Source organism: Yersinia intermedia (assembly GCF_900635455.1).
Taxonomy (GTDB): domain Bacteria; phylum Pseudomonadota; class Gammaproteobacteria; order Enterobacterales; family Enterobacteriaceae; genus Yersinia; species Yersinia intermedia.
The window spans coordinates 980,418-1,095,760 of sequence record NZ_LR134116.1; the positions used below are offsets into that span (position 1 = coordinate 980,418).

Consider the following 115,343-nt stretch of genomic DNA (forward strand, 5'->3'; position numbering starts at 1 on the left):
ACCCATCGCCGCAGCCGATTTAACGCCCCATACCTTCCCCAGAGGGGCCGCACCGGGGACTTTTCTGCATGATTTACTTGAGCCATTAGATTTTAGCCAACCTATTGAACCGGACTGGCTAGCGGAGCAATTGCAGCAACAGGGTTTTGGCGAGCAATGGTCGCCAATGTTGTATCAATGGCTAAGTGACATTATGCATGTCCCCCTTAATGATACGGGCGTAACCTTGGCGGGATTGACGCCGGATAGCAAGCAGGCGGAACTACAGTTTTATTTGCCAATCGATACCTTGCTACGCGCTAATCAATTAGATGCCTTAATCAAGCATTATGACCCGCTCTCACGCCAGTGCCCGGTGCTAGATTTTCAGCAAGTCAGAGGGATGCTTAAGGGCTTTATTGACTTGGTATTCTGCTGGCAGGGTAAATATTACTTACTAGATTACAAATCTAATTGGCTAGGGGAAGACAGCAGCGCTTATACCGCACAATTGATGGCTCAAGCGATGGCTGAGCATCGTTATGATCTGCAATATCAGCTATATACCTTGGCTTTACATCGCTATTTACGTCATCGTTTAGGCAATTATGACTATCAACGTGACTTCGGTGGTGTCATTTATCTCTTCTTGCGTGGTGTCGATAAACAACATCCAGGTAACGGCATATTTAGTTGTCGTCCTGAACTGGGGCTGATTGAAGGAATGGATTGTTTATTCAGTGGCAATGAGGTTGTTCTACTTTCAGGTCACGAAAGTGGTACTGCTCAGGCAGATGAGGATTCATCAAGATGATGGCTCTACTGGACCAAGCGGTTCGTGACCACTTACTACGCCCTCTGGATGTTCAATTTTCTCGCATGATTGCAGGGGATGATGGCCCCATGCTGCAATTGGCAGCGGCTATTCTCAGTGCCGAAGCGGGAGCCGGGCATGTGTGTCTGCCATTGAGCTATCTGCAACCAGAACAACTGTTTGGTGGGCGGCAGGCTGGATTATCTCAAACATTATGGCAGGCTGCTGGTGCTCCAGATCTGTCGCGTTGGATACAAGTATTAAATAATTCTCCGGCGGTCAGTGATGGCTCATTGCCAACGCCGTTGGTTTTGCAAAATGAACGATTGTATCTTCAACGGATGTGGCAGTACGAGGGGGATGTGGTGCGGTTTATTGCCAGTGACAATACCGCTTTATTCGTTAATGAAGCCAGGGACGTTAACGAAAACCTGTTAACAGAGACACTGGACCGCCTATTTGGTCGGTCAGGCACGGAGATTGACTGGCAGAAAGTGGCCGCCGCAGTTGCTGCTACTCGCCGTATCTCGGTGATTTCCGGTGGGCCGGGAACAGGGAAAACCACCACAGTAGCCAAGCTATTAACTGCGCTGATACAGCTTAGCCCAGGGCAACGTTTACGTATCCAGCTTGCCGCCCCAACCGGTAAAGCTGCTGCGCGGCTGACTGAGTCATTGGGGAATGCCATCCGCCAGCTCACACTTACAGACGCCGAGCGCAAGTTATTGCCCGATCAAGCATCCACTCTGCATCGTTTGTTAGGCGCTCAACCAAACAGTCAACGTTTGCGTTATCACCGAGGTAATCCATTAAATCTTGATGTGCTGGTGGTAGATGAAGCGTCGATGGTGGATTTACCCATGATGGCGCGGCTAATTGCCGCTTTGCCCGCTAAAGCTCAAGTCATTTTCCTCGGGGACCGAGATCAATTGGCTTCGGTTGAGGCCGGGGCGGTATTGGGGGATATATGCCGCTTTGCTGAGTTGGGTTATAGCAAGGCCCGTGCAGAACAGTTAGCGCGGCTGACAGGATGCACATTGGCCGGAAATATACCGATTGGAGCAGTACCGACGGATACGGTCAATGTACGTGATAGCCTGTGTTTATTGCGTAAGAGCTATCGGTTTGATGAGAAATCGGGCATCGGTCAGCTCGCTTTAGCGGTTAATGCAGGTAAGTATCGGGATGCATTATCAGTATTTAAGGGTGCATATTCAGATGTTGAACATTTTTCTCTAACTGATTCGGATGACTACCAACGGTTGCTGGAGGATTGCGTTGCGGGCTATCAGCATTATCTCCAATTGGCAGCCACAGGTGCCCATGCTGCGGATGTGCTGGCAGCATTTGGTCGTTATCAATTGTTATGTGCATTGCGAAGTGGGCCATTTGGTGTCAGTGGATTGAATGAGCGGATTGAACAATTGTTGCATCACAAGAGGTTAATTGAGCGAGCCCCAGGCCCAACTGGGCGTTGGTATGCCGGTCGGCCAGTGATGATCGGGCTTAATGACAGTGCGTTAGGCCTCTTCAATGGTGATATTGGCATTGCTTTATATGACGGCGAGGGAGAACTACGGGTGCATTTCCAGTTACCGGATGGCAACATAAAATCGGTACAACCCAGCCGTCTTCCCAGTCATGAAACGGCTTATGCCATGACTGTTCATAAGTCTCAAGGATCAGAGTTTGAACATACCGCACTGGTATTACCAAATACCTTTATGCCGGTATTAACGCGTGAATTGGTTTATACCGCGATAACCCGCGCCCGCCAGCGTTTAACACTGTATTGCAGCGATACGGTGTTAAGCAATGCGATACGCACACCGACACTTCGTCTGAGTGGGTTAGTGGATCGTTTGAATGCGTTGACATGAGTTTACGCTTGCTGCGTGGCGCCACAAAGAGTGAGTTATGCAGACCATTAATTGGTCTGGCAAGGGGGCCGCGGCTTGCGACCTCCCTGTAATGCTCATTATGTGGGGAATAAATTAAATAAGTTCTGATAGATAATTAGGCTCAATATCTACAATCAATACATACAGCGACAGTCGGTACAGCTACAAATCAGCCAGCAGGATCTTTGAGCGCCGTTGATAGTTATACAGTTCCTGCTTCTGAATCGGTAAAACCTCTACTTCGGCAGGTGTAAAACCGCGCTCTTGGAACCAGTGAATACTGCGTGTAGTCAGTACAAACAGCTTTTTAAGCCCCATCTGCCGAGCTTGGTCAGCAACGCGCTTTAGTAGCATTTCCCCCCGTGAAGAACTGCGATAATCAGGATGTACCGCCACGCAGGCCATCTCACCTATTTGTTCTTCAGGAAACGGATAGAGCGCTGCACAGGCAATCGTCAAATTATCCCGTTCAATAATCGTGAACTTGTCGATTTCCATTTCAAGCTGTTCCCGTGAACGACGCACCAGAATGCCTTGCTGTTCCAGTGGGCGAATCAATTCAAGTATGCCACCAATATCATTGATGGTAGCGCGGCGCACTTGCTCAGCACTTTCCATAACGATCTGGGTACCGATACCATCACGGGAGAATAGCTCTTGTACCAGTGCGCCATCCTCCTGATAGCTCAGTAAATGGCTCCGGCGTACACCGCTGCGGCAAGCTTTCACCGCGCCACGCAGAAAACGCACTGTACCGGAGTTGTAATCACCCTCTTGTTCCAGATCTTCAATTCGTTTTTGAGCATCATTCGGGAACAGCTCAGAGATAATATTACCTTCACTGTCAGTCACCCCTTGGGATGAGCAGAAACCGATCATCTTTTCTGCTTTTAATTTGATAGCTAACTGTGTGGCAACTTCTTCAGACGTGAGGTTAAAACTCTCACCGGTCACCGATACTGCAACCGGGCCTAATAACACGATTGCGCCATTATCTAATTGACGGTGAATTGCCTCTTCATCGATACGACGAATACGCCCGCTATGACAATAATCCACACCATCATCCACACCCAGCGGCTGAGCAATAATGAAGTTGCCACTGACTACATTAATATGCGCACCTTGTAACGGGGTATTATTGAGACTCATTGATAATCTTGCAGTGATATCCAACTGCAATAGGCCAGCCGCTTGCTTCACCATTTCCAGCGTTCGAGCATCCGTTACCCTGGTATGTTTGTGATAAATAGGTTCGTAATGATGCTGTGCCAAATTGCTGTCGATCTGTGGGCGCGCACCGTATACCACGACCAACCTGATCCCGAGGCTATGCAACAAACCTATATCGTTAACGATATTAGCGAAGTTCTCATGCTCAATCGCCTCGCCACCCAACATGACAACGAATGTCTTGCCACGGTGCGCGTTGATATAGGGAACTGAGTGGCGAAATCCCTGGACCAGTTCAGTACTACGTTCCTTCACGGCAGACCCTCTTTGAATTTTTATTCGATATTTTTGTATTTTTATTCTTTTTTGACCAAGATGGCAAGCACCAAATCACTATCAAATGCATATCTATGGTGTATCTGTATTAATAAATTGAATAACATAAAAAATGTTTTTCTAATGACAGCGTGGGATTGATTCGTTAAAGTTTTTGCACATAATTTTTTTTGTGCGTTTTTTATTCATATTTTGGTAGTTACTTTGGAGTTACATGGCAGATTCAAATCATAATCCTGGGCGTCGCCGTCTCTTGCAAGGTGCTGCTAGTGCCTGGATGCTGAGTGTCAGCCGAGTTGGATTTGCTGCTTCCTCACAAATTATTGCAGTCCGGGTTTGGCCCTCGTCAACCTATACCCGGGTCACGTTGGAGTCCAATACTCCGCTGAAGTATCGCCAATTCGCCCTTACCAATCCTGATCGTATTGTGGTTGATATTGAAGGTGTCCATTTAAATAGCGTCCTGAAACAGATAACTAATCAGGTTCAGTCTGGTGATCCTTATCTGAAGCAGGTCCGAGTAGGGCAGTTTGATAAAAATACTGTCCGGTTGGTTTTGGAGCTGAAGCAGAGCATCAGCCCCCAGTTATTTACTCTAAAGCCCTTTGCTGAATTTCGAAATCGTTTAGTGGTGGATTTATATCCCACTCAAGGCAGCACCTCCGCTGAGGACGACCCATTATTGGCATTATTGGAAGATTATAATAAAGGCGACGTGGAGCGTAATTTACCCGCAGAGACACCAAAAGCAGGTAAAGCAGGGCGTGATAGGCCGATAGTTATCATGCTGGACCCGGGTCATGGCGGGGAAGATCCCGGTGCTATTGGTCGAAATAAAACCCGTGAAAAAGACATCGTGCTACAAATTGCCCGTCGGTTACGGGCGTTGATTCAGAAAGAATCCAATATGCGGGTATTTATGACCCGTAATGAAGATGTCTTTATCCCATTGAAAGTACGGGTGGCGAAGGCCCGTAAATTGCGAGCAGATTTATTTATTTCAATTCATGCGGATGCATTTACCAGTCAGGCAGCCAGAGGTTCCTCAGTTTTTGCGCTATCAACCAAGGGTGCAACCAGTACCGCCGCGCGTTTCCTGGCCCAGACACAGAATGAGGCCGACCAGATTGGTGGTGTCAGCAAGAGTGGTGATCGCTATCTGGACCATACCATGATTGATTTGCTACAAACGGCGACAATCAATGACAGCCTGAAGTTTGGCAAAGAAGTGCTGAATCGTATGGGGAAAGTTAATAAGCTGCATAAGAACCGTGTCGATCAGGCGGGGTTCGCCGTATTGAAAGCACCGGATATTCCTTCAATTCTGGTTGAAACCGCGTTTATCAGTAATCTGGAAGAGGAGCGCAAGTTACGTACCAGCCATTTTCAGCAGCAAGTTGCAGAATCTATTTTTGCTGGCATCAAAGCATATTTTGCTAATGGTGGAGCGATGGCACGGTTGTAATTGGGCGTGGTATAGATAGGGGCGGGGGCAGTATAGCCCTTGCTCAAGGCCATTTTTTATTGAACGGTAGAAACAAAAAAACACCCTTAAGGGTGTCTGATGTTGATATGAAAATGATTAAGAATTGGTTGCGGGGGCCGGATTTGAACCGACGACCTTCGGGTTATGAGCCCGACGAGCTACCAGGCTGCTCCACCCCGCGTCCGTCTTAATTCTATTTTCTATCTTACTATTGCTTTTTATTACTTAACAGTGTAATTGGTTGCGGGGGCCGGATTTGAACCGACGACCTTCGGGTTATGAGCCCGACGAGCTACCAGGCTGCTCCACCCCGCGTCCGTCACTACACTCTTTATTTACTTCCAACTGCTATTCTTACTTAATTCGTCTTAACTTTCAAGACTATCGAACGACATTTGATACTGCTGGTAGACAGTATCGGTTGGTTGCGGGGGCCGGATTTGAACCGACGACCTTCGGGTTATGAGCCCGACGAGCTACCAGGCTGCTCCACCCCGCGTCCGATTGAGCGCACTATACTCTGGATGAGATCTGTTGCAAGTAGTTTTGCCACTTAATTAGGGTAAATAGGTTTTTTCGATTAATTTATCAACTATCTGTTTTCTTTTTCCCCATAACGGGGCAGGGGATTTTTTTCCACCTGCTGATTCCTTTATCTATAGGCGTTTGTTATCGTTCGCGGGTAGATAAAATGAGTAAGAGAAGGCGTGAAATGACAAGTCGTTGGGGCAAATACCTACTAAGTGGAATAATGATCGCTGTTCTGGCGGGGTGCCAATCGCGGCCAACCGATCGTGGGCAGCAATATAAGGATGGGCGTCTGGAGCAATCACTGGAACTGGTGAATGAACCAAACGCGACAGGTAAGCCAGTTAACGCAAAAGATTTCTCTGATCAGGTGAAAGTGATTAATCAATCCTCACCGGGTCTCTATAACCGCAATAGTAATACATTCAATGCGGTAGAAAACTGGATGTTGGCAGGGGCCGATACCAGTAAGTTAAGTTTGTTTGGTTTGAATGCCTATCAGATGGAAGGCGTAGATAATTTCGGTAACGTACAATTTACGGGCTACTACACTCCAGTGCTCCAGGCCCGCTATACGCCACAAGGTGAATTCCGCCACCCACTTTATCGGATGCCTGCTAAAGGAAAGCGCCGTTTACCTGATCGCGCTGCTATATATGCAGGAGCATTGGATAACCGTAATTTAGTTATCGCCTATACCAACTCGCTGGTAGATAACTTTATGATGGAAGTGCAGGGCAGCGGCTATGTTGATTATGGCGATGGGCGACCACTGACCTTCTTCGGCTATGCAGGTAAGAATGGTCATGCTTACCGCAGTATTGGCAAAGTGCTGATTGATCGTGGTGAAGTAGCGAAAGCAGACATGTCGATGCAAGCCATCCGCCACTGGGCTGAAACTCATAGTGAAGCTGAGGTCAGAGAGCTTTTTGAGCAGAATCCGTCCTTTGTGTTCTTTAAACCAGAAATGTACGCGCCAGTGAAAGGGGCCAGTGCGGTTCCCTTGATTGCCAAAGCGTCAGTTGCGTCTGATCGTTCCTTGATTCCACCAGGCACCACATTATTAGCTGAAGTGCCTTTGCTGGATAATCAGGGGAAATTCACCGGTCAATATCAGATGCGCTTGATGGTGGCATTGGATGTTGGTGGTGCAATTAAAGGTCAGCATTTTGATATCTATCAGGGCATTGGCCATGAAGCTGGGCAGGCTGCTGGGTTCTACAATCATTATGGTCGGGTTTGGGTACTGAAAAATGCCCAAAGTAGCGGGCCGCTGGTTACCGCTTATCAAGGTAATAAAACAGTAGCGTCAGCCGGTAATGGTTCATCATTATTGGTGAGTAATAAGGGTCAGTAATCTTCCTTATTACCTGCAATTGCCGGTATACGCTAGGTTTCACTCTTTATCAGGCGGCCAATTGGCCGCTTTTGTCTTCATATAATCGATATTATTAACGTCATTTCGAAGCAATTAAGGTAATACATTGATGAACACAGCCTTTTCCGAAGCTTACCAACAGCGGTTTGGTGGCATAGCACGTCTATATGGCCAACAGGCGTTGGAACTGTTTTCGCAGGCTCATGTCTGTGTCATTGGTATCGGCGGTGTCGGCTCATGGGCGGCGGAAGCGCTGGCACGCACTGGTATCGGTGCGATTACGTTGATTGATATGGATGATGTTTGTGTTACCAATACCAATCGCCAGATCCATGCCTTACGGCACAAGGTCGGGCAAGCTAAAACGGAAGTGATGGCGGAACGTATTTTGGCTATCAATCCTGAATGTCGCGTGACGTGTATTGATGATTTTATTACTGCGGATAATGTTGCGGAGCTTTTAAATAACAATTTCAGCTATGTCATTGATGCAATTGATAGTGTGCGCCCTAAGGCTGCACTACTGTCCTATTGTCGCCGCTATAAAATCCCCGTCGTCACCACCGGTGGTGCAGGTGGGCAGATCGATCCAACACGTATTGAGGTCGTTGATCTGGCAAAAACCATTCAGGATCCGCTGGCGGCCAAGTTACGTGAAAGGTTGAAAAGTGATTTTAATGTGGTGAAAAACAGTAAAGGTAAGCTGGGGATTGACTGTGTTTTTTCCAGCGAACCATTGGTTTATCCGCAGGTTGATGGATCGGTCTGTGCCTCGCGCAGTACGGCAGAAGGGCCAAAAAAAATGGATTGTACTTCAGGCTTTGGCTCGGCAACCATGGTTACCGCTACATTTGGTTTTGTCGCGGTGTCCCATGCATTGAAGAAAATGATGGCGAAAGCTGCCCGTCAGGCGAAATAACGCTTACGCTACATATTGGGCTGCGATAGCTTTCACGCCTTGCGCCAGCGCCTGTAAACCACTGGCGCGTGAGGTGCTTAGCTGCTGGCGTAGCCCTAACTGCTCAAACAGCGCCAATGGGTCTTCTGCTAATACCTGTTGTGGGGTTTTACCTTCCACCGCAGTCAGAATAACGGCCAGTAACCCACGAACAATGCGGCCTTCACTGTCACCATAAAAGTGTAAACTGCCATCTGGCAGGCGCTGATGCCCCAGCCAAACTCGATTTTCACATCCTGTTAGCTCCAGTTCATTCTGTTTTAGTGGTTCCGGTAATGACGGGAGCTGTTTTGCCAGCAAAATCAACTGACGATAACGATCTTCCCACTGTTTATGAACGCTGAATGTCTCCAGCAGGTTAGTGGCGGTAATATCGTGACCAAAAGGGTGTGGGGCAATCATCATCTTCTCAATTAGACCGGCAGTAATTGGGCGAAATTATCATTTGTTAGTCCCTAATCTTGCAATAGTTCCAGAGCCTTAGCTATCGCGCTACACAATATATCAACATCGTTCTCGGTATTGTAAGGTGCAAATGATGCGCGCAGGCTGCCCTTCACCCCTAATGCGGCCATGAGTGGTTGTGCGCAATGTTGCCCGGCACGTAGTGCGATGCCTTGTTCGGCCAATAACGTCACTAAATCGCTATGGTGCACACCATCGAACGTAAATGCCAATAAACTGGATTGCTGGCAACGGAAGCTGCGAAAACCCGGTAATTTAGCCAGCTTATTCTCTGCCAATGTCGCTAAATTTTGGCTATAGGCTTCTGCTTCTGCCAGATCAATATGTTCGAGCCAACTAAGAACGGCAGAGAAACCAATGACACCAGCAATATTCGGCGTACCGGCTTCAAAGCGGTATGGCACCTCATGAGACGTAAATCCATCAAAGGATGCATGAGTGAGCATTTTACCACCGCCCTGCCAGGCGGGCATCTTATCGAGTAATTCAGACTTCCCGTACAGCACGCCTATGCCGGTCGGTCCATAGAGCTTGTGGGCTGAGAAAGCATAAAAATCAATATCTAGCGCTTGAACGTCTGCCGGGTTATGCACGACACCCTGTGCACCATCCACCATCACTACGCAGTTATATTGATGGGCAAGTTCGATTGCCTCAGCTAAGTCAGGACTACCACCCGTGATGTTAGACATCTGCCCCAGCGCCAATATGCGCGTTTTATCATTAAGCAAATACGGTAATTGCTGTAGGTCGGGTAGATGATCAGCCCCAATGGGCAATTTAACCACTCTGGCCCCTGTCTGCTCTGCAACCATAAGCCAGGGGATTAAGTTGGCATGATGTTCAGCTTCACTGACAATAATTTCATCCCCTGTTTGCAGGCGAGGGCGGGCATAACTTTGTGCGACCAAATTAATGGCTTCGGTAGTGCCTCTGGTCCAAATAATATTGTCTGCCGTTGGCGCATTGATAAAGTCGGCTACTTGTTGGCGGGTTTCTTCAAAACGAACTGTCAATGACAATGCTGATTGATGTTGGCTGCGGTGCACTGTTGCGGAGTCTTGCTGATAAAACTGTTGTGTCGCCTCAATCATCGCGTGGGGCTTCAGAGCCGTTGCCGCACTGTCCAGATAGGTTATTTCATCACTAATAGCCGGGAATTCCTGACGAAAATCCGTGGGATTAAAAGCCTTCATACCGTTATTCTCATTTTTTGGGTTACTTCGGAACTGTCTCATTTTGGCTCGTTTTGTTCATAATTCGTCCGCTAATGACCTGGTTCGGTGGAAATATGTCATAAGAGGGTTATGCTGAATAGTAACGGACATAACCATTTGTCTGGTAATGGAAATGAGTTTTTCAGCATTTTAATCTGCAAGGAGTCACCCATGAAAAAGACAGTTGCCGTAATTTCTGCACTGATGCTCACTTTTACCTTAGCTGCCTGTTCAAGCAACTATGTTATGCATACTAATGATGGTCGCACTATCGTTGCTGATGGTAAACCTAAAGTAGATGATGACACTGGGATGATAAGTTACACCGATGCCAACGGCACCGAGCTACAAATTAACCGTTCAGAAGTAAAAGAGATGGCTGAGGGCAAGTAGTTTAGCGCTAAGTCGCGGTTCAAAAGATGCCTGATACAGCGGTGAAACCCTCTGCAACAACTTAAATTTAAGCTCTGACTACGTGCAATGCAAAGTCGCGTTTACATTTAAGCGCTGAAAGTAGGGTAAAAAAAAGCACCGCTAAAATAGCGGTGCTGCATAAAATCACTATGGACAGACAGGGTAAATGTACAGGAAGTGAAAAAAAACAGTAGCTTAGCTACTATGTCTGGACTACCAGACCATTTGCAAACACAACATCACAACCACAAAGCCAAAAGCAATTCAGTACCTGGATACTAAATCTACTTTTCGTTCCGGCTTGGGAAGTGCCGCCACTATAGGTATTTGCTGGCGCATCATCAACGGACAATTTATAATGTCTCGGATTATAAAAACTAATAAGTAAACAAAGGGTTTCATCTAAGGATGAGCCGTTATAAAAAAGTATCCAATTCATGTCAAAACGATTACCACCCCTGAACGCCTTGCGGGTTTTCGATGCGGCCGCACGCCACTTGAGTTTTACTAAAGCTGCTGATGAATTATTTGTCACGCAAGCGGCAGTTAGCCACCAGATAAAGTCTCTGGAGGATTTTCTCGGACTAAAATTGTTCCGCCGCCGTAACCGCTCGTTGTTACTGACTGAAGAGGGGCAGAGCTACTATCTCGATATCAAAGAGATTTTTACCTCCATCAATGAAGCAACTCGTAAATTACAGGCGCGTAGCGCGAAAGGTGCACTAACAGTAAGTCTCCCTCCTAGCTTTGCTATTCAATGGCTGGTCCCTCGTCTATCTGGATTTAATGCGGCTTATCCGGGGATCGATGTCAGGATTCAGGCGGTAGATCGGGAGGAGGACAAACTCGCTGATGACGTTGATGTGGCGATTTTTTATGGTCGCGGCAATTGGACCGGTTTGCGTACTGAACGTTTGTATGCCGAATTCTTACTTCCTGTTTGTGCTCCTACTATATTAACGGGTGAGCATGGATTAAAAGTACCGGCAGATCTGGCTAATCATACGTTGTTGCATGATACTTCCCGCCGGGATTGGATGGCCTATACCCGTCAACTGGGTGTTCCTCAGATTAATGTGCAACAAGGCCCGATATTCAGCCACAGTGCGATGGTGGTTCAGGCTGCCGTTCACGGCCAAGGTATTGCGCTGGTGAATAATGTCATGGCTCAGTCAGAGATTGAAGCAGGGCGGTTGGTGTGCCCGTTTAATGATGTTTTGGTGAGTAAAAATGCTTTTTATCTGGTTTGTCATGACAGTCAGGCAGAACTAGGTAAAATAGCCGCCTTTCGTCAGTGGATATTGGCAAGAGCCGCCAGCGAACAAGAAAAGTTACGCTTTCGCTATGAGAACTGATCAATCACCGTATCTGCGTAGTAATGACAACCCATTCACGATGGTAACCCACTACGATAAAATGGGTTATTGTCGGGCGATATAACGACATACCCACGTCATTGGAATCGCAGCTAGCATTTCTGCAACTTCGAGTACAAAGGGTATAACTCTATCTAATTTAAGGTAAATGACGATGAATGGTCGTTTAATGCTGATATTTGCCGCGCTGAGCGGTTTTTTCTATGTCGCTTTCGGTGCCTTTGGTGCCCATGTATTGAGTGCCTCACTGGGGCTGAATGAGATGGCCTGGATTCGTACTGGGCTGGAGTACCAAGGGTTCCATACGCTGGTGATTCTGGTGTTAGCTGTTGCGATGCAACGGCAAGTAAGTATTTGGTTTTACTGGAGTGGTGCCTTGTTAGCGCTCGGAACGCTACTCTTTAGCGGCAGTTTATACTGCCTGGCTCTATCGCACCTGAAACTGTGGGTATATATCACGCCAATCGGCGGCGTATGTTTTCTGGCGGGATGGATTTTGATGTTGATTGGCGCGCTGCGTCTAAGAAAAAGGGCAGAACGCCATGAATAATAAAATTGCTTTATATTGCCGCTCTGGTTTTGAAAAAGAGTGTGCGGCCGAAATTACCGCGAAAGCGGCAGAGCTCGAAATCTTTGGTTTCGCCCGAGTAAAAGATAACAGCGGCTATGTGCTGTTTGAGTGCTACCAGTTGGAAGATGCTGATCGCTTGATTCGTGAAGTGCCTTTTCGTGAGTTGATTTTTGCTCGCCAGATGATGGTGGTGGGCGAGTTATTAAAAGATTTGCCACCAGAAGACCGTGTCTCACCGATTGTTGGGATGTTGGTCGGTGTTATTGAAAAAGCCGGTGAATTGCGTGTTGAAGTTCCTGATACCAATGAAAGCAAAGAGTTGCTTAAGTTTTGCCGTAAATTAACGGTACCTTTGCGCAGTGCATTGCGTGAACAAAAAATTCTTTCTGCCCGTGAAAACGCTCATCGTCCAGTGGTACACGTGTTCTTTATCGCGTCTGGCTGCTGTTATGTTGGCTATTCCTATAGCAATAATAACTCACCATTCTATATGGGGATCCCTCGTCTCAAATTCCCTTCTGATGCGCCAAGCCGTTCAACATTAAAACTGGAAGAAGCGTTCCATGTGTTTATCCCTGCGGATGAATGGGAAGAGCGTTTGGCCAGCGGTATGCATGCAGTCGATCTTGGGGCTTGCCCCGGTGGCTGGACCTATCAATTAGTGCAACGCAGTATGATGGTTCAGGCTATTGATAACGGTGCGATGGCGCAAAGCCTGATGGATACCGGGCAGGTAACCCATCACCGCGTCGATGGATTTAAATATGAGCCAACGCGTAGCAATATTTACTGGTTAGTGTGCGATATGATTGAGAAGCCAGCTAAGGTGACGCAACTTATTATCAAGTGGCTGGTAAACGGGTGGTGCCGTGAGGCAATTTTTAACCTGAAATTGCCGATGAAAAAACGTTTTGAAATCGTTTTGGAAAATATAGAAATGATGGATGAACAGTTGAAAGAAAACGGTATCAATGCCCATATTCAAGCTAAACAGCTCTACCACGATCGTGAAGAAGTTACGGTACACGTGCGTCGTATCTGGTCTGGTGTGCCGGGGCGTCGGGATGAGCGCCAATAGCTATATCTTTGGTACTTGAAGCCTCAGTAGCTTAGTGGTGGCTCCAATTACTTGAGTATGAGTATCGCGTTATGTTCAAGGGGCCGCTCGGCCCCTTGATATTAAGGTAACCGAAGCTGCTGTAAGTTACCGTTTAATGGCAAATCGGTTCTCAGCGTGGCGATTTGCTTACAGATAAATGCCATATCTTGGTGTTGCTGCAATTTCTTCCGCCATTTCTCCGGCACTGACTCCAGGTCTTGATAAAGCGCCTCAAGGTTGCTGGCATGCTGCAATAGCAGTGCGGCAGTTTTGGCTCCTATCCCCGCGACGCCTGGAATTTTACTGCTACTGATGCCAGCAAGCCCCCAATAATCAGGCAGTTGGTGTGGTAATACACCAAATTCTTGTTTTACAAATGGCATATCCAGCCAGCGCTTTTGGAAATAATCGCGAATCTGTACATTTGGTGCTAACAGTTGGCAGTAACCTTTGTCAGTGGAAACTATCGTCACTTGATGGCCCGCTCCGCCTATTTTCGTTGCCAAAGTTGCCGCCAGATCATCGGCTTCATTGCCAGGAGAGTGCCAGCAAGCGACCCCCAGTGAAGTAAATGCTTCACGGATCTGCGGCATTTCTTGTTGCAGGTTATCCGGCATGGGTGAGCGGCCTGCTTTGTAATCAGGCAGGCGTTGATGACGCCAACTATCAGAACGGTCATCCTCATCAAACACGGCGACCGCGTGAGTAGGCTGGCTGTGCTGAATCAGTTGTTGCAGCGCATGCTGGCAGGCATTAATGCAAGGTGAACCCTGTACGGCATGGATGCGACGAATCAGATTAAGTGCATCGACAATCAGAAGATGGATTTGCATAGCCTGTCTTATATAGTCATTAAGCCAGATTAGTGTCGGGCAGCCACACGGCTAAGTGCTGGCGCTGCCCGGTGAGGTGTTATTTAAGGCTTAACTGCAAATTTCATAGCAAGGCGTATAAGCGGTGCCAGGCAGTTTCATTCGATGCTGTGCAATAAAGCCTTGCAGCAAGCTATCCATTTGTTTCATCAATTGTGGATCACCATGCAACTTATAAGGCCCATAGGCTTCAATGGCATGAATTCCCACTTCTTTTACGTTACCCGCGACGATACCTGAGAACGCGCGGCGTAGGGCTGCGGCCAGTTCTTCCGGTGGCTGGTTGTGAGACAGATTGAGATTGGCCATATTCTCATGGCTCGGCTCAAACGGGCGCTGTAAATCTGGTTTGATACGGATAGACCAGTTGAAGCTATAAGCATCCCCCGTATTACGGCGGTTCTCTTTCACCAGTGGCATCGCTTTTTTCATTTGGCGGGCGACTTCAGCCGGGTCATCGATAATGATCTGGTAGTATTTGCGCGCACCATCACCCAGGGTGTTCATGATGAACTCATCCACCACACGGAAATAATCTGCGCTCTCTTTTGGCCCAGTTAAGATCAGCGGCAGTACCTGCTCGTTGTTTTCTGGATCCATTAATATGCCTAGCAGATAGAGTAATTCCTCTGCTGTCCCCACACCGCCTGGGAAAATAATGATGCCATGCGCGATACGAACGAACGCTTCAAGCCGTTTCTCAATATCTGGCATGATAATCAATTCATTGACCAGCGGATTAGGTGGCTCTGCCGCAATGATGGAAGGCTCAGTCATACCAATAAAACGGCCATTTCTGTAACGTTGCTGGGCATGGCCAACGGCGGCACCTTTCATAGGCGCTTCCATTGCTCCTGGCCCACAGCCAGTGCAAATATTTAACTCTCGTAAACCCAGTTGGCTCCCTACTTTGCGGGCATACAAGTATTCAGTTTCATTGATTGAATGGCCGCCCCAGCACACAATCATATTGGGGTCTTCATCAAGATGGAGGGCACGGGCATTTCGTAAAATAGAAAAGACCAGATTGGTCAAATGGCTGGAGCTTTCCATATCCAGATGTTGGAAACGCCCAGCGTTAACGATTTGACCATTTACAAACAAAATATCGCGCAACACCGCAAACAGATTTGCCTGTAATGACCGAATGATTTTACCATCAACAAACGCATGTTCTGGCGGATTTACCAGTTCGAGTTTTACACCACGCTCACGACGCAATACGTTGATATCAAAAGTTTCATAGCGCGATAACAGCTCTTTACTGTTGTCGGTTAGGCTGCCTGAATTGAGAACTGCCAAGGAGCAGTTACGGAATAAACGGTACAGATCACTGCTGGCTGTACGCTTGAGCATATCCACTTCGAGCTGTGATAACAGATCCATTGAGCCGAGTGGGCTGACATGTGTAATCAAAGTTACTCCTTTACACCCCGGAGGGTGGTAGTGTCCGTGTATACCCTTCGTACTTGAAACTGCAAGGGGTTGGCTACGCTCGTTACCCGGCCCATCCTTGTGCCTCGCCTCTGAGAGGACGCGGCGTGCCGCCTACCTGCAACACCAATTACTTTGGGTATATCAGAATGCTGCTTTCTGTTTTGCCGTGGAATATCATAGAGATCTTTAAGTATCTATCTCTGATTTCTCTACTGAAAATAGCGTGAAGATACTGTAATTAACCTTAACGTTGTCCCTCGGTTTTTGCCAATACTAACGCGCGTTGAGCTTAAATGTTGCGCATATGTACGCATATATTTATTGCCGGGCCATACGTCCTGTTGATGGAACAAAATCGGTATTGGAGCGCCACGGGTTGATATCCAGCCCGCCACGGCGGGTATAACGGGCATAGACCGACAGTGTTTCTGGCTGACAAAAACGCATTATGTCGTTGAAGATGCGCTCTACACATTGTTCATGGAATTCATTATGGTGCCGGAAAGAGACCAAATAACGTAGCAGTGATTCTCGGTTAATCTGTGGGCCACTGTAGCTGATTTGTACTGATCCCCAGTCTGGTTGGTGGGTAATCAGGCAGTTGGATTTGAGCAGATGGCTAACCAGGCTCTCTTCTACTCTGTTGGCCGTGGTAGCCCCTTGCAGATAATCGGCGCTAAATTCATAGCTATCGATACGAATATCCTGTTGATCGAGACATTCCCCCAAGAAATCGGCAATGGGTTGATGTGTTATTTCATGCAGTTGGTATAGCGTGACACTGACATCACCCTGAGCGCAGGCGGCCAAATCGCGTTGTAATGTGGCGCGGACACTTTCCCAGTCAGCAAATAGGGTTTGGTTAAAGCTGTTGAGATAGAGCTTAAAGCTTTTGGATTCAATCAGATTAGTGCTATCCGCATTCAGGCTGATTTCACCTACGGCAACCTGCGGTAACCCATTACTGTTTAGCCAAGACAATTCATAGAGCGTCCAGATATCTGCACCATGAAAAGGTAGGCTATCAGGATATAAACCGAGAGGTTCACGGTTCATGCTGCGTGGCACAGCCTGTAGCAAGGTGACGTCATAGTGATCACGATAAGCGGTTGGTTTACCCAGCGTCAGTTCCGCCAGAGCCTTATGGTCTTGATATGAAGACATGCTGTTTCCATGATGAGAGAAAGGTACAATAGCTTTAGTTTATCAATTTATGCCGCGTTTAACTGCATTTCTGAGTGGGGCAGTGACCACTTTGGTGCAGCGCTAGCCGCCGCGATACTGAGAATCGAGAATGGACCAGAACGTTTCAACGGCACTGAATAGCTTTACTCAACGCTATATCGATTTATGGCAGCAGCAGGCCGGGCATCCGCCTGCCAGTGAAGAGCTTTATGGTGTGCCTTCACCTTGTATCGTGGAAACTCAAGATAGTCAGGTATTTTGGTTACCTCAGCCTGCTGTTGCCGATACCACATTGGCCAATATTGAGCGGGCGTTGGAGATTCAGCTTCATCCTGATATTCATGAGTTTTATACCTGCCAATATGCTGGTGACATGATGGCTGATCTAGGTGATAACCGCTTTACGTTGCTACAAGTGTGGAGCGAAGATGATTTTATCCGTTTACAGGAGAATCTAATTGGCCATCTGGTAACGCAGAAAAGGCTGAAACTCTCGCCGACACTGTTTTTGGCGACTACCGAGTCAGAAATGGCGATGGCTTCACTGTGCAATGTCACGGGTAATGTGGTGTTAGAGCAATTTGGTAGTAGCAAACGTACCCTGCTAGCATCAACGCTCATACATTTTCTTGATGCATTGCGCCCTGTATTACCTGAGTAAGCAAGTGGTTATTGTTTATTCTGGTCGAGCCAGTGTGCGAGATCTCTCACACCGGCTGTGAGACATCACTTCTATTATTCGACTGTGAAATTTTTGTACCAAACTTATTTCAATAAAATCATTTTGTTACAAACATTCACTTTTTATATGTAAAAGTATCGTCACCATTATTCTTACAGTACCTTGTCACCTTTTGTTGATTAAGCGATCCTTCTAATCGCTGGATAGGATCTGGCGGAGAAGGACGGTATCAGGATGCTACCACTTCAGGATGAAGAACACAGGGACTGCTTAGGATGAGTGAAGGGACGTTTCAGGATGAAACCAAGGACACCTCCAGGATGGAGATTGAGAGCCGGTTCAGGATGAATGGTGGGTTAGGATAACCTCAGGATTAGCATCGGGATGGTGTAGGAAACTGCGATGGATTGCTGGTTAGGATAACCATACGGAAAAGTTTTCATGGATTGAGCAGGGAGCATCACTTTTAGCGGGATAGCTATGAAACGAATTGAGGGGTACTGGTAAAACAGTACCCCTTTTTTTATGCTTTTTTTGCCTAACAGCCCTCTGTTGGTTAGGGTGCCAGTTTGGGCATCTTCTTCTTCAATGGTATGCTTGGCCGCCGTTGAATCAGCCCGGCGAATGGCTGTTTTTTGGTTGAGAGCATAATCATGAGTACAGAAAATCAGGTGCGTCAGAACTTACGGGATATTGAGCTTGCCATGCGAGCAATTGATCTTTGGCAAATTGTTCCACCACCAGCGACAGCCTTTGAAAGTAACGAACCTTTCAGTATCGATACCATGGATGCTGAACAGTGGCTGCAATGGGTACTGATTCCCCGAATGTATGCATTGTTGGAATCGAATAGCCCACTTCCGGCGCGTTTTGCCATTACGCCATACTTTGAAGAGGCGCTGAGTGGTGATGGTCGGCCAGATTGCACCACACTGCTGGCACAATTACAGCGCCTCGATGATCTGCTGAATAAAGAAAGTAACTAATGCTGGAAATAATTTATCAAGATGAACATATAGTTGCGGTGAATAAACCCGCCGGCTGGCTGGTTCACCGTAGTTGGTTGGACAGTAATGAAACCGTATTTGTGATGCAAACGGTGCGCGACCAGATTGGCCAGCATGTTTATACCGTCCACCGCCTGGATCGTCCAACATCAGGTGTGCTGTTGATGGCACTATCCAGTGATGTCGCTCGTGCTCTTTCGGCGCAGTTTGAACAGCATCAGATCCAGAAAACATACCATGCAGTCGTTCGTGGCTATGTGCTGGAAGGTGGCACGGTTGATTACGCGATGAGCGAAGAACTGGATAAAATTGCGGATAAACATTCCAAACAAGATAAAGCGCCACAGCCGTCAGTTACCCATTATCAGCCTTTGGCTCAAGTGGAGGTTCCTATTGCTATTGGGCGTTATGACACGGCACGCTTCAGCTTATTGGAACTGAAGCCAGAAACCGGGCGTAAGCACCAGCTACGTCGGCATATGGCACATATACGCCATCCGATCATTGGTGACAGTGCCCACGGTGATTTGCGCCAGAACAGGGGTATTGCCCAACACTTTGGCTGCCCACGGCTCATGTTGCACGCCAGCCATTTACAACTGAATCATCCAGTCACCGGTGAGGTGCTTTCATTTACGGTGCGCTGGGATGAATCCTGGCAAGGATTGATGTCACACTTTGGTTGGTTAGGTATTACCCCTCATCTTGAAAGGGTTGAGTTTCCGGTAACCGAAGGTCAGGATAGTGAATAATTTTTCTGGTTAAAAGGGAATGTTTTTTATGGCTCAGGTCGGGATTTTTGTTGGCACTGTTTACGGCAATGCGTTGTTAGTAGCGGAAGAAACTGAAAACATACTGAAAGAGCAGGGGCATGAGGTAACACTGTTTGAAGAGGGTACGTTAGAAGCCTGGCAGTATTATCGTCAACATTATGCGCTGGTTATCACCTCTACTACCGGACAAGGTGACTTCCCTGACAGCATAGCAGCACTGTTCGTCGCGGTTCGTGATCAGGTTGGGTTTCAGCCAGAGCTACGTTATGGCGTTATTGCACTAGGTGACAGCAGCTATGATAATTTCTGCGGTGCAGGGCGAGCATTCGATGAGCTGCTGCAAGAGCAAGGTGCGACACGGATCGGCGAAAGGCTGGAAATTGACGCGATGGAGCACCCAGAGCCAGAAGTCATATCAGCACCGTGGGTAGAAAAATGGGGCCGCTTGCTTAAGTAACATAGCTTCTGCTCAATGGCGTATTGTGGCGTGCAGTGTTGTGCCGCCACAATACGTGCTCAGTCAGATTTAGCGGCCGTTGGTCAGCTTTTCCAAATCTGATTCAATTTCTGAAATTTTATTGGCGACAACGCTTTCTAAATGGCGCAAGTCATCCAGGATTTTGCGTTTCAAATCCACTTCAATCTGATCGCGCTTACACAGTTGATCCAACTCATCAATGACGTAACGGAGATTAGGATTGATTTCATTGATTTCTTTGTAACCATGCCCAGCATTATCAGCCACCACGGTTTTGCGTTGGCGCGGATATTTGAATTTCACACTCTTAGCAAGAAACTCGCCTTTATCTTTGCGGAAATAAATTTTCAGAATGTCGTTATTGGCCTCCTGACGCAGGCTATAGCGATCGACATCTTCTGGTTGTGTGATTCCTAAGCTTTTCAGATTGTCATACATAGCGCCACCTTTTTGGTTTTATATTCCACAGTTTATGATTATGACGGTAAATTTCGCCAAAGTATGTGATTGCAGGCGATAACTTCACAAAGCAAAAAAATAGCGGGTGATTAGCCCGCTATGTTCATCTTAGTCGATGGTACGTAATAACTCATTAATACCGACTTTTCCACGGGTTTTCGCGTCAACTTTCTTCACGATAACCGCACAGTAAAGGCTGTAGCTACCGTCTTTCGATGGCAGGTTACCGGAAACAACAACGGACCCGGCCGGAACGCGGCCATAATGGATTTCACCGGTTTCACGATCATAAATACGGGTGCTTTGCCCAATAAATACGCCCATGGAGATAACGGAACCTTCTTCGACGATAACCCCTTCAACCACTTCTGAACGCGCGCCGACAAAGCAGTTATCTTCAATGATGGTTGGATTGGCTTGCAGTGGCTCAAGTACGCCACCAATGCCAACACCACCAGACAAGTGCACATTCTTACCAATTTGTGCGCAAGAACCGACAGTTGCCCAGGTATCGACCATGGTGCCTTCATCAACGAAAGCGCCAATATTCACATAAGAAGGCATCAGTACGGTATTACGGGCGATAAATGCGCCTTTACGTACGGTTGCTGGTGGGACGACACGGAAGCCTTCACGTTGGAAGCGCGCTTCATCGTAACCGGCGAATTTCATTGGCACTTTGTCGTAGTAACGCGTTTCTGCGCCTTCCATGACCTGGTTATCATTGATACGGAAAGACAGCAGTACCGCTTTTTTCAGCCATTGATGGGTAACCCACTGGCCGTCAATCTTTTCTGCAACCCGTAGCGCGCCGGTATCGAGCAGATCAATCACATGGTTAATCGCTTCACGGGTTACGGTATCAACGTTGGCCGGTGTGATATCTGCACGGCGTTCGAAGGCGGTTTCAATAACGTTCTGTAGTTGCTGCATCCTGTTCTTTCCCGATGTTATACCCTTGATATTTGAAGCCACAGCAGTGTTAGCGACCCCGAATCACTGACTTATGTAAGCTCATCGGCGTTCGTTCATTTGCTGCCTTGCTGTGGTTCCAATCACTTTGGGTAGCTAAAATTAATGGCTAAAAAGTTATTTGTATCACAGTTTATCGTTCGGATTGAGGGTATCTGTCAACCGTTGTGCTAATTCGTGGCGGGTTTCAATACTTAAAGCACGGCGATCTTTATCTGCTAATACAAATAAATCCTCCACCCGCTCGCCGATAGTTGTGATACGTGCGCTATGCAGTGATAGCCCTAAATCTGCAAATATCCCGCCCACCCGAGCCAGTAAGCCCGGCTGGTCCAGTGCAATTAGCTCCAGATAAGTACGGCGCTCATTATGGGTTGGCAAGAAATTGGTTTCAGTCGGTACACTAAAATGCCGCAATTTAGGCGATAGCCGCCTGACGCGCGGATGTTGATAATTCGGCTGGGTCATTGCTTGTTCTAAGGCATGACTAATGATGGGATGCCTATCTTGGGCCAGTGGGCTGCCATCTGGCTCCAATACGATAAAAGTATCCATCGCCATACCATCGCGGTTGGTGAAAATCTGTGCGTCATGGACACTCAGATTGCGGCGATCCAGCTCACCGACCACCGCAGCAAACAGTGATGGGCGGTCAGGGCTCCAGATGAATATTTCGGTTCCCCCCCGCGTTGCCTGGTGGCTAACTAACACCAGTGGCTTGGTTGAGTCATGTTCTAATAAGTGGCGGGCATGCCAGGCTAATTGATTGGGTGAATGGCGCAGGAAGTAATCAGCCCGGCAACGGCTCCAGATGCGGTGCAGTGCTTCTTCATCGATATTATCCATCCGCAGCAGCGCCAGAGCTTGTAGCCGGTGATGACGGACACGCTCGCGCAAATCCGGGCTGTTTTGCATACCACGGCGTAACTGTTTCTCTGTGGCGAAATAAAGTTCGCGTAACAGGCTTTGTTTCCAGCTATTCCACAAATTTTCATTGGTGGCACAGATATCAGCCACCGTCAGACTGACTAAATAGCGCAAGCGAGTTTCGCTTTGTACCTCGGCGGAAAATTGCTGAATAACCGCAGGGTCCTGAATATCCCGACGCTGAGCTGTCACTGACATCAATAGATGGCAACGAACTAACCACGCCACAAGTTGAGCTTCACGCGAGTTAAGACCGTGCTGCTCAGCAAATTCCAATACATCGTGAGCGCCCAGTATTGAATGATCGCCCCCTCGCCCTTTGGCAATATCGTGGAACAGCGCTGCTAGCAACAATAATTCAGGCTGAGGCAGGCGTGGGTAAAGCTCGACACAGAGAGGGTGGCGTGGCCGGGTTTTTTCATCGGCAAAACTTTCGAGTTTAAGTAACACTCGAATAGTGTGCTCATCCACGGTATAAGCGTGAAATAGGTCAAACTGCATCTGACCCACAATACTGCCCCATTGCGGCATATAGGCCCACAGCACACTGTGGCGGTGCATTGGTAATAATGCGCGGGAAACCGCACCAGGATGGCGCAAAATGGCCATAAACAGTTTGCGGGCTTCAGGAATGTTGCATAAAGGCTGTTTAAGATGCCGCCGGGCATGGCGCAAGCGGCGTACTGTGGTGGAATAGATGCCTTTGATATCTTGATTGCGTACCATCAGATAGAACATGCGCATAATAGCTTCAGGCTGCTGGACAAACAGGTTCTCATCACGCAGATCGATTAAATTCCCGCGTAACTGAAATTCATCATCCAGTGGACGTGGCTTTTCATTGGTACCCAGTGCCAGTATGGCTTCGTCAAACAGTTGTAACAGCATGTTGTTCAGTTCGCTGACCCGGCGCGTCATACGATAAAAATCTTTCATCATCCGTTCGACCGGTTCATTGCCTTCGCCCTGATATTGCAAAAGCTGAGCCACACTGAGTTGGCGGTCAAACAGCAGGCGGTTATCGTAGCGAGTCAATACCAAATGCAGTGCAAAACGGATGCGCCACAGAAAGCTCTGGCTTTCAATCAACTCATTGCGCTCAGCTTTGGTCAAAAACCCGAAATCAACCATCTCACTTAAGGATGTGGCACCAAAATGGCGGCGGGCGACCCATTGTAGGGTGTGGATGTCCCGTAACCCACCAGGGCTACTTTTGATATCAGGCTCCAGGTTATAACTGGTGCCATGGTAGCGCTTATGTCGTTCTTGTTGCTCGGTGATTTTGGCATGGAAAAATTGCGGAGAAGGCCAGAAACTGTCGCTGAAAATGTGTTTCTGCATCTGTAAAAACAGTGCCACATCACCGCAAATCAAGCGTGACTCAATCATATTCGTGGCGACGGTAAGATCGGCTAATCCTTCCAGCAAACACTCTTCCAGTGTGCGCACGCTGTGGCCGACTTCCAGTTTCAAGTCCCATAGCAAAGTGATCAACTGACCGACGCGCTGCGCAAGTTCATCACTCAGGCGCTGCTTGCTGAGGACTAATACATCAATGTCTGATAAGGGGTGCAGTTCACCACGGCCATAGCCGCCCACGGCAACCAGCGCGGTTTCTGCCACATCATCAAAGCCATAAAATGTCCACAGCCGCCGTAACAGACGGTCAATGTAATCACTGCGTGCAGCAATTAATATCTCGGCACTGATTCCGCCATTGAATGCTTCCGCCAGCCAAAGCTGGAAAGCCTCAAGGCGTTGCTTGAGAATCGGGCAATTAAGTTCACTATCGAGATAAGTGCTCGGTGGTGCGGGCTGCTCAGGAATGACCTTCGGTACCACTGGGGATACAGAGTGCTCGGTGTGATTGTCAGACATATGTTTACCTGATAAATGCGACCTGATCAAAAGACGCAGCCCATAAAAAAGCCGGCGGCTGCCGGCTTGTCATTATTACTCGTGCGTTATGATGTTGGGGATGGTGTCATCCTTTCGCAACGTCATTATTTCGCAGCCGTTATCGGTTACCACAATAGTATGCTCATACTGTGCCGACAAGCTGCGATCTTTAGTTTTTACTGTCCAGCCATCTTTCATGGTACGAATTCGGTAATCCCCTGCGTTGACCATAGGCTCAATGGTGAACGCCATACCCGTTTGCAGGATTACGCCACCGTCGTCTGCATCGTAGTGCAGCACTTGTGGCTCTTCATGGAAACCTTCGCCAATACCGTGACCACAATATTCACGCACCACAGAAAAGTTCTCTGCTTCCACAAATTTCTGGATCTCTTTACCCAGAGTGCGCAGGCGGATACCCGGCTTGACCATTTTGATTGCCAGATACAGGCTCTCTTGAGTAATACGGCACAGGCGCTCACCCAAAATGGTTGGTTTGCCGACGATAAACATTTTTGATGTATCGCCATGGAAACCGTCTTTAATAACAGTCACGTCGATATTGACGATGTCGCCGTCTTTCAACACTTTCTCGTCACTTGGAATACCGTGACAAATTACTTCATTAACGGAGATACAGACCGATTTAGGAAAGCCGTGGTAACCCAGGCAAGCAGAGATAGCCTGTTGGTGGTTGGTGATATGGTCGTGGCAGATACGATCGAGTTCACCGGTGGTTACCCCCGGTTTTACGTGAGGTTCAATGATCTCCAGCACTTCAGCAGCCAAGCGGCCAGCAACGCGCATTTTTTGAATATCTTCAGGTGTTTTTATTGAGATTGCCATGCAAAAGTGTCCGTAGGGGCTGTGAGTACCAACCAGCCGCCGTAATATGAATAAGCAGGTAATAAATATCATATACCCTAAATAATCTGCCGCTAATGGTACCAGCCCAGCAATTTGCTGCCAAACTTTCGTTTGCAGTGACGACACTAAATGCAACAAAAGTTGGTGTGTTGTGGCTGTTTATGGTATAAAGCGCGCCGGCAAACCGCACTATTATGTTGTCGTTTCAAACCCGATTTCGGGGCATGTTATGATGGCAGGTGGCTGTTTAGCTGAGTAATACCAATCGCACTCATATGTGTAAATAACACACACGTGTCGACACATACGCCGGGGTGCCCTAAAGTTTTTGATGATTATCAATTTCTTATGGGGTCGGCGTTATGGGGCACGTGGAGGCATAACCCCAACTGATACTATAGAGGTTTTAATCATGGCAACTGTTTCCATGCGCGACATGCTCCAGGCCGGTGTTCACTTCGGTCACCAGACCCGTTACTGGAACCCGAAAATGAAGCCTTTCATCTTCGGCGCACGTAACAAAGTTCACATCATCAACCTGGAAAAGACCGTACCATTGTTCAACGAAGCTCTGGCTGAATTGAAAAAGATCTCTTCCCGTAAAGGTAAGATCTTGTTCGTTGGTACTAAACGCGCAGCAAGCGAAGCGGTAAAAGACGCTGCCAACAACTGCGACCAGTTCTTCGTGAACCATCGCTGGTTGGGCGGGATGCTGACTAACTGGAAAACTGTTCGTCAGTCCATCAAACGTTTGAAAGATTTGGAAATCCAGTCTCAAGACGGCACCTTTGACAAGCTGACCAAAAAAGAAGCGCTGATGCGTACTCGTGAACTGAACAAGCTGGAAAACAGCCTGGGCGGTATCAAAGACATGGGCGGTTTACCAGACGCTCTGTTTGTTGTTGATGCTGATCACGAACACATCGCTATCAAAGAAGCTAACAACCTGGGTATCCCGGTATTCTCTATCGTTGATACTAACTCCGATCCAGATGGCGTTGACTTCATCATCCCAGGTAACGATGACGCGATCCGTGCAGTTAAACTGTACCTGAACGCCGTTGCTACTGCCGTCACTGAAGGTCGTTCTCAAGATCTGGCCGTTCAAGCGGAAGAAAGCTTCGTAGAAGCTGAATAATAAGTCAGGCTCGTTGGAGCCCTTATTAACCAGGTATTGAAATATGTTGGTTAGGGGGCCTTTTATAGGCCCCCTTTGCGTATCTAATGTGAGATCTTGTTTTCACAAGAGAACCGAGGAAATTTAAATGGTTGCTATTACCGCTGCTTTGGTAAAAGAACTGCGTGAGCGTACTGCCGCAGGCATGATGGAATGTAAAAAGGCGTTGGTTGAAGCTAACGGCGACATCGAGCTTGCCATCGACAATATGCGTAAATCTGGTCAGGCTAAAGCGGCCAAGAAAGCAGGCCGTATCGCTGCTGAAGGCATCATCCTGGCTCAACTTTCAGCCGACGGCAAATTCGGTGTGATTCTGGAACTGAACTGCGAAACTGACTTCGTTGCTAAAGATGCTGGCTTTAAAGCATTTGGCGAAGAAGTTATCAACGCAGCTCTGGCTGACAAAATCACTAATATCGACGTTCTGAAAGCTAAGTTTGAAGAACAACGCGCCAATCTGGTCGCTAAAATCGGCGAGAACATCAACATTCGTCGTATTGCTGCTCTGGAAGGCGATGTTCTGGGTACTTATCTGCACGGCGCTCGTATCGGCGTTATGGTTGCAGCAACTGGCGCTGATGAAGAGCTGGTTAAGCACATTGCTATGCACATTGCTGCAAGCAAACCAGAATATGTTAAGCCAGACGATGTTCCTGCTGAAGTTGTTGCTCGCGAGCACCAAATCCAGTTGGACATTGCTATCGAATCCGGCAAACCACGTGAAATTGCTGAGAAGATGGTTGAAGGCCGTATGCGTAAGTTCACCGGCGAAGTTTCTCTGACTGGTCAGAACTTCGTTATGGACCCAAGCAAAACAGTTGGTGATTTGTTGAAAGAGAACAAAGCTGACGTTACAAACTTCATCCGCTTCGAAGTGGGCGAAGGCATTGAGAAAGTTGAGACTGACTTTGCTGCTGAAGTTGCAGCAATGAGTAAACAGTCTTAATGCTAAAAATGGGGCCGCCAATAGGCGGTTCCATTTTATCTACTCTATACCCGTCATACTTCAAGTTACAGGTGTGTTGACTGCTTTCGTTCACCTCAGCCACTTACTATGTAAGCTCCTGAGGATTCGCTCAGTTATTATCTTCCTGCAACTCGAATTATGTAGAGTATAAGCTTAGTCCAGTCAGTTTTCAGTGCAGTATTGCTTTGAATATCTGACGGTTAAGCCCCCAATACTTATTACTGCTGCTTAGGACAGAACACCATGGCAACCAATGCAAAACCCGTATATCAGCGTATCCTGCTTAAACTTAGCGGCGAAGCCCTGCAAGGCGCAGAAGGTTTTGGTATCGACGCAAGCGTTTTGGATCGCATGGCTCAAGAAGTTAAAGAGCTGGTTGAATTGGGCATTCAGGTCGGTGTGGTCATTGGCGGTGGTAACTTATTCCGCGGTGCCGGTTTGGCACAGGCTGGGATGAACCGCGTAGTGGGCGACCACATGGGAATGCTGGCTACCGTAATGAACGGCCTGGCAATGCGAGATGCACTGCACCGTGCCTATGTGAACGCCCGTCTGATGTCTGCTATTCCACTTAACGGTGTGTGTGACAATTACAGTTGGGCTGAAGCAATCAGCTTGCTGCGTCATAACCGTGTGGTGATTTTTGCCGCAGGCACGGGTAATCCTTTCTTCACTACAGATTCTGCAGCGTGTCTGCGTGGTATTGAGATCGAAGCCGATGTCGTATTGAAGGCGACGAAAGTTGATGGCGTTTACTCCGCAGATCCGGTTAAAAACCCTGACGCAACACTGTACGAACAGCTAACCTATCAGGATGTTCTGGAGCGCGAGCTAAAAGTTATGGATCTGGCGGCCTTCACTTTGGCCCGTGATCATAATTTGCCAATTCGTGTTTTCAATATGAACAAACCTGGCGCTCTGCGTCGCGTGGTGATGGGTGAGAATGAAGGGACGTTGATCACTAAAGAAGTGACATCGATCGCTAAATAAGCGGCAGCCTGTATTATCAGGGGCATGCGGCTTTCAGATATGCCCCCAATGCCTGCAACTGTTGGTTTGTATATTCACCGGCTATACTCATGCTATGGCCTGCCAAGTAACCAGTTTCCAAGGGTTCACAACGTGATTAACGAAATTAGAAAAGATACTGAAGTGCGTATGGAAAAATGCTTTGAAGCTTTCCAAAACCATATCAGTAAGATCCGTACCGGTCGTGCTTCTCCAAGTATTCTTGATGGCATTCAGGTTGAGTATTATGGCACTGCTACGCCATTGCGCCAGTTGGCTAACATTGTGGTTGAAGACTCCCGTACTCTGGCATTGACCGTGTTTGACCGCAGCCTTAGCGCAGCAGTTGAGAAAGCGATCATGACCTCCGATTTAGGGCTGAATCCTTCTTCCGCGGGTACCGTTATTCGTGTTCCACTGCCAGCATTGACTGAAGAGCGCCGTAAAGACTTGATCAAAGTTGTTCGCGCAGAAGCAGAGCAGGGTCGTGTATCGATTCGTAACGTGCGCCGTGATGCTAACGAAAAAGTGAAAGCTTTGCTGAAAGATAAAGAGATCAGTGAAGACGAAGACCGCCGTTCTCAAGACGATGTACAAAAGCTGACCGATGCCTTCATCAAGAAAGTTGATGCTGCATTAGCGGCTAAAGAAGCCGAATTAATGGATTTCTAATCCTTGATTAGCAAAAATAGAGCGTCGCTTAGGTGGCGCTTTGTTTTTAGCAGGATCACTATTTTGCCGATTCAATATGCGCGCAGCGTAATGTGATATCGGCAGTAATACGCTATAAAATTGGGCCGAGGATAGTTATTAGACCGCCTGTTATTCAGGTCGGTTATGTTCTTGCCTATCATAAAAACAGTTATTCAGAGCACTCTCATGAAGCAACTGACTATTCTTGGTTCTACTGGCTCCATCGGTAACAGCACTTTGGGTGTTGTCCGCGCTAATCCCGAATTATTCAACGTTACTGCACTTGTGGCTGGTCGCAATGTCGAACAGATGGCAAAGCAATGTCTTGAGTTTTCTCCTCGCTATGCGGCGATGTCAGATGAAAGCTCGGCCAAAGCGTTGCGTCAGTTATTGGCTGAATATGGCTCGAAAACCGAAGTTTTTCATGGTGAAAAAGCAGCAGGTGAGTTGGCTGCTTTAGATGATGTCGATCAAGTCATGGCGGCTATTGTTGGTGTGGCCGGTTTGTCTTCTACCTTAGCGGCTATCCGTGCCGGTAAACAGGTATTACTGGCTAATAAAGAGTCACTGATTACCTGCGGCAAGCTTTTCATGGATGAAGTGAAACACAACCATGCCCAACTGTTGCCAATCGACAGCGAACATAATGCGATTTTTCAGAGTTTACCTGAGAAAATTCAGCGTAAACTAGGCTACTCTTCACTGAGTGAGAATGGCGTCTCGCGTATTATTTTAACTGGCTCTGGTGGCCCACTGCGTGAAATGCCTTTATCGCAATTTGCTGATGTCACACCGGATCAAGCTTGCGCTCACCCTAATTGGTCTATGGGGCGCAAAATTTCGGTCGACTCGGCGACGATGATGAACAAAGGGCTGGAGTATATCGAGGCGCGTTGGTTATTTAATGCCAGTGCAGAGCAGGTCGAAGTTATCCTGCATCCTCAGTCCGTCATTCACTCGATGGTGCGCTATCACGATGGTAGTGTACTGGCCCAAATGGGCACCCCAGACATGCGTACACCGATTGCACATGCCATGGCGTACCCAATGCGGGTGAATTCTGGTGTTGCACCACTCGATTTCTGCCAGATACGCGAACTGACGTTCGCTGCGCCGGATTATCAGCGCTATCCTTGCCTAAAACTGGCAATCGATGCCAGTAATGCGGGGCAGGCTGCTACGACGGCGCTGAATGCCGCGAACGAAATATCTGTTATGGCATTTTTAGATTCACGCATTCGTTTCACTGATATTGCAGTAGTCAATCGTATGGTTGTGGAGCATTTATCATTGGCTGAACCCGCAAGTGTGGATGAAGTGCTGGTGATTGATCGTAAAGCCCGTGATTCGGCAGCTCAAGCAATAGAAAAATTGAATAATTAAGCAGTATTGGCTGTTGTGGGAATTTGTTAGGGCAAGGCTGAGATGGTATAGTCTGCACCGTCAATGGATAGATAGACTGTTGATTAGTGGCCCAATAGGTATTTAAACCGTCTATTTTGGCTGTCACTTAAGAAGCCGTGACTTGGTACACGGCTTTTTTTGTGGGCTTACTGCCTAATGTTCGGGACGAACAATTGATTTATTGAGGAAATGAGTTCGCATTATGTCGTCTGTAAATGAAGATAGGGCTAACTTGTCCCTCCTGGTTCCACGCCATGTTGCTATCATTATGGATGGTAATGGTCGTTGGGCTAAAAATCGGGGTAAATTAAGGGTTTTCGGTCATAAAGCGGGAGTGAAGTCAGTTCGTCGTGCCGTAAGTTTTGCTGCCAATCATCATTTGGATGCGCTCACGCTTTATGCTTTCAGTAGTGAAAACTGGAATCGCCCTGCTCAGGAAGTTACCGCTCTGATGGAGCTTTTCGTTCGTGCGCTGGACAGTGAAGTAAAAAGTCTGCATAAACATAATGTTCGTTTATCTGTCATTGGTGATATCAGTCGATTTAGTGAACGTTTGCAACAACGGATCCGTCGCTCAGAAGCGTTAACTGCCAATAATGACGGTCTGAAACTCAACATTGCTGCCAATTATGGTGGCCGTTGGGATATTATTCAGGGTGTGCGCCAGTTAGCTGAACAAGTACAGCAAGGGGAATTGCAACCCACAGATATCTGTGAAGAATCGCTAAACTCGCATATCTGCCTGCATGAGCAATCTGAGGTGGATTTAGTGATCAGAACCGGTGGTGAACATCGCATCAGTAATTTCTTATTATGGCAAATTGCCTATGCAGAACTTTACTTTACTGATGTACTCTGGCCTGATTTTGATGAACATGTCTTTGAAGGTGCGCTGAATGCATTTGCACAACGCGAGCGTCGCTTCGGGGGAACTACACCTATTGATGCCACTGCATCCTAGGGGGAACTTTTGCTGAAGTATCGTCTCATAACTGCTTTGATTTTGATTCCGGTTGTTATTGGTGCCCTGTTCCTGCTTCCGCCGGTTGGTTTTGCTATTGTTACTCTCGTTGTCTGCATGCTTGCAGCTTGGGAGTGGGGGCAATTAGCCGGGTTTGCCAGTCGTTCTCAGCGTATTTGGTTAGCCATACTTTGTGGTTTTCTACTTGTTCTAATGCTGCTTAGCCTTCCTGCTTATCAGCATTCAGCTCATCTTCCACAAGTGAGCGTTCCTCTCTGGCTCTCTATGGGCTGGTGGGTCGCAGCATTGCTGTTGGTGCTTACCTACCCACGCTCTGCGGCGTTGTGGCGCGATTCACGTCTCTTACGTATAATTTTCGGCATTCTGACGATTGTGCCCTTCTTTTGGGGCATGGTGGCATTGCGTCAGTATGGCTATGAGCAGAACCACCATATCGGTGCCTGGTGGCTGCTGTATGTGATGCTTCTGGTGTGGGGGGCGGATTCTGGTGCTTACATGTTTGGTAAGTTGTTCGGTAAACATAAATTAGCGCCTAAAGTCTCACCAGGTAAAACGTGGGAAGGATTAATTGGCGGTTTACTGACATCAGCTCTGATATCATGGTTGTTCGGTCGTTACGCTCCGTTGGATATCATCCCGGAAATACTGTTAATCTGTTCCGTGGTTGCTGCATTGGCCTCGGTACTTGGCGATTTGACCGAAAGTATGTTTAAACGTGAAGCGGGAATCAAAGACAGTGGTCATCTGATTCCTGGTCATGGTGGGATACTGGATCGTATCGATAGCCTGACCGCAGCTGTGCCGGTATTTGCCTGCTTAATGCTGTTAGTGTTTTAATCCGTCACTGACGGGGAGTTTAGGGAATATGATGAGCATACTCTGGAGCCTGGCCGCGTTTATTATCGCACTGGGGATCTTAATTACAGTGCATGAGTTCGGCCACTTTTGGGTGGCGCGGCGCTGTGGTGTCCGTGTCGAACGCTTTTCGATTGGTTTTGGTAAAGCGCTGTGGCGCCGGACTGATCGCCAAGGTACCGAGTATGTTATCGCTCTTATCCCGCTGGGCGGCTATGTTAAGATGTTGGATGAACGCGTTGAGGCTGTTGCTCCTGAGCTTCGTCATCAATCTTTCAACAATAAAACCGTTTTACAACGCGCGGCAATCGTCAGCGCTGGCCCTATTGCTAACTTCCTTTTTGCTGTCATTGCTTACTGGCTAGTGTTTATCATTGGTGTGCCAAGTGTGCGCCCGGTAGTGGGTGATATTTCGCCACAATCCATTGCTGCACAAGCCAATATTTCACCGGGAATGGAACTTAAGTCAGTAGATGGTATCGAAACGCCTGACTGGGATTCTGTTCGTTTGGCCCTCGTCGGTAAAATTGGTGACAAGCAAACGCAGGTGGGTGTTGCGCCATTTGGTTCTGCCAATGTGGTGCAAAAGACACTGGATTTGCAACAATGGCAGTTTGAGCCTGATAAGCAAGATCCTGTGGTTGCGCTGGGTATTATTCCACGTGGCCCACAAATTGAATCCGTCTTGGCCGAAGTTCAAACCGGGTCTGCAGCACAAAAGGCAGGTTTACAAGCGGGGGATAGGATCGTTAAAGTTGGTGGTCAGCCACTGGACCGTTGGCAAACATTTGTTTTACAGGTTCGTGATAACCCCGGTAAGCCACTGGTGTTAGATATTGAAAGGGGTGGTACCCCCTTGTCTTTAACCTTGATACCAGATACAAAATCGGTTGGAGAAAACCGCAGTGAAGGTTTTGCGGGTGTAGTGCCGAAAGTTATACCGCTTCCGGATGAATATAGAACGATTCGCCAATATGGCCCGTTCACAGCACTCTACCAAGCTGGGGATAAAACCTGGCAGTTGATGCGGTTGACGGTAAACATGTTGGGTAAACTGATTACTGGTGATGTTAAACTGAATAACCTGAGTGGCCCGATATCTATTGCACAAGGCGCTGGGGTTTCGGCTGAGTACGGGTTGGTGTATTACCTGATGTTTTTGGCACTAATCAGTGTCAACTTGGGCATTATCAATTTGTTCCCGTTACCGGTATTAGATGGTGGACATCTGCTCTTCCTGGCGATAGAAAAGCTGAAGGGTGGGCCGGTTTCTGAGCGAGTACAGGACTTCAGTTATCGCATCGGCTCGATTTTGCTGGTGTTATTAATGGGGCTTGCACTTTTCAATGATTTCTCCCGTCTTTAACGGCTGGAGATAGGTTAGGAAGAACGCATAACAACGATGGCGATGAAAAAGTTGCTCATAGCGTCGCTGCTGTTTGGCAGCGCCACCGTATACGGTGCAGACGGGTTCGTAGTGAAAGATATTCATTTCGAAGGCCTGCAACGGGTCGCCGTCGGTGCGGCGTTACTTAATATGCCGGTTCGCGTAGGCGATACCGTCAGTGATGATGACATCGGTAAAACTATCCGTGCGTTGTTTGCTACAGGCAACTTCGAGGACGTTCGTGTCCTGCGCGATGGTGATACGCTGATTGTTCAAGTCAAAGAACGCCCAACGATTGCCAGCATCACTTTCTCCGGTAATAAAGCGGTGAAAGATGACATGCTTAAGCAGAATCTGGAAGCCTCTGGCGTCCGGGTTGGCGAAGCCCTGGACCGTACCACTATATCCAGCATTGAAAAAGGACTCGAAGATTTCTACTACAGTGTCGGTAAATACAGCGCTTCAGTGAAAGCTGTTGTTACACCACTGCCACGTAATCGCGTCGATCTCAAACTGGTCTTTACCGAAGGTGTCTCTGCAAAAATTCAGCAGATCAACATCGTAGGTAACCACAGTTTCACAACTGATGAACTTATCTCACGCTTCCAATTGCGTGATGAAGTGCCATGGTGGAACGTGGTTGGCGATCGTAAATATCAGAAGCAGAAGCTAGCCGGTGACCTCGAAATCTTGCGCAGCTTCTACTTAGATCGCGGTTATGCCCGATTTAACATCGATTCTACTCAGGTGAGTTTGACGCCAGATAAAAAAGGCATCTACATCACCATCAACATTACCGAAGGCGATCAATACAAGCTTAATAGCGTTGTTGTGAGCGGTAATCTTGCTGGGCATCAATCTGACGCGGATAAGCTGGTCGCGATTGAGCCGGGTGAATTGTATAACGGCAGTAAAGTCACACGCATGGAAGAAGGCATCAAAAAGATGTTGGGCCGTTATGGCTATGCCTATCCACGTGTGGTTTCTCAACCAGAAATTAACGATGCTGATAAAACAGTCAAACTGCATATCAATGTAGATGCGGGTAACCGTTTCTATGTACGCAATGTTCGTTTCGAAGGTAATGACACCAGTAAAGATTCCGTATTGCGCCGTGAAATGCGCCAGATGGAAGGTGCATGGTTGGGTAATGATCAGGTTGAAGCGGGCAAAGAACGTTTGAACCGTTTGGGCTATTTCGAAACAGTTGATGTTGAAACTCAGCGTGTTCCAGGAACTGCCGATCAGGTCGATGTCACTTACAAAGTCAAAGAACGCAATACCGGTAGTCTAAACTTTGGTATCGGTTACGGTACTGAAAGTGGTGTTAGCTTCCAGGTTGGGGTTCAGCAAGACAACTGGTTGGGTACTGGTAATACCGTAGGTATTAATGGTACGAAGAACGACTATCAGACTTATGCTGAGTTTACCTTAACTGACCCTTACTTCACTGTAGATGGTGTAAGTCTGGGTGGGCGTATCTTCTATAATGACTTTAAAGCAGATAACGCAGACCTGTCGGGCTATACCAACAGCAGTTACGGTGTTGACGGTACTTTAGGCTTCCCAATCAATGAGAATAACTCATTGCGTGTTGGTTTAGGTTACGTCCATAACGATTTGTCTGACATGGAACCACAAGTTGCGATGTGGCGATATCTTGACTCTGTTGGTCAAGATCCTAATCTGACTGATCGTGCCAGCTTCACGGCGGATGACTTCACACTGAATCTGGGTTGGACTTATAACAACCTTGACCGTGGTTTCTTCCCAACTTCAGGGGTGAAATCATCTGTTAACACCAAAGTGACGGTGCCTGGTTCTGATAACGAGTTCTATAAAATCACTTTCGATACATCTGCTTACCAGCCGTTAGATGAAGATCATTCATGGGTGCTCTTAGGCCGTGGTCGCTTGGGTTATGGTGACGGCATCGGTTCGAAAGAGATGCCATTCTATGAGAACTTCTATGCCGGTGGTTCCAGTACTGTCCGTGGTTTCCGATCAAACAATATCGGTCCTAAAGCGGCATACTATAATGCTAATGGGACCATCAGAGACTCTACAGATGCTGTCGGTGGTAACGCGATGGCGGTGGCCAGTTTAGAACTGATTACACCGACACCGTTTATCAGTGAAAAATACTCAAACTCTGTGCGGACCTCCTTCTTCATTGACTCAGGTACGGTATGGGATACTAATTGGGAAAACACAGCAGCAACACGGGCTGCGGGTATTCCTGATTACAGTACAGCGAGTAATATTCGTGTGTCTGCCGGTGTGTCATTACAATGGATGTCGCCATTGGGTCCATTAGTGTTCTCATATGCTAAACCGGTTAAAGATTACGAAGGTGATAAGTCAGAGCAATTCCAGTTTAACATTGGTAAGACTTGGTAATTGATTGGCAAAGTAGTTCTGAATTTTAAAGACAGCACTGGTAGTTGAAATAACCTAAGGTAGCGCTAATGAGTTTGGCGCTATTTTAGGCATTATTCAGTATTAAGTGCACTTCAAGGTGTCTCTGACACAAACGGGTAATGGTAAGGAGTTTATAGTGAAAAAGTGGTTGTGTGCCGCAGGTCTTGGTTTAGCATTGGCAGCTTCTGCCAGCGTTCAAGCCGCTGACAAGATTGCTATTGTTAACGTTTCCAGCATTTTCCAACAATTACCTGCGCGTGAAACCGTAGCTAAGCAATTGGAGAATGAATTCAAAGGCCGAGCAACCGAACTGCAAGGAATGGAGCGCGACCTGCAAACTAAAATGCAGAAGCTGCAACGTGACGGCTCTACCATGAAAGCCAGTGATCGTACCAAGCTGGAAAGCGACGTAATGAAACAGCGTGAAACTTTCTCTACTAAAGCCCAGGCTTTTGAGCAAGACAATCGCCGTCGTCAGATGGAAGAGCGTAACAAAATTCTGAGCCGTATTCAGGATGCTGTTAAATCTGTTGCTAGCAAAGGCGGTTATGATGTGGTGATTGATGCAAATGCTGTTGCATATGCAGACTCTTCTAAAGACATCACTGCTGACGTGCTGAAACAGGTTAAATAAAACATGCCTTCAATTCGACTGGCTGATTTAGCCCAGCAGTTGGATGCACAGGTGTACGGTGATGGCGAGCTCGTCATCACCGGCATCGCTTCTATGCATTCTGCCGAGCCTTCACAAATCACGTTTTTGTCAAACAGCCGCTATCAAGAACAACTTGCTACTTGTAATGCTGGTGCGGTGGTGTTGACTGAAGCTGATTTACCTTTCTGTAAATCTGCGGCTTTAGTGGTTAAAAATCCTTATTTAACCTATGCACGTATGGCTCAGATAATGGATACCACGCCTCAACCGGCTCAGGATATTGCGCCGAGCGCGGTTATCTCTTCGCAGGCAACGTTGGGCGAGGGGGTTTCTATTGGTGCAAATGCAGTAATAGAGTCCGGCGTTATGCTCGGCGATAACGTAGTTATCGGTGCTGGCTGCTTTATTGGTAAGAACACTCACATTGGTGCAGGTAGCCGTTTGTGGGCCAATGTTTCCGTTTATCATGAAATTGTTATTGGGCAAAATTGTCTGATTCAATCCGGTACGGTCATTGGTGCAGATGGTTTTGGTTATGCAAATGATCGCGGCAACTGGATAAAAATTCCACAGCTCGGTTCGGTGCATATTGGTGACCGTGTTGAGATTGGTGCTTGTACAACGATTGACCGTGGTGCACTAGATAATACTATTATTGGTAATGGTGTCATCATTGATAACCAATGTCAGATTGCACATAACGTTGTGATTGGCGACAATACCGCAGTTGCGGGTGGTGTTATCATGGCTGGCAGTCTGAAAGTTGGCCGCTATTGTATGATAGGCGGCGCGAGTGTGATCAATGGTCATATGGAGATTTGTGACAAAGTCACAATCACTGGAATGGGAATGGTGATGCGTCCAATCACTGAACCTGGGTTATACTCCTCCGGCATTCCGTTACAACCGAATAAAGTTTGGCGCAAGACCGCTGCTTTAGTGATGAATATTGATGGGATTAATAAACGCTTAAAAGCTATTGAGCGTAAAATCGATAAAGAATAGTCACTCAAGACCGACACTCTGAGTCAATAATTAAGCTTACTGGCAGTTGATGCCAAAGTAGATACTTAAAGAAATTGCTGTTGCAGCCTGGCAAAGCAAAGAATCTTGATGAACTTACGCAGTCGAGCGAGTCAGATAAATATGCGCAGTTAACGCCGTTGTAGCTTCAAGTTCTAAGGGTATACAGAGTTCCTAATTTGCGGCCTGCCTAATGCCTCCCTTTTGGGGCAGTGCAGGCCGTGTTGTTGATAGCATTAGTTTTTTAGACAGGAAGAGTATTTTGACTACTGACACTCATACTCTGCATATTGAAGAGATTTTGGATCTACTCCCGCACCGTTTTCCGTTCTTGCTGGTAGATCGTGTCCTTGATTTCGAGGAAGGTAAATTTCTGCGTGCAGTGAAGAACGTCTCTTTCAACGAGCCATTTTTCCAAGGCCATTTCCCAGGTAAGCCTATCTTCCCTGGTGTGTTGATTTTAGAAGCGATGGCGCAGGCTACCGGTATTCTGGCATTTAAAAGCCGTGGTAAACTTGAGCCGGGCGAACTTTATTATTTTGCTGGCATTGATGAAGCTCGCTTCAAACGTCCGGTAGTACCTGGTGATCAAATGATCATGGAAGTTCAGTTCGTTAAAGAACGCCGTGGTCTGACCCGTTTTACCGGTGTTGCGAAAGTCGATGGTGAAATTGTCTGTACTGCCACGATGATGTGTGCCCGTAGCAAACCAGCAACCCCGCCAGCAGAAGCTGTTGCTGCTAAATCTGTTGTTGCAGAACCAGCCGTTAAGGAGTCCTGATACGTGATTGACAAAACCGCCATTATCCATCCAAGTTCTATCGTCGAAGAAGGTGCCATTATTGGTGCCGGCGTTCGTATTGGCCCCTTCTGCTTTGTCGGATCTCAGGTGGAAATTGGCGCTGGCACGGAACTGAAATCCCATGTCGTCGTTAATGGTATAACCAAGATCGGCTGCGATAATCAGATTTATCAATTTGCCTCTATTGGCGAGGCGAATCAGGATCTGAAATATGCAGGCGAGCCTACTCGCGTTGAGATCGGTTCACGTAACCGTATTCGTGAAAGTGTTTCTATCCACCGTGGTACGGTTCAAGGTGGTGGATTAACTAAAGTAGGTAGCGACAATTTACTGATGATTAATGCCCATATCGCCCATGACTGTATCATTGGTGATCGTTGCATTCTTGCGAACAATGCAACTTTGGGTGGTCATGTGGAAATTGACGACTATGCCATTATTGGCGGTATGACTGCTATCCATCAATTCTGCGTGATTGGTGCGCATGTGATGGTAGGCGGTTGTTCAGGGGTTGCTCAGGATGTGCCTCCTTATGTCATTGCTCAGGGTAATCATGCAACACCATTTGGTATCAATATTGAAGGGTTAAAGCGTCGCGGTTTTGACAAAGAATCACTTCATGCGATCCGTAATGCTTACAAGTTGTTGTACCGCAGTGGTCGGACGCTGGATGAAGTGAAACCAGAAATTGCCGAATTGGCGGAGCAAGCTCCGGCGGTTAAGGCATTCAGTGATTTCTTTGCGCGCTCTACTCGCGGTATTATTCGCTAACTTATGCAAAATAGCCCATTAGCTGTTGATTGTCCGTCGTATGCCGGGCGTCCTTTAACTATCGGTTTAGTGGCCGGAGAAACTTCCGGCGACATCTTAGGCGCTGGATTAATTCGTGCGCTGAAAGCTCAGGTACCCGATGCCCGCTTTGTTGGTGTTGCTGGGCCGCTGATGCAAGCTGAGGGATGTGAAGCCTGGTACGAGATGGAAGAGTTGGCAGTGATGGGCGTTGTTGAAGTATTAGAACGCCTGCCACGGTTGCTCAAGATCCGCAAAGATCTGACCCAACGCTTTAGTGAACTCTCCCCGGATGTTTTCGTGGGTATCGATGCACCTGATTTCAATATCACCCTTGAAGGGCGTTTGAAGCAGCGCGGCATCCGAACTATTCATTATGTCAGCCCATCTGTTTGGGCCTGGCGACAAAAACGTGTTTTCAAAATTGGTAAAGCGACCGATATGGTGCTGGCTTTTCTTCCTTTTGAAAAAGCGTTTTACGATCGTTTTAATGTTCCATGCCGCTTTATTGGCCATACCATGGCCGATGCCATGCCCTTAATACCAGATAAGCAAGCGGCAAGAGCAGAATTGGGGCTTGCGCTACAGGCGCCATGTCTGGCCCTGTTGCCGGGTAGTCGCCATTCAGAAGTAGAAATGCTCAGTGCCGACTTTCTGCGTACCGCTGTTATCTTGAGGCAACAACTGCCTGAACTGGAAGTGCTGGTTCCATTGGTTAACAGCAAGCGCCGTGAGCAGTTTGAGCGAATCAAAGCTGAAGTTGCCCCTGACTTACCCGTTCATTTATTAGATGGCAATGCCCGTGTGGCGATGATTGCCAGCGATGCTACCTTGCTGGCCTCCGGTACTGCTGCGTTGGAATGTATGTTAGCGAAATGCCCAATGGTGGTCGGTTACCGTATGAAACCTTTCACTTTCTGGCTGGCAGAACGATTAGTCAAAACCCCTTATGTTTCATTACCGAATCTGTTGGCAGGCGAAGAGCTGGTGACAGAATTGTTGCAGCAAGAGTGCCAACCACAAAAATTAGCCGATGCGTTGTTACCGCTGTTGCAAGGTGGCGATGCAGTTGAGGCGTTAAAAGAACGTTTCCTGATTTTGCATCAGAGCATCCGTTGTGGCGCAGATAAACAGGCAGCACAAGCGGTATTGGAGTTAGCAGGTCGATGATGGATATTTTTATATACCCGCAGGCGAATTTGATTGCCGGTGTGGATGAAGTCGGCCGTGGCCCATTAGTGGGCGCGGTTGTTACTGCGGCGGTTATTCTCGATCCAAAACGGCCAATTGTCGGTCTGGCGGACTCGAAAAAACTGAGTGAAAAGCGCCGTTTGTCACTTTATGACGAAATTACTGATAAGGCACTGTCATGGAGCCTTGGTCGCGCTGAGCCAGAAGAGATTGATCACCTAAATATATTGCATGCAACAATGCTGGCAATGCAAAGAGCGGTAGCCGGATTGCATATCGTACCCGATTATGTGCTGATTGATGGTAACCGTTGCCCAAAACTGGCAATGCCTTCGCTGGCCGTCGTAAAAGGGGACAGCCGAGTCGCGGAGATCAGTGCCGCATCTATTCTGGCTAAAGTGACCCGTGATCGTGAAATGACTGAACTGGATCTCATTTTCCCCGAATATGGTTTTGCGCAGCACAAAGGGTATCCAACTGCTCTCCATCTAGAGAGATTGGTGGCTTTAGGGGCGACAGAACACCATCGGCGTAGCTTTGGCCCGGTTAAGCGTGTTCTCGGCTTGGCGTAAGCAGCATAGTACCCTCATGACATACATACCCAAAATACTTAGTGTTGCAGGTAGGCTGCAAACGAATAAATACCGATGAGTGCAAGACGGTAAGTGATTCGGATGACTGAGTGCGGCTAACATTGCTGCAACGTTAAGTAGCACGGGTATAGAGATATGATGCCTCGGTTATAAACTACCGGGGATATGATTCAATCCACTAATTTCTGGTGTCTGGATATGGTCGAACCTCGTTTTGTCCACCTGCGTGTTCACAGCGATTATTCCATGATCGATGGATTAGCCAAGATTGGACCCTTGGTGAAGAGAGCTGCTGCGTTAGGTATGCCCGCTCTGGCCATTACTGACTTTACTAACCTTTGTGGTTTGGTGAAATTCTACGGTAGCGCCCACGGTGCTGGGATTAAACCCATCATTGGCGCAGATTTCTACGTGCAAAGTGAAATCTTGGGTGATGAGTTGGCTCACCTCACCGTGTTGGCACGCAATAATGAAGGTTACCAAAACCTCACCTTATTGATCTCCGAAGCTTACCAGCGTGGTTATGGCGCTGCTGGCCCGATCATTGATCGCGATTGGCTTATCAAGCATAAAGAAGGGTTGATTCTGCTATCCGGTGGCCGGATGGGGGATGTCGGCAAGTTTATGCTGCGCGGTAATCAGGCTCAGGTTGACCAGTGCCTTGAATTTTATCAAGAGCACTTCCCTGGCAGTTACTATTTGGAGCTAATCCGTACCGGTCGGCCAGATGAAGAGAACTATCTTCATGCGGCAGTCACTTTAGCGACTGAGCGCGGATTACCCGTTGTTGCGACCAATGATGTGCGTTTTATCGCTGAGTCTGACTTTGACGCTCATGAGATCCGCGTTGCTATTCACGATGGATTTACATTGGTCGATCCTAAGCGGCCTAAAAATTATAGCCCGCAACAGTTTATGCGCGATGAAGAACAGATGTGTGAGCTGTTTGCGGATATTCCTGAAGCGTTGATCAATAGTGTTGAAATAGCCAAACGTTGTAACGTTACCATCCGCCTTGGAGAATATTTTTTACCGCAGTTCCCTACCGGTGAGATGAGCACGGAAGATTTTCTGGTAGAAAAATCTAAGCAAGGTTTGGAGGAACGCCTGGAGTTTCTCTTCCCCGATCCTGAAGTACGGGTGCAAAAACGGCCAGAATATGACGAGCGGCTCGATATTGAGCTGAAAGTTATCAACCAGATGGGTTTCCCTGGTTACTTCTTGATAGTAATGGAGTTTATCCAGTGGTCGAAAGATAATGGTGTTCCGGTAGGGCCAGGGCGAGGCTCAGGTGCGGGTTCTCTGGTGGCTTATGCGCTGAAAATTACCGATCTGGATCCGCTGGAATTTGACCTGCTGTTCGAACGTTTCCTTAACCCCGAACGTGTATCAATGCCTGACTTCGACGTTGACTTCTGTATGGAGAAACGCGATCTGGTGATTGAACATGTGGCCGAAATGTATGGCCGCGATGCTGTTTCTCAGATTATTACCTTCGGTACTATGGCTGCCAAAGCGGTTATCCGCGATGTGGGCCGCGTTTTGGGCCACCCTTATGGCTTTGTTGACCGAATCTCAAAATTGGTACCGCCTGATCCAGGAATGACGCTGGAAAAGGCGTTTGCCGCTGAGCCGCAACTGCCTGAAATTTATGAGGCAGATGAAGAGGTTAGGGCGCTGATTGATATGGCGCGTAAGCTGGAAGGGGTAACGCGTAACGCTGGGAAACACGCCGGTGGGGTGGTTATCGCGCCGACCAAAATTACTGATTTTGCGCCGCTCTATTGTGATGCGGAAGGCAAAAACCCGGTTACTCAGTTCGATAAAAATGATGTGGAATATGCCGGTCTGGTGAAGTTTGACTTCCTCGGTTTGCGTACGCTAACTATCATTAATTGGGCGCTGGAGATGATCAATGCCAAGCGCGCCAAAACTGGGCTAGAACCGATAGATATCGCCTCTATTCCGCTGGAAGATAAGAAAAGCTTCGATATGCTGCAACGTTCGGAAACGACGGCAGTATTCCAGCTCGAATCCAGAGGAATGAAGGATTTGATCAAGCGGCTGAAGCCTGACTGCTTCGAGGATATGATAGCATTGGTGGCATTATTCCGCCCCGGTCCGCTGCAATCAGGGATGGTAGATAACTTTATTGACCGTAAACATGGCCGTGAAGCACTGTCTTACCCTGATATCGAATGGCAACATGAGTCCCTGAAACCGGTACTGGAGCCGACTTACGGCATCATCCTGTATCAGGAACAGGTGATGCAGATTGCGCAGGTTCTGTCTGGTTACTCCCTTGGCGGCGCGGATATGTTGCGCCGCGCTATGGGTAAGAAAAACCCGGCAGAGATGGCTAAACAGCGCTCGGTATTCGAAGATGGTGCAAAAAATCAGGGCGTTGACGGTGAATTGGCAATTAAAATCTTTGACCTGGTAGAGAAGTTTGCCGGTTATGGTTTTAACAAATCTCACTCCGCCGCTTATGCTTTGGTGTCTTACCAGACATTGTGGTTAAAAGCACACTATCCGGCTGAATTTATGGCTGCGGTAATGACCGCCGATATGGATAACACCGATAAAGTCGTTGGTCTGGTTGATGAATGCTGGCGTATGGGGCTGAAAATTCTGCCGCCGGAAATTAACAGTGGCCTGTATCATTTCCATGTAAATGATGAAGGCGAAATTGTTTACGGGATTGGTGCCATCAAGGGCGTTGGTGAAGCGCCGATTGAGGCGATTCTGGAGGCGCGTAAAGAGGGCGGCCACTTCAAAGATTTGTTTGATTTATGTGCGCGCGTCGATACGAAAAAACTGAACCGGCGGATCTTAGAAAAGTTGATCATGTCGGGTGCTTTTGACCGTTTGGGGCCGCACCGTGCCGCGTTAATGAGTTCATTAGGCGAAGCGTTGAAAGCCGCAGACCAACATGCGAAGGCTGAGGCCATCGGTCAGGCAGATATGTTTGGCGTATTGGCTGATGCACCTGAGCAGGTTGAGCAATCTTATGCTAATGTGCCGCCGTGGCAGGAACAAATTGTTTTAGACGGTGAGCGGGAAACGCTGGGGTTATACCTAACCGGCCACCCGATTACCCAATATCTAAAGGAAATAGAACGTTATGCCGGCGGGCAGCGTTTGAAAGATATGCATCCGACGGATCGGGGCAAAATGACCACTGCGGTAGGGCTGGTAATCGCTGCAAGGGTTATGGTAACAAAACGCGGGAATCGCATTGGTATTTGTACTTTGGATGACCGCTCCGGGCGTCTGGAGGTGATGCTATTCACCGATGCATTGGAAAAATATCAGCATTTATTGGAAAAAGACCGTATCCTGATAGCTACTGGACAGGTCAGCTTTGATGACTTTAGTGGCGGGCTTAAAATGACCGCCCGTGAGTTAATGGACATCAGTGAAGCTCGTGAAAAATATGCCCGTGGGCTTGCTATATCGCTGACCGACAGGCAAATTGATGACCAGCTTTTGAACCGTCTCCGTCAGTCGTTGGAACCCCATCGAGCGGGGACGATCCCAGTGCATCTTTATTACCAACGGGAAGATGCTCGCGCCCGGCTGCGGTTTGGAGCCACATGGCGCGTGACGCCCACCGATCGCTTATTGATAGATTTGCGAACGCTGGTAGGTAATGAACAGGTGGAACTGGAATTTGACTAAAATAGGAATGCTATGAGTCTGAATTTTCTTGATTTTGAACAGCCGATTGCAGAGCTGGAAGCGAAAATTGACTCGCTGACTGCAGTCAGCCGTCAAGACGAAAAATTAGATATTAATCTGGATGAAGAGGTCCAGCGTCTGCGAGAGAAAAGTCTTGAGCTGACGCGTAAAATTTTCTCGGACCTTGGCGCATGGCAGATTGCCCAACTGGCACGCCACCCTCGTCGTCCTTATACCCTGGATTATATCGCTAATATCTTTACTGATTTCGAAGAACTGGCGGGTGATCGCGCATATGCCGACGACAAAGCTATTGTCGGTGGTATTGCTCGTCTGGAAGGTCGCCCGGTGATGATCATTGGTCATCAAAAAGGCCGCGAAACCAAAGAGAAAATTCGTCGTAACTTTGGTATGCCGGCACCAGAAGGTTATCGTAAGGCACTGCGTCTGATGGAGATGGCTGAGCGCTTTAAGCTGCCAATCATTACTTTCATTGATACACCTGGGGCGTATCCCGGTGTTGGTGCAGAAGAGCGTGGCCAGTCTGAAGCCATCGCACGTAACCTGCGCGAGATGTCACGTCTGAATGTACCTATTGTTTGTACCGTCATTGGTGAAGGTGGTTCAGGCGGTGCATTAGCCATTGGTGTTGGCGATAAAGTGAATATGCTGCAATACAGCACCTATTCCGTTATCTCCCCAGAGGGTTGCGCTTCTATTCTGTGGAAAAGTGCCGATAAAGCACCATTAGCCGCAGAAGCTATGGGTATCACGGCTCATCGTCTGAAAGAATTAAAGATGATTGACTCGGTTATCCCTGAACCTTTAGGCGGCGCACACCGTGATTACATCGCTATTGCTGCTTCTTTGAAGGCGCAATTGTTGGCTGATCTTAGTGATCTGGATGTTTTGAATGACGAAGAGTTATTGAATCGTCGTTATCAGCGTCTGATGAATTACGGCTATTGCTGATTAAGCATATCCGGTTTATCGGGTATCGCAGAGAAATATTGAAATCCGGCTCATATATTATGGGCCGGATTTTTTTGCTTATAGACTCTGAGTAATAATATCTAACCCCATAATAATTTTGGCAAAAATTAAAATTCATGTTGTTATAGATAATTAGCGGACAATATGAGGATTCACCGATGAATATCATCGCAATCATGGGGCCGATGGGGGTTTACTACAAAGATGAACCTATTCGTGAATTGAACGATGCCCTATTGGCCAAAGGTTTTCAGCTTATCTACCCTCAGGATCGTGGTGATCTGCTTAAACTGATCGAGCATAATGCGCGGATTATTGGTGTGATTTTCGATTGGGACCAGCACAGTGATGAGCTTTGCACTGAAATTAATGATCTGAACGAGTATCTCCCACTTTACGCGTTTATCAATACTACCTCCTCATTAGATGTCAGTTTAAATGAAATGCGGATGGCACTTTATTTCTTTGAATATGCATTGAATGCGGCAGATGATATTGCACAACATATTGAACAATATACCGCCGAGTATATGGATAGCATCACTCCGCCGTTAACCAAAGCGTTGTTTAATTACGTTAAAGAAGGGAAATATACCTTCTGCACGCCAGGGCATATGGCAGGGACAGCATTTCAAAAAAGCCCGGTAGGCAGCTTATTCTATGACTTCTTTGGTGCTAACACCCTCAAGGCGGATGTGTCGATTTCAGTGACTGAACTCGGATCATTATTAGATCACAGTGGCCCTCATCTGGAAGCTGAAGAATATATTGCCCGTACTTTCAACGCTGAGCAGAGCTATATGGTGACGAATGGGACATCAACGGCAAATAAAATCATTGGCATGTATTCGTCTCCCTCTGGCAGTACGGTATTGATTGACCGTAATTGTCATAAGTCTCTGACACATCTTCTGATGATGACCAATATCATCCCGCTATATTTGCGCCCGGCCCGTAATGCTTACGGTATTTTGGGTGGCATCCCGCAGCACGAATTTACGCGCGAATCCATTACTGAGAAAATTGCACAAACCAAAAATGCCAGTTGGCCGGTGCATGCGGTGATAACGAACTCGACCTATGATGGGCTGCTCTATAATACTGATTATATTAAGCAGACACTGGATGTCCCTTCAATTCACTTTGATTCCGCCTGGGTGCCTTATACCAATTTCCATGAGATCTATGAAGGGAAAAGTGGCATGAGCGGGGAACGGGTTGCGGGCAAAGTTTTCTATGAAACGCAATCGACACATAAATTATTGGCGGCATTCTCTCAAGCTTCGATGATTCATATTAAAGGTGATTACAATGAAGGCACTTTTAACGAAGCTTATATGATGCACACCACCACTTCACCGAATTACGGCATTGTGGCATCAATGGAAACTGCCGCAGCAATGATGCGTGGTAAACCGGGCAGGCGCATGATTATGCGTTCCATTGAGCGTGCGATGCATTTTCGCAAAGAGGTTCGCCGTTTACGTTCACAGAGTGACAACTGGTTCTTTGATGTCTGGCAGCCAGAAGATATTGATGAAATTGCCTGTTGGCCGTTGCAACCGGGGCAAAAGTGGCATGGCTTCAGCAATGCAGATGCAGATCATATGTATCTGGATCCGATCAAAGTGACCATCCTGACGCCGGGTATGAGCAGTGAAGGGGAACTTGAAGACGAAGGGATCCCTGCCGCACTGGTTGCTAAATTTCTCGATGAACGCGGCATCGTGGTAGAGAAAACCGGGCCATATAATTTGCTGTTCCTGTTCAGTATTGGTATTGATAAAACCAAGGCGATGAGCTTATTGCGCGGCCTAATGGAGTTTAAGCGCGCTTATGATCTTAACTTGCGGGTTAAAAACATGCTGCCGGATCTGTTTGCTGAAGATCCCGATTTTTACCGTCATATGCGCATTCAAGATCTGGCCGCCGGTATCCACCAATTGATCCGTAAACATGACTTACCCCGTTTAATGCGCCAGTCTTTTGATGTACTGCCAGAGATGAAACTCACGCCGTATGACATGTTCCAACAGCAGATTCGCGGTAATATAGCGGCCTGCGAAATGTGTGATTTGATAGGCAAAGTCGTGGCCAACATGATTTTACCTTACCCGCCGGGGGTACCGTTGGTTATGCCGGGTGAAATGATCAGCGAAGAGAGCCGTGCAGTCTTGGACTTCCTGCTGATGCTGTGTGCCATCGGTGCACATTACCCTGGGTTTGAAACAGATATTCACGGTGCTAAACGCGATGATGATGGTCGCTATTGGGTCAATGTACTGAAGACAAATGATTAAACTGGAGTAATACATGCTAGCAATACGTCAGATACATCATATTGCAATCATTGGTTCAGATTATCAGGTTAGCAAAAAATTCTATTGTGAGGTGCTGGGATTCACGCTAATTAGCGAGGTTTATCGTGAAGAACGCGGCTCGTGGAAAGCCGATTTAGCCTTAAACGGACAATATACGGTCGAGCTGTTTTCTTTTCCTTCCCCTTCGGCACGGCCTAGCCAGCCAGAGGCTTGTGGCTTACGCCACCTGGCTTTTCAGGTTGATAATATTGAGCAGGCAGTTAGAGAGCTGAGGGCTGCTGGTGTGATTTGCGAAGCGGTTCGCATTGATCCCTATACCCAATCACGTTTTACTTTCTTTACTGATCCAGATGGTTTACCTCTAGAGCTATACGAAATAACACTGGAATAACATGAACTCAGCTACCTTTACGCCTAATGTGCTACTCAATCCTCTATTCGCGCAATTGGGTGACCATCGCCATGTGCTGGTGGGGTTCAGTGGTGGGTTGGATTCCAGTGTATTACTGCATTTATTGGTTAGCTTGCGCCAACAACTGCTCCCTGAGTTGAAAGTCCGCGCGATTCATATTCATCACGGATTAAACCCATTGGCAGACTGTTGGGTAAAACATTGCCAGCAGCAATGCGATCAATGGGACGTTCCACTTGAAGTGGTACGAGTGAATATTGATCCGCGACACAATGGAATAGAGGCCGCCGCCAGAACCGCTCGCTATCAGGCATTTTCCTCACATTTAGCTGCCAATGAAGTGCTACTTACTGCTCAGCATCTGGATGACCAGTGTGAAACCTTCCTACTGGCACTCAAGCGGGGCAGTGGCCCAGCGGGGCTGTCCTCAATGGCAGGCAGAATGCCGTTTGCCCACAGCCAGTTGTTGCGCCCATTGTTGGCCTTTTCCCGCGAAACACTAGAGAACTATGCTCAAGTACAGCAACTACGGTGGATTGAAGATGACAGCAATCAGGACAATCGTTTCGATCGTAATTTCCTGCGATTAAGTGTGTTACCTCTACTTAATCAGCGCTGGCCGCATTTTGCGCAAGCAACAGCGCGCAGTGCAAGCCTGTGCGCTGAGCAGGAACAGTTACTGGATGAGTTGTTGGCAGATAATCTGCAACAACTGCAAAACCCCGATGGTGCACTTTCCATTGAGGGGCTATTACTGGCTTCAGAAGCCAAGCGCGGGGCAATATTACGCCGTTGGTTAGCTGGCGGGGGAGCGTTGATGCCATCGCAAAACCAACTGCAACGTTTGTGGTTAGAAGTTGCTATGGCAAGGCAAGATGCAGAACCTCAGCTTACTCTGGGGGCGCATCAGGTTCGCCGTTTCCGGCAATATTTATATCTATTGCCGCAGCTAGCTGAGATAAGTATGCGGCATCTACCTTGGGCTAACGTTGAGGCCGGGTCTAATCATGCAGTAGCGCCGCCTGATCCTTTGGTTTTACCTGCTAATTTGGGGATACTGAGTTTGACTACTGAAGGGGGGCAAGCCGTCAGGACTGCCACTATCGGTGAGATAATTAGCGTCCGTTTCGGTTTACAAGGTGAGATCAAAATTGTCGGGCGGCACCATTCGCGCCATAGCAAAAAGATATGGCAAGAGTTGGGCGTACCGCCGTGGCAACGGGAACGTATTCCGCTGCTCTACTTTGGTGAACAATTAATTGCTGCGGCCGGCGTGTTTGTGGCTCAGGCTGGCCAGGCGAAGGAAGGCGAACCCTGTTGGCACCTGAATTGGGCCAAAGCGAAATAATAAAATAACAACAAACAGAACAGTCCATTTTTGAGGAGCAATGATGAAATTAGTCGTCAGTATAATGGTGTTATTGGGATTGAGTAGTTTTTCGGCATTGGCAAAAAATGATATCGAAGCAGGGCGGGTTAAATCTGCCAGTTGTGTGGCTTGTCATGGTGCGCAGGGTAAGGTTTCAGTGCCGATGTATCCTAATCTGGCTGGGCAAAATGCCCTGTATTTAGAACAGTCATTAAAGGCGTATAAAAAAGGGGAGCGAACGGGTGGGCAAGCTGGGGTGATGCAGGCTTATGTTACGCCTTTAACTGACGAGGATTTCTCAGATCTGGCTGCTTACTATGCCAGTTTAAAACCTTGATAAATAATTTAATAGGTCGTTATTACTACACCCAAAGCAATTGGTGTTACAGCAAAAATTCCGATGAGCTAACATTGGTCAGTGATTGGGGGGGAGTTCCGCTAACACAGTAGTCGTCACGTCAAGTCAGAAGAGGACGGGCCACTTTTCAGCGGCCCATCATCAATATCACGGGATGAAGCTATGATGCACTCACCACGACAGTGCCTATCTCGGGGTGACTGAAGCTGGCGATGTAGTCCAGGCGCAACTCGCGCATAGTCCCTTCTTGCTCGACAATCAGGTATTCGACCTTTTTTCTCAGCAGCAGATCGCTGGCTTTACCTTCTACGATCTCACCGCCTCTCAACTTCAACGTCAGTATCAGGTGATGTTGGCAGGCGAGCTCTAGATTATCGTAGTCATCACAATTGATGGGTTGATACTCTTCACTCATCGACATAATCGCTCACCAATAAGTTAGCGGCGGCAAAGGCCGCCTGTTCCCTAACGGAGGACGGTAGTGCGTCGTTAGCCGCAACTTCGTCCAATGCTTTCAATACACAGCGCAATGCGTCTGGTACGTAACCCAGATCGCCACTTCCAATTTGGGCATAAAAACGGCGTACTAATTCACAGTATTGCTGCACAGTAATCCTCCTGGAAAAGTTTAACCCAGTAGATTCTCAGCGGAAGCGACACACTGTCAACCTACGAAGATAAACTCTGAACTTATAAGGACTATAGCACAGGAGTGATAGAGATATTAGAGTGCGGCACAAGGTTTCTTTTTAGCATTGATGCCACTAATCGTTCTCTTTATGCAGGGTTGGCTGGCTGCTGGCAGACCTGATCAAGTACACTGTCCGCCAGATAATTAAGAGGTCACCCATGGCACTAAAAGCAACCATCCATAAAGCTGCTGTTAACATCGCAGATATGGATCGTAATTTTTTTCAGGATATTAACCTGACTATCGCGCAACACCCCTCCGAAACTGACCAGCGGATGATGCTGCGGTTACTTGCATGGATCTGCCACGCTGATGAACGTTTGCAGTTTACTAAAGGTCTGAGTGCTGACGATGAGCCAGAGATTTGGCGTCATAATGACCATAACGGTATTGAATTGTGGGTAGAGTTGGGGTTACCAGAGGAAAAACGGCTACGTAAAGCCTGTAATCAGTCACAGCAAGTGGTGTTATATGCCTACAGTGAACGTGCCGCCAAGGTGTGGTGGCCACAAGTCCGGGATAAGTTGTCCGGGCACCGCAATCTGCGGGTACGCTTCTTGGGTGATGAGCTGATGGCAAAGTTGGCGGCACTTGCTAATCGTAATATGTCGTTACAGGCCACGTTGCAAGAGGGAACTATTTGGTTGTCGGATGCTCAGAATAATCTGGAAATTAGTTTTGATGAATGGCAAGGCGATGGGCAATAAGCGTGCTGATTATATCTAATCATGTCAGTCTACCCGACAGCGAGATTGAGCTGACGGCGATCCGGGCGCAAGGTGCGGGGGGGCAGCACGTCAATAAAACCTCAACTGCTATTCATTTGCGCTTTGACATTAAGGCTTCAAGCCTGCCAGATTACTATAAAGAAAGGTTATTATTGCTAAACAGTCATTTGATGACGGCGGAAGGCATCGTTATCATCAAAGCGCAAGAATACCGCAGTCAGGATATGAATCGTGAGGCGGCATTGGCGCGGCTGGTGGCATTAATTCGGCAGGCAATGGTGGTGGAAAAGGCTCGCCGGGCGACAAAACCGACCAAAGGCTCAAAAATAAGACGAGTCGAGGGCAAAGTCCGCAAAGGTGCGACCAAAGCGCTGCGCGGTAAAATACATCAGGAGTGATGCCGATATTTGGCCGGGGATTTAAACATTGTGGCTAATGTGGCCTCACTCCTTATATATCGTACACAGTATGGGAGAATAGCTGTGAAAAAATTAACAATAACGCTGTTTTTGGCAGTAGGTGCACTGTCATTATTAGGTTGTAACAATCGGCATCAACCGGTTGAACAGGCTCTACAACCTATGCAGCAAAGCTATCAGGGGGTATTACCCTGCGCGGATTGCAGTGGTTTGGATACCTCACTGTTCCTTGATAGCGATGGGACTTTTATCCTGAAGGAAATTTATCGTGGCAGTGCTCATGCAGGCGATAACAAAGAGGGCGATCAAACCTTTGCTGAATACGGTACGTGGGCGCGTACTGCGGATAAGCTGGTACTCACTAATGAGCAAGGGGAGAAACGCTACTTTCGGCCAGTAGGTAAAAATTTGGTGATGCTTGACCAACAAGGGTTGGCGATAAAGTCCACACTGAATTATCAGCTTACGCCGAGTGATCAACCGTTACCCAAAACGCCGATGCCATTGAGCGGTATGTATAAGTATTTTGCTGATGCCGCCGTATTTACCGATTGTGCTACCGGCCTAACCTTCCCGGTTGAGAATAATATTGCACTGGAAACCGGATATTTAAAGGCCCGTAAAAAGGTGGGTGAACCGGTATTTTTAACCCTTAATGGCCATTTTGATGTGCGACCATCGATGGAAGAAGGGCAATCAGACAAAACGCTGATTCCGGCTGATAACATTAAGTTTAATGCCAGTAAGAGCTGCGCCAGTAAATAGAATCTATCCGTTGCTGCAATAAAAAGCCGCTGGTAGTGAGTTAACTATCCAGCGGCTCAGCGGTTTACTTAGCGTCAATTAGCGCTTGATTTGGCCCAGCAGGAAATCAATGATTTCGCTGGTTTTAATCATCTGCTTCTCACCAACACGGCGGTTTTTGTATTCCACCTCTTCGCTGTCGAGATTGCGGTCACCAATCACGATATTGTGTGGTACGCCAATCAGTTCCATATCCGCAAACATCACGCCTGGGCGCTCTTTACGGTCATCGAGAATAACATCAATACCATGTGAACGCAGAGTGGCATACAGCTCTTCCGCCAACTCTTTCACGCGGAAAGATTTGTGCATGTTCATTGGCAAAATTGCAACCTGGAACGGTGCAATCGCATCAGGCCAAATAATGCCACGATCGTCATGATTCTGCTCAATGGCAGCCGCTACCACACGGGATACGCCAATACCGTAACAACCCATGGTCATCACTTGGTTACGGCCATCTTCGCCCTGAACCGTGGCTTTCATCGCTTCCGAGTATTTAGTGCCTAACTGGAAGATATGACCGACTTCAATACCACGCTTGATCTGCAACGTGCCTTTGCCATCAGGGCTGATATCGCCTTCAACCACATTCCGTAAATCGGCAATTTGTGGCAACGGTAAGTCACGCTCCCAATTAATACCAAAATAGTGTTTGCCGTCGATATTCGCACCAGCACCAAAATCACTCATCACTGCCACGCTGCGATCAGCTACAACAGGCAACTGCAAATTAACCGGGCCTAATGAACCTGGACCTGCGCCAATTACTGCACGAATCTCTTCTTCACTGGCAAAGGTCAGTGGTTTGGCGACTTGTGGCAGTTTCTCTGCTTTGATCTCATTGAGTTCATGATCACCGCGAACCAGCAACGCAACCAGCTTGTGACCACTCTCTTCGTGAGCGTGCACCATTAAGGTTTTCACGGTTTTCTCGATCGGCAGTTTGAACTGCTCAACGAGTTCAGCGATGGTTTTTGCATTCGGGGTATCAATGATACGCAGTTTTTCAGTCGCGACAGCCCGTGGCGCTGAAGGGGCTACTGCTTCAGCAAACTCGATGTTAGCGGCATAATCAGAACCGGTTGAGAACACGATATCGTCTTCGCCACTCTCGGCCAGCACCTGGAATTCATGAGATGCGCTGCCACCGATTGAACCAGTATCTGCCAGAACTGCACGGAAATTCAAATCCATACGAGAGAAAACCTTACTGTATGCCGCATACATCGCGTCGTAAGTTTCTTGCAAAGATTCTTGAGTGGTGTGGAAGGAATAAGCATCCTTCATCAGGAACTCGCGCGCACGCATCACGCCAAAACGTGGGCGAACTTCATCACGGAACTTGGTTTGAATTTGGAAGAAATTCAGCGGCAACTGTTTGTAAGAGTTGATCTCACCGCGAATCAGGTCAGTAATCACTTCTTCATGAGTTGGGCCGAGCACAAAAGGGCGCTCGCCGCGATCGACAAAACGCAACAGCTCAGGACCATACTGTTCCCAGCGGCCACTCTCTTGCCACAAATCGGCCGGTTGTACGACAGGCATTGAAACTTCAATAGCACCTGCGTTATTCATCTCTTCGCGCACGATGTTTTCGACTTTCTTCAACACCCGAACGCCGGTTGGCAACCAGGTATAAAGACCTGATGCCAGTTTACGGATCATTCCGGCACGAAGCATCAGTTGGTGGCTGATCACTTCAGCATCGGCAGGTGTCTCCTTTAGAGTGGAGAGCAGATATTGGCTAGTACGCATGATGTTTTGGTTCCATTAGCGCTGCAACAAATAGAGGCAGCCAAAAAAGTAAAAAGTGGTTTAGTTTACCAGCGAGTACGGGTTGTCAAAAGAGAGTTGGGTGAAATTTAGCGTGGGTCGAGCGACAACACTTCCGTTTGCTGGCCCATAACCCGCCAACGCACATTAAATTCCAGTAACAGAACCGCGTATTCACGGCTTTCATTATCGTCTTTACGGTATGCCGGGCGAGGGTCTTGTGCCAGAACCTGGGTGATAAAACGCCGCAAATGTGGATAACGCGCCTGTTGCTGTACTAACTGTTGCTCGGCGATGGCAGAGAAACACACCTGCATATCTGCATCTGGGGCTGTCTGCGCAAAGCCAGCGCGCGCCAGAGGCTGGCTCTCGGCAAAAGGCAGATAGGGTTTAATGTCAATCACCGGGGTACCATCAACCAGATCCAGACTACCCAACTCCAGAATCACCTCTGCGCCCTGGCAACGTATCCCTTTCAGTTCAATCAACGACATGCCGATAGGATTTGGCCGGAAAGTGGAGCGAGTGGCAAATACCCCCATCCGTGTATTACCGCCTAAACGTGGCGGGCGAACAGTCGGACGCCAACCACCCTCCATGGTTTGATGGAAAACGAACATCACCCATACATGACTGAAGTCAGATAACCCACGCACGGCTTCCGGTTGATTATAGGGTGCCAATAACTGTAACTCACCACCGCCATCTTCAATTAGACCGGGCTGCCTTGGCACCGCAAACTTTTCTTTATAGGGTGAGCGAATCACCCCGATCTGATTAAAGGAAAATACACTCATTTTGATGAAACATTCAGTGCAGAACCTTGGCATACCGCTTGTTGATAGCAGCCAGGAACGCCACTTTGTATTTCACATCCGTGTAGCAGGACTGCATTGGCTTTCATATAAGAAGCACGCGTCTGCATTCTCTTACGGGCGGTGGCGATACTGGCTGGAGAGTCCTGAACGGTCGATTGGCAAGACTCACCGGATACTTCGCCTAAGTCGCGGAAAGGCTTGCCAACAAGCTCTTCAGCACTTTTATAAAGTTTTACCGGTGCCGGACGAGGGGCTACCGTTGGGCTGGGTTTAGCCACCGGAGGGGGTTGCTTAACCGGGTTTTCTGTGGTGGATGGCTTTGATTGAAGCATGGAGCATCCAGTTAGCGAAAGTGCTAACAGACACAGAGGTAAAGCACGCATAGAAATTCCTCAGCCTTTTTTATTTAAGAGGCGCTATTGAAGCAATCTATGATGCAAATAACAAGACGGGCCATGGCCCGTCTTGCAATATATTTAGCAAACACTGATTTTAGCTAACGCCATATTCAGCAAAATAGCCAATTAACACTTACCAGCCTTTTACTGCACCACCGTTGAATGCTTTGTTTGCTGCATCGTAAACTTCATCAGACTGATATGCCTGAACGAATTTCTTCACGTTTTCCGCATCTTTATTGTCTTCGCGGGCTACGATCAGATTGACGTAAGGTGACTCTTTATCTTCCACGAACAAGCCATCTTTAGCCGGTGTTAAGCCAATCTGGCTGGCGTAGGTGGTATTGATAATCGCCAAGGCGATTTGTTGGTCATCCAAAGAACGTGGTAACTGAGGGGCTTCCAATTCAACCAGTTTCAGGTTTTTAGGATTTTCAACCACATCCAACACGGTTGGCAGCAGACCAACGCCGTCTTTCAGTTTAATCAGACCCACTTTTTGCAGCAGCAACAGAGAACGGCCCAGATTGGTCGGGTCATTTGGCAGTGCGACCTGAGAACCCGGTTGTAACTCTTCCAATGACTTGATTTTCTTAGAGTAACCTGCAATCGGATAAACGAATGAGTTACCCACAGACACTAACTTATAACCACGATCTTTAATTTGCTGATCCAGATAAGGTTTGTGCTGGAAGGCATTCAGGTCAATATCACCTTTGCTCAATGCTTCGTTTGGCAATACATAGTCGTTAAAGGTAACCAGTTCAACATCCAGACCATATTTATCTTTTGCCACTTTTTTAGCAACTTCAGCAACTTGCTGCTCAGCGCCCACAATGACACCAACCTTAATGTGGTTTGGATCTTTCTCTGCCGGGCCGCAACCCACCAGAGCCAAGGTACCAATCAATGCACTGACTGCCGCGATAGATTTGAATTTTAAAGACATATCCCTTCCTCTATAGACATTCGTTAAGATGCGCCGCTGTGTGAGGCAGTCGCTATACCCTTAGTACTTGGCGCTGCCGGGTTGTTAGCTAGGTTCACTTACCCAAACCACTTATTTAAGTAAGTGATTCGGGGTGTGTTCGCTTGCTGCCTACCTGCAACATCAATTTCTTTGGGTAATTGATGTGTTAAGAACTATTTGTGGGTAACGGCTTTTACGATCCGATCGCCACTGAGCTGAATCAGGTAAACCAAAATTACTAATAATACCAATACAGTATTCATTACTGTGGCGTTATAGCCAATGTAACCATACTGATAACCGATCTGGCCTAAGCCACCGGCACCGACTGCACCACCCATCGCGGAATAACCGACCAAGGTAATTAATGTAATAGTGGCTGCATTCACCAAGCCAGGTAGGGCTTCGGGCAACAACACCTTTTTAATAATTTGCATTGGGGTCGCCCCCATCGCACGGGCTGCCTCAACCAAACCAGATGGAATCTCTAGTAGGGCATTCTCCACCATACGGGCAATAAAGGGAGCTGCACCGACTGTTAATGGCACAATCGCCGCCTGTAAACCGATCGATGTACCGACAATCATCCGAGTGAATGGAATCATCCATACCAATAAGATAATAAAAGGTATGGAACGGAAAATATTCACAACCCCAGACAGGGTGCGGTAAATCTTATTGTTGGCGATAATTTGCCCTGGGCGGGTGACATACAGCAGCACCCCAACCGGTAGTCCCAGTACAAAACCAAAGAAACCAGACACAAAAGTCATCATCAGAGTTTCCCAAACGCCTCGGCCCATTAACCACATCATTGCCTCAGACATAACCCAGAACCTCTACTTTTACATGATGATCTTGCAAAAACTTGATAGCAGCGAGGCCATCTTGATCGTCGCCATGCAGCTCAGCCAGCATGACACCAAACTTAACGCCACCGGCATAATCCATCTGTGAACTGAGAATCCCGATATCAATATTGAAACGGCGCACCGCTTGCGAAATTAGCGGAGCGTCAACAGACTGGCCGGTGAACTCCAATTTCAGCAGTGGAACGCGATCCGCAGTTGGTTCCTGCGTCATACGCTGGGCGTAATCTTCTGGAATATCTAAATGAAGTGTTGATTGAATAAATTGTTGTGCCAGTGGGGTTTTCGGATGCGAAAATACTTCACTCACACTGTCTTTCTCAATCAACTTGCCTTCACTTATTACAGCAACCTGATCACAGATGCGTTTCACCACATCCATCTCATGAGTAATAAGTAAAATGGTTAGGCCCAAACGACGATTAATGTCTTTGAGCAACTCCAGAATCGAACGGGTGGTTGCCGGGTCTAATGCGCTGGTGGCTTCATCGCACAACAAGACTTTAGGGTTACTGGCTAAAGCACGTGCGATAGCAACACGCTGCTTCTGACCGCCAGACAGATTAGCCGGATAAGCATCTTGCTTATCAGCCAAACCAACCAGATCCAACAGTTCGGTAACTCTCTTCTTTATATCTGCGCGTGACGTGTTGTCCAGCTCAAGAGGCAACGCAATATTGCCATACACCGTGCGGGATGACAGTAAATTGAAATGCTGAAAAATCATACCGATTTGACGACGTGCGCGAGTCAATTGACCTTCGGATAATGTTGTTAGATCTTGGCCATCAACCAGAACCTGACCACTGGTTGGGCGCTCTAACATATTGGCACAGCGAATCAGTGTACTTTTACCGGCACCTGATGCACCGATAACGCCATAAATTTGCCCCGCAGGGACGTGTAGACTCACGTCTGTAAGCGCGGTAATGGTGCGCGAACCCTGTTGGAACACTTTGCTGATGTGAGAAAGTTTAATCATATTATTCTTATTTTATCGTCGTTTCCGTGGCTAGATAAAAAGTAAACTTCAGCGGAACCGAAGTATAGATTGGATGTTAAGGCGTCTAGATGGCTAAGTCAACTGGCAACCGCGATTCTCTTCCATTCTCAATCGGCAATAAAACATGCGATACTAATGGGGTTTACAGCCCTCAGGAGCAGATAAGTGACTCAGCCCGTCCCCGCAATATTTTTAGATCGTGATGGTACAATTAATGTTGATCACGGTTATGTCCACGAAATTGATAACTTCCAGTTTATAGACGGTGTTATTGATGCTTGTCGTGAATTGAAAGACATGGGTTTCGCTTTGGTATTGGTAACCAATCAATCGGGTATTGCACGCGGTATGTTTACCGAAGAGCAATTTGTAAGTCTCACCGAGTGGATGGATTGGTCTTTGGCTGATCGTGGTGTTGATCTGGATGGCCTCTACTTCTGCCCGCATCACCCCGATGGCAGTGTAGCGGAGTTCCGTGAAACATGTGAATGCCGCAAACCGCTGCCAGGTATGTTACTGCAAGCACAAAGCGAATTGAACATTGATATGGCTTCTTCTTATATGGTTGGCGACAAAATTGAAGATATGCAGGCAGCATTAGCGGCTAATGTCGGTACTAAAGTGTTAGTCCGCACCGGTAAGCCTGTTAGCGCAGAAGGTGAGGCGATAGCTGATTGGGTGCTAAATAGCCTGGCTGATCTGCCAAAAGCGATAAAAACGCATCATAAGTAGCCGTTGCGTTCAAATAATCAGCAGTTGGAAAAAACTTTAAGATAAACCCTTGCCATTCTGAAGCGGCTCCCTATAATGCGCATCCATCGACACGGCGCTGTGAGCAACTTCACAGAGTGGCCGGGAAGAGCAGAGAAAATTAACTAATTAAGTTGTTGACTCTGTAGCGGGAAAGCGTATTATCTGCCTCCCGCGTTACCGTAAGATTCGCCGAAAGGCAAACGGGTAACGAACGCTCTTTAACAATTTATCAGACAATCTGTGTGGGCACTCGCAAGACGATATCGAAGCCTGTTTCGGCAGGCAGAAGAAATATCAAAGTCTTGAAGAGTGACCAAAGCAGTACACATTTGAACTTCGGTTCGAATGCTTATTTGCAGAAAGTAATCTTTGAGCATCGCTGCTTTTATTAGCAGCAAATCAAACAAATCTTAAATTGAAGAGTTTGATCATGGCTCAGATTGAACGCTGGCGGCAGGCCTAACACATGCAAGTCGAGCGGCAGCGGGAAGTAGTTTACTACTTTGCCGGCGAGCGGCGGACGGGTGAGTAATGTCTGGGAAACTGCCTGATGGAGGGGGATAACTACTGGAAACGGTAGCTAATACCGCATGACCTCGTAAGAGCAAAGTGGGGGACCTTCGGGCCTCACGCCATCGGATGTGCCCAGATGGGATTAGCTAGTAGGTGGGGTAATGGCTCACCTAGGCGACGATCCCTAGCTGGTCTGAGAGGATGACCAGCCACACTGGAACTGAGACACGGTCCAGACTCCTACGGGAGGCAGCAGTGGGGAATATTGCACAATGGGCGCAAGCCTGATGCAGCCATGCCGCGTGTGTGAAGAAGGCCTTCGGGTTGTAAAGCACTTTCAGCGAGGAGGAAGGCAGTCGTGTTAATAGCACGGTTGATTGACGTTACTCGCAGAAGAAGCACCGGCTAACTCCGTGCCAGCAGCCGCGGTAATACGGAGGGTGCAAGCGTTAATCGGAATTACTGGGCGTAAAGCGCACGCAGGCGGTTTGTTAAGTCAGATGTGAAATCCCCGCGCTTAACGTGGGAACTGCATTTGAAACTGGCAAGCTAGAGTCTTGTAGAGGGGGGTAGAATTCCAGGTGTAGCGGTGAAATGCGTAGAGATCTGGAGGAATACCGGTGGCGAAGGCGGCCCCCTGGACAAAGACTGACGCTCAGGTGCGAAAGCGTGGGGAGCAAACAGGATTAGATACCCTGGTAGTCCACGCTGTAAACGATGTCGACTTGGAGGTTGTGCCCTTGAGGCGTGGCTTCCGGAGCTAACGCGTTAAGTCGACCGCCTGGGGAGTACGGCCGCAAGGTTAAAACTCAAATGAATTGACGGGGGCCCGCACAAGCGGTGGAGCATGTGGTTTAATTCGATGCAACGCGAAGAACCTTACCTACTCTTGACATCCACAGAACTTAGCAGAGATGCTTCGGTGCCTTCGGGAACTGTGAGACAGGTGCTGCATGGCTGTCGTCAGCTCGTGTTGTGAAATGTTGGGTTAAGTCCCGCAACGAGCGCAACCCTTATCCTTTGTTGCCAGCACGTAATGGTGGGAACTCAAGGGAGACTGCCGGTGACAAACCGGAGGAAGGTGGGGATGACGTCAAGTCATCATGGCCCTTACGAGTAGGGCTACACACGTGCTACAATGGCAGATACAAAGTGAAGCGAACTCGCGAGAGCAAGCGGACCACATAAAGTCTGTCGTAGTCCGGATTGGAGTCTGCAACTCGACTCCATGAAGTCGGAATCGCTAGTAATCGTAGATCAGAATGCTACGGTGAATACGTTCCCGGGCCTTGTACACACCGCCCGTCACACCATGGGAGTGGGTTGCAAAAGAAGTAGGTAGCTTAACCTTCGGGAGGGCGCTTACCACTTTGTGATTCATGACTGGGGTGAAGTCGTAACAAGGTAACCGTAGGGGAACCTGCGGTTGGATCACCTCCTTACCTAACGATACGCATTGCGTAGTGTCCACAACAGATTGTCTGATGAATGTAAATGAGCAAGAGCACCTGTTGATGTTGTGAGTTTCGACTCATGCTGATGCGAAACGGTTAGATTTCGGTTTAATCGGAACTTCGTGTCCCCATCGTCTAGAGGCCTAGGACACTGCCCTTTCACGGCTGTAACAGGGGTTCGAATCCCCTTGGGGACGCCACTCCGATAATGTGTGAAAGACATTATCAACTGAATATCTTAAAGATGACTTTAACGAGTCGTGTTTAAGATATTGCTCTTTAACAATCTGGAACAAGCTGAAAATTGAAACAATACAGCTGAAACTTATCTCTCCGTAGAATGACTGAGATAAGGATTAACCTGTATTAGAGTCTCTCAAATAATCGCAATGCCAATGTGTTTATCATTGTTGCAGTGTGAGCGAGAAGACACTCAGCCAGGCGTACAGCGCACAGCAACCGGAGTGAACTCAACGTTCATGAAGATTGCGCGCACTGCACAACACAGCAGAGTGTGTTCACAGCCACACCAATAACGAAAAAACATCTTTGGGTTGTGAGGTTAAGCGACTAAGCGTACACGGTGGATGCCTAGGCAGTCAGAGGCGATGAAGGGCGTGCTAATCTGCGAAAAGCGTCGGTAAGCTGATATGAAGCGTTACAACCGACGATACCCGAATGGGGAAACCCAGTGCAATTCGTTGCACTATTGCATGGTGAATACATAGCCATGCAAGGCGAACCGGGGGAACTGAAACATCTAAGTACCCCGAGGAAAAGAAATCAACCGAGATTCCCCCAGTAGCGGCGAGCGAACGGGGAAGAGCCCAGAGTCTGAATCAGTTTGTGTGCTAGTGGAAGCGTCTGGAAAGTCGCACGGTACAGGGTGATAGTCCCGTACACAAAAGCACACTTGCTGTGAACTCGATGAGTAGGGCGGGACACGTGACATCCTGTCTGAATATGGGGGGACCATCCTCCAAGGCTAAATACTCCTGACTGACCGATAGTGAACCAGTACCGTGAGGGAAAGGCGAAAAGAACCCCGGCGAGGGGAGTGAAATAGAACCTGAAACCGTGTACGTACAAGCAGTGGGAGCACCTTCGTGGTGTGACTGCGTACCTTTTGTATAATGGGTCAGCGACTTATATTTTGTAGCAAGGTTAACCGAATAGGGGAGCCGTAGGGAAACCGAGTCTTAACTGGGCGTCTAGTTGCAAGGTATAGACCCGAAACCCGGTGATCTAGCCATGGGCAGGTTGAAGGTTGGGTAACACTAACTGGAGGACCGAACCGACTAATGTTGAAAAATTAGCGGATGACTTGTGGCTGGGGGTGAAAGGCCAATCAAACCGGGAGATAGCTGGTTCTCCCCGAAAGCTATTTAGGTAGCGCCTCGTGAACTCATCTTCGGGGGTAGAGCACTGTTTCGGCTAGGGGGCCACCCCGGCTTACCAAACCGATGCAAACTCCGAATACCGAAGAATGTTATCACGGGAGACACACGGCGGGTGCTAACGTCCGTCGTGAAGAGGGAAACAACCCAGACCGCCAGCTAAGGTCCCAAAGTCATGGTTAAGTGGGAAACGATGTGGGAAGGCATAGACAGCCAGGATGTTGGCTTAGAAGCAGCCATCATTTAAAGAAAGCGTAATAGCTCACTGGTCGAGTCGGCCTGCGCGGAAGATGTAACGGGGCTAAACCATGCACCGAAGCTGCGGCAGCGACGCTTAGGCGTTGTTGGGTAGGGGAGCGTTCTGTAAGCCGTTGAAGGTGACCTGTGAGGGTTGCTGGAGGTATCAGAAGTGCGAATGCTGACATAAGTAACGATAATGCGGGTGAAAAGCCCGCACGCCGGAAGACCAAGGGTTCCTGTCCAACGTTAATCGGGGCAGGGTGAGTCGACCCCTAAGGCGAGGCTGAAAAGCGTAGTCGATGGGAAACAGGTTAATATTCCTGTACTTGGTGTTACTGCGAAGGGGGGACGGAGAAGGCTAGGCTAGCCGGGCGACGGTTGTCCCGGTTTAAGCATGTAGGCGGAGTGACTTGGTAAATCCGGTTGCTTATCAACGCTGAGGTGTGATGACGAGCCACTACGGTGGTGAAGTAGTTGATGCCAAGCTTCCAGGAAAAGCCTCTAAGCATCAGGTAACATTAAATCGTACCCCAAACCGACACAGGTGGTCAGGTAGAGAATACTCAGGCGCTTGAGAGAACTCGGGTGAAGGAACTAGGCAAAATGGTGCCGTAACTTCGGGAGAAGGCACGCTGGCATTAGGTAAAGAGACTTGCTCTCGGCGCCGAAGCCAGTCGCAGATACCAGCTGGCTGCAACTGTTTAATAAAAACACAGCACTGTGCAAACACGAAAGTGGACGTATACGGTGTGACGCCTGCCCGGTGCTGGAAGGTTAATTGATGGGGTCAGCCGCAAGGCGAAGCTCTTGATCGAAGCCCCAGTAAACGGCGGCCGTAACTATAACGGTCCTAAGGTAGCGAAATTCCTTGTCGGGTAAGTTCCGACCTGCACGAATGGCGTAATGATGGCCAGGCTGTCTCCACCCGAGACTCAGTGAAATTGAACTCGCTGTGAAGATGCAGTGTACCCGCGGCAAGACGGAAAGACCCCGTGAACCTTTACTATAGCTTGACACTGAACATTGAGCCTTGATGTGTAGGATAGGTGGGAGGCATCGAAGTGTGGACGCCAGTCTGCATGGAGCCAACCTTGAAATACCACCCTTTAATGTTTGATGTTCTAACTCGGCCCCGTGATCCGGGGTGAGGACAGTGTCTGGTGGGTAGTTTGACTGGGGCGGTCTCCTCCCAAAGAGTAACGGAGGAGCACGAAGGTTAGCTAATCACGGTCGGACATCGTGAGGTTAGTGCAAAGGCATAAGCTAGCTTGACTGCGAGAGTGACGGCTCGAGCAGGTACGAAAGTAGGTCTTAGTGATCCGGTGGTTCTGAATGGAAGGGCCATCGCTCAACGGATAAAAGGTACTCCGGGGATAACAGGCTGATACCGCCCAAGAGTTCATATCGACGGCGGTGTTTGGCACCTCGATGTCGGCTCATCACATCCTGGGGCTGAAGTAGGTCCCAAGGGTATGGCTGTTCGCCATTTAAAGTGGTACGCGAGCTGGGTTTAGAACGTCGTGAGACAGTTCGGTCCCTATCTGCCGTGGGCGTTGGAAGATTGAGAGGGGCTGCTCCTAGTACGAGAGGACCGGAGTGGACGAATCACTGGTGTTCGGGTTGTCATGCCAATGGCATTGCCCGGTAGCTAAATTCGGAAGAGATAACCGCTGAAAGCATCTAAGCGGGAAACTTGCCTCGAGATGAGTCTTCCCTGGGGCTTTAAGCCCCCTGAAGGAACGTTAAAGACTATGACGTTGATAGGCTGGGTGTGTAAGTGCAGCGATGTATTGAGCTAACCAGTACTAATGATCCGTGAGGCTTAACCTTACAACACCAAAGGTGTTTTGTGTTTGAGAGAGAATGATATTTTCAGCGAATGTTCCGAGATTGGGCTGGCTGGCTGTGTGAAGAATTGCATAGCGGGTTAGTTTAGACAGAATTTGCCTGGCGGCCTTAGCGCGGTGGTCCCACCTGATCCCATGCCGAACTCAGAAGTGAAACGCCGTAGCGCCGATGGTAGTGTGGGGTCTCCCCATGCGAGAGTAGGACACTGCCAGGCATCAAACACGAGTTATCAGAGTGACATCTGGTAACTGACAAAATCGCGTAGAGCGGTTTTGCACAGCGCGGAGCGCTGGCCCTGTAAGGGTAAGTATCGGGAAGATACACGTAAAAGAATCGGTGGAGCGGTAGTTCAGTTGGTTAGAATACCTGCCTGTCACGCAGGGGGTCGCGGGTTCGAGCCCCGTCCGTTCCGCCACTTATTGCAAAACCCTGAATCTCTGATTCAGGGTTTTTTGCATTATAATTTTTGTATATTATTGATCTGCTAGATATATCCCTGCGGCAAAATCCAACTACAACTCTCTTATTGTCAGATTGCTACTCCACCATCAGGCTCTCCGTGTTATTTATGATTTTAATTTAATGGGTTATTTACCACATGTATAAATATAATTGTATGGATAAGAGTGGCTTGGGTGCACTATAGGAATGGAATGAGGGGATATTAACTTTTCATGGAGGTAAGCCCTCCGATAGAGGGCATAATGTTATACGGGCTCTTTACGGCAAATTAATAATGTATGCCCAATACCAAGGCCATCAATATCTTTCTCAACATAGAATCCAGCAGCAGATAAACACTGGTAAAAAGTATCTGAATGATAAAAACGGCTATTACCGTTAGCCATACATGTAAAATAAAGAGATGAGGCATTCAAACTGAATGCACCAGCCTCAAATTGTTGCCTATCCCAAAATATCTCCATGATACATACGTAGCTATCAGGTTTCATTGCACGATGAATAAGCTTAAGAATATGGATGATTCTTTCTTCACTAAAGCAGTCTAGGAATTGGCTCATCCACCAAACGTCGGCTTCTGCTGGCAAACTATCGGCTAATAACAGATCCACCGGATACGTAGTGATGCGCTCGCTATAGCCTTTGTTTTTGACGTTCTCGTTGGCGAGAACTAATTGTTGCGGTAAATCCAGCAATGTTATTCTCACGTCAGGGTTATAGGCAGCACATTGTAAAGCCCACTTACCGGTATTGGCTCCAATGTCATAGATATGTTTTGGTTCAAGATCAAAAATAACTTTTAGTGCAAGCTGAAAAGCGTTGTCGGAATAAAAATGATCAAAGGCGAACCAACTTTCACGTGCGGCAGTTGGCAACTCACTCAGGGCAGGGTAAATAGTTGGCCACTCACCAAATACGGATAATCCGGCAGGCTTTCCTGTCTCTAGTGCTTCTTTTAGGTTGAATAACCCCTGATAACAAACGTCCTGTGTGAAGTCCATATTTACGCGGGTCATTTGGTCATGCAATAAGTAGTGACCAACTTTACCCAGATAAAATCGGTTTTCCTGCTGGTAGAGAATATTACCACTAAGCCCCATATCTAGCAGGATACTGATTGCATATCGACTTAGTGGGCAATACGACTGAAGCTCATCAAGAGTAATACCATTTTTACCTGATTCATCTAATGCGGCTAGAATTCCTGATTCTCTCAGGTTAAGCGCAGCTTGAAATAGCATAGGGGCAAAAGCTATTTTCTGAGCTTCAGTTATTGCCGCCAAAGCACTGATTTGGTCTTTGTCATATCCGTAGCGCAAGCTTACGTCCTCGTAATTCAGGTAATAGCTCACCATTTAGCATGATCCAGCTTGAATGGTGAGCATGGATTTTAGATAACTATTTGTTATATATGGTTTTATATTGACAGGCGATTTAGTTGAATCTGGATATCTTTATTCAAGTTAGCGATCCAGCGATTATATTTTGAGTGTATCTTTCCATTTTTGGCATCCATATTAGTACTGCCAATGTATTTTATTTGGTAATTATTAGCATTGTAATTAATTTGAATTTCAACTGTATGGTCGCGATTTATTAGCTTCCCATTAATCACGCCTTCAGCGGCAGGTATCATTACCCAACCACGGTTTATCCCACCTGCCAGAATCGCTTTTTGTACTTCTGCGGTTGTGTGACTACCGATTACTGTTTGGCTAACGTTTTGGATAGGTATCGTACCTGCACATCCAGTAATAAATACGATAGATACCAACCCGACTAAGAGTGTTTTTAATAGTTTCATGATGATCCAATTAATTAATAATTTTCATGTTAGCCATAGGAGGCGTAACGAAAGAATGCTAAATAGCCAAGATAAAATACTCTGACTGATTCTAATACACAAATATTCTTATGTTTATTTTGTTTTAACTAAATGTAAAATTTATGTTTTATGTTGTTTCGTGCTTTATTTTTAAATTAAATTAGATTTAATTAATTATTTATCTAAAGAAGATGGAATTTATGCCGATAAATAAGATATTTTCCTTATTTCTTTTCAAATGAGCGCCATATGAATAGCCGATAATTAAACCAAAGAATAATGAATAAAGTTTTTAAATGCTTTTTACCAAAAAATAGAATAAATTATCTCGTTTTGCTGTCTGGGAAGTTCTGATATCGTGACTCATTCATTGAATATATTGAACTGGTGTGCTTTAGCTCCTGGTATGGGGGGGCAAGAGCTCTGGCTGGCTTGGGCGCGAGAGGGTGAACATTCGGTTAGATGGCAAGGGGATCTACCCAAGTCAGCGCATATCCCTATGATGTCCGCTAGAAGAATGAGCACAGGTAGCCGGTTGGCTGTTGAAGCAGGGCTTTCATTGCTCGAGGGTGCAACGGCTGATATGGCAATATTTACCAGCCGGCATGGGGAATTAGAGCGTACTTATAAAATATTGCAATCTCTCCATCAGCAGCAGAATATTTCGCCAACAGATTTTGCCATGTCAGTGCATAATACCGCATCAGGATGGTTAACTATTACGGCAAACGATACAATGCCGGTGACATCTCTTGCCGCTGGCATCGACAGTTTTCAACAAGGCATAGTTGAAGCGATGGGAATGCTGGCTGGTGGCGCTGAGCGCGTGCTATTGGTTGATTTCGATGGAGCAATACCTGATTTTTATCATTCTCAGACTTCTCCAATAGGGCTGCCCTATGCCTTAGCATTACTGTTAACCGCTGGTGACGATCTACAGTGTGAATGTATTTCTAAGGTTGATGTTAGTGAGCCAAAATTGCCTCAGGGTCTGAACTTTCTGCGTAATTGGTTGAGTGAAAAGAGTTCCTTCGTTATACAAGGTCAGCATAATAATTGGCAATGGAGTCAGTGATGGACAGTTCTCTTGCAGTACAAGCTGCAACCCAACATTCTTCTTTGCTAAATCGTTTATGGCGAGTGGTTGCAACTGGTTTTTGCTTTGCACTTTTTGGCTTGGGTGGGCTGTTATTATCTATTTTATGGTTTACCTCCCTCCGTTTAATTGTTCGCTCTGAAGTTGTACGTACCCAGATCACTCAGCAGAGTATCCGTTATAGCTTTCAACTGTTCTTGCGTATTGCCAAATTTCTGGGTGTTTTTGATTATCGAATAGAAAATAACGAACTGTTCTCTGAAGACTCGGGATGTCTGATTGTCGCTAACCATCCTAGCCTATTAGATTATGTGCTGCTGGCGGCACACATGCCAAGATGTGATTGTATTGTCAAGGAAGCATTGTTAAATAACATATTTGTTTCTGGAGTGATTAAATCTGCAGGGTACTTGGTTAATGCCGAATCAGATAAATTATTAGCACACTGTAAAGCGCGTTTAGGCCGAGGGGGGAGTATCCTTATATTTCCTGAAGGAACCAGGACAACCGCAGGTTGCGCACTGAATTTGCAACGAGGTGCGGCGAATATCGCGCTTCATAGTGGGTGTGATATTCGCGTAGTATATATTGATTGCAACCCGCCGATGCTGACGAAAGAACTCAAATGGTATAATATACCGCCGGTAAAACCTCAATTTAATATTATTGTTCAAAATAAAATCAATAGTAATGACTTTATTCAAGATAGCGATTTATCGTTAGCACTTGCTGCGCGACGACTTACTAAACATTTAACCTGTGCATTAATGCCTGAATCTAAGAGAAAGAGTTAATGGAATTACTGAGTAGTGAGATTAAACAGCTAATTATTGATGTCCTAAATCTGGAAGGTATGTCGGTGGATGATATTGATTCACAGGCTGCATTATTTGGTGATGGTTTAGGCTTAGATTCAATCGATGCGCTAGAACTTGGATTAGCACTAAAAAACCGATATAGCGTTGTACTCTCTGCAGAGAGTGAAGATATGCGTCAGCACTTTTATTCGGTAGAAACGCTCGCGAAATTTATTTCTGAACAGCGTAACTAACAGGATATTACCATAATGGGAAAACAAGAAATTTATCAGCAGATTACAGCTCTTCTGGTTAAGCTTTTTGAAATTGATGAAGCTGATATCAAGCCAGAATCACGGCTCTATGAAGAGTTAGAGCTAGACAGTATTGATGCTGTCGATCTGGTTGTACATTTGCAGAAAGTGACGGGTAAAAAAATAATGCCCGAAATGTTCAAATCCGTTCGAACGGTTCAAGATATTGTCGATGCCGTCGACAATTTATTAAATGCCAAGTCGTAAATGGTGAAATCAGGTGACAGCTAATCAGAGTAATTTATTCATTGGTCGCCTGACTGTTTTGCTCAAAATCTTCACCGTTATTGCCCTTACAGCCTACCCACTGGCGGTATGGTTCGGTTTGTCGCGTTGGGGAATGCAGGTATTAGCACCGATATTGCTATTGGTGTTTACTTTGCGCCTCTTTGCTGTGCGTAGCAAAATTAAGCAACAACTTTGGTTAGGCAAAGCACTCGCGCTAGCTGGCATTATTCTGTCTTTGGCAAGTTGGGGTTTAGGCAAGGCCCAGTGGCTGTTGTTTTATCCTGTTGTGGTAAACATCATTTTACTGGTGCTGTTTTCCTATTCTCTATTTCGCCCCCCACCCATTATTGAAAGATTAGCGAGGCTGTCTGAGCCTGAATTATCTCCTCGAGCGGTGGCTTATACCCGAAAGGTGACTCAGGTATGGTGCGGTTTTTTTGCCGTAAATGGCACCATTGCTCTGGCAACCTGTTTATATGGCAATATGCATTTGTGGGCCTTATATAACGGTGGTTTGAGTTATTTACTTATTGGTTCTTTGATGGGTCTGGAATGGATAATCAGAAAAAGGGTTCAACAGCAGTGAGTCTACCCATGGCGAATTGGTTGGATCATTCTCGGGATGATGACTTGGTTATCGCTATGTGCGGCGACAAGATTATAACTTTGAGTCAATTCAGGTGCGATGTTACCTATCTATTTAATAAAATTAATTTTTTACCCAATCAGCGCTGGGCACTCTGTTTTGAAAATAGTTATTGGTTTACTGTCGCGCTGCTGGCTACGCTGTATTGTCAAAAAACACCAGTAATTTTCGGTCATGCACGTGAGGCCGTTCTCAAAGAACAATTGCATGAGTTTGATGGCATGCTGACGGATCAGTTACTGAATCTTGCCTGCCCGAGCGTTACAGTGGCAAGCCATGCCGCTATTGGGGCTGATTATCATCCACTGCCTGATTGGCCTTCAGCTGCTTCACTAATCCTTTTCACCTCGGGTTCTACGGGTGCTCCCAAAGCAATCGTTAAATCTGTTGCGAGTTTGGATACCGAAAGCCATTGGCTGGCTGTTCAATGGGGACAGCGCTTTGATAGAAAGAGTAATCCATTAATTGTTGCGTCGGTGTCTCATCAACATTTATACGGACTGACTTTTCGTATCTTTTTACCTCTCTCGCTAGGTATTCCCTTTCAGGCTAAATTGATCGGTTATCATGAGCAACTTCAGTCACTACCTGAATCTTGCTCGCCGATATTTATCAGCAGCCCAGCATTTCTAAAGCGTATGGATACAAAACTGTCGCCGATTTCGTGTCGACAGATATTTTCCGCGGGCGGGCCGCTCAGTTATCACGATGCACAATCTACCCTAAATACACTGGGCATACTGCCAACAGAGATTTATGGTGCCACTGAAACCGGTCTTATTGCTTATCGCCACCAATCAGCACCTGAACAAGCATGGCAGTTTTTCTCCGGTGTCAGTTTGGAGATCAACAGCGATAAAACTTTCACTGTTTATTCTGCCTTGATACCTGAATCAACCGGTGTGCCGATGAGCGATATTATTGAGCTATCTGATAACCGGCAGAGTTTTTATCTGCTGGGGCGTCAAGATCGGATAGTTAAAATAGAAGAGAAGCGTGTTTCACTAACCGAGATAGAACAACGCTTAATATCACTTCCTGAAATTGCAGATGCGACGGTATTGGTCTTAACCCACAACGAAAGAGTAAACATTGCTGCTGTTGTTGTATTAACGGACATGGGTAAAGAGCAGGTGGCAGCCGCATCATTGGGTTTTTTAACGCAAAGTTTACGTAGCACTTTGCGTCACTGGCTTGATCCGGTCTCGCTTCCTCGTCGTTTACGTGTGATTGATGTTATCCCGCTGAACCCGCAAGGGAAGCGTGATTATGCCCGCTTACAGGAGTTATTCTTATGATGTTGCCCGTCGTTGTCAGTCAGCAAATAACAGGTGATCACTTTGCCAGCATTGATCTCTTATTACCTGCTGATTTACTGTGGTTTAGTGGTCATTTCCCCACCTGTCCAATATTGCCCGGCGTCGCACAAATTAATTGGGTTATGCACTACGCCAATCAGTTACTGGGTCAGTTGCCGGTCGTGAGAAGCATTGATGTCGTAAAATTCCAGCGGCCACTGATGCCTGACGATGAAGTCACTCTCGAACTCAATTGGGAACGAACAAATCATAAGCTGATGTTTAAGTACCTTGTCCAAGGCGAAATAACTGCCAGCAGTGGGAAAATATCCCTATGTCAGTAACGTCTTTCGCGCCGTGCGTGGTTATCCCTTGTTTCAATCATGGTGAGACCATGGCGAGTGTGTTATCTCAGTTGGCTGCGTATCAATTGCCGTGTCTGATAATTGATGATGGCAGTGATGTTGATACTGCCAATGAGCTAACACGCTTGGCGGCGAAATACCCGTGGGTACTGCTAATAACACAACCCGAAAATCGGGGGAAGGGGCATGCTGTTCTGAATGGACTGACTGTGGCACAAAAGCAGGGTTACAGCCATGCTTTGCAAGTCGATGCTGATGGCCAGCACCAATTATCTGATATTCCAATAATGTTGGCCGAGGCGGAAAAATACCCCCATCATCTAATTTCAGGGCGACCGGTTTACGATGAGTCTGTACCGAAGGCACGGCTTTATGGCCGCTATATCACTCACTTCTGGGTATGGATCGAAACCTTATCGCTATCGCTGAAAGACAGTATGTGTGGTTTTCGCGTTTATCCGATTGCTGAAACACAGGCTTTGGCTGCCCGGCACCCATTGGGGGTGCGAATGGATTTTGATACTGAGGTGATGGTGAGATTATATTGGCAGGGGACTGAGAGCCGGTTCTTGCCAACAAAGGTCACTTATCCCGCAGAAGGTATTTCACATTTTGATGCGCTGCATGACAACTTACGTATTTCGTGGATGCATACCCGGCTATTTTTTGGCATGTTGCCGCGTATTCCTGCGTTGCTAAAGCGTAATATGCAAAAGCCCGAGCACCATTGGTCCCAAACGAAAGAACGCAGTGGTTTGTGGGGGATGCGCTTGATGCTGCGCAGTTACAAAATTCTGGGTCGCACGGCTTTTAATCTGTTGTTATACCCTGTTATTGGCTATTTTTGGCTTACCGGCCATCGTCAGCGCCAGGCGTCAAACCATTATTTACAACGTCTTACGGCTTTCGCCAAACAGCAAAATCACCCCTTACCGGCATCTTTAAATAGCTTCCGTCATTTCATGCGGTTTGGTGAGTCTATGCTCGATAAACTGGCGAGCTGGCAAGGGGATTTAGTGATGGGCAAAGATGTGGCTTTGGTTGGGCGTGAGCGCTGTGAAGCACAGATCGCCAGCCGTCAGGGGGCGCTAATTCTGGCATCGCATTTAGGTGATATTGAATCTTGTCGTGCTTTGGCTGAGCTATCTGTTGGTGTAAAAGTTAATGCATTAGTCTTTACCCATCATGCCGCCCGTTTTAATCAGGTCATGCAGGAGATTAACCCACACGCACTGATTAACCTTATCCAGGTAACCTCGATTGGGCCTGATACGGCTATTTTATTACGCCAGAAGCTGGATGAAGGGGAGTGGGTCGCGATTGTCGGTGACAGAACTTCCGTCAGCCCTTATCAACGAGATAACCAACCAAGAGTCATTTGGAGCACCTTCTTAGGCCACCCCGCACCTTTCCCTGTTGGGCCGTTTGCGTTAGCTGCGGCATTGCGTTGCCCGGTGTTTTTGATGTTTGGTTTAAAACTCGGCGGGCAAGAGCGGCTGGCTGCACCATCAGGTGTTATTGATCCCACATCTGCTGCCCGATTACATGTTTATTTTGAGCCTTTCGCCGATCCATTGATATTACCGCGAGCAAATCGTCAGTCGGCATTGCAACAGACAGTGGATAGTTACGCCGCCCGTCTGGAGCATTACAGTTTATTAGCGCCGCTCGATTGGTTTAATTTTTATGATTTTTGGCATTTAAACGATGAAAAGCCAAACCAAGGAAATCAGTGACATGAATTTACCCGATGACCCGCGTTTTACAACCCGGATAGTTCACAATATCCCTTTTCATGATATTGACCCTATGGGGGTGGTGTGGCATGGCAATTATTTCCGTTATTTTGAAATTGCTCGTGAGGCTTTATTGAACCAAATTGATTATGGTTACCGCGCGATGCAGGCGTCAGGCTATGTGTGGCCAATAGTTGATACGCGAGTGAAATACATTGCCCCGCTCGAATTTGAACAGCGTATTCATATTTGTGCCTCTATTGAAGAATATGAGAATCGCTTGCGTATCGGTTACCAAATTTATGATGCGACCAGCGGGAAGCGCATGACAACGGGATACACCATTCAGGTTGCCGTTAAAGCATCCACGAAAGAAATGAGCTTTGTTTCACCACCGGTACTGCTGGAAAGAATGGGTATCGCCTCATGAAATCGATATTCACCGTTCTCTTACTCTGTCTGAGCCTCAGCGCTCATGCGGTAACGCTGGCATCATTACAACAGCGATTTAGCGAACAACCGGTGTTGCGTGCCGAGTTTGAACAGCAGCGCAGTATTAGTGGAATGAATAAACCTTTAAAATCAAGTGGTAATCTGCTGATTTCACGTGATAAAGGGCTGTGGTGGTCACAGCAGCAGCCTTTCGTTCTGACACTGCTACTCGACGATAAGCGCATGGTACAAACCATGGCAGGCCAGCCCGCACAGGTTATTACTGCTGACAGCAATCCGCAAATGTTCCAATTTAACCACTTATTAACGGCACTATTTCATGCTGATACGTCGATTTTGGAGCAGAATTTTACCTTAGCCTTCACGGATAGTGGTCAGGATCGCTGGGTGTTAGTGCTCACTCCGAAAACGACGCCATTGGATAAACTATTTAAAAGCATCACGTTGCACGGTCAATATTTTCTGGAAACTATCGATATTGAAGATATGCAGGGCGATGGGACCCACATCCGGTTTTTCAACCAATTAACTGAACCTAAGATACTGAGCCATGCCGAACAGCAGCTTTTTGCGCACTGATTGCCACCGAAAACTGGCTATCGGCTGGTTATTTATCTGTTTGCTATTACTGGCAACATTACTCTGGCTGATCCCTCGTAGCCAGATTAATAGCAGTGTCTTGGCACTATTGCCCAAGCAGGAGTTGGCAGGCGTACCTGTCGAATTAACCGAAGGGTTTAATCAGCGCCTTGATCGCCAATTAGTGTGGCTGGTTAGCCCAGTAAAAGACCAATTGGCTCCGGTGAACTGGTGGTTGCAGCAGTTGCAGAAAATGCCCGCGCTGCATCAGGTCAGTGGTGAGATGACTGCTCAACGTTTACAGGAGTGGGGTGCCTTTTTCTTTCAGCACCGCAATGTATTGCTGGATGAAGCTACCCGCCTGCGATTAAGCCACGGCGGTGAGGCGCAGGCTCAGTGGATACTGGGGCAGGCGTATTCGGCATTTGCTGGTGTGAGTGGTAAAGAGTTGCAGTATGATCCCTTGCTGTTGGTGCGTGGCTCTCAATTGGCACAACAACAAAACAGTGGGGCGTTAAGTATCAATAAGGGCTGGCTGGTGGCGAAAGATAGCCAGGGCCGCCAATGGTATTTAATTCACGGTGAATTACGCGCTTCATCTTATGATATGGCCAGCGCCCGTAGCACCGTTGAGTCATTGGCTGAATTAAAGCAGCAGCTTCAGCAGCGTTGGCCCGGTACTGAGGTCTTGGAGCGCGGCACGCTTTTTTACAGTAACTACGCGAGTCAGCAGGCTGAAAGTGATATCTCGACCATTGGTTTGATCTCCGTCGCCGGTGTATTCCTGCTGATATTGATAATGTTTAAGTCGCTATTGCCACTCGCCTTATGTCTTTTATCAATAACTATTGGGGCATTGGCTGGGGCGGTTGCCACGTTACTGGTCTTTGGCGAAGTCCATGTAATGACGCTGGTATTGAGTGCCAGTATCATTGGTATTTCAGCGGATTATACACTTTATTACCTGACAGACCGCATGGCGCACGGTGGTCAAACGACTCCATTGGAGAGCTTGGCAAAACTCTTCCCTGCACTATCAATGGCGCTACTCACCACCGTAATTGCGTATCTGATTCTGCTTATTGCACCTTTCCCTGGGTTGCAGCAATTGGCTGTTTTTGCGGCCGCAGGTCTAACTGCCGCCTGTATTACGGTGATGTGTTGGTATCCGATACTGGCTAAACGGTTGCCGGTGCGCCCGGTTCCCCGCATAAGGCTTATTCATCTGTGGCTAGACAGTTGGCAAAACAACCGAGTGTTGCGTTTAGGCTTGCCCGCCCTGATTATTATTTTGACTATCAGTGGGTTAGCTACATTACAAATTAATGACGATATCAGCGAGTTGCAGGCGATGCCGCGTGAGTTCCAGCAACAGGAACAGCGCATTGCGGCACTTACCGGTCAGCACAGCGACCAGAAATGGTTTGTTGTTTATGGTGATAATGCTGAGCAGGCATTGCAACGTCTGGAGCAGTTCTCTCCACAGCTATCACAGGCGAAAAAAGCTGGATGGATTGAAAGTTATCGTGTGTTGCCGTTGCCATCATTATTGCGGCAGCAGCAAAATCTGGCATTACTTGAGCAAACCGCGCCAGCCATTATCCACCAATTGCAACAGGCTGGTATTAGCGTTTCTCTGCCAGACTTGCCAGCACAAGGCAACCAGAAGACATGGGTGACACCAGATCAATGGCTTGGCTCCGTGGTCAGTGAAGGCTGGCGGTTACTTTGGCTCTCATTACCTGATGGGCGCACGGCGATGTTGGTGCCGGTAATCGGTGTCAGTAATCCGGCGGCACTGCAACAGTTAGCGGAGTCCGTGCCAGGAGTGACTTGGGTTGACAGAAAAACAGAATTCAATACGCTATTTTCCCTTTACCGCGCCTATCTATCATGGTTGTTACTCATTGCCGTGGTTGCTATCGCTGTAGTCTATTGCTGGCGCCTAGGTCTGCGTCGCGGCCTATATTGTGTGGCGCCGACGTTACTTTCATTGGGGATGGGGCTTGCGGTGCTTGCTCTTACCGGCCACTCGTTGAATCTCTTCTCGTTATTGGCATTAATATTGGTTTTGGGTATTGGCATCAATTATACCCTGTTCTTTACCAATCCCCGAGGGACGCCTGCCACGTCAATGTTTGCTATTTTTATGGCCGTGTTCACCACTCAACTGACTTTCGGCATGCTGGTATTCAGCCACACCCAAGCCATTAGTAGCTTTGGCATTGTGCTGAGCAGTGGTGTATTTACAGCCTTTTTATTAGCGCCTTTGGCGCTGCCCAAGCCAAAAGGAGAGCGTGCGTGAATTATAAACGCTGTGGGGTATTGCTAGTCTTAGCCTTATTGATGGTAGGGTGCGCCAGTTCGCCGGACCAAACGCAGCCTAAAGCCTGGCTTAAGCCTGGAGTGCGGGTCGCTTTGCCGCAACCAGTCTTGGCACAACCTATCAATCAGCAGCAATTACTGACCGCAACAGCACAGGGGAAGCAACAATCATTATTAGTGCTACTTCAGGCTGATGGGCAGCGCTTAACCTTGGTTGGGCTGTCGCCGCTTGGCATCCGCTTATTCAAGGTTTCCTATGACCAGCAAGGTATTCATTTAGAACAAACTATGAAAATTGTTGGATTACCTCCAGCAAATCAGGTTCTTGCCGATATTATGTTGAGTTATTGGCCCATCACGTCATGGCGTCCGTTATTACCCGAAAATTGGCGGCTGGTAGATGAAGGGGATAAACGCAGACTCTATGATGATAAAAACCAAATAGTGACGGAGATTAGCTACCAGATATCAGGTAGTACCCGTAAACCAATTACTATTGAGCAATTTGTCTTTCACTACCGTATTACTATCCAGAATGTGGAGGACTAATTGCGATGGTCTATTTCTCTGCAGTTGGCATGGTTAATGCGTTAGGTAGCTCACTGTCTGAGGTGAGTGCGAGCCTTCGTGCCGGGCTGGCCCCCGGCATGGCACCCCAGCAAGGGTGGCTCTTGGGTGATTCGCCTATCTGGCTGGGGGCGGTGAATACTGAATTACCGGCCTTGCCCGAGCCACTTTTGCAGCACAATAGCCGGAATAATCGCCTGTTGTTAGCGGCATTGTCGCAGATTCAACCTGAGGTTTCCGCATGCATCCTTCGCTATGGCGCATCACGGGTTGCTGTGATTATGGGAACCAGCACCTCAGGTATTTTTGAGGGGGAGCGGGCAGTTAGAGAATATATGCCCGGTTCTGGTGATGTTGCCGGGCAGTTTCCGCCAGAGTATCACTATCAACAGCAGGAGTTAGGTGATCCTAGCATCTTCCTCTCCCGTTATTTGGGGCTGAATGGCCCAAGTTATACCGTGTCCACGGCTTGTTCTTCCAGTGTACGGGCGATTATCAGCGGTAAGCGTTTGATCGAGTCTGGAATGGTCGATGCGGCGATAGTCGGTGGCGCTGACAGTTTGTGCCGTATGCCAATCAATGGTTTTAATAGTCTGGAGTCACTCTCGGCTGAGCGTTGTACCCCTTTTGCCGCCGGGCGCAAAGGGATCAACGTGGGGGAGGCCGCAGCGTTGATTTTATTGTCACGCGAGCCTTCACCTGTAGCACTACTCGGCGTGGGGGAGTCTTCCGATGCCTGGCATATGTCCGCCCCGCATCCTGAAGGGCATGGGGCGGAACAAGCTATCAGGATGGCGTTACGTCAGGCAGGATTGCAACCCGCTGATGTGGGCTATATCAATCTGCATGGCACGGCGACGCGGTTAAATGATCAGATAGAAGCGCTGGTTGTGAATAGAGTCTTTGGTCATCAGACACCTTGCAGTTCAACTAAACATCTTACCGGGCATACGTTGGGGGCTGCTGGGGCCACAGAGGCAGCGCTTAGCTGGCTGATGTTGAGCCGGACTTTACCCTCACCAGTACAAGATTTTTCTCATAGTGCTTGGGATGCAACTTTGGCCGAGATTAATTTGGTCACCAAACCGGAAGTACTTAAAACCCCGGTTATTTTGTCGAACTCATTCGCTTTTGGTGGCAACAACGCTTGTGTGATATTAGGAGCCGGCTGATGGCGTATTCCGCTGAACATTACCTACCGCATCAATCACCAATGGTGATGCTGGATGACGTCCATAGCGTAGGGGAGGACGGGGCTGAATGCAGCGTCACGCTGAGTAAGGATGGGGTGCTTGCGCCTTTCCTCGATGCTCAGGGCTGCCTCCCCAACTGGTTTGCTATCGAATTAATGGCACAAACTATCGGCGTGTGGCGTGGCTGGCATGGCTTGGCACAAGCGATACCCCCCACGATAGGGATGCTACTTGGTGGGCGAGCTATCAGTTGTGAATTACCGGTATTTCCAGCGGGTAGCAAGCTTCAGGTTTGCGTCCAGTTAATCCTGCAAGATGAAAAAATTGGCAGTTTCGAGTGCTGTATCAACATGGCAGGAAAGCAGGTTGCTCGTGGTCGGTTAAATACTTATCAACCAGATGCCGAAGAAATAAAAAAACTTACATTGGGGAAAGGCGCATGAAGCGTTCTATTTTAGTCACCGGGGCCAGCAAAGGGATAGGGCGAGCTATCGCACGCCGTCTGGCTGCGGATGGTTTTTTAGTGGTTGTGCATTATCACCAAGATCTTGCTGGCGGTGAAGCGACACTGGCTCAGATTATTGAGGCGGGTGGTGAAGGGCGCTTGATTTGTTTTGATATCAGCGACAGGCCGCAGTGTAAAGAGGTACTCGAGCAGGATATCGCCACTCATGGTGCCTACTACGGCGTGGTGAATAATGCCGGTATCACACGTGATGGCGCATTCCCAGCATTGACGCAAGAGGATTGGGATGGCGTCATTCATACTAATCTGGACAGTTTCTATAATGTGTTGCACCCCTGCGTAATGCCGATGATTGGTTTACGTAACGGCGGGCGCATTATCGCACTTTCTTCGGTCTCTGGTGTGGTGGGAAATCGTGGTCAGGTGAATTACAGTGCGGCTAAAGCAGGGGTTATCGGGGCTTGTAAGGCTCTGGCGCTGGAGTTGGCTAAACGCAAGATTACCGTGAATTGTATTGCACCTGGGTTGATTGATACTGGCATGATCAATATGGAGCCTATCGCGCTGCAAGAAGCCATGCGGATGATCCCACTTAAACGAATGGGAGAGGCCGAAGAGGTGGCTGGGTTAGCCAGTTACCTGATGTCAGATATTGCCGGTTATGTCACGCGTCAGGTGATCTCAATTAATGGAGGAATGGTATGAGCAGCAGGATGGTTGCCACCAATAGAGTTGTGATTACCGGAATGAGTGGAGTCACCGCCTTTGGCAATAACTGGGTGGATATTTCAGCACGTATTTATGCCGGTCAAAATGCGGTGCAATATATGCCGCAGTGGGAAGAGTATCAGGGGCTGAATACCCATTTAGGTGCGCCGATTGATGATTTTGTGGTGCCTGCACATTACACCCGTAAACGAATTCGCTCGATGGGGCGGGTATCCTTGTTGGCCACCAGAGCCACTGAGCTGGCGCTAGAGCAAGCGGGTCTGATGGGGGAAGATGTACTTACCAATGGGGATACTGGGATTGCCTATGGCTCTTCTACCGGTAGCACTAAGCCGGTGAGTGAATTTGCCACGATGTTAACCGAAAAACACACCAACAATATTACCGGCACGACCTATGTGCAAATGATGCCGCATACGGCAGCGGTGAATACCGGGTTATTTTTTGGTTTACGCGGGCGGGTTATTCCTACCTCAAGTGCTTGTACGTCAGGTAGTCAGGCAATTGGCTATGCCTATGAAGCAATCCGTCATGGCTACCAGAAAGTGATGGTTGCTGGTGGTGCAGAGGAACTGTGCCCTTCCGAGGCGGCAGTGTTTGATACCTTGTTTGCCACCAGCCAGCTAAATGATTCACCAAAATTATCGCCAAGGCCATTTGATCGCCAACGCGATGGTTTGGTCATTGGTGAAGGGGCGGGTACGTTGATTTTGGAAGAACTCGATCACGCCAAAGCACGTGGTGCCACTATTTATGGTGAAATCATCGGTTTTTATACTAATTGCGATGCCAGCCATATTACTCAACCGCAAAAAGAGACCATGCAAATCTGCATTGAAAAGGCGTTACTAAGCGCGGGCCTGGCTGCCGCTGATATTGGCTATATCAGTGCTCATGGTACCGCAACTGAACGCGGGGATATTGCCGAGAGTCAGGCTACCGCGGCTGTTTTTGGTAACCGGACCCCAATTTCCTCTTTGAAAAGTTATTTTGGTCATACCTTAGGGGCTTGCGGTGCTCTTGAAGCCTGGATGAGTCTGGAGATGATGCGGGCCGGGCGTTTCGCACCAACCATTAATCTTACTGACCCTGATCCCGCCTGTGGTGACCTGGATTACCTGATGGGCGAGGGGCGTTATATTGATACCGAATTCTTCCAAACAAATAACTTTGCGTTTGGCGGTATTAACACCTCATTGGTGATCCGCCGCTGGCCGTAACCGCCATTGGTTTCCTTATTGACCAACGCTGCTAATCTGGCCCGTAACATGTTAGCGCAGGAATTACGCTTGAGTGCTGACGATATGGCACTCAAGCGTCGCTGGATCGCGGTGAGCGATGAGCCAGCCCTGAAGGCTCGGCACCAGGATGGGATTAAGCGTGGTTTAATCCTTCATCTGAGCCATCTACCTCTGTGACTGGCTTCAAAAAGTAGGGGATTATTTGGCAGGGAACATTTGTGTCAGGCGTTCATTGATAAAATCAATAAAACAACGCAGCCGGTTACTGACAGCCTGATCACTGTAATACACCGCATTAATAGGCATAACAACGGGCAGAGTATGTTCCACCAGTAGCGGCACTAAGTCCCCACGTTGTAGATCGCGCCTGATCATGAAATCGGATAAGCAAGCAATGCCATTCCCCTCAAGGCAAAGGCGGCGTTGCGTCTCCCCATTATTTGACGTTAAATCTGAATTTATTTCATAAAGTTGCCCATCTGCACCTGCGAGCGGCCAACGATTTAACACTGGTAAATCATTGAACCCCAGACATAAATGATGCTGTAAATCCGCCACCGTTTGCGGTGTGCCATGCTGCTCCAGGTAGGCCGGTGAGGCCAGAATATGGCGGTAACTGGTCATCAGCTTTCTGGCACGTAAGGTGGAGTCCTGTAACGTGCCCACCCTGATGGCAATATCAACTTTTCGCTCAATCAGGTTAATAAAGGTCTCCGACGAAACCAGTGATAATGTCACCAATGGATAACGCTGACGAAACTCCGCCATCAGCGGAGCCAGAATGTGCAACACCACTGGAGTCGAAGCATCAATACGCAGCAATCCTTTGGGATTTAACTGATTATCGAGTATCTCGTTTTCCGCCGTGGCCATTTCACGCAGAATATTTTGCACTCGCCGAAAATAGTGTTCGCCTTCTTGCGTCAGGCTGATTTGCCGGGTTGTACGATTTAGCAGCGTCACCCCCAGCTTGCCTTCGAGTTTTTTTACTGTGCGGCTGACCACTGAATTAGCTTGATCCAGTTGCTCTGCCGCACGGCTAAAACTGCCACATTCCACCACGGTAACAAAAGTAATCAGTTCATCTGAATGCGCTTTCATTGTTGCTACTCCAGCAAAAATATTTTGATATTTTGAGCATTTTTGTTATTTAACCATAGGGACATAATAGCCGCTATCAAATTGACCCCTATTTCTGGAGTAATTATGCCGCTTGCATTATTGGCACTGACCATCAGTGCATTCGCTATTGGTACCACTGAATTTGTGATTGTCGGGCTGGTTCCGACCATCGCAGAACAACTGGGGGTTTCTGTGCCGTCCGCTGGTTTATTAGTTTCAATCTATGCATTGGGCGTTGCTATTGGTGCTCCAGTGCTAACCGCATTAACCGGGCGTATACCGCGTAAAATGTTATTGATTGGTTTGATGGTCTTGTTCACCCTAGGTAACTTATTAGCCTGGCAATCCCCCGGTTATGAGACTTTGGTTATTGCTCGTTTACTCACCGGTCTGGCTCACGGCGTTTTCTTCTCGATTGGTTCGACGATTGCTACCAGTTTGGTGCCAAAGGAGAAAGCCGCGTCGGCGATTGCTATCATGTTTGGCGGTTTAACGGTGGCACTGGTCACCGGGGTTCCGCTCGGGACATTTATTGGCCAGCATTTTGGCTGGAGGGAGACTTTCCTTGCGGTGTCACTGATTGGGGTTATTGCCATTATTGCCAGTGCCATTTTGGTTCCCAGTAATATTCCCAATAAGGCTTCAGCCAGTATAAAGCAGCAGTTACAGGTGCTCACCCACCCACGTTTACTGCTGATTTATGCCATTACCGCCTTGGGATACGGTGGTTTCTTCACCATGTTTACTTTCCTTGCGCCGGTGATGCAAGAGCTGGCTGGATTCTCACCTGCTGCAGTGAGTTGGATCTTACTGGCATATGGTGTATCGGTCGCGATGGGCAATATCTGGGGCGGTAAACTCGCAGATCGCCATGGTGCGGTACCTGCTTTGAGCTTTATTTTTACCGTACTTGCTGTCTTACTGTTTGTTTTCCAATTCAGCTCCAGTCACAGTATTGCGGCATTAATTACGTTGCTGGTCATGGGGGTTTTTGCCTTTGGTAACGTCCCCGGTTTACAGGCTTATGTGGTGCAGAAAGCGGAAGAATATACGCCACATGCCGTTGACGTTGCTTCTGGCCTGAATATCGCGGCGTTTAATGTAGGGATTGCGTTAGGATCGATTATCGGCGGGCAGACCGTTATCCGGGTTGGGGTGGCTCAGACCCCTTGGATCGGTGGCGTGATTGTTATTGGCGCACTATTACTGGTGACACTGAGTGGCAAACTGGACAAGAAGCACCAACGGCACGTTGCTGTCAGCTAAATTCTGGCAAGATAACTCAACAGTATCCATTGAAGCCTACGACTGTAGGCTTTTTTGTTAATAGAAGGCTTATTAGTGCATTATGAATCACATAGATTGAATCTCTCCTTGTATACCCCAATATCAGCATAATCCCGTAACTAAAAGAAATTACTGACGGGAGCATCTGAGCGTATAATCAGTGAACTACCGGCTGTTGTTACCTCTCGAGCCAGAGTGATTTCGAATAAGGAATAGGCCATCAAAGTGCCGAAACGAACATACGCAATGCGATATGTTGCAGGTCAACCGGTTGAACAGATTTTCCCAGGTTCTGCTAAGCAACTGGGGCTAGGGTTACCGCCAGGCGCGCCATTGCCAACTTCTGAATTTCTGCGTGTGATGGTGTGGAATATCTTTAAGCAACAGCGGGCGGAATGGCTCTCAGTGCTCAAAGAGTTCGGGCGCGATGCTCAACTGATGCTACTGCAAGAAGCACAAACTACACCTGAGCTGGTGCGGTTTGCTACGTCTCACTATCAGGCCGCCGATCAGGTGCCTGCCTTTGCGCTGCCTCAGCACCCTTCAGGAGTGATGACGCTTGCAGCCACCCATCCGGTCTACTGTTGCCCCCTGCGTGAGAGAGAGCCGTTACTGCGTTTGTCTAAATCGGCATTAATTACTGTTTACTCAATCCATGACGGCCGTTTATTGATGGTGGTAAACATTCACGCAGTGAATTTCAGCCTTGGTGTTGATGTTTACAGTAAACAACTTGAGCCAATTGGGGAACAAATCGCGATGCATCGCGGCCCGGTGATTCTGGCGGGGGACTTCAATGCGTGGAGCCGGCAGCGAGTTAATGCCTTACAGCGCTTTGCCCAAACTGTGGGGTTAGCTGAAGTTGAATTCCGGGCCGATAACCGTAGCCGTGCGTTTGGCCGACCGCTTGATTTTGTTTTTTATCGTGGTCTTACTCTTGCTGATGCGTCGGTATTAGTGACCCGAGCCTCTGATCACAATCCACTTCTGGTTGAATTCCAGCCATAAAAAAAGCACCCCGAAGGGTGCTTTTTAACAGCTTTAATCGCGATTCTGACTCTACGTATCCGGGGTTGATTTGCCGTTAACGAACAACGTCAATTTCAAGCCTGGTTGTAAACTATTAGCCTTGCTGACTACCGAATTCCATCGCATCACATCGTCGGTGTTTACACCGTGACGCTTGGCAATACTGGCAAAAGAATCACCTTTACGAACCTGATAGGTGATGCTGTTGCTGGTCTTTGTATTGCTTGCCAGTTGCAGGGTTTGCCCAACTTTTAAGGTGCTCTTGGCACGTAAGTTGTTCCAACTCTGCAAATCGCTGGTCTTGATATTCAACCGCTTGGCAATCGTAGATAAAGTATCGCCGGAGCTAACTTTATACTGCGAACCTGATGCTGATTTTGAGCTGTTCTGTGCCAACTTGGTTGGTTGAACGGCGGCAATATCAGTATCTGCCAATGAATCTTTAAGCTGCTCAGCATGGGCTTTCGGCAACATAATATAACGAGGACCATGTCCATCAGGTGCCGTTACATTGCGCTTATACCCAGAATTAAAGGATTTCAACTTAGTAAGTGACATCCCCGCCATCTCAGCCGCCTGAGTTAGCTGTATCTGCTGACCTACATCAACACGTGCTAATGCACGGTCTTTGTCGGGTTCTGGCAAGTTTATACCGTACTTTTTGCTGTTCTTGATTAAATCACCCAAGGCCAGCATTTTAGGAACATAAATTGACGTTTCACGTGGAAGCGACAATGCCCAAAAATTAGTCGGTTTACCCTTTGCCTTATTCGCTTTCACCGCTTGCATGACTCTGCCTTCACCACTGTTATAAGCCGCGACTGTTAACAACCAGTCACCGTCAAACATGTCGTTCAGGCGCTCCATCATATCAAGCGCTGCTTTGGTAGAAGCAACCACATCTCTGCGGCCGTCATACCATTGGTTTTGTTTCAAGCCATAGTTTCGACCTGTACTCGGCACTATCTGCCATAGCCCTGCGGCATTGGCGGATGATGTCGCGTGTGGGTCAAAAGCGCTCTCCACTATGGGTAGCAGTACCAGTTCCATCGGCATCTTACGTTTCTTAATTTGCTCGACTATCAGGTACATGTACGGCTCTGCCCGTAATGTTACATCGTGGAGATAGCTCTTATTTTTTAAGTATTTTTGTTTTTGTTCACGGATCCGGGAATTTTCCGGAACCTTCATCTTCAGCTCGTCGCTAATGAAGTTCCACAAATCTTGCTGCGCGAGGCCACTTTCACTATCAAGCCATCGCGCGTTGCCCTCTCGGGCGCTATTTGTGTACTCTCCTGCTTCACTCTCTTGACCTGCTGAAGACAAACTCTGTGCATGCTGTACGGGAACCTGTACGTCCTGCCTGGACGTCTGGCACCCAACAAGCAAGACTGAGGCGAGAAATATCGCTTTGGTCTTCATGTGTGTGTCAATGTCAGTTGCTTAAAAGACGACCAATCATACTTTGCTTCGACAAAAAACACAACTAAAAGCTCAGAAGCGGTCTTTCTGGGCGCGTAATTCAGAAAAAACTGAAGCAAGTGAGCTTGGTGGCGAGATAACGCCTATTTTCCTTTGTAAATCAATGTCATTGCAACGTAAAAAAACATTAATTTTGCGTTCAAATTGCAATTTTACCGGCAAGCTAGGTAGGTTTTTTGCCCGTAATTGCATGATTTGTTGTTGATATCTAGCAATATCTTCATCTGCGGGCAAAATGAAACGGGCAAACTTAAGATTTGCGAGAGTGTATTCATGCGCGCTGCAAATTAAGGTTTCATCGGGAAGTAGCGCGAGCCGTTGAATTGACGCATACATTTGCTCAGGTGTACCTTCAAACAGTCTGCCGCAGCCAGCGGAAAAAAGCGTGTCGCCGCAGAAAAGATAAGGTTCGCTGTAGTATGCAATGTGGCCAAGGGTGTGGCCGGGGACGGCAATAATGGTGTAGTTTTGGCCGCCAATTGTCAGGTGATCACCCCCATTTACGATAACTGTCGCACCTTTATTCGCTGTTTCTTGCGGGCCATAGACGGGAATATCGGGGAAATGGCGGCGTAACTCCGCCACACCACCGACGTGATCGTTGTGGTGATGGGTAAGCAAGATAGCCTGAGGGATATATTGGCCTTGGGCCACTGCTGCCAGTACCGGAGCGGATTCCCCCGGATCAACGATAACGCAGTGTTTTTGTGGGTTTGCCAATAGCCAAATGTAATTGTCTTGAAACGCCGGAATACTGATAAGATTCATTGGATACCTCTTTTGTTGGCAACCGCTTGAGCTTGAAAGAAGATAATATACCCGTCATCTTTCAAATCGCAGGTGTATTGGCTACTCTCGTTCATCCGCATCACTTACGAGTGTCAGCTCATCGGGATTAATGAGCCTCTTTGAGGTTCACTTGCTTGCCGCCTTCCTGCACTTTGAAATCTATTGGGTAGAAACATGAAACCAGCGCAAACACACCAACAGATCGATGCACCCACATCCTGGGCTGAGTTACCTTGGGGGGAGTATTATCGCGCAGCGCTCGAACAGCAATTACAACCTTGGTGGCCGAAGTTCTTTGGTTTTCATTTGTTGAAAATAGGCCAGTTAAGTGCGGAAATCGCCAGCGATAAATGTGCTATCTCCCATCAGGTTAATGTGGGGGAACAAGGTACTAATATGCAGGTGCTGGCCAGCCCATACCAGTTACCTTTTGCCGAAAAATCAGTAGATGCCTGTCTGTTATCCCACTCTTTAGCCTATGCCACTGACCCACATCGTATTTTGCGTGAGGTAGATAGGGTGCTTATCGATGACGGCTGGTTGGTTATCAGTAACTTCAATCCGATAAGTATATTGGGTGCTGGCAAGCTGGTACCACTATTACGCCAGCGCCAGCCCTACGTTAGCCGAATGTTTACTCAGATGCGCTTGCTGGATTGGCTGAGCCTACTGAACTATGAAGTTATGCATATGTCGTGCTTTCACGTTTTACCCTGGCATAAAGAAGGTGGGCGCTTTATCAGCACCCATCTACATGCATTGGGGTGTGTCAGCCTGATTGTGGCCCGTAAGCGCACTATACCTTTGACATTCAATCCGATGAAGTTTGGTGCACGTAAGCCTTGGTTCAGCCGTGCGGTTGGCGCAACCAAAAGTTATCGCGACCAACCTTGATTCGGTGTATGAAAGCCACTAATGCCGTGGCAACGTCAGGTAAGAAGAGTTAGTTGGGGATATAGCCAATATCGTCTTGTGTCGGTGAATTGGCCGCAAGGCGTGCCAGTTCATCGCAGCGTTCATTTTCAGGATGGCCAGCATGGCCTTTGACCCATTCCCATTGTACGGTATGGCCTTGGATTGCCAGATCCAGCCGTTGCCATAAATCGACATTACGTACCGGTTTGCGATCCGTGGTTTTCCAACCGCGCTTTTTCCAGTTGTGGATCCACTGTGTGATACCTTGACGCACATATTGGCTGTCAGTGCTCAGTGTCACCTGGCAAGGTGAGGTCAACGCTTCCAAGGCGACGATAGCAGCCATCAGTTCCATGCGGTTATTGGTTGTCAAACGGTAGCCAGCACTAAAGGTTTTTTCATGTTGTTTGTAACGCATAATTGCGCCATAACCACCGGGGCCAGGATTGCCAAGGCAAGATCCGTCGGTGAAAATTTCTACCTGTTTAGTCATCTCTGGTAGACTCTTCCTATCTGTTTAAACGTTAAGTCTGACATAAACGAGCGCTATGAGCACTGGCAATATGCAAGTTACACCGACCAGACAGATTGTTCTGGATACTGAAACCACCGGTATGAATAAGCTGGGCGTTCATTATGAAGGCCATCGGATTATTGAGATCGGTGCTGTTGAAGTGATCAACCGCCGCTTGACCGGCAGAAACTTCCATGTGTATGTGAAACCGGATCGTCTGGTCGACCCAGAGGCCTACGGTGTCCATGGTATCAGTGATGAGTTTTTAGCGGATAAGCCCACATTTGCTGATATTACGCCTGAGTTTCTGGATTTTATCCGTGGTGCTGAGCTAGTCATTCATAATGCGGCGTTTGATATCGGCTTTATGGATTACGAGTTCCGTATGTTGCAGCAGGATATTCCGAAAACGGAAACCTTCTGTACTATCACTGATAGCCTGTTATTGGCGCGCCGTCTGTTCCCAGGCAAGCGTAATAACCTTGATGCGTTGTGCGATCGCTATCTGATAGATAATACCAAGCGAACGCTGCACGGCGCATTACTCGATGCCGAAATTCTGGCTGAAGTGTATCTGGCGATGACTGGCGGTCAGACGTCACTGTCTTTCTCTATGGAAGGCGATCAGTCGCAAAATGATTCTTCCGAAGATATTCAGCGAATTACCCGACCAGCATCTGAGTTGAAAATAATTTATGCGGCTGAAGATGAGTTGCTAGCCCATGAATCGCGTTTGGATTTGGTGATGAAGAAGGGCGGCAGTTGTTTGTGGCGGATGCCGCTTGAATCGGAAGATAGTGCAAATGCAGAATAAAACGACTTCCAGATGAAAAACTGTGCAAACGGCTTATTTTGCTGGAAAAAATGTTGACGAGATTGCGTTCTATACGTAATATCTGCCTCGTTCTTAACCGGAACAGCAGCGTGGTGCGGTAGTTCAGTCGGTTAGAATACCGGCCTGTCACGCCGGGGGTCGCGGGTTCGAGTCCCGTCCGCACCGCCAACATTCAGACCCCAGTCTTATAAACAGACTGGGGTTTTTTATTTGTGGTCGATCATGTAACTGTCTCGTGACATTATTGGGGGAACTTTACCGCCCAGTAAAAACGACACGCATTCCCAATCTGCGAACGGCTTTCATCGGTAACTGTGGCTCAGGGTAAACCCCACAGATCTTACACTTGTGCTTATCTTTCCCCGCAGTGAATACTTGCGCCAAAAAAACAGTATTTAATATTGGCAGCATTATGACTAAACGCCGCTAGCGTAATTTATATGTCAGATGATGCTTATGCCTTGAAAAGGGCGTAGCAACTGAATATAGCCACTCCCTTTTATCCTATTTACAGCCCCGTGATGTATAAAACAGTTCAACCTAAATTGAGTTCTGCTGAACACGGGGTAAACATAACGTCTGGTTAAACCAGCAGATTCAGTAATAGTACAATACCCAGCCCTACTATCGAATTAGTCAATTCCAGCAAGCCCATGAGTTAAACGTATCTTTAATAGATAATCCGAAATACTCTTAAATAACCGGAATACAGCATCATTAACTCTGGTTCTCTTCGAATAAACCTCACTTATATGTTATTCAGTCCGTATGCGATATTGTTGTTCAACGAAAGCATCACCTGGGGTATTTTTGCCTGTTGCTCTCAGAATAGAAGGGAAGCCATAAAACATGGCAAAAAATGTGTTTTTTTCTATTTCTTTGTGGGAAATTTCAGATTTTAATTGTGGAAATAAAGTGATTACATTGTAATAAATACATTTAATAATGATTTTTTTATCGGGGTAATTCAGTATTATTTTGTAACTTGTTGTAAAGCATGTTGTTTTTATTCCCTTTCGACATGTGGTTAAAGAGTGCTAACTCGTGTTATATGAACTGTTTTCTTATTCTTAATTTTTAAACAAATGAGTGAATGTTGGGTTTTAAATGGCGTTCCTCGCTACTGATGCATTATATAAATCGGTGTTTATTTGTGTTTGTGGTTTTTTATTTCGCAAGCCAAGGAGATTAATTAACAATCTAATGATTTTTTATCTATATGGTAATTTCGGTGTGATATTTTGTTAAAAGTAAATTAGAAGATATAGTCTGTCTGAAATAATATCTGCAACAGATTGCTTTTCTGTAAGGAACTCATAAAAGCTTGGCGCTAACGTTATTTTGTCTGGTTAAGAAAAATCATATTCATTTATTAATTAACTTTGCCGCGTCAGTTTATTCTGGATGCGTGACTCATGGATTATTTTCCACAGGCAGCGGTATGTTTTATCGCGTAATAGCGATGACAAATAAATTAACAATAACCCTGCAAGCGGGGAATACCGTTTCTTTTGTTTACTATTGCTTATTTTAGTTTGCCAGGTCCGGCGGTATCACCGTCTCTAGGGAACGCGTCAATGAAAAAACCCATCAGACTGTCCATTATTGCCACCTTGCTTATCGGGGGCGGTGTGCTGTCCTGCGGGTTGATACCCGAGATGGGGTACGCCGAGTCTTCTCCTACCCGTATTTATACGGTGGAAAGCCGTACCAGTCTCTATCAGATTGCGTTGCAAAGTGGTCTGGACCTGCGCACCTTGCGCAAACTCAATAACGGTAGCCTGGACAAGCGCGATGAGCTGAATGCCGGTGAAAGCCTGCTGTTGCCCGCCAATTCCCCTCTGTTTCCGCTCGACCCGCTGGCGGGCAAGGCCATTGCCAGTAACCTGCCGGAGCTGGGTATGGGTAATGACCCCGTTCCGCTGGTGAGCAGTGGTGAACAAAAAACGGCGGCTGCCGCGCACGCTGTCGGGGCGCAGAACTGGAACAACATGACCAGCGACCAGATGAAAAATCAGGCCGAAAGTTGGGCGAAAGGCCAGGCCAAGGCACAGGTGGTTGACCCGTTGCGCCAGCAGGCCCAGGAATTATTGGGCAAGTTCGGCAAGGCCCAGGTCAATCTGGCGGTGGACGACAACGGCAGCCTCAGCAAGAGTGCCTTCTCACTTTTTTCGCCATGGTATGAGAACGACGCCATGGTGGCGTTTTCCCAGGTGGGGGTGCACCGTCAGGATAACCGGATGATTGGTAATCTCGGGGCCGGGGTGCGTTTTGATCAGGGCGACTGGCTGTTCGGTGCCAACACCTTCCTTGACCAGGATATCAGCCGCAATCACAGCCGATTAGGATTGGGGCTGGAGTGGTGGGCCGACAACCTCAAGCTGGCGAGCAACTATTATCACCCGCTGTCCGGCTGGAAAGACTCCAAAGATTTTGACGATTATCTGGAACGGCCAGCACGGGGTTTTGATGTGCACGCTCAGGGCTACCTGCCAGCCTATCAGCAGTTAGGGGCCTCTGCCGTGTATGAGCAGTATTACGGTGATGAAGTGGCGCTGTTCGGCAAGGATAACCTGCAAAAAGACCCCCATGCGGTGACCGTGGGTGTGGATTACACCCCGTTCCCGCTGGCCACCCTGAAGGTGAGCCACAAAATGGGCAAAGACGGCAAGAACAATACCGAGCTGGGTCTGCAGGTTAGCTACCAGATAGGCACGGCACTGGAGAAACAACTGGACCCAGGCAATGTGGCGGCCATGCGCAGCCTGAAAGGCAGCCGGTATGACCTGGTGGATCGTAACTACGATATCGTACTGGAATACAAAGAAAAAGCCGTGCTGTCGCTGGACTTGGCGGCGGTGCCAATGACGTTACTGGAAGGCGATGTCTACATGATGCAACCGCTGGTACGCAGCAAATACCGCATCACCAGTGTGAGCTGGCACGGTGATGCGGTGCCGCTGTTGCTGGTGCCCACGGCCGGGGCCAATAACCCGCAGGGCTGGCAAATCACACTACCCGCATGGGACGCCACGCCGGGGGCCACCAACCTCTACACCCTGTCCATCAGTATCGTGGACGAGAAAGGCCATCAGGCCACCTCAAATGATGTGGAAATCCGGGTCGGACAACAACGCCTTGGGCGATTGTTCATCGATGGCGACAGCGCGATGCCCGCCACAGGTCTGGATGCTGACGCAGTGAAGTTGTCGGCGCATCTGGAAGACCATCTGGGAAAATCCATCAACGACGCGGCATTAGCGCCGGTTTGGGTCGCCAGAAGTCTCTACTCCGGGGCGGTAGTGCCGCTGGTGACGGGCCCGACCTGCCCGACCGATGAGGACGGTTTTCCTGACGCCTGCCTGCGGGTAGTGCATACCGCGACCGAGGTACGTGATGGCATCACTTACTATGTCAACTCGCTGATAAGCAATCAGCCAGGGACTTTTATTATTACCACCGACCTCGGGGCTTACGGTGTGACCAACGCGAAAACCATCACGTTCACGTCTGCGTCGCCGATGGAGACTGTCGTGGCTCGCGCCGAAATTCGCGATCCGGCGGGGGAAGATTTACTCACGACCCACAACGCACCGCAGGTGGGAGTGACTTATACCGTGGTGCTGTTTGACGAGAATGATGTGGATGTCACGGAGACTCTTCCGGCGGACGAGGTGCATTGGGCACTGGACGGGACCAATACGGCGGGGTGTGCCATTACCCTGGATAACCATGATACCGGCATGACCGGGTACACCTTTACCCCGCGACCTAACGCCAGCAGTAACAGCGGTGTGGTCTGCGGTGATCAGGGCTTTGGGTTGAAAGTGAATTACTGACCCGTTTATGCGGGCTCCTCAGTGAATGCAGGGTAACGATGACCATGAAAATGACCACACACATGAAAAAAAGCCTGCGGTTGAATGCCGTGGCACTGGCATTGATGCTGGTGGGCAGTACGCTCAATCCGGTCTGGGCGGGCAGTACGCCGACCACCACCGCTACCCAGGGCAGCGCCCCGTCGCTGAGTGCGTCAAACAACCTGCCGCACACGGTGGATTTTAGCGGGACTTTTGCCAGCCAAGGTGCGCTGTCTACCGGTGACACAGTGGTGATGACCTATCACTACACCGATGCGGAGGGTGATGTGGATGATTCGCTGTCCACGGTGGTCTGGTACTACACCCTGAACGGGACTGATGTGCCGATAACGGCCATGACCAATGTAGCCGCCATTGACGGTGCGCCGGCTACCTCGACCATCACCCTTCCGGCGGGCGCACTGGGTGCGTCGGCCATTAAAGTGGAAATCTGGGAGCAATCCCAAACCGGTCTGCCGCTGCGCGGCCAGCAGTCGATTCTGGTGCTGGACACCAGTGGCGCAACCGGCACGGGCGGCGGCGGTACGCTGACTCCGCCGGGGCCGGTTGTCTCGGGTGTGGGTATCAGTGGCGGGATATTCCTGGCGTCGGACACACCGGGGGCAGGCAGTGGGGCTATCGATTACGCTCGCTCAACGACGGTCCACCCGACCGTGGGGGCCACGTATGTGTTCCGGGCCTGGGATGACAGCAACAGTAACGGGGTATGGGACGCGGGAGAAGCTGACCTGACAGCGACGGTGAGCCACATTCAATGGCAACTGGACGGCAGTAATGCGGCTGCGGCAGGCAGCAGTTCACCGGCAGTACTGTCTGGCCGCGCGATATCAGGGGCGACTACTCATAGCTATACCGTACCGGTCAACAGTGTTTCAAGCTCAGGGGCCATTCCGGGGGATCAGGGGTTCAGTCTGAAGGTGACTTTCGAGTAAGGCCATCTGGCCAAGGGCTGCATCGGGTGTGTTACCGAGCGGACAAAAGTACCTGGCCGCTATGGTCACGGATAACGACGCTACAACAGTGACTGATGGTGTCACCGCATAATCAGTGTGCACATTGTTCTATAAGGAAAGCAGAAGATGAGAATCACCAAGACCCGTACATTTACATTAAAGAAAGTCGCTCTGGCACTGATGATAGCCGCGGGCACCATTACCAGTGCCTATGCGGTAGTGACTGGTTCGACTGGCACTATTCGGGGCGTTATTCCGGTGCTGAAATCTGCCAGTGGTGCTGACATCCACGCAGTGGATTTTGCGACCAATGGTACTAACCCGTTGATGCCGGTCACCGGTGACACCATCACCATGACCTACAAATACACTGATACTGATGGTGATGCGGATAACTCCACGACCACGGTACACTGGTACTACGTGCCCGCCAACGGTACGGCCCCGCAGGTAGAAATCACCACAGGGATTACCAATGCGCTGGCTGGCGATACCACCGATAGTGCAGGCGGCAGCAGCGCAGTTGTCATTCCCGATGAAGCGCTAGGGGCCATCATTAAAGCAGTCATCACGGAGACATCCGTGACGGGTGACCTAAATACCGGCTACACCCTTACCTATGACAATGTCTCTAAACCGGGCGCTATCACTCCGGGACCCGATGGCGGCACCGATACTGGCGGAGGTGGGGAAACGACGGTTCCTGACCAACCCGTTGGACCGGGGGCCGATTTGATCCCGGCTATTTACGCAACCACGGATACTGGTTTCACCACCAACCTGCTTGCCGAAGAGAATGCGAATATCAAACTGAAAGTCGGTGCGACCTATCAGTTCAAACTGTTCGGGTCAGATGGCACTACCGACCTGACCAGTACTGTCAATTACAAATGGAAACTTACCGGGAGCAGTGCAACCACCCATACTGCAGCCCCGGAAACCTTGTTCAATCCAGATGCTAACTTCGTGGTACCGGCAAATGTGGCGGCTCAGGCGATCGTTGTGTCACCAGACGGTGTGCAGGGCTTTGGTTTGGCGGTCGATTACAACGCCAAACAGTAAAGGATTTTACTCTCTGGCAGGCCTTTCGGGGCCTGTTTTTACCGATATTCAAGACAGACACTACAGGGGCTATCTGAGCGTTTGCGCTTAGACGAGTGTTCAGATAGCCATTGTTTTGGGCACATAGCAGGCAGACCGGGAAGGATGACAATCATGAAAAACGAGACCTGCTATTCTGATGCTGACAGACAGTACATTAGGGCACACCGACAACGCTGCTACCGGCCAGGTACGGTGTCCACGCTGGTGGGGCTGATACTGGTGGCGATAAGCGCCCCGACAGTTTGGGCAAAAGTGACTCACTCCACAGGCACCATTGAGGGGCGGCCTCCCACTGCAACGGGATTACTCAATGTGATGTTCCCGGGGGGAACCACGGCTGTGACCCAAAATGTAGTAGTAGGAACAGCCCATAAACCCAATGATTTTTGGCTTTCTGCATCCGGCCTGATATTGAAAGACCAGGACAGTGATACGGGGTTAAGTGCCTCTCTGGATACCGCCGCCGTGACCTGGGTCTGGAAGTACAACAATGTGGCGCTCACACCAGCACAACTGGCGGCACCGTTCAGTGCGTCATTTTTAGGCAAAACACTGACCGTGGTTGCCAGTGCCCCGATAGCAGTCTCCTCGCTCACAGGGGCCCCAACAACCAGCAGCCCCAGTACCCTCAGCAGCGCCACATACACACTTGTGGTACCTGCGAGTTTACCGGTGGTGCGGGTAAATGGGGCCAGTTTCGCCTTAGACTCTGGCTTCCCAAAAACCGGCTTCAGTCAGGCCACATTCCAGTTTTGGATGAACGGGACCAGCGCCAGCGGGAACAGCAATTACACTTTCGCTGCTGACCCGCGGGCACCGTGGGTCACTGTTAACCCCGCAACCGGTGTAGTCACATTCGTCGCTGAACCTGCGTCCGCACAAACCGTAAATATCACCATTACTGATACGCGCACGAACGAAGTTACACCTTACTCATTCACCATTGGCACCTGGTTTGTGAACAACGGGAGTAACAAAATGACAGCAGCCCAGGCTGATTCCTATTGTGCCGGTTTAGGGGCGAGTTACGGAGTGCCAAGTTATTTAAAAATGACGAATGCGGCGACAGGAACAAATGGAACGCGCGCACCTGATGGCAGACTTTGGGATGAGTGGGGGAGTTTAGGTGTTGCGGACTACACAGGTTCCGGTTGGGTCAGCAACTACCATTGGGCGTTTGAACTGTATGGTACCGGCAGCAGCAGCCGGTACGTCGTCTTCCTCAGCGTTGGCAACATGTCCGGCTACTTCTCGGCGAGTCAGCTCTATGTTGCGTGTTCGAGGACTCTTTGATCTCTATAACCATAGATCATAAGCCGCCACGATAAGCAGGTAAGTAAAGCGTCCGCGCCACGGATGGCGCGGTTCAAACCAACAAGGTGGTCGTTGCTAAAAGGGAATATGGCGTCTTTATGATCTGCCTATTCTCTGCGCCGTTGGCTCCTTGTCAGCAACTTCAAAAATAACCGAAAGTGTCTGTCCTTGGTTACTTACTGCGCGTTTTGGACTTTACCCGCTTGCGCGGCAGTTTTCACCCAGCCATCAAAGGTGGCCTGATGAGCCTGAATCCAGCCATTCACATGACGTTCAATATCGGCATCTGACGATTCACCTGCGTGCATCCGCATGTTCTGCGCATTCACATCATTAATCGATAATTTCATGATAGAGAACAGCTTAGCGGCAGCCGGGTTAGCTTCAGCCCATTTTTTGTTAGCCACGATATGCATCACACTTGGTGGGAAGCCGTAGTTCGCACCATTAGACAGCTTGGTGTCGATAGTTTTATCCGGCAGGGAAGAGAAAGGAACCTGCAACCATACTACGTCACGGCCCGGTACCAATACATCACTGACCCAATAAGGTGTCCAGGTGTAATACAGGATCGGTTTGCCTTCTTTGTAACGGGTAATGGTATCGGCAATCATCGCGGCATAGTTACCCTGATTATGGGTAACGGTATCGCTCAGACCATACGCTTTGATCTGATGATTTATCGGTGCTTCACAACCCCAGCCCGGATTACAGCCGGTTAGATCGGCTTTGCCATCGTTATTGGCATCAAACAATTTGGCGATTTTCGGATCTTTTAGCTGCTCAATATTGGTAATGTGGTATTTATCAGCGGTTTTTTTGTCAATCAGATAACCCTGTGCCAGCCCTTCAATATAATTACCCTGACGATAAAATTTGGCATCGCCACCGGCCGCATTATATTGGTCGTTATGCAGCGGTACCCAATTAACCGCCAGATAGGTGGCATCACCTGCGCCGATAGTTGAATACGCAACGTTGTAGTCTACCTCTTTGGTCGGTTGGACATCGTAACCGAGTTTTTCCAAGGCTTTATTGACCAGAGAGGTCTGGAAGGTCTCTTCCGAAATGGTACTTTGCAGTGGCTGGACAGTGATGCCTTTGCCCGGTAATTCTGCGGCGGATAACTGAGTGCTGATCAGTGTGGTGAGGGCCAAGGCCCAGATTCCTGTCGAACGCATAGTTGTTCCTTTTTAAGCTATTTTACTTGCCATTTTGAACGGGGCAGCGCTCAACGCACCTGCGGTGATTGCGCGCTGCCCATGTCCAAACTGCCTGTGACAATTACGCTTAAATTTGAGCGTAATAATTTGAAATTACTTAGTATTTCGAAATGGTTTAGTGATAAGCCCAATCGGGCCGGCTGCATACCAGCGGCCAATGCCTTTGGTACGGCGATCACGGCCTAATGATTGGGTCAGGCGGTCAAGGATAATCGCCAGAATCACGATACCGACACCACCGACGGCGGCCAGCCCCATATCAAGGCGGCCAATACCGCGCAGTACCATTTGACCTAAGCCCCCGACAGCAATCATCGAAGCGATAACCACCATCGACAGTGCCAGCATCAGGGTTTGGTTGACACCGGCCATGATGGTTGGCATCGCCAGCGGTAACTGCACTTTGAACAGTAATTGGCGTGGATTAGCGCCAAAGGATTCAGCGGCTTCGATCAGATCTTCTGGTACCTGTTTAATGCCCAAAATAGTCAGCCGGACAATGGGGGGCAGAGCAAAGATGATAGTCACGACCACGCCGGGGACGTTACCGATACCGAATAGCATAACGATGGGCACCAGATAAACGAATGCCGGTGTAGTCTGCATGGCATCCAGTAACGGCCGAATTATACGTGCGGCATTATTACTGCGTGCCAGCCATATCCCCATCGGTAGCCCGATAAGAATGCAGAAGAACAACGAAGTCAAAACCAGTGCCAGTGTCACCATCGCTTGTGACCACGCACCAATAGCGCCAATAGCCACCAGTGAGATCAGGGTTGCCACGCCCATTCCTAAGGTGGAGAACTGCCAGGCGATCAGTGCGAAAACCAGAATCGCGATCGGTGCTGGCATGCCCAGTAGCAGGTGCTGAAAGCCACTGAGAATAAAATCAACCGGCACACGAATGCCCTGGAACAGCGGGCGAAAATGCAGCACAACCCAGTCAATACCGTGAGTGACCCAGGAATCCAGTGGCACCCAAGTGTTATGGAACGGGTCCATCAGGCTGAAATGTTCGGGAGCAGCGGCCGGAGTACTATTCAACCAATCGGTACTTTGTGTCGCAGTGCTCTGAACGGCCTGAGAAGCAACCTCATGGCTGGCACTGCTTGCGGCATGGCTACCCTCGGCCATGCTCGCTCCCCACGGGTCAGCAGCGGCTGACAGTGTCTGAGGGGCAGTATCCGTAGCTACCGGTGCTGCTGAAACCGCCGCATCCGTCGCCCAAGGGTTACTGTCTACAGGGGTACTGTTTTGAATTGGATCACTCATTTGGCGTTTCCTTATCTAAGGCCTGCAACAGCATGGCTTTGGAAATAATACCGATATAACTGTTGTCTTCACCGACCACAGGGACCGCACACGGCGCCTGGGCAACCAGTGAAATCAACTCACTGAGGGGCATATCTGCGGGAACCGGTGCCGGATCGGCCAGTAAGGCACTATCCAGCGACTGGCTCTCAGACAAGGCTTTTTTCAGTGAATCTATCGATACCACGCCAATAAACTTCTGCCCGCGTTCCAGCACATAGCCATAATCGCGGTCTTCGTCTTGCAGCAGTTTTAACGCCGAACGCGGGCCGAAACCCGGGGTTTTACGGATTAACGATACCGGGCGACGGCGCGCGATATCCTTGGCACTAAAGACGTGGCTGATATCGACGCCACGGAAGAAGGTGCGCACATAGTCATTAGCCGGATTATTCAGTATTTCATCCGGGGTGCCGACTTGTACTACTTCGCCGCCCTGCATAATGGCGATACGATCACCAATGCGCATGGCTTCATCCAGATCATGAGAGATAAAGACAATGGTCCTTTGATGTTTGGCCTGTAATTTGACCAGCTCATCTTGCATTTCTGTTCGTATTAAGGGGTCTAGCGCCGAAAAGGCCTCATCCATTAATAAGATGTCAGGGTTATTGGCCATCGCACGGGCTAAACCGACGCGCTGACGCATCCCGCCGGAAAGTTCATCGGGGTAGGAGTGGGCATAGCTTTCCAGACTCACCTGACGCAGTGCTTCCAGCGCTTTGTCGTGACGTTCCTGCAAAGGGACGCCAGCCAGCTCCATACCGAATGCGGTGTTATCGAGAACATTCAAATGGGGCATTAATGCAAAGGACTGAAAGACCATACTGATCTTATTACGGCGAACGGTGCGCAGGGCACTATCAGATATTTTTGCAATATCTTCGCCATCGATCAGTACTTCTCCACGGGTGGGTTCTATCAGACGATTGAGAAGGCGTACCAGGGTGGATTTACCGGAACCGGATAACCCCATGATGACGAATATCTCGCCTTCTTCAATGGCCAGATTGGCATCTTTAACGCCAACGGACAAACCAGTTTTGGCAAATATCTGCTCTTTATTCTTACCTGATTCAAGCAGCTTAAAAGCCCGTTCTGGATGCTCACCAAATATCTTATATAAATTTTTTACTTCGAGTTTAATTGCCATGCAGTTGGTGTATTCCTCTGTCAATTTTGAATTATGTTTATTCGATCAATGTTTATCCTGATGAAAAAATAGAGCGCCATATACCCTAACACAGTGAGAATCTGAGACAACCCTCAATGTTCTTATAATCTGAATTGCAATAGTCCTTATCTCAGTATATATCTTTTAAACTTGTTAATTTACATGCGTTAATATTGTGTTTTTTTGATGTGCGTGTCTCGTCTAATATCGATAGGCCGAGTTAACTCTAATTAGTGAGTTAATGGTGTGAATGTTGTCCCGGTATATCCAATATATGGCTTATGTCATTATTGATTATATCTCTCCGATCTTTGCCTCTGCTTAGTCTTGGACTTAGGCGCTCTTCAGCACGCTGATATCACATTTTTATCGTCGCAATATATACGCTGAATCCCCCTTATACACTGGCCTGCGCCTAAATGAGCGGTGAGATGAAAATTTCAGTTTTTAGTTATGGGTCTGTTCATCAAGGAGGTAAAACGCAGACGGTGCTGTGAATTGTTTTCGAGGTGACTGAGGCTTTAAATCATCACAAAATAAACGGCAGCCTCGCTGTGACTGCCAGTGGGTGTGGATCCCCTCATTTTTATGCCATAAAAGTGAGGGTGAGGCGCAGGCGGGGAAAGCTTAAAAGTCCCAGTCTTCGTCTTCGGTGTTAATCGCTTTGCCGATCACATAAGAGGAGCCTGAACCGGAAAAGAAATCGTGATTTTCGTCTGCATTTGGTGATAATGCCGCCAGAATCGCCGGACTGACCGCTGCCTGACTGGCCGGGAATAAGGCTTCATAACCTAAATTCATTAATGCTTTATTGGCATTATAATGCAGGAACTTTTTGACATCTTCGGTCCAGCCGACCTTATCATACAGGTCCTCGGTGTAACGCACTTCATTGTCATATAAGTCTTGCAGCAGATCGAAGGCAAAGTTCTTTATTTCCTGACGGCGAGCATTATCGACTTTTTCCAACCCTTGCTGAAATTTGTAGCCGATATAATAACCATGTACGGCCTCGTCGCGGATGATTAATCGAATAAGGTCGGCCGTGTTGGTTAATTTAGCCCGGCTGGACCAATACATCGGTAAATAGAAGCCGGAATAGAATAAAAATGATTCCAAAAATACACTGGCTATCTTTTTCTTCAGTGGGTCATCATTATGGTAGTGCTGTAAGATAATATCGGCTTTCTTTTGTAGTGGGCCATTTTCTTCACTCCAGCGATAGGCGTCGTCCACATCAGATGTCATGCAAAGAGTAGAAAAAATAGAGCTATAAGAGCGGGCATGGACCGCCTCCATAAAGCTAATATTCGAGAATACCGCTTCCTCATGAGGGGTGATTGCATCTTTAATCAGTGCCGGTGCACCCAAGGTATTCTGAATAGTATCCAGCAGTGTTAGGCCGGTAAAAACCCGAATCGTAAGTTGTTGTTCATTAGGTGTCAGCGTTGCCCAAGAAGGAATGTCATTTGATAGTGGGACTTTTTCTGGCAGCCAGAAATTAGCCGTCAGGCGGTTCCATACATCCAGATCTTTATCGTCTTCAATCTTATTCCAGTTAATGGCACTGACGTGCGCTATCGGTTTTACTGCACTCATATCATTTTCCTTATCAACCATTTTTATTCATTCAGTGCCGCGCATTACAGCGAGCAAGAAACACAGCCTTCGACTTCCGTGCCTTCAAGTGCCATCTGGCGCAGCCGGATGTAATAAATGGTCTTAATCCCTTTTTTCCAGGCATAAATTTGCGCTTTATTAATATCGCGGGTGCTGGCGGTATCACGGAAGAACAGGGTCAGTGATAGCCCTTGATCGACATGCTGTGTTGCCTCCGCGTAGGTATCGATGATTTTCTCCGGCCCTATCTGATAAGCGTCCTGATAATATTCAAGGTTATCGTTAGTCATATAAGGTGCGGGATAATATACCCGGCCAATCTTGCCTTCTTTGCGAATCTCAATCGGCGAGACAATCGGGTGAATACTCGATGTCGAATGATTGATATAGGAAATAGAACCGGTAGGGGGTACTGCCTGCAAGTTCTGGTTATAAATACCGTGTTCCATCACTGACTGGCGTAATGCGGCCCAGTCCTGCTGATCGGGCAGTACAATAGCGGCCTGAGCAAATAGTGCCTGCACCTTGGCGGTTTTAGGCTGCCAGCGCTGTTCGATATATTTAGTGAAATAAGTACCTGAGGCATAATCTGATTCATCGAAGCCTTTAAAGTGCTTACCCCGCTCTATTGCCAGTTGGTTTGAGGCACGGAGGGCATGATATACCACGGTATAAAAGTAGATATTGGTAAAATCGAGCGCTTCTTCTGAGCCGTAGAAAATACGTTCGCGGGCCAGATAACCGTGCAGATTCATCTGCCCGAGGCCAATAGCATGAGATTCCTGGTTACCTTTCTCAATAGAGGGCACCGAGCGAATATTGCTCATATCGGACACGGCAGTCAGCCCACGAATAGCGGTTTCAATCGATTTGCCAAAGTCTGGTGAATCCATGGTATGCGCGATATTCAGCGAACCAAGGTTACAGGAGATATCTTTGCCGATATGGCGATAACTAAGATCGTCGTTGTATTCGGTTGGTGAATTAACCTGCAAGATTTCTGAGCACAGATTGCTCATATTGATTCGGCCTTTAATCGGATTGGCGCGATTAACCGTGTCCTCAAACATCATGTAGGGGTAACCGGATTCAAACTGGATCTCGGCCAGAATCTGGAAGAACTCGCGCGCCTTGATTTTGCTTTTGCGGATACGCTTATCATCGACCATCGCGCGGTATTTTTCGCTAATACTGATTTCTGACATTGGTACACCGTAAACCTGTTCTACATCGTAAGGAGAGAACAGGTACATTTCTTCGTTATTCTTCGCCAGCTCAAAGGTAATATCCGGGATAACCACGCCTAAGGAGAGGGTTTTAATTCGAACTTTTTCATCGGCATTTTCGCGTTTGGTATCCAGAAAACGTAAAATATCAGGATGATGGGCATGGAGATATACCGCTCCCGCACCTTGCCGTGCACCCAACTGATTAGCATAAGAAAAGGCATCTTCCAGCATTTTCATGATCGGGATGACGCCGGAGGATTGATTTTCAATTCTTTTGATCGGCGCACCGACTTCACGAATATTACTTAGCAGGAAAGCGACCCCGCCGCCACGCTTGGACAATTGCAGTGCTGAGTTAATGGAGCGGCCAATTGACTCCATATTATCTTCAATACGTAACAAGAAGCAGGAGACAAGCTCACCACGCTGTTTTTTACCACAATTGAGGAACGTCGGCGTTGCTGGCTGGAATCGGCCAGAGATTATCTCTTCTACCAGTTCCTGCGCCAGTGTCGGGTTGCCTGCTGCCAGAGTCAGCGCCACCATGCAAACACGATCTTCATAGCGTTCCAGATAACGTTTGCCATCAAAGGTTTTCAGGGTATAGCTGGTGTAATATTTAAATGCACCGAGGAAGGTAGGGAAACGAAATTTTTTGCTGTAGGCCTGTTGGAATAATCCTTTGATAAAGCTGAAATCGTACCTTTCCAGTACCTCTTTCTCGTAATATCCTTCTTCGACCAGATAATCGAGTTTTTCCTGCAAATTGTGGAAAAACACGGTGTTTTGATTCACGTGTTGCAAGAAATACTGGCGTGCCGCCAGTCGGTCTTTATCAAACTGGATATGTCCATCGGCATCATAGAGGTTCAGCATCGCATTCAGCGAGTGATAATCAAGCTCGCTGCTGGATGGTTCAGTGATATTCAGTTTTGTCGTTGCCAAAATTCAGTTACTCCCATGCGCACATTTGCCACATCTTCTGCTGTACCCAGTAGTTCAAAGCGATACAGATAAGGAACCTGACATTTTTGGGAGATGATTTTCCCTGCCAGGCAATAGGCGTCGCCAAAATTAGTGTTACCCGCCGCAATAACGCCGCGGATCAATGAACGGTTGTGTGGATCATTTAGAAATCGAATAACCTGTATCGGTACTGCTCCTATCGGGCTGCCGCCGCCATAGCTGGGTACTAACAAAATATAGGGTTGCTCAAGTTGTAGTTTCCCTCGCGCACCGGCAATGGGGATGCGTATTGCCGGGAGTGCTAACTTTTTGACAAAACGGTGAGTGTTCTCCGAAGAGCTGGAAAAATAGACCAGCGGATTCATGTCGCTACCCTTATCAGGCACTGACGGCCTGAACCAATGCATTAATTTTGTCAGGGCGGAAGCCAGACCAATGCTCATTACCTGCAATAATCACCGGCACTTGCTGATAGCCAAGAGATTTCACATGATTTAATGCTTGTAAATCTTCTGTTAAATCAATTGTTTGATAGGCTATTCCTTGTTTGTCAAATGCGCGGTAAGTGGCATTGCACTGGACACAATCAGGTTTACTGTAAATAATAATTATCATGATTCGTATTTACCTTTTATGTTAAGAAAAGGCGGATTAGCCGAGTTGTTGATGCGCTGTGACCACCTGCCTCTGATAATCAACTGCGGTTTCATTTCCGTAGGTGATTAAATGAATACTATATCTAGTGTTTATTTAATTCAACCACACTATATGTAGTTTTTTTGATGATTCAACAGCAAGTCAGAGATAGGGCCACCAACTCGGGGCACCGTGAGATGCTATCGGCAAGTCTGAGGCGTCAGTTGGTAGGGGGGGTTGAGGTTGAACAACAAGCTGGAGGAGTACAACTGCTGGCGCGACTGGGTAAGGGGTTTGCTGATTATGCCGTAGCAAGGTGGGCGCGACAGCAAGGGTTGGTGGTTCAGGCGCTGGCCCGCAGTGAGTTTAGTATCACTCGGGCCACCAATTAACCAAACCGCCAGATATCGTTATTAACACAAGTAGACACAGCAATGAGGGTGTTAAAATACCGGCGATGTATTGGCTATCAGATTATTTTTAACGGCGTGCTAACAGCACACCCAGTACGATACCGATCGCAGCACCAATACCGACACCTTGCCATGGTTTGTCGCGGATGTAGTCATCTGCGTTACCTGCAACATCGCGTGCATGCTGTTTTAGGCTGGTCGAACCGTTGAAACGTGCTCGTGCATCACGTAATACACCTTCGGCATTGTGGCGCACCTTGGTCAGCTCCTCTTTGGTTTTCTCACCTGATGAACGCAAGACATTGTCGAGAGTATCTGCCAGAAGGGTCACGTCCTGATTGAGATCTCTTTCAATTTTTTCTGATTTCTTGAACATTTGACGCTCCATTTTGCCTGATGAACATTAAGCATAGACCATCAAGTCGCTGTGACATGTGCTTCAGGACTAATCCGAGGGCGAGCGGAGAATTAACCACAATGAAACTGCCGCACCGCGAATTGTTTTTAAATAATGTGAAGCATGATGCGTAGCGTAAATAACAATCACTATTACTTTGTACATTTGGTTACTTTACGAAACCAATGACTCACGGAAAGGAAAAATTGATTCCTCTATGATTCTTCCAACGGCCCCACAGGGGGCTTAGCGAAACAAACTCTGAGGATTTTAAAATGAAAAAAGTATTAGCGCTGATCGTTGCTGCAACCATGGGTCTGTCTTCTGTTGCTTTCGCTGCTGAAACTACTGCAGCCGCTACAGCAGCACCAACTGCAACCAGCACTACTGCTGCTCCTGTCGCAGAAAACGCAGCACCAGCTAAAGCAACTCACCATAAAAAACATAAAGCAACCAAACAAACCACAGAACAAAAAGCACAATCTGCTAAAAAACATGTGAAAAAAGCACCAGCTCAAAAAGCACAGGCTGCTAAAAAACAAGTGAAAAAAGCGCCAGCTCAGAAAGCTCAGGCTGCTAAGAAACACCAGAAAGCCGCTAAAAAATCAGTAACAGCTCCAGCAGCATAATTATGCCGGAATGCGGGCCATTGAGTACCGCACCGTCTAGCCAATTCCAGACACCCGGTTAATGCCGGGTGTCTTTTTTTATAGGCTAACCATCATGATCAATCGTTATCTGTTTGAACTGATTTTCAGTGTGATGACCCTATGTGGTGTATCACTTGCCTGTGCGCTGTTTCTTACCGACACCTTTATTTAGTCTCGCAGAGTCTGGATGGCATGTGGCGTCACCCTAATAGTGTTGCAATATCAGCGCAAAATATGTTGTTGATGAAGGAACTCAACGATCTGTTGAACCGTTTGTTGATGTAACTTTTCTCTTTTTGTCACTGATGTTGCACAGATAAAGTCTTCGCCTTCCTCTGCCAGAACTGCGCGGGCTGTCGGTTTACAGGTTGGCAGGAAATCGAAATGGCCGCTGTGGGCTAAGGTTCTAGTGGTTATACCCGGCGGATTAAGCTGCTTTATCCATTCACTCCCGCCCAGATTTAATGCCATATTCGGTGAGATAAAATAGTGAGCATTAATCAGAAGCAGTGGGGCTGTTAAATGAAACAAGCTACTGTTTTGATAAAATGGCACCATGCCGGGGTCCAAAGCGACCGCAAAACGTAAACGTTTATCGGCATAATTCCCTTCAAATTTCCGCACTGGAAGTGCCTTTAATTTTACGTCCGCACGGGTATAAAACTGGCAGTTGGCTTGTTCGGGTTGCTGTTGGCAGCCGGCAATGAAACGTGGAAATGAAAGCGTTGCACCCAATGCCGCAATGGCACTGTAACCCCCTTTCGAATGGCCAATGACCCCAACAGGTTGATTATCCAGTACCGACTTCCAGCGTGAATCAGACAGTAGTGCACTAATAATAAAAGAGATATCTTCAGTTTGTAACCATAGCTGTGCTGATTCAGCCGGTATTGAGTTGCCAGTGGTACTACCCGGATGATTGGCTGCGACTACCACCATTCCTTGCTGTACCAACTTATCTGCCAACCACGCCATACTGGTATTGTTTCCACCACTGCCGTGACTGAGGACAACCAATGGGAACTGGCCTGCGGCAAGGGGGGCGTCAGGTAAAACCGAGATACTGTTGAAGACGGCGTTATCAGCCAGTAGGGTTGTTGTTCCCTGTTTCGCCGTTGGATAATAAATTAAGCTATCAAGTTGGCGCTGGCGTTGAGTGTCATTGAATGAAACGTGAGTAACCGCTGTTTGCCAGCCATAACTGACCATCGGGAAAAACAGCAAAAAACAGAAGCACAGCACAGCATTTTTCATGATTTAATATCCTGACTGATTGAGTTCTGTGTCACCTTAGAGGGAAGGGAATTTAGCCGCGACCTCGATCATGATCCAGTCCCTGAACCTGCTTGTTTTCGCTTATCTGGCTGTCTACACTACAAAACCGTTATTCACGATATCCACTTGTTAAGGCAAGGGTTATGCCACTGATCCCCGTCTCTTTTCTGTTATCAATTTTATGTATTGGTTTGTTTTATCATTTGATTAAATCCGGTAAGCAGAGCGGATTCTTACTGCTGCTATTGCTGGTTTGTGCATTACAAAGCGGGTTGATTGGCTTGCGCTACGGCTATCATCTTGCCCTGTTTAATGGCTTACAACCTATCGTCGCTATGACTATCCCACCGCTGACCTATTTAGCACTCCGCAGTACAGCCGAGGAGAGAAGGGTGGGTATGTGCCAGCCTGGGATACATGCTTTAGGCCCTATCGGTACGGCAATTTGTGTCTGGATCGCGCCGCAGTGGCTCGATGCAATGGTCATTATCAGTTATTTGTCTTATGGCCTTGCGGTGCTGGTTTACTTGCGTCCTGGTGAGGATCGTTTGCAACAGATCGCTGTGGAAAAAAGTTGGCTTAGCTACCGCTTATGGCTTCTTATGGCTATCTTGCTGATTGGGTCGGGGGTGGGCGATATCATTATCAGCGCCGACTATGCATTTTTTGCCGGAAATCAGGCTGGGCTAATAGTCAGCCTCAGTAATCTTCTGATTACGTTGGCGATGTGCTACACCCTGGCGACCAGCGCACATCGTGAAGAGCCGACGGTTGAGTTGGCGGTAACGGATGATAAGCCATTAGCTGAATCGCTGGAGGCACTTTTCTCTATCATCTTATTGACCTTAAAGAAAAATAATCTGTATCTGGAGAGCCAACTCAACTTGTCAACGTTGGCGCGCAAAGTTGGCGTTGCCCCGCGCAAAGTGTCGCAGGCGATTAATCAGCAAACGGGGCAAAATGTTTCGCAATACGTTAATCAGTTGCGGGTCGATCATGCCGCGATGCTATTGATGCGTACGGGGCTACCGGTGATCGATATTATGCTAGAGGCGGGGTTTCAGACTAAATCCAATTTCAATCGCGAGTTTATGCGAGTTAAGGGCATGACCCCATCGCAATGGCGTGAAAACAGGCCCTCACGGGAGGCTGAATAAGATTTTATTATCCGTAACTGAGTTAGCCCTCTTTTGTGGCGGCTCACCCGCTACGGGCGGTTTTGGTATGCGACTGCTATGGCGACACTACCACGCCAGCAACGGATTATTAACGCGCCAGTCGGGTAAAAATGGTGTTGTTTGGCTCGCCGGTGTGTGGACTATTCCGAAATAGTCGTTTTGAGCCAATAAATACGTGGTTTCCCTTATTTATTACGGTAAGGTCGCTCAATAGCAGTCAAAAAGAGGGGAAATAAATGTATTTACGGCCAGATGAAGTGGCTAAGGTCCTGGAGAATGCCGGTTTTGATCGGGATTATACAGTGGATCAGGCTTACGGTTATCGCAAAGCGGAACATTACGTTTATGTTAACCGCGAAGCCCGAATGGGCAGGACAGCATTGGTTATTCATCCCGCGCAAAAAGATAAAAGCTTGCTATTTGCCACACCAACGGCAACTATTCGTATCAGTGATAAGTATGTCGAGTTTCCGCTTTATCTGGCCGGTGAAGCTGACGACCGCTATGGTATTGCCCACGGTTTTAGCTCAAGAGAAATGCTATTGCGCTATCTAAACAGTATGTACCCGTAAAACTAGCCCACCTTGGCGCAATAAATTTCACCGCGCCGTAGTGCCAGAATCAATGCAATACGGCGTCTGCTTCCTGATTAAATTGCATATTATACTGTCGGCGGAATTGCGCCAATTCAAAGGCATCTAAATCCAGTTCTGCGAAATAGAACAAAGCCGCTTCGGTATGTTCGGCTGTTAGCATTGGGGATATATGTGAGCGAATCAGCGTATTGCGCCATTGCATCACATTTTCGTCGGAAGGATCTTTGATAAAGGTTTGGTAAATAAAGACCAGATAAGCTGCCTTTCTCACATCCTCGGCATAGCCATTGCTGGTGGAGCGGATAAACATTTGTGTCTGGCGTTGCCCCATTTCTTGCAACATTGATTCAATATAAATCGGTTTTATCTTCAGTAAATTGGCCAGTGTATCCACCGCTTTACGGGTATCGGATGTCAACACACGGTAGCCGACAATAAAAACTACGATCAAAACAGCAATAATTATCCACGTCATTGAGTGTTTCTTTGCGCCATAAAAGGTGTAATTGACAACGTAAAATTATCTGGCTGTTAAGACGCCTGAGTAGATAAAATCAACGAAGTGTTTAAGGGTTATCGCCACTGAAATTATCGCTATTTTTTTGCTGGTTATTCAGATGATGATTAAAAGCGGCAGCATCTTTCGCCAGAGCGTCAAGATGCGCACCCAGCACTTTAATTTGCCGAACCAATGAATGTTGCTCCGGCAAGGTGTTTGCGGTGTTAAGCTTTCTAAGCAACATATCATTTTTAGCACGCAATGCTGTTTCCCGTGCTTTTGACTGCTCCAGTTCATGTTTTAATGCATTGTAGCTTGCCTGCCATGTCTGGTGCTGTTTCTCAAAAGTTGACTGCAACTCACTCATTGCATTAAGAAACTGTACTTCAAGCTCACGCATTGTCATTGCTTTTCCTTTATGACGGCTTCCGATTTTCATTGGCATTATAACGAAATCTGAGCATAACCTCACCCGCTAGAATCTGTCTTTCTAGCCCGGCACAGGATGCATCCGGGCGATGTATGACCGTTGGTTTTATACCCGTCATACTTCAAACTGCATGTGCGTTGGCTGCCATTACTCACCCAAGTCATTGAGTTATCTCAACTCCATGGGTTCATTTCGTTGCCGCCTTCCTGCAACTTGAATTATTTAGGGTATATCATAATTTATGCACAATTTGTTTTTATCATTCATTAATACTCAAAATAAATAAGGCTTGCTATTAATATCTCAGCATGCGTTAATAGCTTCATCGGTTTGTAGCACAGACCTATTTATGTAAGCCATTTAAGTAAAGCAGTTCCTAGTTAAAGCGATATTTTTAGACATCACTTCTCCGACGAATTTCCTTCTTTAGTGCCCCCATAAGTAACTCTTGATCAGCAGACCACAATTGCCACGTTTTGGCACAAATAATGAAGGAAATATCTCTATGTCTAATAAAATGACTGGTTTAGTAAAATGGTTTGACGCTGGTAAAGGTTTTGGTTTTATTTCTCCTGCTGACGGTAGCAAAGATGTATTCGTACATTTCTCTGCAATCCAGGGCACTGATTACAAAACTCTTGATGAAGGCCAGAACGTAGAGTTCAGCATCGAACAAGGCCAGAAAGGCCCTTCAGCTGTAAACGTAGTAGCACTGTAATTTACACTGCTATCATGAACGTTTAGCTGTAATTAAATCTGGCTCAGGTCAGATTTTTTTTGGTAAACGCATTGTTGGTAACACTATTGTTGGAAAGTTGCGATAGCGATGATGGCCTAAGCCGGAGCAGACAATAATATCCTCAATAATATTATTCTTATTTCTTAAATAAGAATTACCAACAACCTAAAAACCTCGCCACGGCGGGGTTTTTTGTTTTCTAATCTTGTCGATATTGATTCTTTACTCTGGAACACCTCCCTTAGTTATATTTAAACTGCCGCCGATACACTGCAGGTGTGATCCCTACTTTTTGGCGAAATGCATTTCTAAAACCTTCAATGGTTTGAAATCCGCAATATTCAGCAATCCTTGCAATACTCATCTGATCCCTTTCTAGTAATTCTTTCGCTTTGTGCATTCTCTCGTGCTGTAACCATATTTTGGGCGATTGGCCCGTGGCGGCAGAAAAATGCCGTAAAAATGTTCTGTCACTGAGCGCCAATTCGGCAGCCATCTGGCTGACACTCCAATTATGGGCCAGTTGCCCGCGCACTTGCTGCATCATTTTTGCCATATCCCGATGCGTTTCTTTGGCAAGAGGCAGTGGAATAAATTGCTGTTGCCCACCCCGTCTCTGGGGTGCCATGACTAACCGCTGTGCTACCTGATTGGCAATTTTAGCCCCAAAATCACGGGTAATCAGATGTAAGCAGGCATCAATACCGGCACTGCTACCCGCAGAGGTGATAATTTGCCCCTCATCAACATACAACACATTGGCATCGACATGAATGTCAGGGTAGTGTTGCGCCAGATAATCGGTATAGCGCCAGTGAGTCGTGGCGCTTTTCCCCTGTAATAACCCCGCTGCCGCCAGTACAAAAACACCAGAACAGATGGATATAATGCGTGTACCGCGTGCAACTGCTTGCTGCAAAGCCTCGATAAGTGCTGTTGGAGGGGGAGAGTCAGGGCTACGCCAACCGGGTATTACAATGGTTTTAGCCTGTTCCAGTAGGGACAGATCGGTATCAACTCGAATATGTAGACCACCATTGGCCGTTGTGATGTGTTGATCTACACCTACCACTTGGTGCCGGTACCAGGGAAAATCAAATTCAGGGCGCGCTAACCCAAATATTTCCTGCGCAATACCAAACTCAAATAGGCACAATCCGTCGTAAGCCAGCGTCACCACTAATCCCGGCTCTTCCTTTGGTCTGTTGGCAGATATTGACGCAGTGGAAATATTCATTGGCGTATCTCAGTGGTTTATTGTCATGTCTGCCACTGTAATCAGCTAATGCCATTTCATAAAGTGGTGTTTTATAATATTGAATGGAGAAATCATATGAGCAGTTTAGTCAGTCAAACCCCACCGGCTTGTGCCGAACGCGCATTACAGTACTTTTCTCAGCGTTTAGCATTTGAAACTGATTGCTCAGATGTCTATACCTGCCAGCAGCAAGGTAATGTGGATTTTGTGTTGGTGGACGTGCGTAGTGAGGCGGCATTTGCCACGCTACACCTACCGGGAGCTATCAATATTCCTCATCGATTAATGGATGCTACTTTGCTTTCAGTTTATCCACCAGAGACATTATTTGTGATTTATTGTGCTGGCCCACACTGTAACGGTGTTCACCGCGCAGCTGTTAACTTGAGCAAACTTGGCTATATGGTTAAGGAGATGATAGGTGGTGTAACGGGCTGGCGTGATGAGGGGTTACCGATGCACACTAAAACTCTGGCCATTGATAAACCCAGTGATCCGGTGAACTGTGGTTGTAATATATGAATGTAAACATGTCGTTTTTTCGTGCGCAGGGCAATTGGCGTTATTATTCTTGGCGCTCATTATCGGTTAGCTGATAGAGTAACCGCGTTTACTCATTGCGGGAATTCTGTATGCGGTCTATTTATCTGTGGATAGCCGTGGTGGCTATTAGCATTACGGCACTCGTATCTCAGCTCAGCTTCTTTTTTATTGAACCTCAAATGGGGTGCAGCGCAGGGAAAGTTTTAGTGCTTAAACGCATTCCGAAGATGAACTTTATCGATAGCCCACAAGGATACTGCCAGCGCCAATATCCGACAGAAGACTATGCTCGCTGTGAGCCAAAAATCCTCCCCTTGCTTTTGGAGAGCACTCAAGCTTTGTATGAGTTGCCATTTAGCGCTTATTTTTATGAGATGAGCTACCAGCCTAATGGTTAGGTATTCACTGTGGTCACTATACTATGTACTGCATATTGTTATTTTTAATATACGTGTAAGTAAAATAGTTTCATTGCTTTAATATATAGCATAAAGGAGTTAGCGGTGAATTGGACGGAGGTTATGGTATCCGCAGGTGTTGGTGTGGTTTTGTCTGGTATCACAACAATATTACGCAACAGAAATAAACTTAATAAGATTAGTGCTATTCTGCTGGTTATTATTCCAATTGTGGTCGGGAATATTATTTATTACCAATATATTAATCCGAACGGGCTACGGAACGGTGATCGTGCGCGAATAGAAGATTCTTTTGAAAACGTTCCAGTATTACAGACAATAAAGCAACAAGACCCGGTGCTGTATACTCAACTGATTAACAATTTTGTCAATTCGATAAAAGCGGGACATTCTGAGCAGCAACTGATTGACGAAATGAAGCAGACAATTGCGGAGTTAACGGTAAAACGCATTCAGCGCGCGCCTGATGAAAATGTGATTACTTATATGCAAGTTATCTTGGAAGAGTTGCGCTATTATCAGGAACATAATCGTAGCGAAATGCTCTGTTTTAAAGCTCTCTTCCCGCAGGTCAGTGGGGGAGTTAATAGCACTAAAGTGTTACCTACCGAACTGCTAATGCGTGATCTGGAGGCGATCAATCTTTTGTTTAAAGCCTCTACTGGTGAGTTCGTAAAGCCGACCGATCAAGAGCATGAAAGCAAACTGAAAGCCATTGTGCAGCGGATGGAGCAGCAGTACGGTAATGATTTACAGATGTTCGTAAATCCAGCCGCTCCTGATGCCGATCGCGAAAAAATCTGTGATATGTCCATCGATATGTATACCCAGATATTAACGCTCTCGCCTAAGGATGCGGGGGCTATTTTGCGTTCAATGTTAGCGGGGGAGTAAAGGATAGCGAAAGATGTTTTTGCCACAAAAAATATTCTGATGTGAAGGAATGTCTACTCAATCACTCTCTTTCTCTCATTATTATGATAGGTTTCACTCAGTGGAAAATAATCTCTGGTTGGAACTTATCCTATTATCCTGGTGATATTTTGCTGATTAGCAATAACAATTGAACTGATGACGCGATAATTAACCACTTGGATGAAATGGCGCGTGTGCTAATTAATAGGCTATCTCTCTTGGTTTGTGGGAACTAATCGGCGAATTATGTTGTAAGGTGATATTATAATGAATATATCGGTTATCTAATTTAATGTTTTTTGTTGTTTTTATAGATGTAGATCAACTTTATTTATAGTCAACTTTAGAACTGTCTTGGTTTTCTTTGATTTTCCTCATCTAAATCTGATATTTATCAGTTTAGTGCTGTTAAGTTCCAAGTAAAGAATAGAAAATTAGTCATTAATGCTAAACATGGTATCAATTACTCATATTAATGTTTAGTGCTACGCTTAATTACTTGTTGAATCTTTGTCTGACAGGCAATGCCCTATATTTGCTGGCTAATTTATCAAAGGATGATTCATGTCTAAACGTCTATGGCTCCGAAATACCCTACTAACAGCGGCTTTACTCAGTGTTTTTTCTGTTCCCGTTAGTGCCGCAACACATACGCTGCAACTGGCTATCGGTGATGAACCCACAGAAGGATTTGACCCGATGTTAGGCTGGAGTCACGGCAGCTATCTGCTGCTGCATAGCCCGTTGCTAAAACAAAATGAAGATCTTAGCTGGCATGATTTTCTGCTGAGCCAGTATAAAACCAGCGATGACGGTAAAACCTGGTTACTGACGCTCAAGCCGGGCCTCAAATTCTCTGACGGCTCTCCTCTGACAGCCAAAGATGTGGTGTTTACCTATAACAATGCGGCTGCCAGTGGCGGTAAAGTCGATATGGGTAATTTCCTCAGCGCCGAAGAAATTGATCCCCTCAATATTCGTATCCAATTGAAAGCACCACAAAGTACTTTTGTAAATGTGTTGGGATCGCTGGGGATTGTTTCTGCTGATAAATATAATGCCAAAACCTATGCGCAAAACCCTATTGGTGCTGGTCCGTACCGTTTGGTGAGTTTCCAACCTGGCCAGCAAATGATCGTGGAAGCTAACCCTCATTATGCGGGTAATAAAAATGATTTCGATAAACTGATTTTTGTTTTCCTTGACGAAGATAGCGCCTTTGCTGCAGCACAAAGTGGGCAGTTAGGGGTAGTTCGTATTCCACCATCGATGGCGGCCGGCCCGGTTAAAAACATGAAGTTATGGGTCC

Annotated in this window: 108 protein-coding genes, 6 tRNA genes, 3 rRNA genes and 1 pseudogene (2 of these 118 cut by a window edge); 78 read left to right on the top strand and 40 right to left on the bottom strand. The window is 47.7% G+C overall.

Translation table 11 applies throughout. The features are described 5' to 3' along the window. Together recB and recD are read left to right on the top strand one after the other, a co-directional pair. On the top strand, positions 1 to 793 hold the final stretch of the coding sequence (gene recB, locus EL015_RS04510; protein WP_050413749.1) for an exodeoxyribonuclease V subunit beta. Its footprint begins 2,825 nt before the window's first position; the window shows 793 of its 3,618 coding nt (coding positions 2,826-3,618); its start codon lies beyond the left edge, outside the window; its stop codon occupies positions 791 to 793. Further along, on the top strand, positions 790 to 2,673 hold the full coding sequence (recD, locus tag EL015_RS04515) for an exodeoxyribonuclease V subunit alpha (protein ID WP_032906522.1): 1,884 nt from the start codon (positions 790 to 792) through the stop codon (positions 2,671 to 2,673). Before recB ends, recD begins: the two co-directional genes overlap by 4 nt. Before the next feature lie 183 nt (positions 2,674 to 2,856). Here recD and argA read toward each other — a convergent pair whose 3' ends face one another. Continuing rightward, positions 2,857 to 4,182, bottom strand: coding sequence for an amino-acid N-acetyltransferase (argA, locus tag EL015_RS04520; RefSeq protein WP_032906520.1), 1,326 nt, complete (start codon positions 4,180 to 4,182; stop codon positions 2,857 to 2,859). A 235-nt stretch (positions 4,183 to 4,417) separates the two neighbouring features. On the opposite strand from argA, the gene amiC reads away from it, so the two are divergent. Then, on the top strand, positions 4,418 to 5,668 hold the full coding sequence (gene amiC / locus EL015_RS04525; RefSeq protein WP_005185800.1) for an N-acetylmuramoyl-L-alanine amidase AmiC: 1,251 nt from the start codon (positions 4,418 to 4,420) through the stop codon (positions 5,666 to 5,668). Positions 5,669 to 5,793: 125 nt separating this feature from the next. Here amiC and EL015_RS04530 read toward each other — a convergent pair. The 3 genes from EL015_RS04530 to EL015_RS04540 form a co-directional block, all read right to left on the bottom strand. Continuing rightward, positions 5,794 to 5,870, bottom strand: a tRNA-Met gene (locus tag EL015_RS04530). A 57-nt stretch (positions 5,871 to 5,927) separates the two neighbouring features. After that, positions 5,928 to 6,004 (bottom strand) — tRNA-Met (locus EL015_RS04535). 107 nt (positions 6,005 to 6,111) lie between these two features. Next, positions 6,112 to 6,188 (bottom strand) — tRNA-Met (locus EL015_RS04540). Positions 6,189 to 6,401: 213 nt separating this feature from the next. Here EL015_RS04540 and mltA point away from each other — a divergent pair. Together mltA and tcdA are read left to right on the top strand one after the other, a co-directional pair. Beyond that, on the top strand, positions 6,402 to 7,574 hold the full coding sequence (mltA, locus tag EL015_RS04545) for a murein transglycosylase A (RefSeq protein WP_032906519.1): 1,173 nt from the start codon (positions 6,402 to 6,404) through the stop codon (positions 7,572 to 7,574). Between the two features lie 130 nt (positions 7,575 to 7,704). Continuing rightward, positions 7,705 to 8,514 carry a tRNA cyclic N6-threonylcarbamoyladenosine(37) synthase TcdA gene (gene tcdA / locus EL015_RS04550; protein WP_005185795.1) on the top strand — a complete coding sequence of 270 codons (810 nt, stop codon included), beginning with the start codon at positions 7,705 to 7,707 and terminating at the stop codon, positions 8,512 to 8,514. Positions 8,515 to 8,517: 3 nt separating this feature from the next. Here tcdA and csdE read toward each other — a convergent pair whose 3' ends face one another. Both csdE and csdA read right to left on the bottom strand, forming a co-directional pair. After that, positions 8,518 to 8,958, bottom strand: coding sequence for a cysteine desulfurase sulfur acceptor subunit CsdE (gene csdE / locus EL015_RS04555; protein WP_005185791.1), 441 nt, complete (start codon positions 8,956 to 8,958; stop codon positions 8,518 to 8,520). 50 nt (positions 8,959 to 9,008) lie between these two features. Then, the gene (gene csdA, locus EL015_RS04560) at positions 9,009 to 10,214 is read right to left on the bottom strand and encodes a cysteine desulfurase CsdA (RefSeq protein ID WP_005185788.1); all 1,206 of its coding nucleotides are present in this window, start codon (positions 10,212 to 10,214) and stop codon (positions 9,009 to 9,011) included. Positions 10,215 to 10,406: 192 nt separating this feature from the next. On the opposite strand from csdA, the gene EL015_RS04565 reads away from it, so the two are divergent. The 4 genes from EL015_RS04565 (at position 10,407) to rlmM (ending at position 13,674) form a co-directional block, all read left to right on the top strand. After that, a complete protein-coding gene (locus EL015_RS04565; RefSeq protein ID WP_005185786.1) occupies positions 10,407 to 10,628 on the top strand; it encodes a YgdI/YgdR family lipoprotein in 222 nt (73 codons plus the stop codon). 458 nt (positions 10,629 to 11,086) lie between these two features. Beyond that, entirely contained in the window at positions 11,087 to 12,004 is a 918-nt protein-coding gene (locus tag EL015_RS04570; protein WP_005185784.1) for a transcriptional regulator GcvA, read from the top strand. 175 nt (positions 12,005 to 12,179) lie between these two features. Then, positions 12,180 to 12,575, top strand: coding sequence for a DUF423 domain-containing protein (locus tag EL015_RS04575; RefSeq protein ID WP_005185782.1), 396 nt, complete (start codon positions 12,180 to 12,182; stop codon positions 12,573 to 12,575). Continuing rightward, positions 12,568 to 13,674: a 23S rRNA (cytidine(2498)-2'-O)-methyltransferase RlmM gene (gene rlmM, locus EL015_RS04580; protein WP_032906516.1), complete on the top strand. Its 1,107-nt coding sequence runs from the start codon at positions 12,568 to 12,570 to the stop codon at positions 13,672 to 13,674. Before EL015_RS04575 ends, rlmM begins: the two co-directional genes overlap by 8 nt. A 101-nt stretch (positions 13,675 to 13,775) precedes the next feature. Here rlmM and xni read toward each other — a convergent pair whose 3' ends face one another. The 3 genes from xni to queF all read right to left on the bottom strand — a co-directional run bounded on the left by xni (position 13,776) and on the right by queF (position 17,168). Beyond that, positions 13,776 to 14,528, bottom strand: coding sequence for a flap endonuclease Xni (gene xni, locus EL015_RS04585; protein WP_005185779.1), 753 nt, complete (start codon positions 14,526 to 14,528; stop codon positions 13,776 to 13,778). 90 nt (positions 14,529 to 14,618) lie between these two features. After that, positions 14,619 to 15,983, bottom strand: a complete 1,365-nt coding sequence (gene ppnN / locus EL015_RS04590; protein WP_032906515.1) for a nucleotide 5'-monophosphate nucleosidase PpnN — start codon at positions 15,981 to 15,983, stop codon at positions 14,619 to 14,621. A 339-nt stretch (positions 15,984 to 16,322) separates the two neighbouring features. Further along, a complete protein-coding gene (queF, locus tag EL015_RS04595) occupies positions 16,323 to 17,168 on the bottom strand; it encodes an NADPH-dependent 7-cyano-7-deazaguanine reductase QueF (RefSeq protein ID WP_005185777.1) in 846 nt (281 codons plus the stop codon). Between the two features lie 130 nt (positions 17,169 to 17,298). Here queF and syd point away from each other — a divergent pair, with 130 nt between their 5' ends. The 4 genes from syd to EL015_RS04615 all read left to right on the top strand — a co-directional run bounded on the left by syd (position 17,299) and on the right by EL015_RS04615 (position 20,108). Then, positions 17,299 to 17,850, top strand: a complete 552-nt coding sequence (syd, locus tag EL015_RS04600; protein ID WP_005185776.1) for a SecY-interacting protein — start codon at positions 17,299 to 17,301, stop codon at positions 17,848 to 17,850. Positions 17,851 to 18,524: 674 nt separating this feature from the next. After that, the gene (locus EL015_RS04605; RefSeq protein ID WP_032906513.1) at positions 18,525 to 18,857 is read left to right on the top strand and encodes a YqcC family protein; all 333 of its coding nucleotides are present in this window, start codon (positions 18,525 to 18,527) and stop codon (positions 18,855 to 18,857) included. Continuing rightward, positions 18,857 to 19,630 carry a tRNA pseudouridine(65) synthase TruC gene (truC, locus tag EL015_RS04610; protein ID WP_005185775.1) on the top strand — a complete coding sequence of 258 codons (774 nt, stop codon included), beginning with the start codon at positions 18,857 to 18,859 and terminating at the stop codon, positions 19,628 to 19,630. Before EL015_RS04605 ends, truC begins: the two co-directional genes overlap by 1 nt. Positions 19,631 to 19,658: 28 nt before the next feature. Beyond that, positions 19,659 to 20,108: a flavodoxin gene (locus EL015_RS04615; RefSeq protein WP_032906512.1), complete on the top strand. Its 450-nt coding sequence runs from the start codon at positions 19,659 to 19,661 to the stop codon at positions 20,106 to 20,108. 69 nt (positions 20,109 to 20,177) lie between these two features. Here the strand turns inward: EL015_RS04615 and EL015_RS04620 are convergent, their stop codons facing one another. The 4 genes from EL015_RS04620 to map form a co-directional block, all read right to left on the bottom strand. Then, on the bottom strand, positions 20,178 to 20,567 hold the full coding sequence (locus EL015_RS04620; protein ID WP_005185773.1) for a DUF3461 family protein: 390 nt from the start codon (positions 20,565 to 20,567) through the stop codon (positions 20,178 to 20,180). Between the two features lie 129 nt (positions 20,568 to 20,696). Beyond that, positions 20,697 to 21,521, bottom strand: coding sequence for a 2,3,4,5-tetrahydropyridine-2,6-dicarboxylate N-succinyltransferase (gene dapD / locus EL015_RS04625; RefSeq protein ID WP_004391708.1), 825 nt, complete (start codon positions 21,519 to 21,521; stop codon positions 20,697 to 20,699). Positions 21,522 to 21,686: 165 nt separating this feature from the next. After that, positions 21,687 to 24,365 (bottom strand): bifunctional uridylyltransferase/uridylyl-removing protein GlnD, encoded by a 2,679-nt coding sequence (gene glnD, locus EL015_RS04630; protein WP_032906510.1) that lies wholly within the window; start codon positions 24,363 to 24,365, stop codon positions 21,687 to 21,689. A 75-nt stretch (positions 24,366 to 24,440) separates the two neighbouring features. Beyond that, positions 24,441 to 25,232, bottom strand: a complete 792-nt coding sequence (gene map / locus EL015_RS04635; RefSeq protein ID WP_032906509.1) for a type I methionyl aminopeptidase — start codon at positions 25,230 to 25,232, stop codon at positions 24,441 to 24,443. A 433-nt stretch (positions 25,233 to 25,665) separates the two neighbouring features. Between map and rpsB the strand changes: the two genes are divergently transcribed. The 21 genes from rpsB (at position 25,666) to EL015_RS04740 (ending at position 50,313) form a co-directional block, all read left to right on the top strand. Continuing rightward, complete coding sequence (rpsB, locus tag EL015_RS04640) at positions 25,666 to 26,391, top strand: 30S ribosomal protein S2 (RefSeq protein ID WP_005185764.1); 726 nt, start codon at positions 25,666 to 25,668, stop codon at positions 26,389 to 26,391. A 127-nt stretch (positions 26,392 to 26,518) separates the two neighbouring features. After that, entirely contained in the window at positions 26,519 to 27,376 is an 858-nt protein-coding gene (gene tsf / locus EL015_RS04645) for a translation elongation factor Ts (protein WP_005185754.1), read from the top strand. A 264-nt stretch (positions 27,377 to 27,640) separates the two neighbouring features. Continuing rightward, positions 27,641 to 28,387, top strand: a complete 747-nt coding sequence (gene pyrH / locus EL015_RS04650) for a UMP kinase (RefSeq protein WP_005185746.1) — start codon at positions 27,641 to 27,643, stop codon at positions 28,385 to 28,387. Positions 28,388 to 28,519: 132 nt separating this feature from the next. Continuing rightward, the gene (gene frr, locus EL015_RS04655; RefSeq protein WP_005185728.1) at positions 28,520 to 29,077 is read left to right on the top strand and encodes a ribosome recycling factor; all 558 of its coding nucleotides are present in this window, start codon (positions 28,520 to 28,522) and stop codon (positions 29,075 to 29,077) included. A gap of 207 nt (positions 29,078 to 29,284) precedes the next feature. Beyond that, a complete protein-coding gene (ispC, locus tag EL015_RS04660; protein WP_005185725.1) occupies positions 29,285 to 30,481 on the top strand; it encodes a 1-deoxy-D-xylulose-5-phosphate reductoisomerase in 1,197 nt (398 codons plus the stop codon). Between the two features lie 223 nt (positions 30,482 to 30,704). Then, entirely contained in the window at positions 30,705 to 31,463 is a 759-nt protein-coding gene (gene ispU, locus EL015_RS04665) for a (2E,6E)-farnesyl-diphosphate-specific ditrans,polycis-undecaprenyl-diphosphate synthase (protein WP_032906507.1), read from the top strand. A 9-nt stretch (positions 31,464 to 31,472) separates the two neighbouring features. Next, positions 31,473 to 32,321 carry a phosphatidate cytidylyltransferase gene (cdsA, locus tag EL015_RS04670; protein WP_032906506.1) on the top strand — a complete coding sequence of 283 codons (849 nt, stop codon included), beginning with the start codon at positions 31,473 to 31,475 and terminating at the stop codon, positions 32,319 to 32,321. Between the two features lie 28 nt (positions 32,322 to 32,349). Next, positions 32,350 to 33,705, top strand: coding sequence for a sigma E protease regulator RseP (gene rseP, locus EL015_RS04675; RefSeq protein WP_005185714.1), 1,356 nt, complete (start codon positions 32,350 to 32,352; stop codon positions 33,703 to 33,705). A 36-nt stretch (positions 33,706 to 33,741) separates the two neighbouring features. After that, a complete protein-coding gene (gene bamA / locus EL015_RS04680; RefSeq protein ID WP_005185712.1) occupies positions 33,742 to 36,126 on the top strand; it encodes an outer membrane protein assembly factor BamA in 2,385 nt (794 codons plus the stop codon). 157 nt (positions 36,127 to 36,283) lie between these two features. Next, a complete protein-coding gene (gene skp / locus EL015_RS04685) occupies positions 36,284 to 36,781 on the top strand; it encodes a molecular chaperone Skp (RefSeq protein ID WP_032906505.1) in 498 nt (165 codons plus the stop codon). Positions 36,782 to 36,784: 3 nt separating this feature from the next. Then, positions 36,785 to 37,807 (top strand): UDP-3-O-(3-hydroxymyristoyl)glucosamine N-acyltransferase, encoded by a 1,023-nt coding sequence (gene lpxD / locus EL015_RS04690; RefSeq protein ID WP_005185708.1) that lies wholly within the window; start codon positions 36,785 to 36,787, stop codon positions 37,805 to 37,807. A 280-nt stretch (positions 37,808 to 38,087) separates the two neighbouring features. After that, complete coding sequence (gene fabZ, locus EL015_RS04695) at positions 38,088 to 38,606, top strand: 3-hydroxyacyl-ACP dehydratase FabZ (RefSeq protein ID WP_032906549.1); 519 nt, start codon at positions 38,088 to 38,090, stop codon at positions 38,604 to 38,606. Between the two features lie 3 nt (positions 38,607 to 38,609). Further along, positions 38,610 to 39,398 carry an acyl-ACP--UDP-N-acetylglucosamine O-acyltransferase gene (gene lpxA, locus EL015_RS04700; protein WP_005185694.1) on the top strand — a complete coding sequence of 263 codons (789 nt, stop codon included), beginning with the start codon at positions 38,610 to 38,612 and terminating at the stop codon, positions 39,396 to 39,398. Between the two features lie 3 nt (positions 39,399 to 39,401). Continuing rightward, on the top strand, positions 39,402 to 40,586 hold the full coding sequence (gene lpxB, locus EL015_RS04705) for a lipid-A-disaccharide synthase (protein WP_005185692.1): 1,185 nt from the start codon (positions 39,402 to 39,404) through the stop codon (positions 40,584 to 40,586). Next, complete coding sequence (rnhB, locus tag EL015_RS04710) at positions 40,583 to 41,179, top strand: ribonuclease HII (RefSeq protein WP_032906503.1); 597 nt, start codon at positions 40,583 to 40,585, stop codon at positions 41,177 to 41,179. Before lpxB ends, rnhB begins: the two co-directional genes overlap by 4 nt. A gap of 219 nt (positions 41,180 to 41,398) precedes the next feature. Beyond that, entirely contained in the window at positions 41,399 to 44,881 is a 3,483-nt protein-coding gene (gene dnaE / locus EL015_RS04715) for a DNA polymerase III subunit alpha (RefSeq protein ID WP_032906502.1), read from the top strand. Between the two features lie 12 nt (positions 44,882 to 44,893). Beyond that, complete coding sequence (accA, locus tag EL015_RS04720; RefSeq protein ID WP_005185685.1) at positions 44,894 to 45,853, top strand: acetyl-CoA carboxylase carboxyl transferase subunit alpha; 960 nt, start codon at positions 44,894 to 44,896, stop codon at positions 45,851 to 45,853. A 179-nt stretch (positions 45,854 to 46,032) separates the two neighbouring features. Next, a complete protein-coding gene (locus EL015_RS04725; RefSeq protein WP_005185683.1) occupies positions 46,033 to 48,174 on the top strand; it encodes a lysine decarboxylase LdcC in 2,142 nt (713 codons plus the stop codon). Between the two features lie 13 nt (positions 48,175 to 48,187). Next, a complete protein-coding gene (locus tag EL015_RS04730; RefSeq protein ID WP_005185681.1) occupies positions 48,188 to 48,586 on the top strand; it encodes a VOC family protein in 399 nt (132 codons plus the stop codon). A gap of 1 nt (position 48,587) precedes the next feature. Then, on the top strand, positions 48,588 to 49,955 hold the full coding sequence (gene tilS, locus EL015_RS04735; protein ID WP_005185679.1) for a tRNA lysidine(34) synthetase TilS: 1,368 nt from the start codon (positions 48,588 to 48,590) through the stop codon (positions 49,953 to 49,955). Positions 49,956 to 49,995: 40 nt separating this feature from the next. After that, a complete protein-coding gene (locus EL015_RS04740; RefSeq protein ID WP_005185676.1) occupies positions 49,996 to 50,313 on the top strand; it encodes a c-type cytochrome in 318 nt (105 codons plus the stop codon). 181 nt (positions 50,314 to 50,494) lie between these two features. On the opposite strand, the gene rof is transcribed toward EL015_RS04740, so the two are convergent. Together rof and EL015_RS04750 are read right to left on the bottom strand one after the other, a co-directional pair. Beyond that, positions 50,495 to 50,755, bottom strand: coding sequence for a Rho-binding antiterminator (gene rof, locus EL015_RS04745; RefSeq protein ID WP_032906500.1), 261 nt, complete (start codon positions 50,753 to 50,755; stop codon positions 50,495 to 50,497). Next, positions 50,742 to 50,942, bottom strand: a complete 201-nt coding sequence (locus tag EL015_RS04750) for a YaeP family protein (protein ID WP_005185672.1) — start codon at positions 50,940 to 50,942, stop codon at positions 50,742 to 50,744. The genes rof and EL015_RS04750 overlap by 14 nt, the downstream gene beginning before the upstream one ends. A gap of 241 nt (positions 50,943 to 51,183) precedes the next feature. On the opposite strand from EL015_RS04750, the gene EL015_RS04755 reads away from it, so the two are divergent. From EL015_RS04755 to nlpE, 3 genes are all read left to right on the top strand, one after another. Continuing rightward, positions 51,184 to 51,732 carry a YaeQ family protein gene (locus EL015_RS04755; RefSeq protein ID WP_042569238.1) on the top strand — a complete coding sequence of 183 codons (549 nt, stop codon included), beginning with the start codon at positions 51,184 to 51,186 and terminating at the stop codon, positions 51,730 to 51,732. Positions 51,733 to 51,734: 2 nt separating this feature from the next. Then, positions 51,735 to 52,151, top strand: coding sequence for an alternative ribosome rescue aminoacyl-tRNA hydrolase ArfB (arfB, locus tag EL015_RS04760; protein ID WP_005185665.1), 417 nt, complete (start codon positions 51,735 to 51,737; stop codon positions 52,149 to 52,151). A gap of 84 nt (positions 52,152 to 52,235) precedes the next feature. Further along, positions 52,236 to 52,937, top strand: a complete 702-nt coding sequence (gene nlpE / locus EL015_RS04765; protein ID WP_005185664.1) for an envelope stress response activation lipoprotein NlpE — start codon at positions 52,236 to 52,238, stop codon at positions 52,935 to 52,937. Positions 52,938 to 53,015: 78 nt separating this feature from the next. On the opposite strand, the gene proS is transcribed toward nlpE, so the two are convergent. From proS to metN, 6 genes are all read right to left on the bottom strand, one after another. Next, positions 53,016 to 54,734 (bottom strand): proline--tRNA ligase, encoded by a 1,719-nt coding sequence (gene proS, locus EL015_RS04770; protein ID WP_005185663.1) that lies wholly within the window; start codon positions 54,732 to 54,734, stop codon positions 53,016 to 53,018. Between the two features lie 107 nt (positions 54,735 to 54,841). Next, positions 54,842 to 55,549, bottom strand: a complete 708-nt coding sequence (gene tsaA / locus EL015_RS04775) for a tRNA (N6-threonylcarbamoyladenosine(37)-N6)-methyltransferase TrmO (protein ID WP_032906497.1) — start codon at positions 55,547 to 55,549, stop codon at positions 54,842 to 54,844. Further along, positions 55,546 to 55,953 carry an Rcs stress response system protein RcsF gene (gene rcsF, locus EL015_RS04780; RefSeq protein ID WP_032906496.1) on the bottom strand — a complete coding sequence of 136 codons (408 nt, stop codon included), beginning with the start codon at positions 55,951 to 55,953 and terminating at the stop codon, positions 55,546 to 55,548. The genes tsaA and rcsF overlap by 4 nt, the downstream gene beginning before the upstream one ends. A 148-nt stretch (positions 55,954 to 56,101) precedes the next feature. Then, positions 56,102 to 56,917: a MetQ/NlpA family lipoprotein gene (locus EL015_RS04785; protein WP_005185658.1), complete on the bottom strand. Its 816-nt coding sequence runs from the start codon at positions 56,915 to 56,917 to the stop codon at positions 56,102 to 56,104. Between the two features lie 194 nt (positions 56,918 to 57,111). Then, positions 57,112 to 57,765 (bottom strand): methionine ABC transporter permease MetI, encoded by a 654-nt coding sequence (locus EL015_RS04790; protein WP_032813821.1) that lies wholly within the window; start codon positions 57,763 to 57,765, stop codon positions 57,112 to 57,114. Continuing rightward, entirely contained in the window at positions 57,758 to 58,789 is a 1,032-nt protein-coding gene (gene metN / locus EL015_RS04795) for a methionine ABC transporter ATP-binding protein MetN (protein WP_005185656.1), read from the bottom strand. Before metN ends, EL015_RS04790 begins: the two co-directional genes overlap by 8 nt. A gap of 186 nt (positions 58,790 to 58,975) precedes the next feature. Here metN and gmhB point away from each other — a divergent pair, with 186 nt between their 5' ends. From gmhB to EL015_RS04830, 6 genes are all read left to right on the top strand, one after another. Continuing rightward, positions 58,976 to 59,542, top strand: a complete 567-nt coding sequence (gene gmhB / locus EL015_RS04800) for a D-glycero-beta-D-manno-heptose 1,7-bisphosphate 7-phosphatase (RefSeq protein ID WP_005185654.1) — start codon at positions 58,976 to 58,978, stop codon at positions 59,540 to 59,542. 433 nt (positions 59,543 to 59,975) lie between these two features. Further along, positions 59,976 to 61,518, top strand: a 16S ribosomal RNA gene (locus EL015_RS04810). Between the two features lie 136 nt (positions 61,519 to 61,654). After that, positions 61,655 to 61,730 (top strand) — tRNA-Glu (locus EL015_RS04815). Positions 61,731 to 62,090: 360 nt separating this feature from the next. Beyond that, a 23S ribosomal RNA gene (locus EL015_RS04820) occupies positions 62,091 to 64,997 on the top strand. A 116-nt stretch (positions 64,998 to 65,113) separates the two neighbouring features. Beyond that, positions 65,114 to 65,229: ribosomal RNA gene (rrf, locus tag EL015_RS04825) — 5S ribosomal RNA — on the top strand. The 16S, 23S and 5S rRNA genes sit together here with 2 tRNA genes alongside, the layout of an rRNA operon. A gap of 124 nt (positions 65,230 to 65,353) precedes the next feature. Further along, positions 65,354 to 65,430 (top strand) — tRNA-Asp (locus EL015_RS04830). A 292-nt stretch (positions 65,431 to 65,722) separates the two neighbouring features. Here the strand turns inward: EL015_RS04830 and EL015_RS04835 are convergent. After that, positions 65,723 to 66,832: a methyltransferase gene (locus tag EL015_RS04835; protein WP_042568477.1), complete on the bottom strand. Its 1,110-nt coding sequence runs from the start codon at positions 66,830 to 66,832 to the stop codon at positions 65,723 to 65,725. Between the two features lie 62 nt (positions 66,833 to 66,894). Beyond that, positions 66,895 to 67,281 (bottom strand): hypothetical protein, encoded by a 387-nt coding sequence (locus EL015_RS04840; protein WP_005190853.1) that lies wholly within the window; start codon positions 67,279 to 67,281, stop codon positions 66,895 to 66,897. 379 nt (positions 67,282 to 67,660) lie between these two features. On the opposite strand from EL015_RS04840, the gene EL015_RS04845 reads away from it, so the two are divergent. The 17 genes from EL015_RS04845 to EL015_RS21785 are packed head-to-tail and all read left to right on the top strand — an operon-like array spanning position 67,661 to position 81,512. Continuing rightward, positions 67,661 to 68,377 carry a beta-ketoacyl synthase chain length factor gene (locus EL015_RS04845; protein WP_032907571.1) on the top strand — a complete coding sequence of 239 codons (717 nt, stop codon included), beginning with the start codon at positions 67,661 to 67,663 and terminating at the stop codon, positions 68,375 to 68,377. Continuing rightward, entirely contained in the window at positions 68,377 to 69,192 is an 816-nt protein-coding gene (locus EL015_RS04850) for a lysophospholipid acyltransferase family protein (RefSeq protein ID WP_005190850.1), read from the top strand. The genes EL015_RS04845 and EL015_RS04850 overlap by 1 nt, the downstream gene beginning before the upstream one ends. Further along, positions 69,192 to 69,449, top strand: coding sequence for a phosphopantetheine-binding protein (locus tag EL015_RS04855; RefSeq protein ID WP_032907570.1), 258 nt, complete (start codon positions 69,192 to 69,194; stop codon positions 69,447 to 69,449). The genes EL015_RS04850 and EL015_RS04855 overlap by 1 nt, the downstream gene beginning before the upstream one ends. A 15-nt stretch (positions 69,450 to 69,464) precedes the next feature. After that, positions 69,465 to 69,716, top strand: a complete 252-nt coding sequence (locus EL015_RS04860; RefSeq protein ID WP_005190847.1) for an acyl carrier protein — start codon at positions 69,465 to 69,467, stop codon at positions 69,714 to 69,716. 13 nt (positions 69,717 to 69,729) lie between these two features. Beyond that, a complete protein-coding gene (locus EL015_RS04865; RefSeq protein ID WP_005190845.1) occupies positions 69,730 to 70,323 on the top strand; it encodes a COG4648 family protein in 594 nt (197 codons plus the stop codon). Positions 70,324 to 70,331: 8 nt separating this feature from the next. Next, positions 70,332 to 71,681, top strand: coding sequence for an AMP-binding protein (locus EL015_RS04870; RefSeq protein ID WP_005190840.1), 1,350 nt, complete (start codon positions 70,332 to 70,334; stop codon positions 71,679 to 71,681). Next, positions 71,678 to 72,025, top strand: a complete 348-nt coding sequence (locus tag EL015_RS04875) for an ApeI family dehydratase (protein ID WP_032907568.1) — start codon at positions 71,678 to 71,680, stop codon at positions 72,023 to 72,025. Before EL015_RS04870 ends, EL015_RS04875 begins: the two co-directional genes overlap by 4 nt. After that, positions 72,016 to 73,782 carry a glycosyltransferase family 2 protein gene (locus tag EL015_RS04880; protein ID WP_032907567.1) on the top strand — a complete coding sequence of 589 codons (1,767 nt, stop codon included), beginning with the start codon at positions 72,016 to 72,018 and terminating at the stop codon, positions 73,780 to 73,782. The genes EL015_RS04875 and EL015_RS04880 overlap by 10 nt, the downstream gene beginning before the upstream one ends. A gap of 1 nt (position 73,783) precedes the next feature. Then, positions 73,784 to 74,212, top strand: coding sequence for an acyl-CoA thioesterase (locus EL015_RS04885; protein WP_005190831.1), 429 nt, complete (start codon positions 73,784 to 73,786; stop codon positions 74,210 to 74,212). Continuing rightward, a complete protein-coding gene (locus EL015_RS04890; RefSeq protein ID WP_032907566.1) occupies positions 74,209 to 74,814 on the top strand; it encodes a LolA family protein in 606 nt (201 codons plus the stop codon). The genes EL015_RS04885 and EL015_RS04890 overlap by 4 nt, the downstream gene beginning before the upstream one ends. After that, positions 74,786 to 77,119, top strand: coding sequence for an MMPL family transporter (locus tag EL015_RS04895; RefSeq protein WP_032907565.1), 2,334 nt, complete (start codon positions 74,786 to 74,788; stop codon positions 77,117 to 77,119). Before EL015_RS04890 ends, EL015_RS04895 begins: the two co-directional genes overlap by 29 nt. Before the next feature lie 41 nt (positions 77,120 to 77,160). Next, on the top strand, positions 77,161 to 77,688 hold the full coding sequence (locus tag EL015_RS04900; protein ID WP_005190824.1) for a DUF3261 domain-containing protein: 528 nt from the start codon (positions 77,161 to 77,163) through the stop codon (positions 77,686 to 77,688). Between the two features lie 5 nt (positions 77,689 to 77,693). Next, the gene (locus EL015_RS04905; RefSeq protein ID WP_005190822.1) at positions 77,694 to 78,878 is read left to right on the top strand and encodes a beta-ketoacyl-[acyl-carrier-protein] synthase family protein; all 1,185 of its coding nucleotides are present in this window, start codon (positions 77,694 to 77,696) and stop codon (positions 78,876 to 78,878) included. Beyond that, positions 78,878 to 79,342 (top strand): hotdog family protein, encoded by a 465-nt coding sequence (locus EL015_RS04910; RefSeq protein WP_032907563.1) that lies wholly within the window; start codon positions 78,878 to 78,880, stop codon positions 79,340 to 79,342. The genes EL015_RS04905 and EL015_RS04910 overlap by 1 nt, the downstream gene beginning before the upstream one ends. Beyond that, the gene (locus EL015_RS04915) at positions 79,339 to 80,070 is read left to right on the top strand and encodes a 3-ketoacyl-ACP reductase FabG2 (RefSeq protein ID WP_032907562.1); all 732 of its coding nucleotides are present in this window, start codon (positions 79,339 to 79,341) and stop codon (positions 80,068 to 80,070) included. The genes EL015_RS04910 and EL015_RS04915 overlap by 4 nt, the downstream gene beginning before the upstream one ends. 8 nt (positions 80,071 to 80,078) lie before the next feature. Continuing rightward, on the top strand, positions 80,079 to 81,314 hold the full coding sequence (locus EL015_RS04920; protein ID WP_005190817.1) for a beta-ketoacyl-ACP synthase: 1,236 nt from the start codon (positions 80,079 to 80,081) through the stop codon (positions 81,312 to 81,314). A gap of 18 nt (positions 81,315 to 81,332) precedes the next feature. Then, a complete protein-coding gene (locus tag EL015_RS21785; RefSeq protein ID WP_032907561.1) occupies positions 81,333 to 81,512 on the top strand; it encodes a hypothetical protein in 180 nt (59 codons plus the stop codon). A gap of 21 nt (positions 81,513 to 81,533) precedes the next feature. Here the strand turns inward: EL015_RS21785 and yafC are convergent, their stop codons facing one another. Next, positions 81,534 to 82,436 carry a DNA-binding transcriptional regulator YafC gene (gene yafC / locus EL015_RS04930; RefSeq protein WP_005190811.1) on the bottom strand — a complete coding sequence of 301 codons (903 nt, stop codon included), beginning with the start codon at positions 82,434 to 82,436 and terminating at the stop codon, positions 81,534 to 81,536. A 105-nt stretch (positions 82,437 to 82,541) separates the two neighbouring features. Here yafC and EL015_RS04935 point away from each other — a divergent pair, with 105 nt between their 5' ends. Together EL015_RS04935 and EL015_RS04940 are read left to right on the top strand one after the other, a co-directional pair. Then, positions 82,542 to 83,723 (top strand): MFS transporter, encoded by a 1,182-nt coding sequence (locus EL015_RS04935; protein ID WP_005190808.1) that lies wholly within the window; start codon positions 82,542 to 82,544, stop codon positions 83,721 to 83,723. Between the two features lie 246 nt (positions 83,724 to 83,969). Then, positions 83,970 to 84,752, top strand: a complete 783-nt coding sequence (locus tag EL015_RS04940) for an endonuclease/exonuclease/phosphatase family protein (RefSeq protein ID WP_071843441.1) — start codon at positions 83,970 to 83,972, stop codon at positions 84,750 to 84,752. A 51-nt stretch (positions 84,753 to 84,803) separates the two neighbouring features. Here the strand turns inward: EL015_RS04940 and mltD are convergent, their stop codons facing one another. Further along, positions 84,804 to 86,195: a murein transglycosylase D gene (gene mltD / locus EL015_RS04945; protein WP_032907560.1), complete on the bottom strand. Its 1,392-nt coding sequence runs from the start codon at positions 86,193 to 86,195 to the stop codon at positions 84,804 to 84,806. 72 nt (positions 86,196 to 86,267) lie between these two features. Continuing rightward, positions 86,268 to 87,023 (bottom strand): hydroxyacylglutathione hydrolase, encoded by a 756-nt coding sequence (gene gloB / locus EL015_RS04950; RefSeq protein WP_005190801.1) that lies wholly within the window; start codon positions 87,021 to 87,023, stop codon positions 86,268 to 86,270. 195 nt (positions 87,024 to 87,218) lie between these two features. Here gloB and EL015_RS04955 point away from each other — a divergent pair, with 195 nt between their 5' ends. Continuing rightward, entirely contained in the window at positions 87,219 to 87,938 is a 720-nt protein-coding gene (locus EL015_RS04955; RefSeq protein ID WP_005190798.1) for a class I SAM-dependent methyltransferase, read from the top strand. A gap of 49 nt (positions 87,939 to 87,987) precedes the next feature. Here EL015_RS04955 and rnhA read toward each other — a convergent pair whose 3' ends face one another. Beyond that, positions 87,988 to 88,452: a ribonuclease HI gene (gene rnhA / locus EL015_RS04960; protein ID WP_005190796.1), complete on the bottom strand. Its 465-nt coding sequence runs from the start codon at positions 88,450 to 88,452 to the stop codon at positions 87,988 to 87,990. A gap of 70 nt (positions 88,453 to 88,522) precedes the next feature. On the opposite strand from rnhA, the gene dnaQ reads away from it, so the two are divergent. After that, positions 88,523 to 89,287 (top strand): DNA polymerase III subunit epsilon, encoded by a 765-nt coding sequence (gene dnaQ / locus EL015_RS04965; RefSeq protein WP_032907573.1) that lies wholly within the window; start codon positions 88,523 to 88,525, stop codon positions 89,285 to 89,287. Between the two features lie 112 nt (positions 89,288 to 89,399). Further along, a tRNA-Asp gene (locus EL015_RS04970) sits at positions 89,400 to 89,476 on the top strand. Between the two features lie 415 nt (positions 89,477 to 89,891). Here EL015_RS04970 and EL015_RS22160 read toward each other — a convergent pair. Continuing rightward, positions 89,892 to 90,036, bottom strand: a pseudogene (locus EL015_RS22160) (GntT/GntP/DsdX family permease); the annotation flags it as partial. An 849-nt stretch (positions 90,037 to 90,885) separates the two neighbouring features. On the opposite strand from EL015_RS22160, the gene EL015_RS04980 reads away from it, so the two are divergent. The 4 genes from EL015_RS04980 to EL015_RS04995 all read left to right on the top strand — a co-directional run bounded on the left by EL015_RS04980 (position 90,886) and on the right by EL015_RS04995 (position 96,539). After that, positions 90,886 to 93,147, top strand: coding sequence for an inverse autotransporter beta domain-containing protein (locus EL015_RS04980; RefSeq protein ID WP_005190784.1), 2,262 nt, complete (start codon positions 90,886 to 90,888; stop codon positions 93,145 to 93,147). 44 nt (positions 93,148 to 93,191) lie between these two features. Further along, positions 93,192 to 94,121, top strand: a complete 930-nt coding sequence (locus tag EL015_RS04985) for a SinI family autotransporter-associated protein (protein WP_126286775.1) — start codon at positions 93,192 to 93,194, stop codon at positions 94,119 to 94,121. 147 nt (positions 94,122 to 94,268) lie between these two features. Further along, positions 94,269 to 95,204: a SinI family autotransporter-associated protein gene (locus tag EL015_RS04990; protein ID WP_005190777.1), complete on the top strand. Its 936-nt coding sequence runs from the start codon at positions 94,269 to 94,271 to the stop codon at positions 95,202 to 95,204. Positions 95,205 to 95,357: 153 nt separating this feature from the next. Next, a complete protein-coding gene (locus EL015_RS04995; protein WP_032907559.1) occupies positions 95,358 to 96,539 on the top strand; it encodes a hypothetical protein in 1,182 nt (393 codons plus the stop codon). Between the two features lie 197 nt (positions 96,540 to 96,736). Here EL015_RS04995 and proX read toward each other — a convergent pair whose 3' ends face one another. The 7 genes from proX to nrdH all read right to left on the bottom strand — a co-directional run bounded on the left by proX (position 96,737) and on the right by nrdH (position 104,701). Then, the gene (gene proX / locus EL015_RS05000; RefSeq protein ID WP_005190772.1) at positions 96,737 to 97,741 is read right to left on the bottom strand and encodes a glycine betaine/L-proline ABC transporter substrate-binding protein ProX; all 1,005 of its coding nucleotides are present in this window, start codon (positions 97,739 to 97,741) and stop codon (positions 96,737 to 96,739) included. Between the two features lie 135 nt (positions 97,742 to 97,876). Continuing rightward, positions 97,877 to 99,058, bottom strand: coding sequence for a glycine betaine/L-proline ABC transporter permease ProW (gene proW, locus EL015_RS05005; RefSeq protein ID WP_032907558.1), 1,182 nt, complete (start codon positions 99,056 to 99,058; stop codon positions 97,877 to 97,879). Further along, positions 99,051 to 100,250 (bottom strand): glycine betaine/L-proline ABC transporter ATP-binding protein ProV, encoded by a 1,200-nt coding sequence (gene proV / locus EL015_RS05010; protein ID WP_005190752.1) that lies wholly within the window; start codon positions 100,248 to 100,250, stop codon positions 99,051 to 99,053. The genes proW and proV overlap by 8 nt, the downstream gene beginning before the upstream one ends. 648 nt (positions 100,251 to 100,898) lie before the next feature. Beyond that, positions 100,899 to 101,870 carry a class 1b ribonucleoside-diphosphate reductase subunit beta gene (gene nrdF, locus EL015_RS05015; RefSeq protein ID WP_032907556.1) on the bottom strand — a complete coding sequence of 324 codons (972 nt, stop codon included), beginning with the start codon at positions 101,868 to 101,870 and terminating at the stop codon, positions 100,899 to 100,901. Between the two features lie 44 nt (positions 101,871 to 101,914). Beyond that, positions 101,915 to 104,065, bottom strand: a complete 2,151-nt coding sequence (gene nrdE, locus EL015_RS05020) for a class 1b ribonucleoside-diphosphate reductase subunit alpha (RefSeq protein ID WP_032907554.1) — start codon at positions 104,063 to 104,065, stop codon at positions 101,915 to 101,917. Further along, positions 104,047 to 104,451 (bottom strand): class Ib ribonucleoside-diphosphate reductase assembly flavoprotein NrdI, encoded by a 405-nt coding sequence (nrdI, locus tag EL015_RS05025; protein WP_005190743.1) that lies wholly within the window; start codon positions 104,449 to 104,451, stop codon positions 104,047 to 104,049. Before nrdI ends, nrdE begins: the two co-directional genes overlap by 19 nt. 13 nt (positions 104,452 to 104,464) lie before the next feature. Next, positions 104,465 to 104,701 (bottom strand): glutaredoxin-like protein NrdH, encoded by a 237-nt coding sequence (nrdH, locus tag EL015_RS05030; protein WP_005190740.1) that lies wholly within the window; start codon positions 104,699 to 104,701, stop codon positions 104,465 to 104,467. A 167-nt stretch (positions 104,702 to 104,868) separates the two neighbouring features. Between nrdH and EL015_RS05035 the strand changes: the two genes are divergently transcribed. Continuing rightward, positions 104,869 to 105,114 (top strand): hypothetical protein, encoded by a 246-nt coding sequence (locus EL015_RS05035; RefSeq protein ID WP_032907553.1) that lies wholly within the window; start codon positions 104,869 to 104,871, stop codon positions 105,112 to 105,114. 88 nt (positions 105,115 to 105,202) lie between these two features. Here the strand turns inward: EL015_RS05035 and EL015_RS05040 are convergent, their stop codons facing one another. Continuing rightward, positions 105,203 to 105,511 (bottom strand): ElaB/YgaM/YqjD family protein, encoded by a 309-nt coding sequence (locus tag EL015_RS05040; protein ID WP_032907552.1) that lies wholly within the window; start codon positions 105,509 to 105,511, stop codon positions 105,203 to 105,205. Between the two features lie 296 nt (positions 105,512 to 105,807). On the opposite strand from EL015_RS05040, the gene asr reads away from it, so the two are divergent. Beyond that, complete coding sequence (gene asr, locus EL015_RS05045) at positions 105,808 to 106,161, top strand: acid resistance repetitive basic protein Asr (protein ID WP_005190730.1); 354 nt, start codon at positions 105,808 to 105,810, stop codon at positions 106,159 to 106,161. 243 nt (positions 106,162 to 106,404) lie between these two features. On the opposite strand, the gene EL015_RS05050 is transcribed toward asr, so the two are convergent. After that, on the bottom strand, positions 106,405 to 107,436 hold the full coding sequence (locus tag EL015_RS05050; protein ID WP_005190722.1) for an alpha/beta hydrolase family protein: 1,032 nt from the start codon (positions 107,434 to 107,436) through the stop codon (positions 106,405 to 106,407). Between the two features lie 164 nt (positions 107,437 to 107,600). On the opposite strand from EL015_RS05050, the gene EL015_RS05055 reads away from it, so the two are divergent. Together EL015_RS05055 and EL015_RS05060 are read left to right on the top strand one after the other, a co-directional pair. Beyond that, on the top strand, positions 107,601 to 108,614 hold the full coding sequence (locus tag EL015_RS05055) for a helix-turn-helix domain-containing protein (RefSeq protein WP_005190716.1): 1,014 nt from the start codon (positions 107,601 to 107,603) through the stop codon (positions 108,612 to 108,614). A 257-nt stretch (positions 108,615 to 108,871) separates the two neighbouring features. After that, complete coding sequence (locus EL015_RS05060) at positions 108,872 to 109,207, top strand: DUF2002 family protein (protein WP_005190713.1); 336 nt, start codon at positions 108,872 to 108,874, stop codon at positions 109,205 to 109,207. A 49-nt stretch (positions 109,208 to 109,256) separates the two neighbouring features. On the opposite strand, the gene EL015_RS05065 is transcribed toward EL015_RS05060, so the two are convergent. Beyond that, positions 109,257 to 109,706 (bottom strand): DUF1198 domain-containing protein, encoded by a 450-nt coding sequence (locus tag EL015_RS05065; RefSeq protein ID WP_005190710.1) that lies wholly within the window; start codon positions 109,704 to 109,706, stop codon positions 109,257 to 109,259. Between the two features lie 91 nt (positions 109,707 to 109,797). Beyond that, on the bottom strand, positions 109,798 to 110,136 hold the full coding sequence (locus EL015_RS05070) for an MbeD/MobD family mobilization/exclusion family protein (protein WP_032907551.1): 339 nt from the start codon (positions 110,134 to 110,136) through the stop codon (positions 109,798 to 109,800). 529 nt (positions 110,137 to 110,665) lie between these two features. Between EL015_RS05070 and cspE the strand changes: the two genes are divergently transcribed. Continuing rightward, a complete protein-coding gene (gene cspE / locus EL015_RS05075) occupies positions 110,666 to 110,878 on the top strand; it encodes a transcription antiterminator/RNA stability regulator CspE (protein WP_005275958.1) in 213 nt (70 codons plus the stop codon). Between the two features lie 262 nt (positions 110,879 to 111,140). Here the strand turns inward: cspE and ftrA are convergent, their stop codons facing one another. Next, positions 111,141 to 112,136 (bottom strand): transcriptional regulator FtrA, encoded by a 996-nt coding sequence (gene ftrA, locus EL015_RS05080; RefSeq protein WP_005190701.1) that lies wholly within the window; start codon positions 112,134 to 112,136, stop codon positions 111,141 to 111,143. Between the two features lie 96 nt (positions 112,137 to 112,232). On the opposite strand from ftrA, the gene EL015_RS05085 reads away from it, so the two are divergent. The 4 genes from EL015_RS05085 to EL015_RS05100 form a co-directional block, all read left to right on the top strand. Beyond that, positions 112,233 to 112,679, top strand: coding sequence for a rhodanese-like domain-containing protein (locus tag EL015_RS05085; protein WP_032907549.1), 447 nt, complete (start codon positions 112,233 to 112,235; stop codon positions 112,677 to 112,679). Between the two features lie 110 nt (positions 112,680 to 112,789). Further along, positions 112,790 to 113,098, top strand: a complete 309-nt coding sequence (locus EL015_RS05090) for a hypothetical protein (RefSeq protein WP_005190694.1) — start codon at positions 112,790 to 112,792, stop codon at positions 113,096 to 113,098. Between the two features lie 105 nt (positions 113,099 to 113,203). After that, positions 113,204 to 114,013, top strand: a complete 810-nt coding sequence (locus EL015_RS05095) for a hypothetical protein (protein WP_032907548.1) — start codon at positions 113,204 to 113,206, stop codon at positions 114,011 to 114,013. 585 nt (positions 114,014 to 114,598) lie between these two features. Continuing rightward, on the top strand, positions 114,599 to 115,343 hold the start of the coding sequence (locus EL015_RS05100) for an ABC transporter substrate-binding protein (protein ID WP_005190688.1). It continues 833 nt past the right edge of the window; only the first 745 of its 1,578 coding nucleotides appear in the window; it begins with the start codon at positions 114,599 to 114,601; its stop codon lies off the right edge, out of view.

Bases quoted from the DNA above. Each gene is read 5' to 3' on its own strand.
- EL015_RS04990 (WP_005190777.1), top strand. From the start codon at position 94,269: ATGAGAATCACCAAGACCCGTACATTTACATTAAAGAAAGTCGCTCTG.
- rlmM (WP_032906516.1), top strand. From the start codon at position 12,568: ATGAATAATAAAATTGCTTTATATTGCCGCTCTGGTTTTGAAAAAGAG.
- EL015_RS04835 (WP_042568477.1), bottom strand. From the start codon at position 66,832: ATGGTGAGCTATTACCTGAATTACGAGGACGTAAGCTTGCGCTACGGA.
- lpxB (WP_005185692.1), top strand. From the start codon at position 39,402: ATGCAAAATAGCCCATTAGCTGTTGATTGTCCGTCGTATGCCGGGCGT.
- EL015_RS04905 (WP_005190822.1), top strand. From the start codon at position 77,694: ATGGTCTATTTCTCTGCAGTTGGCATGGTTAATGCGTTAGGTAGCTCA.
- EL015_RS04915 (WP_032907562.1), top strand. From the start codon at position 79,339: ATGAAGCGTTCTATTTTAGTCACCGGGGCCAGCAAAGGGATAGGGCGA.
- gloB (WP_005190801.1), bottom strand. From the start codon at position 87,023: ATGAATCTTATCAGTATTCCGGCGTTTCAAGACAATTACATTTGGCTA.
- recD (WP_032906522.1), top strand. From the start codon at position 790: ATGATGGCTCTACTGGACCAAGCGGTTCGTGACCACTTACTACGCCCT.
- EL015_RS04725 (WP_005185683.1), top strand. From the start codon at position 46,033: ATGAATATCATCGCAATCATGGGGCCGATGGGGGTTTACTACAAAGAT.
- proV (WP_005190752.1), bottom strand. From the start codon at position 100,250: ATGGCAATTAAACTCGAAGTAAAAAATTTATATAAGATATTTGGTGAG.
- csdE (WP_005185791.1), bottom strand. From the start codon at position 8,958: ATGATGATTGCCCCACACCCTTTTGGTCACGATATTACCGCCACTAAC.
- proW (WP_032907558.1), bottom strand. From the start codon at position 99,058: ATGAGTGATCCAATTCAAAACAGTACCCCTGTAGACAGTAACCCTTGG.
- accA (WP_005185685.1), top strand. From the start codon at position 44,894: ATGAGTCTGAATTTTCTTGATTTTGAACAGCCGATTGCAGAGCTGGAA.
- EL015_RS04790 (WP_032813821.1), bottom strand. From the start codon at position 57,765: ATGTCTGAGGCAATGATGTGGTTAATGGGCCGAGGCGTTTGGGAAACT.
- ispC (WP_005185725.1), top strand. From the start codon at position 29,285: ATGAAGCAACTGACTATTCTTGGTTCTACTGGCTCCATCGGTAACAGC.
- EL015_RS05090 (WP_005190694.1), top strand. From the start codon at position 112,790: ATGCGGTCTATTTATCTGTGGATAGCCGTGGTGGCTATTAGCATTACG.
- nrdF (WP_032907556.1), bottom strand. From the start codon at position 101,870: ATGAGTGCAGTAAAACCGATAGCGCACGTCAGTGCCATTAACTGGAAT.
- bamA (WP_005185712.1), top strand. From the start codon at position 33,742: ATGGCGATGAAAAAGTTGCTCATAGCGTCGCTGCTGTTTGGCAGCGCC.
- rnhB (WP_032906503.1), top strand. From the start codon at position 40,583: ATGATGGATATTTTTATATACCCGCAGGCGAATTTGATTGCCGGTGTG.
- pyrH (WP_005185746.1), top strand. From the start codon at position 27,641: ATGGCAACCAATGCAAAACCCGTATATCAGCGTATCCTGCTTAAACTT.
- rcsF (WP_032906496.1), bottom strand. From the start codon at position 55,953: ATGCGTGCTTTACCTCTGTGTCTGTTAGCACTTTCGCTAACTGGATGC.
- rnhA (WP_005190796.1), bottom strand. From the start codon at position 88,452: ATGACTAAACAGGTAGAAATTTTCACCGACGGATCTTGCCTTGGCAAT.
- EL015_RS04870 (WP_005190840.1), top strand. From the start codon at position 70,332: ATGGCGAATTGGTTGGATCATTCTCGGGATGATGACTTGGTTATCGCT.
- yafC (WP_005190811.1), bottom strand. From the start codon at position 82,436: ATGAAAGCGCATTCAGATGAACTGATTACTTTTGTTACCGTGGTGGAA.
- EL015_RS04995 (WP_032907559.1), top strand. From the start codon at position 95,358: ATGAAAAACGAGACCTGCTATTCTGATGCTGACAGACAGTACATTAGG.
- rpsB (WP_005185764.1), top strand. From the start codon at position 25,666: ATGGCAACTGTTTCCATGCGCGACATGCTCCAGGCCGGTGTTCACTTC.
- EL015_RS04575 (WP_005185782.1), top strand. From the start codon at position 12,180: ATGAATGGTCGTTTAATGCTGATATTTGCCGCGCTGAGCGGTTTTTTC.
- ispU (WP_032906507.1), top strand. From the start codon at position 30,705: ATGTCGTCTGTAAATGAAGATAGGGCTAACTTGTCCCTCCTGGTTCCA.
- proX (WP_005190772.1), bottom strand. From the start codon at position 97,741: ATGCGTTCGACAGGAATCTGGGCCTTGGCCCTCACCACACTGATCAGC.
- EL015_RS04895 (WP_032907565.1), top strand. From the start codon at position 74,786: ATGCCGAACAGCAGCTTTTTGCGCACTGATTGCCACCGAAAACTGGCT.
- EL015_RS04840 (WP_005190853.1), bottom strand. From the start codon at position 67,281: ATGAAACTATTAAAAACACTCTTAGTCGGGTTGGTATCTATCGTATTT.
- tsaA (WP_032906497.1), bottom strand. From the start codon at position 55,549: ATGAGTGTATTTTCCTTTAATCAGATCGGGGTGATTCGCTCACCCTAT.
- EL015_RS04620 (WP_005185773.1), bottom strand. From the start codon at position 20,567: ATGTATGACAATCTGAAAAGCTTAGGAATCACACAACCAGAAGATGTC.
- EL015_RS04855 (WP_032907570.1), top strand. From the start codon at position 69,192: ATGGAATTACTGAGTAGTGAGATTAAACAGCTAATTATTGATGTCCTA.
- lpxD (WP_005185708.1), top strand. From the start codon at position 36,785: ATGCCTTCAATTCGACTGGCTGATTTAGCCCAGCAGTTGGATGCACAG.
- EL015_RS04890 (WP_032907566.1), top strand. From the start codon at position 74,209: ATGAAATCGATATTCACCGTTCTCTTACTCTGTCTGAGCCTCAGCGCT.
- xni (WP_005185779.1), bottom strand. From the start codon at position 14,528: ATGCAAATCCATCTTCTGATTGTCGATGCACTTAATCTGATTCGTCGC.
- asr (WP_005190730.1), top strand. From the start codon at position 105,808: ATGAAAAAAGTATTAGCGCTGATCGTTGCTGCAACCATGGGTCTGTCT.
- EL015_RS05055 (WP_005190716.1), top strand. From the start codon at position 107,601: ATGCCACTGATCCCCGTCTCTTTTCTGTTATCAATTTTATGTATTGGT.
- dnaQ (WP_032907573.1), top strand. From the start codon at position 88,523: ATGCAAGTTACACCGACCAGACAGATTGTTCTGGATACTGAAACCACC.
- dapD (WP_004391708.1), bottom strand. From the start codon at position 21,521: ATGCAGCAACTACAGAACGTTATTGAAACCGCCTTCGAACGCCGTGCA.
- EL015_RS04615 (WP_032906512.1), top strand. From the start codon at position 19,659: ATGGCTCAGGTCGGGATTTTTGTTGGCACTGTTTACGGCAATGCGTTG.
- metN (WP_005185656.1), bottom strand. From the start codon at position 58,789: ATGATTAAACTTTCTCACATCAGCAAAGTGTTCCAACAGGGTTCGCGC.
- EL015_RS04880 (WP_032907567.1), top strand. From the start codon at position 72,016: ATGTCAGTAACGTCTTTCGCGCCGTGCGTGGTTATCCCTTGTTTCAAT.
- EL015_RS04955 (WP_005190798.1), top strand. From the start codon at position 87,219: ATGAAACCAGCGCAAACACACCAACAGATCGATGCACCCACATCCTGG.
- EL015_RS04935 (WP_005190808.1), top strand. From the start codon at position 82,542: ATGCCGCTTGCATTATTGGCACTGACCATCAGTGCATTCGCTATTGGT.
- proS (WP_005185663.1), bottom strand. From the start codon at position 54,734: ATGCGTACTAGCCAATATCTGCTCTCCACTCTAAAGGAGACACCTGCC.
- syd (WP_005185776.1), top strand. From the start codon at position 17,299: ATGGACCAGAACGTTTCAACGGCACTGAATAGCTTTACTCAACGCTAT.
- EL015_RS05070 (WP_032907551.1), bottom strand. From the start codon at position 110,136: ATGACAATGCGTGAGCTTGAAGTACAGTTTCTTAATGCAATGAGTGAG.
- EL015_RS04920 (WP_005190817.1), top strand. From the start codon at position 80,079: ATGGTTGCCACCAATAGAGTTGTGATTACCGGAATGAGTGGAGTCACC.
- cspE (WP_005275958.1), top strand. From the start codon at position 110,666: ATGTCTAATAAAATGACTGGTTTAGTAAAATGGTTTGACGCTGGTAAA.
- EL015_RS04570 (WP_005185784.1), top strand. From the start codon at position 11,087: ATGTCAAAACGATTACCACCCCTGAACGCCTTGCGGGTTTTCGATGCG.
- EL015_RS04900 (WP_005190824.1), top strand. From the start codon at position 77,161: ATGGTAGGGTGCGCCAGTTCGCCGGACCAAACGCAGCCTAAAGCCTGG.
- EL015_RS05085 (WP_032907549.1), top strand. From the start codon at position 112,233: ATGAGCAGTTTAGTCAGTCAAACCCCACCGGCTTGTGCCGAACGCGCA.
- nrdI (WP_005190743.1), bottom strand. From the start codon at position 104,451: ATGAATCCGCTGGTCTATTTTTCCAGCTCTTCGGAGAACACTCACCGT.
- EL015_RS04850 (WP_005190850.1), top strand. From the start codon at position 68,377: ATGGACAGTTCTCTTGCAGTACAAGCTGCAACCCAACATTCTTCTTTG.
- EL015_RS04985 (WP_126286775.1), top strand. From the start codon at position 93,192: ATGAAAATGACCACACACATGAAAAAAAGCCTGCGGTTGAATGCCGTG.
- EL015_RS04755 (WP_042569238.1), top strand. From the start codon at position 51,184: ATGGCACTAAAAGCAACCATCCATAAAGCTGCTGTTAACATCGCAGAT.
- ftrA (WP_005190701.1), bottom strand. From the start codon at position 112,136: ATGAATATTTCCACTGCGTCAATATCTGCCAACAGACCAAAGGAAGAG.
- rof (WP_032906500.1), bottom strand. From the start codon at position 50,755: ATGTCGATGAGTGAAGAGTATCAACCCATCAATTGTGATGACTACGAT.
- EL015_RS04740 (WP_005185676.1), top strand. From the start codon at position 49,996: ATGATGAAATTAGTCGTCAGTATAATGGTGTTATTGGGATTGAGTAGT.
- EL015_RS05035 (WP_032907553.1), top strand. From the start codon at position 104,869: ATGATTCAACAGCAAGTCAGAGATAGGGCCACCAACTCGGGGCACCGT.
- map (WP_032906509.1), bottom strand. From the start codon at position 25,232: ATGGCAATCTCAATAAAAACACCTGAAGATATTCAAAAAATGCGCGTT.
- EL015_RS04860 (WP_005190847.1), top strand. From the start codon at position 69,465: ATGGGAAAACAAGAAATTTATCAGCAGATTACAGCTCTTCTGGTTAAG.
- EL015_RS05040 (WP_032907552.1), bottom strand. From the start codon at position 105,511: ATGTTCAAGAAATCAGAAAAAATTGAAAGAGATCTCAATCAGGACGTG.
- EL015_RS04730 (WP_005185681.1), top strand. From the start codon at position 48,188: ATGCTAGCAATACGTCAGATACATCATATTGCAATCATTGGTTCAGAT.
- EL015_RS04565 (WP_005185786.1), top strand. From the start codon at position 10,407: ATGAAAAAGACAGTTGCCGTAATTTCTGCACTGATGCTCACTTTTACC.
- EL015_RS05050 (WP_005190722.1), bottom strand. From the start codon at position 107,436: ATGAAAAATGCTGTGCTGTGCTTCTGTTTTTTGCTGTTTTTCCCGATG.
- nrdH (WP_005190740.1), bottom strand. From the start codon at position 104,701: ATGATAATTATTATTTACAGTAAACCTGATTGTGTCCAGTGCAATGCC.
- glnD (WP_032906510.1), bottom strand. From the start codon at position 24,365: ATGTCTGACAATCACACCGAGCACTCTGTATCCCCAGTGGTACCGAAG.
- EL015_RS04885 (WP_005190831.1), top strand. From the start codon at position 73,784: ATGAATTTACCCGATGACCCGCGTTTTACAACCCGGATAGTTCACAAT.
- csdA (WP_005185788.1), bottom strand. From the start codon at position 10,214: ATGAAGGCTTTTAATCCCACGGATTTTCGTCAGGAATTCCCGGCTATT.
- EL015_RS04910 (WP_032907563.1), top strand. From the start codon at position 78,878: ATGGCGTATTCCGCTGAACATTACCTACCGCATCAATCACCAATGGTG.
- EL015_RS04605 (WP_032906513.1), top strand. From the start codon at position 18,525: ATGAGTACAGAAAATCAGGTGCGTCAGAACTTACGGGATATTGAGCTT.
- EL015_RS04875 (WP_032907568.1), top strand. From the start codon at position 71,678: ATGATGTTGCCCGTCGTTGTCAGTCAGCAAATAACAGGTGATCACTTT.
- mltA (WP_032906519.1), top strand. From the start codon at position 6,402: ATGACAAGTCGTTGGGGCAAATACCTACTAAGTGGAATAATGATCGCT.
- tcdA (WP_005185795.1), top strand. From the start codon at position 7,705: ATGAACACAGCCTTTTCCGAAGCTTACCAACAGCGGTTTGGTGGCATA.
- queF (WP_005185777.1), bottom strand. From the start codon at position 17,168: ATGTCTTCATATCAAGACCATAAGGCTCTGGCGGAACTGACGCTGGGT.
- EL015_RS05060 (WP_005190713.1), top strand. From the start codon at position 108,872: ATGTATTTACGGCCAGATGAAGTGGCTAAGGTCCTGGAGAATGCCGGT.
- truC (WP_005185775.1), top strand. From the start codon at position 18,857: ATGCTGGAAATAATTTATCAAGATGAACATATAGTTGCGGTGAATAAA.
- EL015_RS04785 (WP_005185658.1), bottom strand. From the start codon at position 56,917: ATGTCTTTAAAATTCAAATCTATCGCGGCAGTCAGTGCATTGATTGGT.
- tsf (WP_005185754.1), top strand. From the start codon at position 26,519: ATGGTTGCTATTACCGCTGCTTTGGTAAAAGAACTGCGTGAGCGTACT.
- dnaE (WP_032906502.1), top strand. From the start codon at position 41,399: ATGGTCGAACCTCGTTTTGTCCACCTGCGTGTTCACAGCGATTATTCC.
- EL015_RS04980 (WP_005190784.1), top strand. From the start codon at position 90,886: ATGAAAAAACCCATCAGACTGTCCATTATTGCCACCTTGCTTATCGGG.
- tilS (WP_005185679.1), top strand. From the start codon at position 48,588: ATGAACTCAGCTACCTTTACGCCTAATGTGCTACTCAATCCTCTATTC.
- amiC (WP_005185800.1), top strand. From the start codon at position 4,418: ATGGCAGATTCAAATCATAATCCTGGGCGTCGCCGTCTCTTGCAAGGT.
- rseP (WP_005185714.1), top strand. From the start codon at position 32,350: ATGATGAGCATACTCTGGAGCCTGGCCGCGTTTATTATCGCACTGGGG.
- mltD (WP_032907560.1), bottom strand. From the start codon at position 86,195: ATGAAGACCAAAGCGATATTTCTCGCCTCAGTCTTGCTTGTTGGGTGC.
- EL015_RS05065 (WP_005190710.1), bottom strand. From the start codon at position 109,706: ATGACGTGGATAATTATTGCTGTTTTGATCGTAGTTTTTATTGTCGGC.